Source organism: Paraburkholderia adhaesiva, from assembly GCF_021390575.1.
Taxonomy (GTDB): Bacteria; Pseudomonadota; Gammaproteobacteria; order Burkholderiales; family Burkholderiaceae; genus Paraburkholderia; species Paraburkholderia adhaesiva.
On sequence record NZ_JAJEJQ010000001.1, the window covers coordinates 2233839 to 2349181 of the forward strand.

General features: G+C 65.0%; 102 protein-coding genes, 1 tRNA gene, 1 other RNA gene and 1 riboswitch (2 of these 105 cut by a window edge). Of the genes, 53 read left to right on the forward strand and 51 right to left on the reverse strand.

What is annotated here, in order from left to right; translation table 11 throughout:
* From L0U80_RS10110 to L0U80_RS10130, 5 genes are all read left to right on the forward strand, one after another.
* A protein-coding gene (locus tag L0U80_RS10110) for a CreA family protein (RefSeq protein WP_233863824.1) crosses the window boundary here: on the forward strand, positions 1–158 show its end. It extends 334 nt beyond the left edge of the window; the window shows 158 of its 492 coding nt (coding positions 335–492); its start codon lies beyond the left edge, outside the window; the stop codon is at positions 156–158.
* A 38-nt stretch (positions 159–196) separates the two neighbouring features.
* The gene (locus tag L0U80_RS10115; RefSeq protein ID WP_233863826.1) at positions 197–1093 is read left to right on the forward strand and encodes an AraC family transcriptional regulator; all 897 of its coding nucleotides are present in this window, start codon (positions 197–199) and stop codon (positions 1091–1093) included.
* A 305-nt stretch (positions 1094–1398) separates the two neighbouring features.
* Positions 1399–2160, forward strand: a complete 762-nt coding sequence (locus L0U80_RS10120; protein ID WP_233865848.1) for an AzlC family ABC transporter permease — start codon at positions 1399–1401, stop codon at positions 2158–2160.
* On the forward strand, positions 2157–2480 hold the full coding sequence (locus L0U80_RS10125) for an AzlD domain-containing protein (RefSeq protein ID WP_124149073.1): 324 nt from the start codon (positions 2157–2159) through the stop codon (positions 2478–2480). Before L0U80_RS10120 ends, L0U80_RS10125 begins: the two co-directional genes overlap by 4 nt.
* Before the next feature lie 159 nt (positions 2481–2639).
* Positions 2640–3401, forward strand: a complete 762-nt coding sequence (locus L0U80_RS10130; RefSeq protein WP_233863828.1) for a DUF4088 family protein — start codon at positions 2640–2642, stop codon at positions 3399–3401.
* 71 nt (positions 3402–3472) lie between these two features.
* Here L0U80_RS10130 and L0U80_RS10135 read toward each other — a convergent pair whose 3' ends face one another.
* Positions 3473–5602 (reverse strand): ATP-dependent helicase, encoded by a 2130-nt coding sequence (locus tag L0U80_RS10135; RefSeq protein WP_233863829.1) that lies wholly within the window; start codon positions 5600–5602, stop codon positions 3473–3475.
* A gap of 323 nt (positions 5603–5925) precedes the next feature.
* Between L0U80_RS10135 and L0U80_RS10140 the strand changes: the two genes are divergently transcribed.
* From L0U80_RS10140 to panS, 3 genes are all read left to right on the forward strand, one after another.
* Positions 5926–6147 (forward strand): RNA-binding S4 domain-containing protein, encoded by a 222-nt coding sequence (locus L0U80_RS10140; protein WP_233863831.1) that lies wholly within the window; start codon positions 5926–5928, stop codon positions 6145–6147.
* 120 nt (positions 6148–6267) lie between these two features.
* Complete coding sequence (locus L0U80_RS10145) at positions 6268–7662, forward strand: MATE family efflux transporter (RefSeq protein WP_233863833.1); 1395 nt, start codon at positions 6268–6270, stop codon at positions 7660–7662.
* A 258-nt stretch (positions 7663–7920) separates the two neighbouring features.
* Positions 7921–8892, forward strand: a complete 972-nt coding sequence (gene panS / locus L0U80_RS10150) for a ketopantoate/pantoate/pantothenate transporter PanS (protein ID WP_233863835.1) — start codon at positions 7921–7923, stop codon at positions 8890–8892.
* 94 nt (positions 8893–8986) lie between these two features.
* Here the strand turns inward: panS and L0U80_RS10155 are convergent, their stop codons facing one another.
* The gene (locus L0U80_RS10155) at positions 8987–9376 is read right to left on the reverse strand and encodes a DUF2917 domain-containing protein (protein WP_233863837.1); all 390 of its coding nucleotides are present in this window, start codon (positions 9374–9376) and stop codon (positions 8987–8989) included.
* 268 nt (positions 9377–9644) lie between these two features.
* Between L0U80_RS10155 and L0U80_RS10160 the strand changes: the two genes are divergently transcribed.
* Positions 9645–11309, forward strand: a complete 1665-nt coding sequence (locus tag L0U80_RS10160) for a phospholipase D family protein (protein ID WP_373322194.1) — start codon at positions 9645–9647, stop codon at positions 11307–11309.
* 107 nt (positions 11310–11416) lie between these two features.
* On the forward strand, positions 11417–12817 hold the full coding sequence (gene fumC, locus L0U80_RS10165) for a class II fumarate hydratase (RefSeq protein ID WP_233863838.1): 1401 nt from the start codon (positions 11417–11419) through the stop codon (positions 12815–12817).
* 64 nt (positions 12818–12881) lie between these two features.
* Here fumC and L0U80_RS10170 read toward each other — a convergent pair whose 3' ends face one another.
* The 3 genes from L0U80_RS10170 to L0U80_RS10180 all read right to left on the reverse strand — a co-directional run bounded on the left by L0U80_RS10170 (position 12882) and on the right by L0U80_RS10180 (position 14864).
* Entirely contained in the window at positions 12882–13385 is a 504-nt protein-coding gene (locus tag L0U80_RS10170; RefSeq protein ID WP_373322138.1) for an acyl-CoA thioesterase, read from the reverse strand.
* Positions 13386–13577: 192 nt separating this feature from the next.
* A complete protein-coding gene (locus L0U80_RS10175; protein ID WP_233863840.1) occupies positions 13578–14597 on the reverse strand; it encodes a GlxA family transcriptional regulator in 1020 nt (339 codons plus the stop codon).
* Between the two features lie 120 nt (positions 14598–14717).
* Complete coding sequence (locus tag L0U80_RS10180; RefSeq protein WP_233863841.1) at positions 14718–14864, reverse strand: hypothetical protein; 147 nt, start codon at positions 14862–14864, stop codon at positions 14718–14720.
* A gap of 169 nt (positions 14865–15033) precedes the next feature.
* Between L0U80_RS10180 and L0U80_RS10185 the strand changes: the two genes are divergently transcribed.
* Entirely contained in the window at positions 15034–15747 is a 714-nt protein-coding gene (locus L0U80_RS10185) for an ArsR/SmtB family transcription factor (RefSeq protein ID WP_233863842.1), read from the forward strand.
* Between the two features lie 253 nt (positions 15748–16000).
* Positions 16001–18412 (forward strand): DUF6600 domain-containing protein, encoded by a 2412-nt coding sequence (locus tag L0U80_RS10190; protein WP_233863846.1) that lies wholly within the window; start codon positions 16001–16003, stop codon positions 18410–18412.
* A 99-nt stretch (positions 18413–18511) separates the two neighbouring features.
* Here L0U80_RS10190 and L0U80_RS10195 read toward each other — a convergent pair whose 3' ends face one another.
* Both L0U80_RS10195 and L0U80_RS10200 read right to left on the reverse strand, forming a co-directional pair.
* Entirely contained in the window at positions 18512–19483 is a 972-nt protein-coding gene (locus L0U80_RS10195) for a thymidylate synthase (RefSeq protein WP_233863847.1), read from the reverse strand.
* Positions 19484–19688: 205 nt separating this feature from the next.
* The gene (locus L0U80_RS10200; RefSeq protein ID WP_233863848.1) at positions 19689–21080 is read right to left on the reverse strand and encodes a sigma-54 dependent transcriptional regulator; all 1392 of its coding nucleotides are present in this window, start codon (positions 21078–21080) and stop codon (positions 19689–19691) included.
* Positions 21081–21625: 545 nt separating this feature from the next.
* Between L0U80_RS10200 and L0U80_RS10205 the strand changes: the two genes are divergently transcribed.
* The 9 genes from L0U80_RS10205 to L0U80_RS10245 all read left to right on the forward strand — a co-directional run bounded on the left by L0U80_RS10205 (position 21626) and on the right by L0U80_RS10245 (position 30487).
* A complete protein-coding gene (locus tag L0U80_RS10205; RefSeq protein ID WP_233863849.1) occupies positions 21626–22144 on the forward strand; it encodes a hypothetical protein in 519 nt (172 codons plus the stop codon).
* 71 nt (positions 22145–22215) lie between these two features.
* Positions 22216–22707: a FapA family amyloid fibril periplasmic chaperone gene (locus L0U80_RS10210; RefSeq protein ID WP_267954678.1), complete on the forward strand. Its 492-nt coding sequence runs from the start codon at positions 22216–22218 to the stop codon at positions 22705–22707.
* Positions 22704–23327, forward strand: a complete 624-nt coding sequence (locus L0U80_RS10215) for a FapB/FapC family functional amyloid domain-containing protein (RefSeq protein ID WP_233863851.1) — start codon at positions 22704–22706, stop codon at positions 23325–23327. The genes L0U80_RS10210 and L0U80_RS10215 overlap by 4 nt, the downstream gene beginning before the upstream one ends.
* Positions 23328–23355: 28 nt before the next feature.
* Positions 23356–24765 carry a FapB/FapC family functional amyloid domain-containing protein gene (locus tag L0U80_RS10220; protein WP_233863852.1) on the forward strand — a complete coding sequence of 470 codons (1410 nt, stop codon included), beginning with the start codon at positions 23356–23358 and terminating at the stop codon, positions 24763–24765.
* A 218-nt stretch (positions 24766–24983) separates the two neighbouring features.
* Entirely contained in the window at positions 24984–25709 is a 726-nt protein-coding gene (locus L0U80_RS10225) for a C39 family peptidase (RefSeq protein WP_233863854.1), read from the forward strand.
* A gap of 15 nt (positions 25710–25724) precedes the next feature.
* Positions 25725–26744 carry a peptidase C39 gene (locus tag L0U80_RS10230; RefSeq protein WP_233863855.1) on the forward strand — a complete coding sequence of 340 codons (1020 nt, stop codon included), beginning with the start codon at positions 25725–25727 and terminating at the stop codon, positions 26742–26744.
* Between the two features lie 126 nt (positions 26745–26870).
* Positions 26871–28346, forward strand: a complete 1476-nt coding sequence (locus L0U80_RS10235; protein WP_233863857.1) for a coiled-coil domain-containing protein — start codon at positions 26871–26873, stop codon at positions 28344–28346.
* A gap of 47 nt (positions 28347–28393) precedes the next feature.
* On the forward strand, positions 28394–29905 hold the full coding sequence (locus tag L0U80_RS10240; protein WP_505879289.1) for a sigma 54-interacting transcriptional regulator: 1512 nt from the start codon (positions 28394–28396) through the stop codon (positions 29903–29905).
* Positions 29906–29986: 81 nt separating this feature from the next.
* On the forward strand, positions 29987–30487 hold the full coding sequence (locus L0U80_RS10245) for a dihydrofolate reductase (protein WP_233863861.1): 501 nt from the start codon (positions 29987–29989) through the stop codon (positions 30485–30487).
* 85 nt (positions 30488–30572) lie between these two features.
* On the opposite strand, the gene pmbA is transcribed toward L0U80_RS10245, so the two are convergent.
* Positions 30573–31943, reverse strand: a complete 1371-nt coding sequence (gene pmbA / locus L0U80_RS10250; protein ID WP_233863862.1) for a metalloprotease PmbA — start codon at positions 31941–31943, stop codon at positions 30573–30575.
* Between the two features lie 331 nt (positions 31944–32274).
* Between pmbA and yjgA the strand changes: the two genes are divergently transcribed.
* Together yjgA and mog are read left to right on the forward strand one after the other, a co-directional pair.
* Complete coding sequence (gene yjgA, locus L0U80_RS10255) at positions 32275–32883, forward strand: ribosome biogenesis factor YjgA (RefSeq protein ID WP_267954680.1); 609 nt, start codon at positions 32275–32277, stop codon at positions 32881–32883.
* Positions 32870–33493 (forward strand): molybdopterin adenylyltransferase, encoded by a 624-nt coding sequence (gene mog / locus L0U80_RS10260; RefSeq protein WP_233863864.1) that lies wholly within the window; start codon positions 32870–32872, stop codon positions 33491–33493. Before yjgA ends, mog begins: the two co-directional genes overlap by 14 nt.
* Positions 33494–33527: 34 nt before the next feature.
* Here the strand turns inward: mog and orn are convergent, their stop codons facing one another.
* The gene (gene orn, locus L0U80_RS10265; protein ID WP_233863865.1) at positions 33528–34169 is read right to left on the reverse strand and encodes an oligoribonuclease; all 642 of its coding nucleotides are present in this window, start codon (positions 34167–34169) and stop codon (positions 33528–33530) included.
* 109 nt (positions 34170–34278) lie between these two features.
* Between orn and L0U80_RS10270 the strand changes: the two genes are divergently transcribed.
* The 3 genes from L0U80_RS10270 to L0U80_RS10280 are packed head-to-tail and all read left to right on the forward strand — an operon-like array spanning position 34279 to position 36868.
* Entirely contained in the window at positions 34279–35562 is a 1284-nt protein-coding gene (locus L0U80_RS10270; RefSeq protein WP_233863867.1) for a M48 family metallopeptidase, read from the forward strand.
* The gene (gene rsgA / locus L0U80_RS10275) at positions 35559–36530 is read left to right on the forward strand and encodes a ribosome small subunit-dependent GTPase A (protein ID WP_233863868.1); all 972 of its coding nucleotides are present in this window, start codon (positions 35559–35561) and stop codon (positions 36528–36530) included. The genes L0U80_RS10270 and rsgA overlap by 4 nt, the downstream gene beginning before the upstream one ends.
* Positions 36531–36547: 17 nt before the next feature.
* Complete coding sequence (locus tag L0U80_RS10280; RefSeq protein ID WP_233865856.1) at positions 36548–36868, forward strand: putative signal transducing protein; 321 nt, start codon at positions 36548–36550, stop codon at positions 36866–36868.
* 76 nt (positions 36869–36944) lie between these two features.
* Here L0U80_RS10280 and L0U80_RS10285 read toward each other — a convergent pair whose 3' ends face one another.
* The 6 genes from L0U80_RS10285 to rpsP all read right to left on the reverse strand — a co-directional run bounded on the left by L0U80_RS10285 (position 36945) and on the right by rpsP (position 41383).
* Positions 36945–37883 carry a CobD/CbiB family protein gene (locus tag L0U80_RS10285; protein WP_233863870.1) on the reverse strand — a complete coding sequence of 313 codons (939 nt, stop codon included), beginning with the start codon at positions 37881–37883 and terminating at the stop codon, positions 36945–36947.
* Between the two features lie 140 nt (positions 37884–38023).
* A complete protein-coding gene (locus tag L0U80_RS10290; protein WP_233863872.1) occupies positions 38024–38716 on the reverse strand; it encodes a CoA pyrophosphatase in 693 nt (230 codons plus the stop codon).
* A gap of 162 nt (positions 38717–38878) precedes the next feature.
* Positions 38879–39274: a 50S ribosomal protein L19 gene (rplS, locus tag L0U80_RS10295; protein ID WP_124149102.1), complete on the reverse strand. Its 396-nt coding sequence runs from the start codon at positions 39272–39274 to the stop codon at positions 38879–38881.
* 163 nt (positions 39275–39437) lie between these two features.
* A complete protein-coding gene (gene trmD, locus L0U80_RS10300) occupies positions 39438–40205 on the reverse strand; it encodes a tRNA (guanosine(37)-N1)-methyltransferase TrmD (protein ID WP_233863874.1) in 768 nt (255 codons plus the stop codon).
* 52 nt (positions 40206–40257) lie between these two features.
* Complete coding sequence (rimM, locus tag L0U80_RS10305) at positions 40258–40989, reverse strand: ribosome maturation factor RimM (RefSeq protein WP_233863876.1); 732 nt, start codon at positions 40987–40989, stop codon at positions 40258–40260.
* 139 nt (positions 40990–41128) lie between these two features.
* Entirely contained in the window at positions 41129–41383 is a 255-nt protein-coding gene (gene rpsP, locus L0U80_RS10310; protein WP_124149105.1) for a 30S ribosomal protein S16, read from the reverse strand.
* Between the two features lie 141 nt (positions 41384–41524).
* On the opposite strand from rpsP, the gene L0U80_RS10315 reads away from it, so the two are divergent.
* Both L0U80_RS10315 and L0U80_RS10320 read left to right on the forward strand, forming a co-directional pair.
* Complete coding sequence (locus L0U80_RS10315; protein ID WP_233863878.1) at positions 41525–42832, forward strand: PQQ-dependent sugar dehydrogenase; 1308 nt, start codon at positions 41525–41527, stop codon at positions 42830–42832.
* Positions 42833–42955: 123 nt separating this feature from the next.
* Positions 42956–43420 carry an NINE protein gene (locus tag L0U80_RS10320; protein WP_233863879.1) on the forward strand — a complete coding sequence of 155 codons (465 nt, stop codon included), beginning with the start codon at positions 42956–42958 and terminating at the stop codon, positions 43418–43420.
* A gap of 16 nt (positions 43421–43436) precedes the next feature.
* Here the strand turns inward: L0U80_RS10320 and L0U80_RS10325 are convergent, their stop codons facing one another.
* Together L0U80_RS10325 and L0U80_RS10330 are read right to left on the reverse strand one after the other, a co-directional pair.
* The gene (locus L0U80_RS10325; RefSeq protein WP_233865858.1) at positions 43437–44525 is read right to left on the reverse strand and encodes a PA0069 family radical SAM protein; all 1089 of its coding nucleotides are present in this window, start codon (positions 44523–44525) and stop codon (positions 43437–43439) included.
* Positions 44526–44689: 164 nt separating this feature from the next.
* Complete coding sequence (locus tag L0U80_RS10330) at positions 44690–45178, reverse strand: Lrp/AsnC ligand binding domain-containing protein (protein ID WP_233863880.1); 489 nt, start codon at positions 45176–45178, stop codon at positions 44690–44692.
* A 181-nt stretch (positions 45179–45359) separates the two neighbouring features.
* On the opposite strand from L0U80_RS10330, the gene L0U80_RS10335 reads away from it, so the two are divergent.
* A complete protein-coding gene (locus L0U80_RS10335) occupies positions 45360–46646 on the forward strand; it encodes a D-amino acid dehydrogenase (protein WP_233863881.1) in 1287 nt (428 codons plus the stop codon).
* 90 nt (positions 46647–46736) lie between these two features.
* Here L0U80_RS10335 and L0U80_RS10340 read toward each other — a convergent pair whose 3' ends face one another.
* From L0U80_RS10340 to L0U80_RS10365, 6 genes are all read right to left on the reverse strand, one after another.
* A complete protein-coding gene (locus L0U80_RS10340) occupies positions 46737–48524 on the reverse strand; it encodes an acyl-CoA dehydrogenase (protein WP_233863882.1) in 1788 nt (595 codons plus the stop codon).
* A 119-nt stretch (positions 48525–48643) separates the two neighbouring features.
* The gene (locus tag L0U80_RS10345) at positions 48644–49579 is read right to left on the reverse strand and encodes an electron transfer flavoprotein subunit alpha/FixB family protein (RefSeq protein WP_233863883.1); all 936 of its coding nucleotides are present in this window, start codon (positions 49577–49579) and stop codon (positions 48644–48646) included.
* Positions 49580–49592: 13 nt separating this feature from the next.
* Positions 49593–50342 carry an electron transfer flavoprotein subunit beta/FixA family protein gene (locus tag L0U80_RS10350; RefSeq protein WP_233863885.1) on the reverse strand — a complete coding sequence of 250 codons (750 nt, stop codon included), beginning with the start codon at positions 50340–50342 and terminating at the stop codon, positions 49593–49595.
* Positions 50343–50557: 215 nt separating this feature from the next.
* A complete protein-coding gene (locus L0U80_RS10355; RefSeq protein WP_233863887.1) occupies positions 50558–51355 on the reverse strand; it encodes a MetQ/NlpA family ABC transporter substrate-binding protein in 798 nt (265 codons plus the stop codon).
* A gap of 53 nt (positions 51356–51408) precedes the next feature.
* Entirely contained in the window at positions 51409–52062 is a 654-nt protein-coding gene (locus tag L0U80_RS10360) for a methionine ABC transporter permease (protein ID WP_233863888.1), read from the reverse strand.
* Positions 52052–53086, reverse strand: coding sequence for a methionine ABC transporter ATP-binding protein (locus L0U80_RS10365; protein ID WP_233863889.1), 1035 nt, complete (start codon positions 53084–53086; stop codon positions 52052–52054). The genes L0U80_RS10360 and L0U80_RS10365 overlap by 11 nt, the downstream gene beginning before the upstream one ends.
* A 364-nt stretch (positions 53087–53450) precedes the next feature.
* Here L0U80_RS10365 and L0U80_RS10370 point away from each other — a divergent pair, with 364 nt between their 5' ends.
* Positions 53451–54299, forward strand: a complete 849-nt coding sequence (locus L0U80_RS10370; protein ID WP_233865859.1) for an alpha/beta hydrolase — start codon at positions 53451–53453, stop codon at positions 54297–54299.
* A gap of 15 nt (positions 54300–54314) precedes the next feature.
* Here L0U80_RS10370 and L0U80_RS10375 read toward each other — a convergent pair whose 3' ends face one another.
* Complete coding sequence (locus L0U80_RS10375; RefSeq protein WP_233863890.1) at positions 54315–55127, reverse strand: enoyl-CoA hydratase; 813 nt, start codon at positions 55125–55127, stop codon at positions 54315–54317.
* A gap of 143 nt (positions 55128–55270) precedes the next feature.
* Positions 55271–56197, reverse strand: coding sequence for a histone deacetylase family protein (locus tag L0U80_RS10380; RefSeq protein WP_233863891.1), 927 nt, complete (start codon positions 56195–56197; stop codon positions 55271–55273).
* 201 nt (positions 56198–56398) lie between these two features.
* On the opposite strand from L0U80_RS10380, the gene mltB reads away from it, so the two are divergent.
* Complete coding sequence (gene mltB / locus L0U80_RS10385) at positions 56399–57643, forward strand: lytic murein transglycosylase B (RefSeq protein WP_233863892.1); 1245 nt, start codon at positions 56399–56401, stop codon at positions 57641–57643.
* A 131-nt stretch (positions 57644–57774) separates the two neighbouring features.
* On the opposite strand, the gene cysM is transcribed toward mltB, so the two are convergent.
* The 17 genes from cysM to gyrA form a co-directional block, all read right to left on the reverse strand.
* A complete protein-coding gene (gene cysM / locus L0U80_RS10390) occupies positions 57775–58677 on the reverse strand; it encodes a cysteine synthase CysM (protein ID WP_233863893.1) in 903 nt (300 codons plus the stop codon).
* Between the two features lie 359 nt (positions 58678–59036).
* Positions 59037–59405, reverse strand: coding sequence for a ComEA family DNA-binding protein (locus tag L0U80_RS10395; protein ID WP_233863894.1), 369 nt, complete (start codon positions 59403–59405; stop codon positions 59037–59039).
* Between the two features lie 78 nt (positions 59406–59483).
* Positions 59484–60476, reverse strand: a complete 993-nt coding sequence (gene rfaD / locus L0U80_RS10400) for an ADP-glyceromanno-heptose 6-epimerase (protein ID WP_233863896.1) — start codon at positions 60474–60476, stop codon at positions 59484–59486.
* 105 nt (positions 60477–60581) lie between these two features.
* Positions 60582–61586, reverse strand: a complete 1005-nt coding sequence (rfaE1, locus tag L0U80_RS10405) for a D-glycero-beta-D-manno-heptose-7-phosphate kinase (RefSeq protein ID WP_233863897.1) — start codon at positions 61584–61586, stop codon at positions 60582–60584.
* Entirely contained in the window at positions 61567–62973 is a 1407-nt protein-coding gene (locus L0U80_RS10410) for a UDP-glucose dehydrogenase family protein (protein WP_233863898.1), read from the reverse strand. The genes rfaE1 and L0U80_RS10410 overlap by 20 nt, the downstream gene beginning before the upstream one ends.
* 114 nt (positions 62974–63087) lie before the next feature.
* On the reverse strand, positions 63088–64263 hold the full coding sequence (gene lapB / locus L0U80_RS10415) for a lipopolysaccharide assembly protein LapB (protein ID WP_233863899.1): 1176 nt from the start codon (positions 64261–64263) through the stop codon (positions 63088–63090).
* A gap of 65 nt (positions 64264–64328) precedes the next feature.
* Complete coding sequence (locus tag L0U80_RS10420) at positions 64329–64622, reverse strand: lipopolysaccharide assembly protein LapA domain-containing protein (RefSeq protein WP_233863900.1); 294 nt, start codon at positions 64620–64622, stop codon at positions 64329–64331.
* Between the two features lie 301 nt (positions 64623–64923).
* Complete coding sequence (locus L0U80_RS10425; protein WP_111487974.1) at positions 64924–65247, reverse strand: integration host factor subunit beta; 324 nt, start codon at positions 65245–65247, stop codon at positions 64924–64926.
* Positions 65248–65273: 26 nt separating this feature from the next.
* Positions 65274–67004: a 30S ribosomal protein S1 gene (gene rpsA, locus L0U80_RS10430; RefSeq protein ID WP_233863901.1), complete on the reverse strand. Its 1731-nt coding sequence runs from the start codon at positions 67002–67004 to the stop codon at positions 65274–65276.
* A 192-nt stretch (positions 67005–67196) separates the two neighbouring features.
* Positions 67197–67916 carry a (d)CMP kinase gene (gene cmk / locus L0U80_RS10435; protein ID WP_233863902.1) on the reverse strand — a complete coding sequence of 240 codons (720 nt, stop codon included), beginning with the start codon at positions 67914–67916 and terminating at the stop codon, positions 67197–67199.
* Positions 67917–67935: 19 nt separating this feature from the next.
* Complete coding sequence (gene aroA / locus L0U80_RS10440) at positions 67936–69240, reverse strand: 3-phosphoshikimate 1-carboxyvinyltransferase (protein WP_233863903.1); 1305 nt, start codon at positions 69238–69240, stop codon at positions 67936–67938.
* Positions 69241–69293: 53 nt separating this feature from the next.
* The gene (locus tag L0U80_RS10445; protein ID WP_233863905.1) at positions 69294–70217 is read right to left on the reverse strand and encodes a prephenate dehydrogenase; all 924 of its coding nucleotides are present in this window, start codon (positions 70215–70217) and stop codon (positions 69294–69296) included.
* A gap of 34 nt (positions 70218–70251) precedes the next feature.
* Positions 70252–71364: a histidinol-phosphate transaminase gene (gene hisC / locus L0U80_RS10450; RefSeq protein ID WP_233863907.1), complete on the reverse strand. Its 1113-nt coding sequence runs from the start codon at positions 71362–71364 to the stop codon at positions 70252–70254.
* Positions 71365–71680: 316 nt separating this feature from the next.
* Positions 71681–72763: a prephenate dehydratase gene (gene pheA, locus L0U80_RS10455; protein ID WP_233863909.1), complete on the reverse strand. Its 1083-nt coding sequence runs from the start codon at positions 72761–72763 to the stop codon at positions 71681–71683.
* Between the two features lie 40 nt (positions 72764–72803).
* Positions 72804–73886: a 3-phosphoserine/phosphohydroxythreonine transaminase gene (serC, locus tag L0U80_RS10460; protein WP_233863911.1), complete on the reverse strand. Its 1083-nt coding sequence runs from the start codon at positions 73884–73886 to the stop codon at positions 72804–72806.
* 229 nt (positions 73887–74115) lie between these two features.
* Complete coding sequence (locus tag L0U80_RS10465) at positions 74116–74721, reverse strand: DUF2059 domain-containing protein (RefSeq protein WP_233865860.1); 606 nt, start codon at positions 74719–74721, stop codon at positions 74116–74118.
* A gap of 165 nt (positions 74722–74886) precedes the next feature.
* A complete protein-coding gene (gene gyrA / locus L0U80_RS10470) occupies positions 74887–77499 on the reverse strand; it encodes a DNA gyrase subunit A (RefSeq protein WP_233863913.1) in 2613 nt (870 codons plus the stop codon).
* 529 nt (positions 77500–78028) lie between these two features.
* On the opposite strand from gyrA, the gene ompA reads away from it, so the two are divergent.
* From ompA to ssrA, 4 genes are all read left to right on the forward strand, one after another.
* Positions 78029–78676, forward strand: a complete 648-nt coding sequence (gene ompA, locus L0U80_RS10475) for an outer membrane protein OmpA (protein WP_233863917.1) — start codon at positions 78029–78031, stop codon at positions 78674–78676.
* 198 nt (positions 78677–78874) lie between these two features.
* A complete protein-coding gene (ubiG, locus tag L0U80_RS10480; protein ID WP_233863919.1) occupies positions 78875–79573 on the forward strand; it encodes a bifunctional 2-polyprenyl-6-hydroxyphenol methylase/3-demethylubiquinol 3-O-methyltransferase UbiG in 699 nt (232 codons plus the stop codon).
* 21 nt (positions 79574–79594) lie between these two features.
* A complete protein-coding gene (locus L0U80_RS10485; RefSeq protein ID WP_233863921.1) occupies positions 79595–80326 on the forward strand; it encodes an HAD-IA family hydrolase in 732 nt (243 codons plus the stop codon).
* Positions 80327–80415: 89 nt separating this feature from the next.
* Positions 80416–80785: a transfer-messenger RNA gene (ssrA, locus tag L0U80_RS10490) on the forward strand.
* Positions 80786–80909: 124 nt separating this feature from the next.
* Here ssrA and L0U80_RS10495 read toward each other — a convergent pair.
* Both L0U80_RS10495 and L0U80_RS10500 read right to left on the reverse strand, forming a co-directional pair.
* On the reverse strand, positions 80910–81176 hold the full coding sequence (locus L0U80_RS10495; RefSeq protein ID WP_233863923.1) for a hypothetical protein: 267 nt from the start codon (positions 81174–81176) through the stop codon (positions 80910–80912).
* Positions 81177–81280: 104 nt separating this feature from the next.
* Positions 81281–82366: a substrate-binding domain-containing protein gene (locus L0U80_RS10500; protein ID WP_233863925.1), complete on the reverse strand. Its 1086-nt coding sequence runs from the start codon at positions 82364–82366 to the stop codon at positions 81281–81283.
* Positions 82367–82498: 132 nt separating this feature from the next.
* On the opposite strand from L0U80_RS10500, the gene L0U80_RS10505 reads away from it, so the two are divergent.
* The 4 genes from L0U80_RS10505 to L0U80_RS10520 are packed head-to-tail and all read left to right on the forward strand — an operon-like array spanning position 82499 to position 87785.
* Positions 82499–83023 carry an NAD(P)H-dependent oxidoreductase subunit E gene (locus L0U80_RS10505; protein ID WP_233863926.1) on the forward strand — a complete coding sequence of 175 codons (525 nt, stop codon included), beginning with the start codon at positions 82499–82501 and terminating at the stop codon, positions 83021–83023.
* Positions 83020–84588, forward strand: coding sequence for a formate dehydrogenase beta subunit (locus L0U80_RS10510; RefSeq protein ID WP_233863928.1), 1569 nt, complete (start codon positions 83020–83022; stop codon positions 84586–84588). The genes L0U80_RS10505 and L0U80_RS10510 overlap by 4 nt, the downstream gene beginning before the upstream one ends.
* 13 nt (positions 84589–84601) lie before the next feature.
* The gene (gene fdhF / locus L0U80_RS10515) at positions 84602–87541 is read left to right on the forward strand and encodes a formate dehydrogenase subunit alpha (RefSeq protein ID WP_233863929.1); all 2940 of its coding nucleotides are present in this window, start codon (positions 84602–84604) and stop codon (positions 87539–87541) included.
* A gap of 4 nt (positions 87542–87545) precedes the next feature.
* Positions 87546–87785: a formate dehydrogenase subunit delta gene (locus tag L0U80_RS10520; RefSeq protein WP_233863930.1), complete on the forward strand. Its 240-nt coding sequence runs from the start codon at positions 87546–87548 to the stop codon at positions 87783–87785.
* Positions 87786–87858: 73 nt separating this feature from the next.
* Here the strand turns inward: L0U80_RS10520 and L0U80_RS10525 are convergent, their stop codons facing one another.
* From L0U80_RS10525 to L0U80_RS10535, 3 genes are all read right to left on the reverse strand, one after another.
* Positions 87859–89550, reverse strand: a complete 1692-nt coding sequence (locus L0U80_RS10525; protein WP_233863931.1) for an FAD-dependent monooxygenase — start codon at positions 89548–89550, stop codon at positions 87859–87861.
* A 91-nt stretch (positions 89551–89641) separates the two neighbouring features.
* The gene (locus L0U80_RS10530; RefSeq protein WP_233863932.1) at positions 89642–90799 is read right to left on the reverse strand and encodes a cation diffusion facilitator family transporter; all 1158 of its coding nucleotides are present in this window, start codon (positions 90797–90799) and stop codon (positions 89642–89644) included.
* Positions 90799–91131: an ArsR/SmtB family transcription factor gene (locus L0U80_RS10535; protein WP_233863933.1), complete on the reverse strand. Its 333-nt coding sequence runs from the start codon at positions 91129–91131 to the stop codon at positions 90799–90801. Before L0U80_RS10535 ends, L0U80_RS10530 begins: the two co-directional genes overlap by 1 nt.
* Positions 91132–91259: 128 nt before the next feature.
* Here L0U80_RS10535 and L0U80_RS10540 point away from each other — a divergent pair, with 128 nt between their 5' ends.
* The gene (locus L0U80_RS10540; protein WP_233863934.1) at positions 91260–93164 is read left to right on the forward strand and encodes a tetratricopeptide repeat protein; all 1905 of its coding nucleotides are present in this window, start codon (positions 91260–91262) and stop codon (positions 93162–93164) included.
* A 117-nt stretch (positions 93165–93281) separates the two neighbouring features.
* On the opposite strand, the gene L0U80_RS10545 is transcribed toward L0U80_RS10540, so the two are convergent.
* On the reverse strand, positions 93282–94583 hold the full coding sequence (locus L0U80_RS10545) for an MFS transporter (protein ID WP_233863935.1): 1302 nt from the start codon (positions 94581–94583) through the stop codon (positions 93282–93284).
* A 328-nt stretch (positions 94584–94911) separates the two neighbouring features.
* Here L0U80_RS10545 and L0U80_RS10550 point away from each other — a divergent pair, with 328 nt between their 5' ends.
* A complete protein-coding gene (locus L0U80_RS10550) occupies positions 94912–95439 on the forward strand; it encodes a GNAT family N-acetyltransferase (protein WP_233863937.1) in 528 nt (175 codons plus the stop codon).
* Positions 95440–95699: 260 nt separating this feature from the next.
* Positions 95700–96818 carry a hypothetical protein gene (locus tag L0U80_RS10555; RefSeq protein ID WP_233863938.1) on the forward strand — a complete coding sequence of 373 codons (1119 nt, stop codon included), beginning with the start codon at positions 95700–95702 and terminating at the stop codon, positions 96816–96818.
* Positions 96819–96894: 76 nt separating this feature from the next.
* Here the strand turns inward: L0U80_RS10555 and L0U80_RS10560 are convergent, their stop codons facing one another.
* A complete protein-coding gene (locus tag L0U80_RS10560) occupies positions 96895–97617 on the reverse strand; it encodes a DUF2968 domain-containing protein (RefSeq protein WP_233863943.1) in 723 nt (240 codons plus the stop codon).
* A gap of 250 nt (positions 97618–97867) precedes the next feature.
* Complete coding sequence (locus L0U80_RS10565) at positions 97868–99220, reverse strand: gamma-glutamyl-gamma-aminobutyrate hydrolase family protein (RefSeq protein ID WP_233863946.1); 1353 nt, start codon at positions 99218–99220, stop codon at positions 97868–97870.
* Positions 99221–99663: 443 nt separating this feature from the next.
* On the opposite strand from L0U80_RS10565, the gene L0U80_RS10570 reads away from it, so the two are divergent.
* The 11 genes from L0U80_RS10570 (at position 99664) to L0U80_RS10620 (ending at position 115017) form a co-directional block, all read left to right on the forward strand.
* Positions 99664–101043, forward strand: coding sequence for an amidase (locus L0U80_RS10570; RefSeq protein ID WP_233863947.1), 1380 nt, complete (start codon positions 99664–99666; stop codon positions 101041–101043).
* Between the two features lie 157 nt (positions 101044–101200).
* Positions 101201–101731: a disulfide bond formation protein B gene (locus tag L0U80_RS10575; protein ID WP_233863948.1), complete on the forward strand. Its 531-nt coding sequence runs from the start codon at positions 101201–101203 to the stop codon at positions 101729–101731.
* Positions 101732–102060: 329 nt separating this feature from the next.
* On the forward strand, positions 102061–103617 hold the full coding sequence (gene xdhA / locus L0U80_RS10580; RefSeq protein ID WP_233863949.1) for a xanthine dehydrogenase small subunit: 1557 nt from the start codon (positions 102061–102063) through the stop codon (positions 103615–103617).
* Positions 103614–106088: a xanthine dehydrogenase molybdopterin binding subunit gene (gene xdhB, locus L0U80_RS10585; RefSeq protein WP_233863951.1), complete on the forward strand. Its 2475-nt coding sequence runs from the start codon at positions 103614–103616 to the stop codon at positions 106086–106088. The genes xdhA and xdhB overlap by 4 nt, the downstream gene beginning before the upstream one ends.
* 177 nt (positions 106089–106265) lie before the next feature.
* Positions 106266–107330, forward strand: a complete 1065-nt coding sequence (gene xdhC, locus L0U80_RS10590) for a xanthine dehydrogenase accessory protein XdhC (protein WP_233863952.1) — start codon at positions 106266–106268, stop codon at positions 107328–107330.
* A gap of 37 nt (positions 107331–107367) precedes the next feature.
* Complete coding sequence (locus L0U80_RS10595; protein WP_233865861.1) at positions 107368–108402, forward strand: adenosine deaminase; 1035 nt, start codon at positions 107368–107370, stop codon at positions 108400–108402.
* A 150-nt stretch (positions 108403–108552) separates the two neighbouring features.
* On the forward strand, positions 108553–109875 hold the full coding sequence (guaD, locus tag L0U80_RS10600; protein ID WP_233863953.1) for a guanine deaminase: 1323 nt from the start codon (positions 108553–108555) through the stop codon (positions 109873–109875).
* A 1-nt stretch (position 109876) separates the two neighbouring features.
* Positions 109877–110088: riboswitch (yybP-ykoY riboswitch) on the forward strand.
* A 56-nt stretch (positions 110089–110144) separates the two neighbouring features.
* On the forward strand, positions 110145–110717 hold the full coding sequence (locus L0U80_RS10605) for a TMEM165/GDT1 family protein (RefSeq protein ID WP_233863955.1): 573 nt from the start codon (positions 110145–110147) through the stop codon (positions 110715–110717).
* Positions 110718–110951: 234 nt separating this feature from the next.
* Positions 110952–113645 carry an aminopeptidase N gene (pepN, locus tag L0U80_RS10610; RefSeq protein WP_233863958.1) on the forward strand — a complete coding sequence of 898 codons (2694 nt, stop codon included), beginning with the start codon at positions 110952–110954 and terminating at the stop codon, positions 113643–113645.
* Positions 113646–113865: 220 nt separating this feature from the next.
* The gene (locus L0U80_RS10615; RefSeq protein ID WP_233863960.1) at positions 113866–114882 is read left to right on the forward strand and encodes a class 1 fructose-bisphosphatase; all 1017 of its coding nucleotides are present in this window, start codon (positions 113866–113868) and stop codon (positions 114880–114882) included.
* 59 nt (positions 114883–114941) lie between these two features.
* A tRNA-Thr gene (locus L0U80_RS10620) sits at positions 114942–115017 on the forward strand.
* A gap of 84 nt (positions 115018–115101) precedes the next feature.
* Here L0U80_RS10620 and L0U80_RS10625 read toward each other — a convergent pair.
* Positions 115102–115343: the 3' end of a LysR family transcriptional regulator gene (locus tag L0U80_RS10625; protein WP_233863961.1), read on the reverse strand. It continues 667 nt past the right edge of the window; 242 of the gene's 909 nt are visible here — the last part of the coding sequence; its start codon lies beyond the right edge, outside the window; its stop codon occupies positions 115102–115104.

The following is a 115343-nucleotide window of genomic DNA, read 5'->3' on the forward strand; positions in this document are numbered from 1 at the left end:
CGCTCATCTTCAAGACGCTGCACGTTGTGCGCATCGTCGACGCGAAGCGCAACGCGCTCGTCTACCTGACGTATAGCGACCGTATCGTGAGCGGCAGCGCAAAGAACAGCGTCAGCGCCGTGCCGGTGCCAGCAGGCACGACAATCCCGCTGCGCTAGGCCCGCGCTACACTGAGAGCCCCGCCCGGACACCCGCCATGACCGCCCGCCGTTTCCGCGATTCCGCCCGCTACTGGCGCACGCCGCTTTTGCCCGGCGCGGATCTGCTCACCGCCGAGTACCACGAGCACGAATTCGCGCCCCACTGGCACGAGGCCTACACGATCCCCGTGATCGAAGACGGCGCCGAGTGCTTTCGCTATCTGGGCGCGCAACACGTCGCGGAGGCGGGTACGGTGCCGGTCATCAATCCGGGTGAGCTGCACACGGGATCGCGCGCCGTCGACGAAGGCTGGCGCTACCGCGTCATGTACGTCCCGGTCGACTATCTGAGGGATCTCGCTTCGGGAATTGCCGACCGCCTGCAGCCGCTGCCGTGGTTTGGCGCCGACGTGATCCGCGATCCCGATCTGGCCCGTCGTCTCTCGCTCGCCCACCGGCTGCTGGAAGCGGACGCCGACCGGCGCCGCGCAGCTTCCGGCACAAGCGCGATCGCCCGCGCCGACGCCAGCCCCGTCCCGGAAATCGACGTGCTCGCCGTGGAAAGCGCGCTGCTCGACGCACTTTCGACACTGCTCACGCGCCACGGCCGTACGCGCGAAGCGCCACTGCAGCCGCAGATGAACGATCCGCGCGTCGAGACGATGAAGTCGCTGCTCGCCGCCGATCTCGCGACACCGCTGCGTGTGGCCGATCTCGCCCAGGCGGTCAGCCTCTCGCCGTTCCACGCGACGCGGCTCTTCACCGAGGCGTCCGGCCTGCCCCCGCACGCCTGGCGCACGCAGGTGCGGCTGCAGCGCGCGCTCGCGCCGCTGCGAGCGGGCGCGTCGGTCGCCGACGTGGCCGCCGCCAGCGGCTTCACCGACCAAAGCCATTTCACGCGTCACTTTCGCCGGATGTTCGGCGTGCCACCAGGGCGCTGGCAGTCGGCGTAGTGGGCGTCTGGTGGGCTGCTAGCCGGCTTCACGGCTCGATTGCGTACCGGCCCCGAATAAATCCGCCCCCGCACCTTCCCTCCCCGCAAGAACGTACAAGCCACGCACGCACACGCCCGCTATGCTGTCGGCGTGTATCGACCAGCGTTGGCGCATCGGCAGGGGTCAGGGCTTCAGGCCTCACTCCGCTCCCGGACAGTCCCACCTGGTCCCATGAAAGACGGTTGCCGTATCACGAGGACAGTTTGACCACTCACCCCACCCGCTCCCAGGAGTTCGTCGCCGGCGCGCGCGACACGATCCCCATGATGGTCGGCGCCGCGCCGTTCGGCGTGATCTTCGGCACGCTCGTCACGTCGGGCCCGCTCTCGTTGTGGCACGGCCAGTTCATGTCGCTCGCCGTCTTCGCGGGCTCCGCGCAATTCATTGCGCTCGGCCTGATCGCTTCGCACGCGAGCTTCGTCGTGATCTGGGCGACCACGTTCATCGTCAATCTGCGCCACGTACTCTACAGTGCGACGCTCGCACCCTACGTCTCGCACCTGCCCCTGCGCTGGCGTCTCGTGCTGGGCGGCGTGCTCACCGACGAGGTCTTTGCCGTCGCCTGGGCGCACTTCCGCCGCCACCCGCCAAGCGACGATGTCTCGCCGTGGCACTTCCTCGGCTCCGGTGTCGCGATGTACGTCAACTGGCAGATCTGGACCGCTGTCGGCCTGCTGTTCGGTGCCGCGTTCCCCGGCCTCCAGTCGCTCGGCCTCGACTTCGCGATGGTCGCCACGTTCATCGCAATCGTCGTGCCGCAGCTCGTCGCCGTGCGCTATATCGCGGCAGCCGTTACGGCCGGCGCGCTCGCGTTCTTCTGGCAAGGCTGGCCGTACAAGCTCGGCCTGCTTGGCGCCGTCCTCGCGGGCGTCGCGGTGGGCGTCGCACTCTCGCTGCCGCGCCGCTCGCGCGACGGCGCAGCCGCAGCCGCAGCGCCGTCGGCGGGCGCTACGCGCAGCCCTAGCAGCACCGACAACGCCCGCAACGCCAGCGACACCCGCCAAACCGCAGGAGCCCGCCAATGAGCTACGTCGTCCTCATCCTCGGCATGGCCGCCATCACCTGGCTCGTGCGCACCGCGGTTTTCGTGCTCGGCGAGCGGCTCGTTTTTCCGCCGATCGTGCGCACCGCGCTCGGCTTCGTCCCCGTGACCGTGCTCACCGCGATCATTGTGCCGATGGCCGTCTCGCCGCACGGCCAGGGCGCCGAACTCACCTGGCGCAATCCGCAGCTCGTGGGCGCGCTCGCAGCCATCGCGGTCAGCGTGCTCACGCGGCGGCCCCTCGTCACGATCGCGGCCGGGCTCGGCGTGTTCTTCCTCTGGCAGGGCGTCGTGCTGCACTGACGCGCCGGGCCTCACGGTGGCGCCAGGTGGGGTCCTCCACGATCGCGCCTCAAGTTTCCCCCTTCTGCGCCGTTAATCCCGTCAATGGCTGCTTTCGCGTTGCCGCGCTGCGCGAAAGCGCACGCGGCGCAGTGCAGCAAGGATCACACGGGACAACGAATGGGGCACATCACCCTCTCTATCAAGGACGAAACGCTCGGGTCGCTGCGCAAGGACTTCGAGGCGTTCCTGCGCGTATCGGTCAAGCTCGATCCGCAGTTCGCGACGCCATCGTTCGAGGATTTCCTGCGCGCCAAGCTGCTCGACAACATGGTGCCGCTGACCGAGCACGCGGTGCAGCGCATGTTGACGGGCGGCCAGTACGCATGGGCAAAACGCACGCTCGACAAGGAATTCCCGGAAGTCGTCTCGATCCTGATGCGGCAGGCGAACGAGTTCGGTTTCGGCTTTGCGTCGCGGACCGAGTGGACGCCCGAGGAACTGACCAAGCAGTGTCGCGAGTGGGCGACGGCAATCGTCAACGAAGCACAGGGCGACGCGATGCTCGTCGATCCGCTCGCCGCGCAGATCAAGGCGTCCGTGCAGGACATGCAGACGCTGGAAGAGATCATGCAGACGCCCGCGTGGCGCCTGTCAGAATCGCTGCGCCAGCGCATCTACGAAGCGAAGATCGACTGCGAGACGAGCACCGGCAGCACCGCGCGCGAACGACTCGGCGAGCTGCGCGGACTGTTGCGGCTCGCGATCACGCACGGGGTCTTCCAGAAGCAGGAAGCGCAGCAGATCATGGAGTATCTGCGTCTTCTGAAGCCGGAAATCTTCGTCGAGGAACCCGACGACGTGTTCGCGCGCCTCGCCGCCTGGCTGCGCAACTTCTTCGTGCCGCCGCACCGCACCGAGCCGCGTCGTCAGTCGAACTGACGCGCGCGCACCGAGGGCCTGTTCACTTCAGCGAGTACTCGAGTGACAGGCCCTGCGAGTAACAGGCCCTTCTAGTCCCACATCTTCCGCAGCATCGCACCGATCTCGATCTTTGCGTGCGCGGCAGCCGCAAGGCCTGCCGCGCCGGGCGCGCTCGCCACGGGCACGGGAGGCCAGGCGCACGATTCGAAGAGCGGCAGCGCCGACGCCGGAATGAAACGCGTACGCGACGCCCAGACATGGCGATCCCCGGACGCCACCTGGTTGTGCACGTAAAAGCGCTGCGGCACGACGATATGCAGGTCCTCCTTCGCGCGCGTCATCGCCACGTATAGCAGACGCCGCTCTTCCTCCAGTTCCTCGTCACTGCCGACGCCCAGATCGGACGGAATGCAGCCGTCCACGCCGTTGAGCACAAACACATTGCGCCACTCCTGCCCTTTCGCCGAGTGAATCGTCGAGAGGATCAAGTAGTCCTCATCGAGCAGCGGATCGGCGGATTCGGCGCTCGTTGCGTCGGGCGGATCGAGCGTGAGTTCAGTGAGGAAGCGTTCGCGCGAGGCGTAGGTGCTCGCGATGCTCTCCATCTGCAGCAGGTCCGCCATGCGCACGGCGGCGTCCTCGTGGTTACGCTCCAGATGCGGCTCGTACCAGCGCCGCACGCGTTCGAACTCAGCAGGCCAGGGCGTGGCGCGCGCGCCGATATTCTCGATCAGCGCGACGAACTCGGCCCAGTCGTCCGCGGCGCGCGGCGGCGGCGCGAACGCGGCGAGCGCTTCGGCCGCACGGTACGCGCCCGTGCAGGCGGCAACCTGATCGAGCAGCCGCGCGGCAGTGGCGGGACCGACGCCCGGCAGCAGTTGCGCAACGCGAAAGCCCGCGACGCGGTCGAGCGGATTCTCGGCCCAGCGCAATACCGCCAGCACGTCCTTGACGTGCGAGGCATCGAGAAAGCGCAGCCCGCCGAACTTCACAAACGGAATGTTGCGCCGTGCGAGTTCGATTTCGAGCGTCGCGCTGTGGTGGGCGGCGCGAAACAGCACGGCCTGCTGCTTGAGCTTCATGCCCTCCTCGCGGGCCGCGAGGATCTGCTCGACGACGTACTGCGCCTGGGTGGCTTCGTCGGCGACGGTCACGAGGTGCGGACGCTGCGCCGACGCTTTGTCGCTCCAGAGGTTCTTCGTGAAGCGCTCGCGCGCGGCGTCGATCACGGCGTTCGACGCCGCGAGAATCGGCTGCGTCGAGCGGTAGTTGCGTTCGAGCGTGACCTGGCGCGCGGGCGGATCGAAGTGCGCCGGGAAGTCGAGGATGTTGCGCACCGTCGCGCCGCGAAACGAGTAGATGGCCTGGGCGTCGTCGCCGACCACCGTGAGGCCGCGGCCATCGGGTTTGAGCGCGAGCAGGATCGAAGCCTGCAGGCGGTTGGTGTCCTGATACTCGTCCACGAGCACGTGATCGAAACGGCCCGCGAGGTCGGCGGCAAGCGACGGTTCAGCCGCCATGTGCGCCCAGTAGAGCAACAGGTCGTCGTAGTCGAGGACGTTCTGCTTCTGCTTGGCGTCGACGTAGCCCGCGAACAGCCCCTTCAGTTGCGGCTCCCATTCGAGGCACCACGAAAACGAGCGATTGAGCACGTTCGCGAGCGTGTCGCCCGTATTGACGACGCGGGAGTAGATCGCAAGGCAGGTGTTCTTCGCCGGAAAGCGCTTTTGCTTCGCCGACAAACCGAGTTCGTGGCGCACGAGGTTCATCAGATCGGCGGAATCCTCGCGGTCGTTGATCGTGAACGCGGGCGACAGGCCGATCCGTTCGGCGTATTCGCGCAACAGGCGGGCGCCGATGCCGTGAAATGTGCCCGCCCACGTGAGCCCCTGCGCGAGCACGGACGCGGCACCCGGCACGCCGGCGGCGATACGGCCGACGCGGCGCGTCATCTCGAGCGCGGCGCGGCGCGAAAACGTCAGGAGCAGAATGCGGTGCGGGTCGGCGCCGTTCACGACCAGATGCGCGACGCGGTGCGCGAGCGTATTCGTCTTTCCCGAGCCCGCGCCTGCAATGACGAGCAACGGCGCGGGAAGCACGGCACCCGGTGCGAACGCGTTGGCGCCGCCATGCTCGACGGCGGCGCGCTGCGCATCATTGAGCTTCGAAAGATAAGCGGTGACGCTGCTCGCGGCAGGCGTTTCGAGAACGGTGGACACGGTAATGGACGTCAGGAGTGTCAGGGCGATAAGGGCGGCGACGGATACTGTATATCCATACACCCTACCCCGGCAAGCGCCGATCGTGCCGCGATCTGGCGGTATTTTTCACCGACTTTCGCCGACCTTCGCCGATTGTCGGCGGCGTGGCGTGGATCGCGTTGCCGCCGGATGACACCGGGCGCTGCCGGAGGCTACCAGCAGCAAAGCGCGAACGCTTCGGTCCACCGATTGCCTTTCCGACGACCGCATATGCTTTATGATGCGAACCCTTCGACGCACCCGCCCACGGTACCTGCGACCATCCGGAAAACCCAAACGCCATGCCCAACCTCGATTTCACACTGACCGGCGATTTCGTCGAGCTGCACAACCTCCTGAAGATCACCGGACTTGCCGACAGCGGCGGCTCGGCCAAGCAGATCGTCGCGTCGGGGGCCGTCAAGGTGGACGGCGAAGTCGAACTGCGCAAGACCTGCAAGATCCGCGCGGGCCAGGTGGTGCTGCTCGGCGATACGCGCATCGCGGTGCGTGAAGCCGACTGAAAGAACGCGCACCAGAAGTGGGCTTTTTGATCGACAACGGCGCGATCCACCCCTAAGCTGTTGTTCTCGATAGCAGCCCCGACTTCCCCGCGGCGCGAGTTTTCGCGCCGCTTGCTTTTCATGACCCGACCGACGCTCTTCGCGCGCCCCATCGCGCCGCCCACGCTGACGCGACACGCCGCCGACACCGCCCGACTCGCCGCGCCGCTCGCCATCGCCCAGCTTTCGCAAACGGCGATGAGCGTCACCGACACGGTGCTGCTCGGCTCGCTCGGCGCCGATGCACTCGCGGCGGGCGGTCTCGGCGCGAATCTGTACCTGGTCACCCTGATCATCCTGCAAGGCGTGCTGACCTCGGTGAGCGTGAGCGTCGCGCAGGCGCGCGGCGCGCGCAACGAGAGCGACGTCCCGCACATCTACTGGACGGGCTTCGCGCTGTCGCTCCTGCTCACGCTGCCCGCGTTCGTGCTGCTCTCGTTCGCAACGCCTCTCCTGCTCGCGCTCGGCGAGCCGCCGCTGCTCGCGCGTCACGTCGGCGAGTATGCGGCCGTGCTGCGCTGGGGCGCGCCCGCCAGCCTGATCGGCGTCGGGCTCATGCGCTCGTTCCTGCCCGCGATCGGCGCGGCGAGACGCCTCCTGTGGGTGTCGATCGCAGGCGTGTTCGTCAACGGTTTCCTCAACTACGGGCTAATTCACGGCGCGTGGGGCCTGCCGCGACTCGGCTTCCTCGGCTCGGCTGCGGCGACCGCGATCACGGTCTGGCTCACCGCCACCGTGCTGATGGCGCTGCTGCACCTGCGTCCATCGCACCAGCATTTCGTCGCCGCGCGGCGGCCCACGGCGCCGCTGATGGGCGAACTCGTCTCGATCGGCTGGCCTGTGGCGATCACGTACGCCGTCGAAGCGACGCTGTTCCTCGCCACCGGTCTCCTGATGGGCCTGCTCGGCGCGATACCGCTCGCGGCGCACCAGATCGCGCTGAACGTGGCGTCGATGACGTTTATGGTGCCGCTCGCAATCGGTCAGGCGGCGAACGTGCGTGTCGGCTACTGGGCAGGCGCGGGCGAGCCGCACGCGGCTCGCCATGCGGGATTCGCGTCGCTCGGACTCGGCGCGGGATTCATGTGCGTGTCGGCGCTCGTGATGGTGCTCGCGCCGCACTGGATCGTCGGCCTGTACCTGCATCTGGACGACCCCGCCAACGCGGCGACGGTCGCGCTCGCGACGACGCTGCTCGGCGTGGCCGCAGTGTTCCAGATCGTCGATGGCGTGCAGGCGGTGGGTTCCGGTTGCCTGCGCGGACTCAAGGACACGCGCATTCCGATGATGGCGGCAACGCTCGGCTATTGGGGCATCGGTTTTCCCACGGGCTACGCGCTCGCGTTCCACTTCGGCCTCGGTGCACGCGGCCTTTGGTGGGGCCTCGCCGCGGGACTCGCCACCGTTGCGTTCATGATGACGCTGCGCTTTCACAGGATGAGCCTGCGCCGCGCCGCCACGCCCGCCGCCGCCTGAGTCGGCGGATGTCTCGCCGGATCCCCCGCGCGATTAAGCAGGCAGCTAAAATACCCCGGCCGCCACACTCGCCGTCCCGCTCACGAAGCGACGTCGACGTGTAGCCGAGGAGACCCCGCAGACACCCGCACCGCCGCCACCGCGGCACCGCAGGCGCTGTCCATGGCCGGCTTCACCGCGCAGCGCGCGCAAGACCTCCGCACTGCGCCACGAACTATAACGAACGCAAAAACGAACGCACAACCGGACCACCCTTCCATGCTCGCCCCGATTACCCGACTCTTTCCGCTCTGGGCCGTCGTCGTCTCGCTTGTCGCGTACTTCGCGCCAGCCTCGGTCGCGCCGATCGCGCCGCACGTCACGACGCTGCTCACGATCATCATGCTCTCGATGGGCGTGACGCTCTCGTTCGCGGACTTCCAGCGCGTGTTCACACGCCCCGCTCCGGTGCTGGCCGGCATCGTCCTGCATTACCTCGTGATGCCGCTCGCTGCGTGGGCGATCGCGAAAGCGCTGCACATGCCGCCCGATCTCACCGCCGGGATGGTGCTCGTGGGCAGCGTGGCGAGCGGCACGGCGTCGAACGTCATGATCTATCTCGCGCGCGGCGACGTCGCGCTGTCGGTGACGATCAGCGCGCTCTCGACGCTCGTCGGCGTATTCGCGACACCGCTGCTCACACGCTTCTACGTCGATGCGTCGATCACCGTCGACGTGCGCGGCATGCTCATGAGCATCCTGCAGATCGTCGCCCTGCCGATCCTGATCGGTCTCGTCGTGAATCGCATCGCGGGCTTGCTCGTGCGCCGCATCGAGCCCGTGCTGCCGCTCGTCTCGATGGTGTCGATCCTCGCGATCATCGCCGCCGTGGTGGGCGGCACGCACGCGAGCATCGCAACGGTCGGGCCGCTCGTCGCGCTCGCCGTGGTGCTGCACAACGGAATTGGCCTCCTCGGTGGCTATTGGGGCGGCCGTCTGCTCGGCTTCGACGAGTCTGTGTGCCGCACACTCGCCATCGAGGTCGGCATGCAGAACTCCGGGCTCGCCGCGACGCTCGGCAAGCTCTATTTTTCGCCGCTCGCGGCGCTGCCCGGTGCGCTGTTCTCGGTGTGGCACAACCTGTCGGGATCGCTGCTTGCCGGTTACTGGGCTGGCAAACCCGTGCGTAACGGCATACGTGATGCCGCCGCCGTGCTGCAGCCGCGTCCCACGGTTACGACGCGTCGCTAACGGGGCACCCATTCACCGTGCGGGCTGCCATGGCGGCCCGCCGCGAATTGCTCTCGCACGCCGGTGGCGCTAGCCGGCTTCAGTAGTGCCCGCGTCAGCGTATCGCCCGCATCCGGCGCAACGCCCCAAACCGCGCGCGAACTGACCAGTGCGCCACACGCGACGCCCGCCAGCTGAGCCACGCACCGAGCGCGGCCCACGGCTGCCGCTGCGACTGTGCCGCCGAGCGTGTCTGGGCAACCACCTCGACCGCGTGAAGCGGATGCCACTCGCAGATCACAGCCTCGTCCCACCCGCCGATCCGGACCCGCTCCCCGCGCGCGACGGGAAGCGCTTCGCCCGGCGCGAGCCAGTAGTCCTCGGGATCGCCTTCCACCGTGATCCACACGAGCCCAACGCGCGCGCCCAGCCAACCGCCATGCGCGGCACGCCACGTGCGGCACGTACCGCGCGCGATGTTCATGGTCACCTCCACTGCGTTCATCGCCGTCTCCAGCCGTCCAGGATGTCTGCAGTGTTGCGTGCACCAGGGGCTCGACGTTTCCGGCCGTGCTGAAACGAGACCTGCGGCCCGCACGGGTCCGCGCGCCAACCGCGCCGCATCCCGTAGAATCCGGCCGAACGCCGTGACACGACGGTGAACCGCCGCGCACCTCGTCGGCTTCGGAGAATCCTGCTTGACCGTCTATTCAGTCCCGACCGAACCCACGCCGCATCGCGATCGCCGGAGCACGCCCGCGCCCGGCGACTCGCTGCCGCTCCGCACGGCCCGCGGCGCGAAGGTCGCGCCCCGCATCGCGATCTTCGCGCGCGCGTGGCTCGCCCTGCTTTTCGTAACGCTTCTCGCCGCATGCGCGACACGTCCACCCGCCACCGCCCTGCCGCGCGAGACCACGCACGCGCTGTCCGCGTCCGCGAATACGCCGCTTCGCGCCGCGCTTGCCGCCGACGTAGCCGCGCATCCGGGCCAGTCGGGCTTTCGCCTGCTCGCGAACGGCACCGACGCGCTGCAGACGCGCATCGCGCTCGCGCGCGCGGCAACGCAAACGCTCGACATGCAGTACTACATCGCCAACGAGGACACGACCGGCAAGCTGCTGCTCGGCGCGGCGCTCTACGCGGCGGACCGGGGCGTGCGCGTGCGCATGCTCGTCGACGATCTGAATTTCCGCGACATCGACAGCCTGATGGCCGCGCTCGACACGCACCCGCTGATCGAGATCCGCGTATTCAATCCGTACGGCAGTGCGCAGGGAAGCATGTTCGCGCGCACGACGAACCTGCTGACGAAACTCGACCAGTTCACGCGCCGCATGCACAACAAGGCGATGATCGTCGACAACCAGGCGGCGATCGTGGGCGGCCGCAATCTCGGCGACGAGTATTTCAACGCGAGCCCGACATTGGAGTTCAGCGACCTCGATGTGCTTGCTGCCGGCCCGGTCGCGGCCGAGGTGTCCGCGAGCTTCGACGACTACTGGAATAGCAGCGTGTCCTATCCGCTCAGCGCGCTGAACAAACAGAAGTTCGATCCGCACGATCTCGACACCGTCCGCGACGCGTTGCGCGAGCACTGGCGCAAAAACGCCGAGCCCTATGACGCGAAACCGCTGAACGCCACACCACTTGCCGAGCAGATCGCCCGGCACGAATTGGTGCTTGTCTGGGCGGACTGCTCGTTCGTCCCCGATTCCCCCGAAAAGATCGCCAACGCGCAAACAACGCAGAACGCACAAGTGGGCGACGCGATGCGCTCGCTCATCGACCAGATCCGTGCGGCGCGAAAGAGCGTGCTCGTGTTCTCGCCGTATTTCGTGCCGCACGACGCCGGCGTGGAGGAAGTGCGCAAGCTGACCGCACGCGGCGTGCGCGTCGCGATTCTCACGAACTCGCTCGCCGCCACGGATGCGGTCGTCGTCCAGTCCGGCTACAGTCCGTTTCGCGTGCCGCTCCTGCACGCGGGCGCCGAACTCTACGAATTCAAGCCAAGCCAACCGGTGCGCGGCGAGCGGCGGCAGCGGCCCGGCATGATGGGTTCGCGCTCGCGCTCGAGCCTGCATGCGAAGGCGTATGTGATCGACGAGCGCACGCTCGTGATCGGCTCGCTCAACCTCGATCCGCGTTCGGCGCGGCTGAATACGGAGCTTGCACTCACGATCGACAGCCCCGCGCTCGCGCACGACGTCGCCGGCTATTTCGCGCGCGCGACGTCGCTCGACATCAGCTACCGCGTGACGCTCACCACACCCGAAGAGCGTGCGCAGCTCGCGGGTACCGCCGCCCCGAATTCGCCGCTCATCTGGACCGATGAAGAGGACGGCGTGATCCGCACCTACAACCTCGACCCGCACGCCGGTTTCTACCGGAATGTGCTAACCGGGCTATTCTTGCTGTTGCCAGTGAACGATCAGCTGTAACGGCGCGCTGTAGCCTCGCACCGCATTCGCTCTTCGTTCTCTCCCCCGCCGGACCCCGAAAACGGCGCGCGGCGAGCCGGTGCCGCGCGCATCCACCGGAGTGCACCATGACCGATGAAGCAAGAATGGAACGCGACACGTTCGGCGAGATCGCCGTACCCGCCGCGCGCCTCTGGGGCGCGCAGACGCAGCGTTCCCTGCAGAACTTCCGCATCTCAACCGAGAAGCAGTCGCCGGAGCTGATCACCGCACTCGCGACGATCAAACGCGCGGCGGCCGAGGTCAATCTCGGGCTCGGCGTGCTCGACGAGCAGAAAGCGCACGCGATCATGCAGGCCGCCGACGAGATCATCGCGGGCAAGCATCCGGGCGAATTTCCGCTCGCGGTCTGGCAGACCGGCTCGGGCACGCAGACCAACATGAACCTCAACGAGGTGATCGCAAACCGCGCGAGCGAGATTCTCGGCGGCGAGCGCGGTGAAGCGCGTAAGGTCCATCCGAACGACGATGTGAACCGCGGCCAGTCGTCGAACGACGTGTTCCCGACGGCCATGCACGTGGCCGCTGCGTACGGCATCGTCAAGCATCTGCTGCCCGCGCTGAAGACGCTGCGCGATACGCTCGACGCCAAGGCGAAGCAGTTCGTCGACATCGTGAAGATTGGCCGCACGCACCTGCAGGACGCCACGCCGCTCACGCTCGGCCAGGAATTCTCGGGCTATGTCGCGCAACTCGACCAGGGCATCCGGCATGTCGAATCGACGCTGCCGCATCTCTACGAACTCGCGCAGGGCGGCACGGCAGTCGGCACGGGGCTCAACGCGCATCCACAGTTCGCACAGAAGGTGGCCGAAGGAATCGGCAAGCTCACGGGCCTGCCCTTCGTTAGCGCGCCCAACAAATTCGAGGTCATGGCCGCCGCCGACGCGCTCGTGTTCGCGCATGGCGCGCTCAAGACCGTCGCCGCGAGCCTCATGAAAATCGCCAACGACATCCGCTGGCTCGCGAGCGGCCCGCGCTGCGGGCTTGGCGAACTCTCGATCCCCGAGAACGAGCCAGGCAGCTCGATCATGCCGGGCAAAGTAAATCCTACGCAATCCGAAGCAGTTACGATGCTCTGCTGCCAGGTGTTCGGCAACGACGTCGCCGTGAATGTCGGCGGCGCGAGCGGCAACTTCGAGCTAAACGTGTTCCGCCCGATGATCGCGCACAACGTGCTGCAGTCGATCCGTCTCCTCGCCGACGGCGCGCTCTCGTTCAATGATCACTGCGCCGTTGGCATCGAGCCGAACCGCTCGCGCATCGACACGCTGCTCAACGAATCACTGATGCTCGTGACGGCGCTCAATCCGCACATCGGCTACGACAAGGCCGCGCAGATCGCGAAGAAGGCACACAAGGAAGGCACGACGCTCAAGGCAGCAGCGCTCGCGCTCGGCCACGTCACCGAGCAGCAGTTCGACGAATGGGTGCGCCCCAACGACATGGTCGGGAGTCTGAAAAATTAACGACGTTTCCTGCCCGCTCCAATGAAAAACGGGCGGCAATGCCGCCCGTTTTTTTATCTGCGCGTCAGGCCGCGCCCCTCGCAACTTCGTCGGGCTTGAGTTCGACGATTGCGTCGAGCGCATCCTTCACGTCCAGCGCGTATTTCGCGAGACGCTTCTGCTCGTCGGTCTCCGGCACGAATGACGGCACCGGAACCGGCGTGCTGTTTTCGTCGACGGCGACCATCACGATCATGCAATCAGTCGTGAGACGCAACTGGCCGCTCTTCGGATCGCCCGCGTGGACGGTGATATGGATGTGCATCGACGTACGGCCCGTCGCGACGATGCGCGCACGCAGTTCGACCATGTTGCCGACGAGAATCGGCCGGCGAAAGCGGATATTGCCGACGCTCACCGTGACGCAGTAGCGGCCCGACCAGACGGCTGCGCACGCGTAAGCCGTTTCGTCGATCCATTTCATCAGTGCACCACCGTGCACTTTTCCGCCGAAATTCACGGAGGTCGGCTCGGCAAGGAAGCGGAACGTCGTTTCCGAACGGTCCAGCGGCTGGGCAGGCATATTCATGTTGAGCTTCGCTCGTGGGTCGTCCGCTTGCGCGGCGGTTTGGTGGAAAGGCGTCGATTATACGAGGACGATAAGGAGTGCGCTGCGATGAATTTGAACGCACTCCGAAGCCTCGCGCCGAGGGCCGGGCCGCGAAAGCCAGACGTCTCCCGCCCTACTTCGCGTGAAAAGTTCCGACCGACCGCGGCCGCGCTATGCCGCTGCGAAGCGCGCCCGGTAATCGAGCGGCAGCACGCCGTACGAGCGCTCGAATGCTCGCCGCAGGTTTTGTTCGCTGCCGAAGCCGCAATCGGCAGCGATCCGCTTGAGCGGCTGGCGCGACTGGACGAGCCTCGTCGCGGCGGCCTCGACGCGCATCGCCGCCACCGTGCGCGCAGGCGTGCGCCCCATCGCCTCGACGTAGCGGCGCGCGAACGTGCGCGGGCTCATGCGCGCCGCCTCGGCAAGACGCTCGACGCTCAATTCCGTATGAAGATTCGCGGCCATCCAGCCATGCAATGCGTCGAAGTCGCCGCCCGCCGACATCTGCGCGGTCAGCGCCTCGCTGAACTGCGCTTGCCCGCCGGGGCGCTTCATGAACACCACGAGCCGCCGCGCGGCCTGCATCGCCACGGCGTGCCCGCAATCCTCTTCGATCAGCGCGAGCGTGAGGTCGATTCCAGCCGTGACGCCGGCCGAGGTCCAGATGGCCCGTCCATCGCGTGTATCGCACAGGAAGATCGGCTCGGGGTCGACGTCGACCAGCGGAAAGCGCCGCCTGAGCTGCGCGGCATTGCGCCAGTGCGTCGTCGCGCGACGGCCATCCAGCAGACCGGCGGCCGCGAGATAGAACGCCCCCGTGCAGACCGACGCCACGCGCCGCACGCGCGGCGCGCAGGCCGCGATCCACGCGACGAGTTCGGGCTGCAGCGGCGTGGTGTCGTCGATAGGGACGCCGGGGACGATCAGTGTGTCGATGGTGGCGCAGTCGAGCGAGTCGAGCCGTTCCGTGACGACCGGCAGGCCCGCGAAAGTCGGCAGCACGCCGCCCGCAACCGACGCAACCGTGACGCGGTACGCACACGGCTCGCCTTGCGCGGCCTGCGTGCGTTCTGCGGCACGCGCCGTGAGTTCGGCGCGCCAGAAGGCCTCGATGGGCCCGCAGGCGTCGAGCAGCACGAGATCGGGCGCAACGGCGAAGACGATGTGGCGCGCAGCAGACGATACGGACATGGCAGAGAGGTCGATCGGGAAACGATGACGTCATCATCGCACCCGCGCGCCTGGCAGTCGCGTCAAATCCGCTTCAATTTCTGCCAACCCGGAGCACGCCGAGCGTGCCGGGCCCGGCGATCAGTGGCGAACGACGACGCCTTCGTCGACCGTGCCGTACATCGTGATGCCACTCGCACCGTTTGACGGCATGGAACCGCCCTGAGCGCACGCCGTACCGAGCAGCGCGAGGGAGCAGACAGCCGCGAGGGCGAAAAAGCGTTTCATATCAGCTTGCGGAACGAGGAGGAGAACTGGAATTTTAGCGCCGAGGACCAGTGGCTCGCAGAAACAGCGTATTCGACATTTCATGCCGCACTGAAACGTCGAATGCCGCCTCCGGCTAAAGTGGCGTCATGGGCACTCCGCGTGCCGTAACCGCGACGAAGGAATCGCCATGTCCGCGACACCTGGCAACGATACCGGCCACTTTCCCGGCCTCTCGCGCATCGGCGCGCTGCTCGCCGATCCCGGCCGCGCTGCAATGCTCTGGGCGCTGATGGACGGCACCGCGCGTCCGGCGGGTGAACTCACGCTCATCGCGGGACTTTCGCCATCAGCTGCGAGCGCGCACCTCGCACGTCTCACCGACGGCGGCCTGCTCGCGCTCGAAGTGCGCGGCCGGCACCGCTATTACCGGATCGCAACGGCCGACGTCGCCGCCGCGATCGAGGCGCTCATGAACGTCGCACAGGCGAGCATGTCGTCATTGCCTGCGGCGAAGCCCGCGCGCACGGTCCCGCTTGAAATGCGCCATGCGCGCACGTGCTACGACCACATGGCAGGCGAAGTTGCGGTGCAGGTGTTGGAGCGGCTCGTCGGAGGCGGCCTGCTCGTACGCGACGGCGACAACCTCGATGCGACACCCGAGGGCGCTGTGCGTCTCGCCGGCTGGGGCGTGGACATCGGCGCGCTGCGCGGGCGGCGTCGGCGTTTCGCGTGCACATGTCCCGACTGGAGCGAGCGACGGCCGCACCTGGGTGGCGCGCTCGGCGCCGCGTTGCTCGATTCGTGGATCGCCGGCGGCTGGGTCGAGCGCGCAAGCCGGCCTCGCGTACTGCGCATCACGCCAGCAGGTCAGCGTGGTTTCGATGCGCTGACTGCCCGCTAAACCTGTCACCACATCACAGCCATTGGGCGCTCGACGCACCCCGCGCGAGGTGTCGCGCGTCTCTGTTTGTCTCTGTTTATTACCGGCAACACGGCTCTGACCCCTTCCCTGCGTCGCCGCACCAGCAGGGGACGCACGTTCTGTTACATCTGGAGCATGGGCCATTACAATTCGCCGCGCATGGTAACAGGCAAGGCCGCTACAGTCCCCAACAGGACGCGCCGCAAACGACGGCGTGCCGTGGAGAAAGAACATGAAAACGCGCACCCCAACGATCATCGAGTTTCGCCGGCTTCCCCGCCACACGCCTACCCTTGTTGCCTGTGCCGCGGTTGCGGCGCTGCAATTCGCCGCCGTGCCTGCGTTCGCCCAGAGCGCGCCGGGGTATGCCCAGGGCGAGCCGCCCTCCCAGGGTGCGACTATCGATCCGCCGGGGCGCGTCGCGCGGCTCGACTACATGGCCGGCCCCGTCACGACAGAACCGGCGGGCGCCACCGACTGGTCCTACGCCCAGCTCAACCGCCCGCTCACGTCCGGCGATCAGCTCTGGAACGACGCGAATGCGCGCTCCGAGTTGCACATCGGTTCGACGGCGGTGCGCCTTGGCGCGCAAACGAGCGTTAGCGTCCTCAATCTCGACGACTCGACGGCTCAGTTGAAAGTCGCGCAAGGCACGCTCTCGACGCACGTGCGCGAACTGCCCGCCGGGACATCCTATGAAATCGACACGCCGAATCTGGCGCTCGGCGTGAGCAGCCCGGGCGACTATCGCGTCGACGTGGCGCCGGATGGCAGTTCGACCACGGTCACGGTCCACAGCGGCAACGTGACCGCCTACGGCGAGAACGGCCAGACGCCGATGTCGGCGGGCCAGCAGATCCGCTTCGCTGGAACGGACCTGCAGCAGGTGGGAAGCAACGAGGCGCCGCAGCCCGATGCCTTCGACCGTTGGGCACTCGCGCGCGACGCCGCCGAGGACCGCTCGGTGTCGGCACGCTACGTTTCACGCGACATGACGGGCTATCAGGACCTCGACGCGAACGGCACCTGGCGCAACAGCCCGCAGTATGGCGAGGTCTGGGTACCGAATGACACGCCCGCGGGCTGGGCGCCGTATCACGACGGCCACTGGGTCTGGCAAGCGCCATGGGGCTGGACGTGGGTCGATGATCAGCCGTGGGGCTTCGCCCCCTATCACTACGGCCGCTGGGCCAATATCGACGATTCGTGGGCCTGGGTGCCCGGCCCCATGGTCGAGAGCGAGCCGCCGGTCTATGCGCCGGCGCTCGTCGGCTTTGTCGGCGGCGGGGATGGCGGCGTCGACTGGGGCGTGAGCCTCGCGGCGGGCGGTGTCGGTGCGGCCGGCATCGCGTGGTTCGCGCTCGGACCCGGTGAGCCGTGGCATCCGCGCTGGGCGGACTGGAGTCCGCATTACTACGATCGCGTGAACCGTACCGTCGTCGTCAACAACATCCACAACACGTATGTGAACTATCGCGTGCCGGGTGCCGTTACGGCGGTGCCGGCAACCGCGTTCGTCCACGGCCAGCCGGTCTCCCGCTTTGCACAGCACGTCGATCCGCGACAATGGCACGGGGCGCACATCGAGTCGGGCACGCCGGGCATCGCGCCGGTAGCGGGCAGTTTCGGCAACAGCGCGCGGCGCGCCGACTATCGTCCGCCTGCCGCGCTCACACAGCGCCAGGTCGTGGCGACGCGCGCGCCCGTCGCGCCGCCAGCGTTACGCGACAACCTCGCGCAACGCTTTGCGCGTGAACGCGGCACGGTACCGGGTGCAGGTGCGCCGGTAGTGCGTGTTTCTGCGCCGGCGCATGCGCCTCTCGATGCAGCGCATGGCGCATGGGGTGCGCAAAATGTGCGCGTGGTGCCGCCGCATTCGCCGGTGATGGGTGAGGCCGGACGGCCCGGCAGCATGGCGCCGCAGCCCGGTCGTCCGGGAGGCTTTGCGTCGAACGCACCGACGCAGGAACGCGGCCAGCCGGGCGTGGCTCCTGCGATGGGGAACCCACGTGGTCCGGCGGAACAGGAGCGTGGCGCGCCACGCCCGCCGCAGTTGGCGGGCCGCCCGGAAGGCGACATGTCTCGCGCACAAGGCCGCACGCCAGACGCGGCACCGAACGAAGCGCGTCAGCCGATGTGGACGCAGCCGCATGCGCCGATGGCAACACGTGGCCAGCCCGGCGCGGTCGAGGGTGCCCGACAGCCGCAATACGCGATGCAACAGCCGCAGCCCGCGCCGCGCGAGGCGGCTCGTCCGCAACCGCAACAGCAGCCCCAGCAGCGCGCGGAGTTCAACCCGCAGCCACAATCTCAAGCGCAACCGCGTGCGGAGATTCGTCCGCAACAGCAGCCTCAAGCGCAACCGCGTGCGGAATTCCGCCCGCAACCGCAGCCTCAACCCCAGCCGCGTGCGGAGGTTCGCCCACAGCCGCAACCGCAACCCCAGCCGCGTGCGGAGTTCCGCCCGCAACCGCAGCCCCAACCCCAACCGCGTGCGGAGGTTCGCCCGCAGCCGCAGCCGCAACCCCAACCGCGTGCGGAGTTCCACCCGCAGCCGCAACCACAGCCTCAACCTCAGGCACGCCCGGCGCCGCAACCGCAGGAACGCGCGAGCCATGGCCGCGACGACCATCCGCACGGCTAACCGTACCTATCGCGAAGGCCTAGCCTCTCGCCTGACAAACTAAAAAACCCGCGGACCTGAGGTCCGCGGGCTTTTAAATTTAAGCCGGGTAACGCCGAATCAGACTGCCATCGGTGCGGTCAATGGCTCGTGGTGCCGGTAGCCGGCAAGCGAAAAATCAGCGGGTTCGACTTTTTCCAGCCATTCCGGCTCATAGACCCCCGTCTTCGCGTATTCGGGCACGCGCTCCGAGATCGCGAGCTGCGGGCTCTCAAACGGCTCGCGACGCAACTGTTCGTTCAGCATGTCGAGCTGGTTTTCGTAGATGTGGGCATCGCCGATGAAGTACGTAAACCAGCGCGGCGTATAGCCCGTCAACCGGCCGACCAGATGCAGCAGCACTGCGCCTTCAGTCAGGTTGAACGGCGTGCCGAGACCAACGTCGTTGCTGCGGATATACAGGCACAGCGAGATCTCCCGCTTCGCCGGATTCGGCAGGAACTGATACAGGAGATGGCAAGCTGGCAGCGCGATTTCCTCGAGCACCGCGGGATTCCAGCCATGAAACAGAATGCGGCGATCGGCGGGGTTGCTCATGATGGTGTCTAGACACTGGCGCAACTGGTCGACCGCCTTGTAGAGCAGCACCTTCGGGCGACCATCTTCGACGAACTGCGCCACACGCGCATAACCGCGCGATTCAGCGTCCGCCAGACGCGCCGCCGCGTCGGCGTCGAGCACCTTGTACGCCGGCCAGCGGCGCCACTGCACGCCGTAGACGTCGCCGAGGTCGTCGGTGCCCTCGCGATACGGATTCGCGAGCCATTGCGCGTTCTCGTTCGCATTGGCGTCCCAGACCTTGCAGCCGAGCGCCCGGAAATCGGCCGCGCTGCGCGATGCGCGCAAAAAGCCGATCAGCTCGCCGACCGCCGACTTGAACGCCAGCTTCTTCGTGGTCACGGCGGGGAATCCCTGCTGGAGATCGAAGCGCAGCATCGCGCCGGGCTGGCTGATAGTGCGGATGCCCGTGCGGTTTTCCTGCCAGGTGCCGGTATCGAGAATCGAGCGGACCAGCTCGAGGTACTGTTTCATGCGGGGCCCCTTCGGCGGGCGCGCGCGGCACCCGGTTCGGATCGAGAAACCGGGATTTTAACAAGCGCGGCGCCGGAGCCGGGAAAACCCACCGGGCACGAGGGTAGCGTCCGAAGCGTCGCGTGCGGAAAACGCGAGCTGAAGACATGTGGCGCGCCCTGCCGACCTGCCAGGGCCCAAATCAGACCATGGACGTGCCGGGAATTTACGCCCCGCCTCCCGAGGCCAGCCCGCCCGGATGCGGTGTGAGGTTTTCACTTTCCATGTGACGCATGCCGTGCGCGCACAGCAACCGGTAAAGCGTCACGCGCGAAATCCCGAGTTCGTGCGCCGCGTCGCCGAGGCGCCCGCGATGACGCAGGAGCGCAAGTTCGATCGCCTGGCGCTCAGCGGCTTCGCGCGCCTGCGCGAGCGACACCGGCATCACCTCGACGTAGTCTCCGAGTTCGAGATCGCTCGCCGTGATCGCGCGCCCCTCCGACATCACGATCGCGCGCCGCACACGGTTGATGAGCTCGCGCACGTTGCCCGGCCAGCTGTAGTTGTGCAGCGCGGCGATCGCGTCGGGCGAGAAGCCGCGCAGGCGCCGGCAGCCGTCCTTGCGAAAACGTTCGAGCATGTGCCGCGCGAGCAGCTCGATGTCCTTGCCGCGCGCGCGCAGCGGCGGCTCGTCGATCTGCAGCACGCACAGGCGGTGATACAGATCCTGACGAAAACGCCCTTCGACCATCGCGGCACGCATGTCGACGTGCGTCGCCGAGATGATGCGCACGTCCACGGGCATCGACTGATGGCCGCCGAGACGCTCGATCTTGCCTTCCTGGAGGAAGCGCAGCAGGCTCGCCTGGCTTTCCATCGGCAGGTCGCCGATTTCGTCGAGGAAGAGCGTGCCGCCGTTGGCCGCCTCGACGCGTCCGATCTTGCGCTGGCTCGCGCCCGTGAAGGCGCCGCGCTCGTAGCCGAACAGCTCCGACTGCAACAGATGCGGCGGAATCGCGCCGCAGTTGATCGGCACGAACGGCGCGTTACGCCGCGACGAGCGCTCGTGAATGGCGACGGCCGTGAGTTCCTTGCCGGTGCCCGACTCACCCGAGATGAACACCGGGGCGTCGGTCATGGCGACCTTGCGGATCGAGCGGAAGAGCGCGAGCATCGCCTCGCACGAGCCAACCATCTCGCCTTCCGTTCCGCCGGTCGTGTCGTTCGAAGCCGGTTCGCCGAGCGAGACCATGCCATATGCGTGGCCAACCGAGTCGACGATACGCTCGCCGCTCCATGGGACCGTTACGTAATCGAAACAGTAATCGCGCACAAGGCGGCGCAGCGTTGCGTCCTGAAGCTGTCCCGAGGTCGTCGCTGCCACCCAGCCGACGTTAGGCAACGTGAGGCATGGCTCGAACGCGCCGATCTCTGGCAGATGGAAATGACTGGAAACGTCGAGAAGGCCACCCGCCGGAAGACCCGCGCGCAGCACCCTGCGCGCGTCGCGCGCGTTGCTGACGACTTCCACTTGCCAGCCACGCTCGTGGAACCGCTCGTTCAGCTCTTCGCTCGGGCTGCGCGTCACGTATATTAGTTGCCGTGTTGCGGGTTCCATTATTCAGATCCTCTCGCCACTACATCGTTAAAAATGCCGGCACGCACCTGAATGTCCAGACACCCAGCATAAAGCGCCAATTCGCTTCTGAAATAGAAGCGAACGGACATGCTTTTGCTGACGATGAAACCCCGAGTCTCGGTGTGGGTGTCGCGGGCCCATACGGGCACTTTTTACTTATCTGCTTTAGAGCGTTTCCTGAAGCTTACTCTATATGCGGAATTGTTGGACGGTTTTTACACCTGCCACCGCCCAAACGGGCCAGATGAAAAGGTTTTCAAGGCGAATATTACCGAACGTTGTCAGAAGGGAAATTAATCGAATGTTTCACTCTCCGATTACCTTCGCATTAAGACTCCGCTTAACGACTGGTTACCTGTGCGCAATGCGCATAGTCCTTTAATTAGTTACGCGTTTCAGCACTGAAACATTTTAGACAAAATCGGCCATTCAAAAACCAGCTGAAAACGCACACATCAGGTGCATCAATGGATTGCGGCGCATGGCACATGTTTCGCTAAATCTCCTGCACGAGGAGATAAGCCATGCGATTCAATCCCTTCATCGTCAGGCGCCATGCATCAGGCGGCACTGTGGCCCTCGCGGCCGCCGCGCTGCTCGGGCTTGCGAGCGCGGTTCACGCGCAGTCGCTGGTAGCAGCAGTCGATGCGCCGGTCGCCGCGACGTCCGCCAGCGTGAACGCTGATGTCATTCCTGCAACGCGCGACGCCATTGTTGCACCGTCCATCGTTCCCGCGACGCTCGAAGTACGCGCCCCGCAGACGGACAGCGCCGACACGGACAACGGGCCAGTGGCCGCCGACCCTACGCCGCCCGGCGACGACAGCGTGCTGGTCGGTGCTCGCGCATTGGACGATCAGACGTTGTCGCGCCAGCGCGGCGGCGCAGTCGGCATGTTGATGGTCGCCGCCACGCCGCAGCTGATGCACGGCGGCAACAACGTCACCCTGTGGGATGAGATTGCCCCGCCCGCCCCGCTGCCGATTCCGGTCGACAGCTCGCAGGCCGCACAAGGAAACATCGCCAGTTATACGAGAAAGTAAACCGGGCCGCTCGCGCGGCGCGGCGTCCGGCGTGACGTGAGCCGTCCACGCCGGACTCGCAGGGGACTGACATGACGGCATGCAACACGACGCCGGCCCACAGCCGGCGTTCAGCAAGGGTCGCCGCAATCGTTTGCGGATGCCTTGCAGCCGGGATTTCGGCTGTATCGACGGCGCAGCAGGTCGTGAATCCGGGCGACATCATCGTCGAACGCGACATCACCCCGCGCAGCGCCTTCGCTGCCGTCCCGAAGAGCCAGGACCCCGTCGTGGTTCGCGCGACGACTTTCCCGGCCAACAGCTTCGATCCGACGATGGCGGCCGTCGTCTCCGACACCGAACTCACCAACGCACACGGCTCCGCCGGCGTCGCGCCCAACGGCACGACCGGCGCCAACGCGGCCGGCATGCAGGCCCTCTCGTCGATCCTGACCGGAAGAGACACCGGCTCCAACGTGGCGTTGGGCGCAAGCGGCCAAGGCGGAGGCATCGGCGGCATGATCTCGTCCACCATGGCCGGCGCGCTGGCGCCGCTCTCGGCGGCGCTCGGAGCCGCGAAATGAACGCGTCCCCGCTTCTCTCCTGCTGGCTGCAGCGGGTGGTGCTCGCCACCGCCGCGCTCGTCGTCTGCGCGGGCACGGCACAGGCACAGGCTGTCGTCGGCGCGAATGCGGAGATCGGGGCCGGCGTGGCAAACGGCACGCTCGGCGTGGTCGCCGTCAACGAAGCGGCGGGCCTCAACAACGCACAAGCCAACCAGTTGACGGTCACGAGCGGCGGCTCCGGCATGGTCAACGGCACCAGCAGCGAGCAGAGCGCAAGCGCGCGGGCGCACCTCACTAACGCAAGCGCGAGCATCGGCGAAGGTGCCTTTGCCAACGCGTCGGGCGTAGTCATGGTCAACCAGGCTGCGGGCATCGGGAATTCCCAGAGCAACAGTGCCCGCATCGGCACTGCGGTAATTGGTGTTGAAACCGTCTCAGATGGGGACTTGTCTGCGGCGGCTGCGACAAACGGCGGTCCGGGTCGATCGCCCGAGGCAAGAGGCATTCGTGAGGCCAGTATCGGCAGTGCGGCATTCAGGAATGCTACGGGTCTCGTGCAGGTGAACCAGACCGTCGGAGCCGGTAATGCTACGGCGAATAGTTTCGTGCTCCGTCCCCCGGCGGGCACTCTTTTCTAACTGACCAATCAAGTATCGGAGCGACATCATGAAGCGCACTCTAATTGCCGCCGCGGTTCTCGCGGTCTCGTCGGGCAGCGTCTTCGCCCACGCATTGAAGGACCCGTTCATCTTCAACTCGACCGTCGTCAACGAAAACGTCGGCATCTGGGGAGGTGTCCTGCTGTTTGGCTGCGTCAACGTATCGAACACCACCGGCGCAGTCGTCAACAATTCGCAAACAGTCAACCTCGACGGCGTCACGCTGAGGCCGAACGATCCGACCGGTGCATACCTGACCGGCCACACAACCACCTACACCTACGATACAAAGCATTCAGTCGACGCCGGCGGAACGGCGTCCGGTTCGGTCACGACGACAAGCTTCCACGCGTCGGGCGGCGCACAAGGCTTCCAGGAATCGTCGCACTATTCCTACGCGAACCAGAAGTCGAGCGTCGCCGGCGGCGGCTACGAATATAGCCAGCAACACGCGTCCGTCGGCGGTTATTTCTACGACGTGAACCAGAGCCAGGGCGGCCATATTTCAGCGGGTGGCCATGCCGGCGGCTCGTATAGCTACAACAACTACGGCAACAAGTATTTCGGCGGCGGTTCAGCCCATGTCCAGGGCGGCTTCTCGGCCGGCTATAACGAGTCCAGCTGGGCGAAGGGCTCGGGCATCGGCGGCAGCTTCGGGGCCTCGGAAGGTTCGGGCCAGGGCGTGGTATGGGGCTTCTCGAGCAACGAGGGCTCGGGCCACCAGTCGTTCGGCGAGCAGTCGAGCTGGTATTCGGTCGGCGGGTCGATTGACTCGCACACCTTCCAGGCCAACTGGAACGTGAAGTCGCATGACAACACGACCAACGAAACGACGGTCGGGGCGGTCACGACGCACTACAACGGCGTTCCGACCGGCTCGCTCGATGCGAACATCGGCGGCACCGCTTCGGCGCCGACAACGGGCATTTCGGGTAATGTCGGCATCAACATCACGGAGGGCGTCGACAATGCGCAAAGCAACGACGCGTCGCTCGCCATGATCGATGCAGGCAACGTATTCGGCAATGCCCAGATCTTCAACAACCAGTCGACTTCTGGCAACGCGAAGATCAAGAACTTCAACATCAACGCGTCCGTCGGCAGCAACGCGCTTGCCAACGCAAGCGGCAACGTCGGCGTGAACGTCGCGGCAGGTGTGGGCAATGCTCAGAACAATAGCCTTGCCGTATCGAGCAGCACCGAGAAGTCGGCGCCGAGCAGCGCTGCCATGGTCGCCACCGACGAAAGCAGCCAGTCGGCGGGCATGGACTTCACCGGGAAGTTCAGCGGTACCGCCTCGATGGCCGCGAACGCGCTGGCCGGCGCAAGCGGCAATATCGGCGTGAACATCGCTGGTGGCGCGGGCAACGTGCAGCACAACGGCCTCGCGATCGCCGCGGTGACCGTATCGAAGTAGCCCGAAGTAACCCGAAGTAACCGATTGAGCGCAGTACCCGTGCCGGCTGCCATTGCAGCGGCCGGTACGGTTTCGGCAGACCTGAATGGGTAAAGCGGGAACTGGATGGGACCGGAGTGAGGGCTGACGCCCTGCCCCCGGTCCACGTGGGATGAAGCCGCGACTCCAGTCGACACCCGCTATCGAACCCGTGCAAGCCGGCCGGCAAGGAGACCATCATGTCCGGGCTCGTCCAGTTCCCGGTGCGGAAGGTTTGCGCAACGGCGCTTGCTGCCTGTGCGTCTGCCTGCGTGTTGTACGCGCCGGCCTACGCGCAGTCGACCATCGACGCGACGAATCTGATCGGCGTGCCCGTCAAGTTGCCGATTCGTTCGATGAAAGACCTGCGCTACCGCAGCGTAGTCACGCAGCAGTTCGACTACAGCTGCGGCGCGGCCGCGCTCGCGACCCTGCTCAAGTACGGCTATGACATCGACATTCCGGAAGTGGAACTGATCCGCCGCATGATGGCGTTCTCGACGCCGGAGGTGGTCCAGAAGAACGGCTTCTCGATGCTCGACATGAAGAAGTTCGTCGAAACGATCGGCCTGCGCGGACGCGGTTTCCGCGTCAACATCGATGCGCTCCATCACCTGCAGATTCCCGTGCTCGTTCTCATGAACATCGAGGGCTACGAGCACTTCGTCATCGTCAAGCATGCCGCAGACGGCCGGGTCTTCATCGCGGATCCGGCACTCGGCAACCGTATCGTCGCCGAAGACGATTTCTCGAAGTCGTGGAACGGCCTCGTCTTCGCCGTGCTAGGAAAACCATTCAGGGAGGATTCTCCTTTGCTGCAGAACAACGAGTCGCTCGCGCTCAAGCTGCGCGCCAATGCACTGGCAACCGGCACTGCGGCGACTCCTTTCGTCGATTACGGCCTCGAGCGGGCCGTCATGTTCTGATGTCCTGATCGAGCCATGAAACGCAGCCTCTCATACTGTGGCGTCACGGGAGCGCTCCTCGCGCTCGCCTGCAGCCATGCGAGCGACGCTTCAGCCGCCGGCAGCATCGAAGCCTCGACGTTGCCGACCTTCCTGAGCACCAGCAGCGCCGCGAAAGAGACCATCAAGTGCGAGCCCGTCGACGACGACGTGCTCTCCAGCCAGACCGGCAAGTACGCCGGCAGCAGCATGATTTCCGGGTTCGTTCTTAGCGTGCTTTCCAGGTGGGATATGCCCAATGGCGCTACGGCGATCGCCCAGGGCGCGATCTCGGTTTCGCAGAACCTCGCCAACCAGATCACCGCCCAGGTCGAGACCTACGCTCGCGTGACGGAGACCAGCCAGCACACCAACACGAACGATGGAGGCGCCGGTGCGCAGACGAGCGGCGCCGGCGCTAACGGCACCAATGGCGCTAATGGCACTAACGGCGCCAACGGCACCAGCACGAATACCAGCGCGAATACAAACACGAATACAAGCGGGACCGTAGCGAATAACAGTGGCGCTAGCACGAACACCAACGTCACCACCACGCGTAACAGCGGCGCCAACCCCGCCGCGCGAGTCACGGGCGGCCAGCAAGTAGCAGTCAACGGGGTATCGCAGATCACCCAGGTCGCGGGCAACAGCAACGTCGGCACGAACGCCGCGACTATCACCTACAGCAACAGCGCCCCGCAACTCCCGGGCATCCAGGGCGCGACCAGCCAGCCGTCCGCGTTCGCCGCAAACGGGAACGGCAGCGTTCAGGCGGGCATCACGTTCGCCAATAACAGCATCAACGTGTCGGTACAGACCCCCGCCGGCATCGCGACCCAGAGCATCGTGCCAGGCAACGCACAACAGGCAGGTGCGATCGCCCAGTTGCTCCAGATCGCCGGCAACAATCAGCAGGTAGCCAATCAGTTGGCATTGAGCCTGCACACACAGCAGATGAGCGCAGCCATGATCCGGCAGACCGGTGTGCTTCAGGCGCTGCGCAACGGCCACTGACAAGGAGGAGTAACGCGGGCACGAACCCCGCGAGCCGTACAGGAGGAACGAGAAACATCGCGGCATGCGGGCGCGGATACCGGAACAACAGGTTATGCGCCCACGTGCAAACCCGGGGGTACAAGAATGAACACAATGTCCAGGACTGGGGTGCCGCGAATGAGGCTCGCGGCCATACCCGCAGCTGCCATGCTGTTCGCGCTCGCGCAATCGGCCGGCGCTCAGGAGCTGAAGAACCAGTCGCTCGAGGACCGTTTGAACATGCTCATGCGAGTGGTTGACGAGCAGCAGAAGCAGATCCAGTCGCTCGAACGCCAGGTCACGAACCTGGAGATGGCGCAGCGCGGACGCGGCGCGCCAGGTGCGGGCGCGCCCAACGCTGCCTCCGACGCGGCCGTTGCCGAGCAGCCCGGCGACGACGGCCTGCCGGTACCCCTACCGCCGCTCGCGCAGGTGTTGCCCGGCGCGGCAGCGCCAGGTTCGCTCACGGGCACGGCAACCGGCGTACCGGTCAATCCTCCCTCACCCGATTCCGGGCCTACGACCGGCGCGACCGGCAGTTCCGCTTCGAGCGGCCCGCAACAGGGCGCGCCCGTTGGCGTGAATCCTGAGGTGGGTGAAACTCAGAAACAGGCGCAGCCGCAGCGCACCGAAGCCGAGCAGGCCGTCGTGCAGCGCGAGCATGCGCCGCTCTTCGACCGCAGGCTCACGCTGGACTGGGGCATCAGCGACACGTACTACGACCGGCGCCAGTTGCAGCTCTCGGGCTTCCTCGCGCTGGACGCGATTTTCCTTGGCAACATCAATCTGGGCCAGACGAAGTCGCACCAGGTCCAGGCCGACCTCGACACGCGTTACGGCCTCACCGACCGGATCAGCGTCGATGTCGATGTGCCGTACATCTACCGCCACAGCACCTTCATCGTCGGCGGCGCAGGCGGGGCGGCCGGTACGCTCTCCGATGCTTCGGTCAGTTCGCACGACATCGGCGACGTGAGCTTCGGCGTCTACTACCAGTTCCTGAAGGAAACCAACGACATACCCGACGTGGTCGGCAGTCTGCGCGTGAAAACGCCGACTGGCAGCTCGCCGTTCGGCATCAAGCTCGTGCAACTCGAGCCCGATAACACGAACCTCGTCGCGCCCAGCAAGCTACCCACGGGTACGGGTTTCTGGAACATCACGGCCGGTGTGTCCGTGTTGAAGACCTACGACCCGGTCGTGCTGTTCGGCAGTTTCTCGTACACGTACAACGTTGCGCGCTCGTTCGCCGACATTTCGTCCGTGGTCGGGCAGATCGAGCCCGCCGACGTGAAGCTCGGCGACATTTACCAGTTCGGCGGCGGCGTCGCGCTTGCGTTCTCCGATAAGGATTCCGCGAGCATTTCCTACACGATGGCGATCGCGCCGCAGTCGCAGACCAAGTCGCCGGGCGGCGGCTGGGTTGGCGTGCCGGGCAGCGAGACCACCGCCTCGACGCTCAACTTCGGACTGAATCACGTCGTCAACAAACACCTGACGATCAACGGCGCGGTTGCCGTCGGTCTCACGCCTGACGCGCCGAACTTTGTAGTCGGCGTGCGGTTCCCCTATACCTTCTGATGAATGCGAGAACGATCGTGCGCGAATCCTCTCACCTAGGCGCCACCGTGACGCCTCTCGCTGGCGCCGGTCAACGGCTTGCCATCACACCGCCGCTCGATCCGCCGGATGCCGTGAGCTCTTCGTGCGAGACAGACGGGTCCGTCACGCGGATCGCAGTGAGCCTCGCGCGCACGCTGCTTTACCTTGCCCGCACGCCCGACCCTGACCTGTCCGCCTACCTGAAGAGCCGCGGCTGGGAACTGGCGACGGCACGCACCGCCCACGAGGCGTCGCGGCTCGTGAAACCCGCGCCCGCGTGCGCGGGCCTCGTCGATCTGACTGGCTTCGCGCCGAGCGACTACGCGGGCCTCGAAGCGGTGCTGCGGCTGCAGCAGGTGGGCTGGATCGCGCTGACCGATTCCGCGCGGCTCGCCGACTCCGAAGTTCGCAGGCTGATCCGCCATTTCTGCTTCGACTACGTGCATTTGCCGGTCGCGAACGCGACGCTCGATTACCTCGTGAGCCACGCGTACGGTATGGTGTCGCTGTGTGAAGTCGACGAGAGCGCGGCCGCCGCAGCTGCGGGCCACGACGACGACGAAATGGTGGGCACCTGTGCGGCCATGCAACAGCTTTTCCGCACGATCCGCAAGGTGGCGAACACCGACGCCACCGTATTTATCTCAGGCGAATCGGGCACCGGCAAGGAGCTAACGGCACTCGCAATCCACGAACGCTCGGCGCGACGCAAGGCACCGTTCGTGCCGATCAACTGCGGTGCGATTCCACATCATCTTCTGCAATCCGAACTATTCGGCTACGAACGTGGTGCGTTCACGGGTGCGAACCAGCGCAAGATCGGGCGCGTGGAGGCGGCCAATGGCGGCACGCTGTTCCTCGATGAAATCGGCGACATGCCGGTGGAAAGCCAGGCAAGCCTGCTGCGCTTCCTGCAGGAAGGCAAGATCGAGCGCCTCGGCGGTCACGAACAGATTCCGGTCGATGTTCGAATAATCTCGGCGACACACGTCGATCTCGAAGCGGCCATGCGCGAAGGAAGCTTCCGCGCAGACCTCTTCCATCGTCTGTGCGTGCTGCGCGTCGATGAACCGCCGCTGCGCGAACGCGGCAAGGACATCGAGATCCTCGCGCATCACGTGCTGCACAAGTTCCAGATGGATAGCGCGCGCAAGATCCGCGGCTTTACGCCCGACGCGATCGAGGCAATGTACAACTACATCTGGCCGGGCAATGTTCGCGAGTTGATCAACCGCGTGCGGCGCGCGATCGTGATGGCCGAGAGCAAGCTGATCTCGGCCGCTGACCTCGACCTTGCGCAGTTCACCGCGCGAGAGACCGTGACGCTCGCGCAGGCGCGCGAGGCGGCGGAAAAGCGCGCGATCGAGGCAGCGCTCCTGCGCCACCGCCACCGCCTGAACGAAGCGGCCGCGGACCTCGGCATCTCGCGCGTGACGCTGTATCGACTGATGGGCACGCACGGACTGCGCGACGAAAAGACGATCTTCGGCGGCGAGGCCGAAAACCAGCCGGCACACCGTCCGGGCCACCACGAATGAGGTGAGGCGCCAAGCCGATGGTCGGACGCTTCGGCGGCGTCGGGTAGAATCGCACGGATGTTCTCCCACTCGACTCACTCGATGACGACGCTCACCCTGATCGTCGCGCGCGCCAGCAACGGCGTGATCGGCCGCGACAACGAACTGCCCTGGCGGCTGCCCGAAGACCTCGCCTTCTTCAAACGGACCACGATGGGTGCGCCGATCGTGATGGGCCGCAAGACGCACGAATCGATCGGGCGCGCGCTGCCCGGGCGCCGCAACATCGTCGTGACGCGCGACGGCTCGAAACGCTTCCCCGGCTGCGACACCGCGACGAGCCTCGAAGAGGCGCTTGCGATTGCGGCACAAGACCATGCGCCCGAGGCGTTTCTGATCGGCGGCGCACAGCTTTACGAGCAAGGGCTCGCGCTTGCGCACAAGCTCGTCGTCACCGAAATCGCCGCCGACTTCGAAGGCGACGCGACCTTCCCCGCGCCGGATCCGGCGCAGTGGCGCGAAACGTCGCGCGAGACGCTGCACGCCAACGCACCGAACGACTTCGATTTCGCTTTCGTGACTTACGAGCGACGCGACGACTAAGGCGCACTGAACACACGTTGCGCACCAAAGCAAAAACGGCACGCCGATGGCGTGCCGTTTGCATTCTCGACGACCGAAACGAGCGTTACTGCCCCGCCACCGTCATCCGTTCGATCAGCACCGAGCCCGTCTGCCGGGTACCGCGCGCGAGCGTATCGGCACCCACGGCGACGATGTGGTGAAACATCTCCTGCAGCGTCGAAGCCACGGTGATCTCTTCCACGGGGTACTGGATCTTCCCGTTCTCGACCCAGAAGCCCGACGCGCCGCGCGAATAGTCGCCCGTCACGAAGTTCACGCCCTGCCCCATGAGTTCGGTCAGCAAGAGGCCCGTGCCGAGCTTCCTCAGCATTTCCTCGAAATCGTCGCCGGGCTGCGTGAGCGCGCTCTTCAATTGCAGGTTGTGCGAGCCGCCGGCATTGCCGGTGGTCTGCATGCCGAGCTTGCGCGCCGAATACGACGACAGGAAATAGCCCTGCACGACGCCATCCTTCACGACCTCCCGGCGATGCGTGCGCACGCCCTCTTCGTCGAACGGCGCGCTGCCGGCCGCGCGCGGCACGTGCGGATCCTCGACGATCTGGATATGCGGCGCGAACACCGGCTTGCCGAGGCTATCGACGAGGAACGACGTCTTGCGATAGAGCGCGCCGCCGCTCGTCGCCTGCACGAACGCCCCGAGCAGCCCCGCCGCGAGCGGCGCCTCGAACAGCACCGGCACCTTGCGCGTGTCGAGACTGCGTGCGTTCAGGCGCGAAAGCGCGCGCTCGGCGGCGTAACGGCCCACCGCTTCTGGCGAAGCCAGTTCGCTTGCGGCCCGGCGCGACGTGTACCAGTCGTCGCGCTGCATGTTGCGGCCTTCGCCCGCGATCGGCGCGCACGAAACGTAGTGGCGCGAATACGGATAACCGTGCAGGAAGCCGCCCGTCGTGCCGAGCACGAACTGCGAGTGCTGCGCGGATACGCTCGCACCTTCCGAGTTCTTCACACGCGGATCGGTGGCGAATGCGGCGTCCTCGGCGCGTCGCGCGATCTCGACGGCTTCGTCTGCCGAGAGATTCCACGGGTGATAGAGATCGAGGTCGCGCGGCGACATTTCGAGCAGATCGTGCTCGGCGAGGCCTGCGCAGTCGTCGTCGGCGGTGAAGCGCGCGATGTTGTACGCGGCCGCAACGGTGTCCTTGAGCGCCTCGCGCGAGAAGTCCGAGGTGCTCGCATTACCGCGCTTGTTGCCGATATAGACGGTCACGCCGACCATCTTGTCGCGGTTGTGCTCGATGGTTTCGACTTCGCCGCGTCGCACGGACACGGACAATCCGTCGCCTTCGGAGATTTCGGTCGCCGCGTCACTTGCGCCGAGCGCCTTCGCGTGTCGGAGGATGTCCGACGCGATCTCCTTCAGTTCGTCCTGGGTATGCGGGAAAACGCGTTGCCGGGCTTCGATGTCTGCTGCCATTGTCGTTACGGTCCGGTTCTGGGCCCACAGGTGACGCGGGCCCGCTGGTGTCGTGTGTCGGATGATTCGGCGCCTTGGCGCATCCCGCGATCATAGCAAGGTATCCGACGCCTCACCGGACTCGGGTATCGGGGAAAACACCGCGCGGCGTCGGGCCGGGCCCGGCGGCCATGCGGTGCCGATGAAGCGTCCGATGAAGCGCCGGCACCGCGCACGCCCTGCACGGCCGCCGCGCCTTCCACGGCTGGCACTCGCGCCGGGCCTGGGTGCGCGCTTGCGCCTCCGGCTCGCCAGCCCGAGCCGCACGCCCCGGCACGCTACAATAACGCCCATGAAACGCAAAACCCGCATTCAACCGATAAACGAGGTTGTCGACCAAGAGGACGACAACGGATACGACCGCCCGAGCAAATCGCAGCTCAAGCGTGAAATGGTCGCCCTTCAGGAACTCGGCGAGGCGCTCGTCGAGCTGCCGAAAGACGCCCTGAAGCGCATGCCGATGACGGAAGACCTCGCGGACGCCGTCCACGAGGCCCGCCGCATCACCGATCACGAAGGCAAGCGCCGCCAGCTCCAGTACGTGGGCCGCATGATGCGCGGTCTCACCGAGGCCGAAACGGCTGCGCTGCGCACCGCGCTCGACGAGCATCGCGGCGTGAACAAGGCCGCCACGGCGCGCCTGCACTGGATCGAACGCACTCGCGACAAACTGCTCGCCGACGACGCCGCGCTCACCGAATTCATCCGCCAGCATCCCGCGGCGGATCCGCAGGAAGGCCGCACGCTGATCCGCAACGTGCGCCGCGAACAGCAGCAAGGCCGTCCGCCGAAATACTTCCGCGAACTGTTCCAGTGGATCAAGACCGCGAGCGGCAGCGCGCAGGAAGATGCTGAAGAAGCCGGCGACGCGAACGAGGACGCCGACGATGACCAGACTTGAGCGCAGCCACCCCGACGAACTGCTGATCGGCCTCGTGTCGGTCAGCGACCGCGCGACGGCGGGGGTCTACGAGGACAAGGGCATTCCGGCGCTGACCGAATGGCTCGGCACGGCGCTCAAGTCGCCGTGGCGCGCCGAAACGCGCCTGATCCACGACGACGCCGCGACCATCTCCGCGACGCTCACGGCGCTCGTGGACGGCCTCGGTTGCGACCTCGTGCTGACGACGGGCGGCACCGGCCCTGCGCGCCGCGATGTGACGCCCGAGGCGACGCTCGCGGTAGCGACGAAGGAAATGCCGGGATTCGGCGAGCAGATGCGCCAGATCAGCCTGAACTTCGTGCCGACGGCGATCCTCTCGCGCCAGGTGGCGGTGATCCGCGAAACGTCGGATCACGCGGCGCTGATCGTCAACCTGCCCGGTCAGCCGAAGTCGATCAAGGAAACGCTGGAGGGCCTGCGCGACGACGCCGGTGCGGTGAAAGTGCCGGGCATCTTCGCAGCGGTGCCGTATTGCATCGATTTGATCGGCGGCCCGTATATCGAAACCGATCCGGCCATCGTCACGGCATTCCGGCCGAAGAGCGCGCAGCGTCCACCGCGCGCATAAATCCCACTGCCCGGGCACACCGGGCGCGGTGGTCTTACTTCTCCGTGCCGACTGCCGGCCCGGTGGCGGACACGTCCGCTGCCGCAGCCGGCACGAGGAAATGCTCGCGGTAGTACTTGAGTTCGTCGATCGACTCGTGGATGTCCGCGAGCGCCGTGTGCATTGCACGCTTCTGGAAGCCCTTGTAGATCACCGGCTGCCAGCGACGGCACAGTTCCTTGAGCGTGCTGACATCGAGATTGCGATAGTGGAAAAAGCGCTCGAGCGTCGGCATCCAGCGCGCCATGAAGCGGCGGTCCTGGCAGATCGAATTGCCGCACATCGGCGACTTGCCCGGCGGCACGTATTGCGACAGGAACGCAATGATCTGCTCCGTGGCGCTCTCCTCGGTTACCGTCGACGCGCGCACGCGCTCGATCAGGCCCGAGCGGCCGTGCGTGTTGCGGTTCCACTCGTCCATGCGGTCGAGCTCGGCTTGCGTCTGATGAATCGCCAGCACGGGGCCTTCCACGATCTTGTCGAGCGTCGAATTCGTCACCACCACGGCGATTTCGATGATCCGGTCGTTGTCGGGGTCGAGTCCCGTCATCTCCATGTCGAGCCAGATCAGGTTCATGTCGGTGCGTTCGATTAGCGGTGCCTGGCCGGCCGTCGTGGCGGATGCGATGTCATTCATGAGAGGTAACCCGGAGCAATGTGGACGCGGCCTGGGATGGCAACGCGGTTATGCGTGGCCCAGCCGGCAAGAACATATAATTGTCGCATAGATAAAACGGACCCCACGGATGCCTAATTCGTCCCCAGCGTTGTCCCCGGCGTTGGCCTTCAGCGCCCTTTTCGTCATCGCCGTGCTCGCGATGGTCGCAACCAAACTCTGGCTCGCCTCGCGACAGATCCGCTTCGTCGCTGCCCACCGCGGCGCGGTGCCGGCCCAGTTTGCGGCCACCATCCCGCTCGCCGCCCACCAGCGCGCCGCCGACTACACCGTCGCGCGCACGCGGCTCGGCATGTTTGAGATCGTGCTCTCAGCCGTCGTGCTGATCGCGCTGACGCTGCTCGGCGGCGTGCAAGCGCTCGATCTCGGCCTCTCCGACTGGCTCGGGCGCGACTACGTCGGTCAGATGGCGCTCATCGCGGCTGTGCTGGCCATCAGCGGCGCCGTGGAGTTGCCGCTCGACTACTACCGCCAGTTCGTGATCGAAGAGCGCTTCGGCTTCAACCGCATGACGCGGCGCATCTTCGTGATGGATCGCGTCAAGGGGCTGCTCATCGGCGCGGCCTTCGGCATTCCGCTCCTCTTCGTCGTGCTGTGGCTCATGCGGCAGGCCGGCAGCCTCTGGTGGCTGTGGACATGGGGGGTCTGGGTCGGGTTCCAGATGCTCGTGCTCGTGCTGTACCCCACGTTCATCGCGCCGCTCTTCAACAAGTTCGAGCCGCTCAAGGATGAAGCGCTGCGTTCGCGCATCGAAGCGCTCATGCAGCGCTGCGGCTTCGCCGCCAAGGGCCTCTTCGTGATGGACGGCAGCCGCCGCTCCGCGCACGGCAACGCCTATTTCACGGGCTTCGGCGCGGCCAAGCGCATCGTGTTCTTCGACACGCTGCTCGCGCGCCTTTCCGGCAGCGAGATCGAGGCCGTGCTGGCGCACGAACTCGGCCATTTCAAGCGCCGCCACGTCATCAAGCGCATGGTCGTGACGTTTGCGATCAGCCTCGCCCTGCTCGCGCTGCTCGGCTGGCTCTCGCAGCGCGTCTGGTTCTTCGAGGGCCTCGGCGTGCGGCCGTCGCTGCTCGGCGGCAACGAAGGGCTCGCGCTCGTGCTGTTCTTCCTCGCCGTGCCGGTGTTTCTGTTCTTCGTGACGCCGCTCGGCAGCCTCAGCTCGCGCAAGCACGAATTCGAAGCCGACGCCTTCGCCGCGACGCAAACCGACGCCCAGCACCTCATCAATGCACTTGTGAAGCTTTACGAAGACAACGCGTCGACACTGACGCCCGACCCGCTCTACACCGCGTTCTACTACTCGCACCCGCCCGCGTCGCAGCGGATCGACCGGCTGCTCGCGCACGCATGAACCGGCGCGCACCGAAAGCCGCTGCATCCAGCGCAAAGGGCGGAGCCGGGAATACGCTGCACGGCGTCGTAATCGCGGCGCACGGCCGCCACTATCTCGTCGCGCCCGAAGATGGCGGCGCGCCGTTCCAGTGCTTTCCGCGCGGCAAGAAGAGCGAGGTGGCCGTGGGCGACCGCGTCGAATATCAATCGACATCGGCCGATCAGGGCGTGATCGTCGCGATCGGCGAGCGGCGCAACCTGCTCTATCGCTCCGACCAGTACAAGTCGAAGCTCTTCGCCGCGAACCTCGACCAGTTGCTGATCGTGCTCGCCACCGAGCCGCACTTCAGCGAGGACCTGCTCGGCCGCGCGCTCGTCGCCGCCGAGGCCAACGACCTCAAGCCGCTGATCGTGCTCAACAAGATCGACGTGGAGGCGGCGCTGCCGCTCGCCCGCACGCGGCTCGAACGGTATCGGGCGCTCGGCTACACGGTCGTCGAGGTGTCGGTGAAGGGCCAGCCGGAAGCGGCGCGCGCGGCGCTTTCCGAGCATCTGCACGGCCACGCGACGATCCTGCTCGGCCAGTCGGGCATGGGAAAATCGACGCTCGTGAACCTGCTGATCCCCGATGCGGAAGCGGCCACACGCGAGATCTCGACGGCGCTCAACAGCGGCCGCCACACGACGACGTTCACACGGCTTTACCGGCTGCCGGGTGACGGACCGGGTGACGAAACTGCACGCGGCGCGCTGATCGATTCGCCGGGTTTTCAGGAATTCGGCCTCTATCACCTCACCGAAGGCACGCTCGAGCGCGCGTTCCCGGAATTCCGGCCGCTCCTCGCGCACTGCCGCTTCTACAACTGCCATCATCTGCACGAGCCGGGCTGCGCGGTTCTCGAAGCTGTCGAAGACGGCCGCGTCGCGCCGGAACGTCACGCGCTCTACGCGCAGCTCATGCACGAGATCAGCCAGATCGTGCGCTGAAGACGGCAGACACCATGATCAGGCTCGTCCGCGCACCGAACCTGCTGGTCGCCCAGCACTGGATGAACATCCTCGCCACTGCGGGCGTGCTGTGCGAGCTGCACAACCGCTACCTGAGCGGCGCGATGGGCGAGATCCCCGCCGAGCAGTGCGCGCCGGAACTGTGGCTAGTCGACGAGCGCGACGAGAAGCTGGCACGCCGTCTCATCGACGAAGCACGGAGCGGCCCGCCGGCCGGTGCGCCATCGTGGCGTTGCCCGCGCTGCGGCGAAACGCTGGAGGCGCAATTTACGGTGTGTTGGCAATGCGGTCGCGAGCGCGATATCCGCGATGAATGACGGCATCAATGCAAACGGCCCGCGTGAAGCGGGCCGTTTTGCGTTGAAGCGTTGATGCTTCGTAGAGCGATACCGCTCAAAGCCACAAGGCGATCGTGAGCATGAGCAGCAGGATCATCCAAAGGATCACCGCGCGCCACACGAGGCCCACGGCAGATTGGAGCGTACGGGGTGTGCAATCGTCGCCGACCGTATAGGGACCGCCCTCGCCCGGCGTGGCGAGCGCGTCGAGGCTCGACGGCTCTGCAAGCGGACCCGACAGGCGCGCACCAAGCGCGCCACTGCCTGCGGCGAGCAGCACGCCTTCATTGGTATCGGGCCACTGGTTCGCGTGATTGCGCCAGGCATAGATCGCGTCCTCGAAGTTGCCCACGATCGCAAAACCGAGCGACGTGAGGCGCGCGGGCACCCAGTCAATCACAAAGAACACCTGCTGCGCGAAGTTCGAGAACGGTTCGCTGCGTTCGTTTGCGGGACGCGCCCATTCGCGCGCAAGGTACTCGGCGATGCGGTACAGGACGGCACCGGCCGGACCGATCGGCACGAGGAACCAGAAGAACACGCCGAAGACGTGCCGATGCGACGCCACCACCGCATGAATCAGCGTGTGACGCACGATCTCGCTCACGGGCATGTCCACGGTCTCAATGCCGGACCACTCGTGCAGGATTTCGCGGGCACGCGACACGTCGTCGTTGTTCAGCGCGAGGTGAATGTCGGTGAAATAGTGGCTGAACTGCCTGAAGCCGAGCGTGAAATACACCACCACCACGTTCCACAGAAACGCCAGAACGAAGCTGATGTGGTAGAGCACGTAATAGACGAGCGCCGTGGCGAGCGTCCACGGCAACACGACGACGAGCCACGCGATCAATCCGTGCTTTTGCTTGCCGGCGTCAAAACCGTGCGCGGCCCATTCCGCATTGAGGCGCACGAGAGCCATCACGGGGTTGTTCGGCGAAAGCGCCCGCACCTGTTCAATGACGAGAGCAAGCAATACGGAGAAGAAGGTCATGCGACGCGCCGTGCGATACGTGTGTGTTTATGGAATTTTTGCAACGATATCACAGGGCCAGATGTGCCTGAGCAGGGGGAGGCAAACGTACAACACCATAAGGCATACACGTCGCTCGACACCCGCGTTCGCAGCGCAGTTCAGGCCAGCAGGAAACGATAGAAATTGCGCAGCATGCCGGCCGTCGCGCCCCAGATGAAATGCGAGGCCGCAACGCCGCTCGCGCCTGAACCGGAATACGGCATCGCGAAGAAACGGCGCTCGCCGCCCTCCCAGCGCAACAGACGCACCTGATGATGCGCAGGGTTCATCAAGAAGCTCAGCGGCACTTCGAAGATATCGGCCACTTCGAGCGCATCGGCGGCGAGGCTGAACGGTTCGTGCACGAGACCGACCACCGGCGTCACACGAAAGCCCGTGCCGGTCAGATAGTCAGGCAGCGCGCCCAGCACTTCGACACGCGCCGGATCGAGGTTCACTTCCTCGTGCGCCTCGCGCAAAGCGGCGGCGATGGGCGTCGGATCGGCGGGCTCGACGCTGCCGCCCGGAAAGCTCACCTGGCCGGCATGGTTGCTGAGGTTGTCGGCGCGCTGGGTAAGCAGCACGGTCAGACCAGACGCGCGCATCGCGAGCGGCATCAGCACCGCAGCGTTGCGCGGATCGCGCATGTCGGTGGTGAATCGCGATTCCTGCGGCTCGGGGTCCCACGGCAGGCGCTGCGTGAAGCGCGCGCGCAGGCCCTCTGGCGTGAGCCGCTCGGCCGCAACCACGGGCAGACTGGCACCGGTCGATTCGATCGGCAGGCTTTCTGGTTCAAAAACTGGACGGGTCAACGGAAATCTCAAAATACATGCACACGCTGGTGCGAATCACGCCGATGAACCCCCACCACCGGGGTGCGCGGGGGGGCCAAGGGGCGCGCACGGCCCTGCACAGCGAATATTTTGCGTCGAAAATAAAAAAAGCACCCCGGAGGGTGCTTTTTCTTACAGCTTTTACGCCTGCTCGACCGGAGCTGCTGCGCGGTCTTTCGACACCAGCTTTTCCTTGATACGAGCCTTCTTGCCCGACAGGTTGCGCAGGTAGTAGAGCTTCGCGCGACGGACGTCACCGCGACGCTTCACGACGATGCTGGCGAGCAGCGGCGAGTACGTCTGGAACGTACGCTCGACGCCTTCACCCGACGAGATCTTGCGCACGATGAACGACGAGTTCAGACCGCGGTTACGCTTTGCGATCACGACGCCTTCGTATGCCTGAACGCGCTTGCGGTTACCTTCAACCACGTTCACGTTGACGATCACCGTATCGCCGGGGGCGAATTCGGGGATGGTCTTCTCGCCCAGCACGCGCTGGATTTCTTCCTGTTCAAGCTTTGCAATCAGGTTCATGGATTAACTCCTTTTGCCATCGTGTCGGCGTTCGTACCTGTGCTGAATAGCTCCAGCAACTACGGCCCCGATAGAGGATGGATTCACAACTGGCGCCGTTCACGCATGAAGCAGCACCGCCTTTTGCGCCTCGCAGCGCGCCCGCTCGAAGCGCGACGTAACGTCAGGCTTCGCTCGTACCCTTCGCGAGACTAGCAAGCCATGCCTCATCGGCACGGCTCAGCATCTTGCTCTTTCTGGCCCGGACGATCAAATCGGGCCGCTTGTTCCACGTATTGCGCAGCGCCTCGCGACGGCGCCACTTCTCGATTTCCGCATGATGGCCGCCGAGCAGCACATCGGGCACGCGCACGCCGTCGTATTCCTCGGGACGCGTGTAATGCGGACAGTCGAGCAGACCGTCGACGAAACTATCCTGCACAGCCGATTGCGCATCGTTCAACACGCCCGGCAACTGACGCACCACGGCATCCATCAGCGCCATCGCCGGCAATTCGCCGCCCGACAGCACGAAGTCGCCGAGACTGACTTCCTCGTCCACGCAACGGTCCACCAGACGCTGGTCGATCGCTTCGTAACGGCCGCACAACAGCACGAGACCGGGCTCCTGAGCGAACTGCATCACGCGTTCGTGCGTGAGCGGCTTGCCTTGGGGCGACATCAGCAGCACGCGCGGAGCGGGCAAGCCTGCCTCCGTCTGCGCAGTTTTCGCTGCACCGATCGCGTCTTCCAGCGGCCTGGCCAGCATCACCATGCCGGGGCCACCGCCGTAAGGGCGGTCGTCGATCGTTCGATAATTGTCGGTGGTGAAATCTCGCGGATTCCACGTGCGCAGCGTGTACCGCTGCTGCTTCGCCGCCCGGCTGGTGATACCCCAGTCGGTCAGCGCGCCGAACATCTCGGGAAAGAGCGTCACGACATCGAACTGCATCGCCCTCTCCATTCTGTAAAACGTGAAAACGCGCTCAGTACCGTGAACATGCTCAGTAGTCGGCTTCCCAGTCGACGACGATGCGCTTCGCCGCCAGGTCCACCGTCTTGACGAACACGCCGACGAACGGAATCAGCCGCTCGCCAGTGGCGGGCTTGCCGTCCTTGTCCGTCGACGGATACTCGACGCGCAACACCGACTGCGCGCCGTTATCGATCAGGTCGGCGACCTTGCCGAGTTCGACGCCCGCCTCATTGGCGACATCGAGACCCATCAGGTCGACCCAGTAATACTCGTCAGCCGCGGGGGCCGGGAATTCGGCGCGGCTCACGTAAATGCGGGAACCACGCAGGAGCAGGGCCGCGTCGCGGTCGCCTACGCCGGCCAGTTGCCCGACGACGCTGTCGCCGTGCACCTTCGCGGCGAGCCGCACCGACGACTGGCGCCCGTGGCCCTTGACGAGCCACCAGCGTTTCGCCGAGAGCAACGCGCCACCGCCCTGAGCGTGCGGCGCGACTTTCACCCAACCCTTGAGACCATAGGCGTCGATCACGGCGCCAACTTCGACCGCATCTGCGGGAAAGCTCGCCTCGGTTTCGGGGCGCAGGCTTTCGGCCGCGGCAGCGGCTTTAGTAGCGGCGGTCGCCGCGCCTGCCGCGCTCGCGCGCGCAGGCTTGCGCACGAAAGCGCCAAAGGAAGGAACAGCGGACGGCGCGGCGCCGTCGGCCGCACCCTTGCGCGGCTTGCTGGCCGCCGGGGCGTCCGCTTTTGCGTCGTCATGCATCGGCGAACCTCGCAGCCAGCTTATGCTTCACAACTCTTGCTTCAATCACGTAGCCAGAGGGACACGCATACGCGGCTCATGCTGCGCGCACGCGGGTCAACCCGGCAACGAAAAATCGACTAAAGGGACAAACCACTGCTTACGCAGCAGCCGTAGCCTTTTGCGATTCTTTCACGAGACGCTCGACAGCCGGCGACAGCTGTGCGCCAACGCCTTGCCAGTACGTCACGCGATCTTGAGCGATACGCAGCGTTTCACCCTTGGTCGCGACCGGGTTGTAGAAGCCCACGCGCTCGATGAAACGGCCGTCGCGACGGTTACGCGAATCGGTTGCGACGATGTTGTAGAACGGGCGCTTCTTCGAGCCGCCACGTGCCAGACGGATGATGACCATACTAGAATCCTTGAAAACCGGTGAGTTTGGAACCGAGTTTGGAATCGATCGGAACCACTGAAACACGCGATTATATCCCGAAACCAAAGCCATAACAAACACTTAACTGGGTATCCGGGAGAGCCCAGGAGGAAAAGCGCGATGAATGGCGATCGATCCCCGGCCAGCGGCCGGCTCGGGCAGGCCCTCTCTGCGCTTCTGCGGCCATTTGAACGGGTGCGCGAGCGGCTGTGGTGCATCGTCGGCGCGAGGCTGCATGGTCGATCCCCGTATTCGACGCACGACCGCCTCGATGACGAGGGCGTTCGCGGGACTCGCGCCGATATTTTGACACGCGGCGGGCGATTTACCGCCCTCACCCTCACCCTTCTCGCGCTCGCGGCACCGTTCGCCCGGGCGGCGCTGCCCATCGAGCGCATCCAGTTACCGCCCGGCTTCCACATAGAAGTGCTTTCGGACGACGTTCCGGCAGCCCGCGAAATGACGTTATCGCCCAAAGGCATCCTCTATGTGGGGAGCCTGGACGGCCACGTCTACGCCCTCGAACTGCGCGATGGCAAGCTCATACGACGCCATGTGATCGCATCGGGGCTGGAGATGCCGGTGGGCGTCGCGTGGCGCGACGGCGCACTCTACGTCTCGGCCGTTTCGTCGATCCTGCGCTTCGACGCGATCGACTCGCATCTAGTAGATCCGCCGAAACCCGTCGTCGTGACAAACGCGCTGCCCGCCGAACGCCACCACGGATGGAAATTCATCGCGTTCGGGCCGGATGGCAAGCTCTACGTGCCGCAGGGTGCACCCTGCAACGTGTGCCTCCCGTCGAGCGACCCGCAACGCTCGCACTACGCCATGATCGGCCGCATGGATCCGGACGGCAGCCACTATGAGACGATCGCGCGCGGTGTGCGCAACACAGTGGGTTTCGCGTGGCATCCGCAGACGCACGAGTTGTGGTTCACCGACAACGGCCGCGACATGCTGGGCGACGATATCCCCGATGACAAGCTCAACCGCCTCGCACGCGTCGGGCTCGATTTTGGTTTCCCGTACTGCCACGGCGGCGACGTCGCGGACCCAGAGTTTGGCGCGGGCCACCCATGCAGCGGCTTCACGCCGCCCGTCGCGAAGCTGGGTGCGCATGTCGCTTCGCTCGGCATGCGGTTCTACACGGGCGCGATGTTCCCGCCCGAGTATCGCGACAGCATCTTCATCGCCGAGCACGGCTCGTGGAACCGCAGCAAGAAGATCGGCTATCGCGTCGTCCGGATCACGGCGAATGCCGACGGCACGAACGTGCATCAGGAAGTGTTCGCGCAAGGCTGGCTCAACCCCGACGAAACCGAGTGGGGCCGCCCCGACGATGTACAGCCGTTACCCGACGGCTCGCTCCTTATCAGCGACGATTACGCAGGCGCGATCTATCGCGTGACCTGGACCAGACCGTGAGCGGCATCCTTCGCCGCCCGCGTCTCCCCCGACCATCAACATGTACCACTGCTGACGCACGCGGCCGCGACGTACAATGCCCGACGGTCGCCGCACTTGTGTCGTCAACGAATCCGCCCGCCCATGTCCAACGAAAATAATCCCGCGCGTTTCCGTTCCAAAACGCTGACCGCCGCGCTCGCGTTCTTTCTCGGCAGCCTCGGCGCACACCGTTTCTATCTCTATGGCCCGCGCGACGTCTGGGGGTGGGCACACGTGATTGGCACGCTCATCGGTATCCCCGGCGTCATGCTGCTCGTCGCCACAGAACGCGCCTCGATCCCCGGCTGGGCGCTCGCGGTGATCGGCGCGGTGTCCGTGCTCTCAGCTTTTCTGGCAGCGATCGTCTATGGCCTGCGACCCGACGCGAAGTGGGACGCTCAATTCAATGCCCATGCCGGCCTCCAGAGCCGCTCCGGCTGGGCCGTCGTTTTCGTCGTGATCTTCTCGCTGCTGATCGGCGCGTTCCTGCTGATGACCGGCCTCGCGCTCGCGTTCCAGACGTATTTCGAATCGCAGGTCGAAGCGGCAAAGGCGCTCTCGCAGTAATGCGCGTGACCACTGGCTAGAAAAGATCAAGCTGCGGTTTCTCACGCGCGATCTTCGCGCCGACGAACGCCGACATGTCGAGGATGCCGTGGGGCCGCGCGTCCAGTCCGAGGCGCTTCACGGCCTGCTGGAAGCGCTGCTTGAGTAGGTCGGCCCATAGACCCGTGCCCTTCATGCGCTGCGAAAACGACGCGTCGTAGTCCTTGCCGCCGCGCATGTCGCGCACGCGGCTCATCACGCGGTCCGCGCGCTGCGGAAAATGCGCTTCAAGCCACTGCTGGAATAGTGGAGCCACCTCCCACGGCAGACGCAGCACGATGTAGCTCGCGCTCGTCGCCCCCGCCTTGGCACAGGCTTCGAGCACGCGCTCCATGTCCGGCTCGGTGACGAACGGAATCACCGGCGCGATGCTCACGCCGACAGGAATACCCGCCTCGGCAAGCGTGCGTATCGTGCGCAGTCGCCGCGAAGGTGTCGCCGCGCGCGGCTCCAGTGTGCGGGCGATATCGGCATCGAGCGTCGTAATGGTGATCGCCGCCATGAACTGCCTACGCTGCGCCATCGGTACGAGCAAGTCGAGGTCGCGCTCGATCAGCGACGATTTCGTGATCGCCGCGAACGGATGCTGCCGCTCGGCCAGCACTTCTATCACGCCACGCGTGAGGCGCAGGTCACGCTCGACGGGCTGCCATGCGTCGGTATTGACGCCGAGCGCGATGGGCTCCGGCTCATAGGCGGGCTTCGACAGCTCGCGCGCGAGCAGTTCCGGTGCGTTGACTTTCGCGTAAATGCGGCTTTCGAAATCGAGCCCCGGCGACAGCCCCAGATAGCTGTGCGTGGGCCGCGCGAAGCAGTAAATGCAACCATGCTCGCATCCGCGATAGGGATTCAACGACACGCTGAACGGAATGTCCGGTGACTGGTTGCGCGTGAGGATGCTCTTTGCGCGCTCTTCCAAAACCTGCGTACGCAACGCGGGTGCGTCACCCTCCTCCCCACCGGGAAGCGGCTGCCAGCCGTCGTCGAAGACCTCGCGCTGGTCCACTTCGTAGCGCCCTTGCAGGTTCGTGACAGCACCTCGCCCCTTTCTGGGCGCAGGCGGCATGACGGTCTGCCAGGTGTCGGAATCGTGGTGCGGTTCGCGATCGGAGTCGTTCACGGGAGCATGCAAAAAAGCGCGTTGATACTGTACAAATATACAGCATCAACGCGCTTTGTCGAGCCCGAAAAATGGGGACTTTTAGCGCCTCTACGACTGAACGCGCGCCCTCACTCGCTGACTGCAATCGTCAGCGTCTCCTTGATCTCTTCCATCACGACATAGCTCTTCGACTGCACGGCACCGGGCAGCTGCAGCAGGATATCGCCGAGCAGCTTGCGGTAGTCGGCCATTTCGCCGATGCGCGCCTTGATCAGATAGTCGAAGTCGCCCGAGACCAGATGGCATTCGAGCACCTCGGGAATCTTCTGCACCTCGCGGCGGAACTGATCGAACATGTTGCCGCTCTTGTGGTCCAGCGTGACCTCGACGAACACCAGCAGCGCCGCCCCGAGCACCGCAGGATTCACACGCGCGTAGTAGCCCGTGATGACACCGTCGCGCTCCATGCGTTTGACCCGTTCGATGCACGGCGTGACCGAGAGTCCGACCTGTTCGGCGAGGTCCTTCATCGCCATGCGCCCGTCCTCCTGAAGCAGCTTGAGGATGCGGTGATCGAGCCGGTCGAGTGCGCGGACCGGCTGGCGCTGCGTTCTCATGTTTTTTTCCTGAATATTTGAAAAATACAATAACAACACCTAGACATATAACAATAGCATAGCTGCAAATACTGGCTACTCCGTTTTCACCGCATTTTTTTCTGTCTGATGGATCTCGCGGGGTAGCACCTGGGGTTGCATTCCGGGTTTGCGTGAACAACCGATAAATATTGGAGCAGCTATGCGAGTCGTCGTTTTGGGCAGTGGCGTGGTCGGCGTGGCGAGTGCCTGGTATCTCGCACGCGCGGGTCACGAGGTAACGGTCATCGACCGCGAAGCCGGCCCCGCGCTCGAAACCAGCTTCGCCAACGCAGGCCAGATCTCGCCGGGCTATGCCGCCCCGTGGGCCGCGCCGGGCATCCCGCTCAAGGCAATCAAGTGGATGTTCCAGAAGCATGCGCCGCTGGCGATCCGACTCGACGGCACGAAGTTCCAGTTGCAGTGGATGTGGCTGATGCTGCAGAACTGCTCCGCCGAACGCTATGCAGTCAACAAAGGCCGCATGGTGCGTCTCGCCGAATACAGCCGCGACTGCCTGCAGGCGCTGCGCGCCGACACCGGCATCGAATATGAAGGTCGCACGGGCGGCACGCTCCAGGTGTTCCGCACGCAGCAGCAATTCGACGGCGCAGCGAAAGACATCGCGGTGCTGGAGGACGCGAACGTCCCCTACGAACTGCTTAGCCCCGCCGAACTCGCGCGCGCCGAACCGGCGCTCGCCGCGGTCGCGCACAAGCTGACGGGCGGCCTGCGCCTGCCCGGCGACGAAACCGGCGACTGCCAGATGTTCACCACGCGCCTCGCGGCGATGGCCGAACAACTGGGCGTCAAGTTCCGCTACAACACGCCGATCGACGGGCTCGCCGTGTCGGGCGACCGCATCTCCGGCGTGCATTGCGGCAGCGAACTCGTGCGGGCGGATGCCTACGTGGTCGCGCTCGGCTCGTACTCGACCAAGATGCTCGCGGACCTCGTGAAGATTCCCGTGTATCCGCTCAAGGGCTACTCGATCACGGCGCCGATCGTGAACTCGGACGCAGCGCCCGTCTCGACCGTGCTCGACGAAACCTACAAGATCGCGATCACGCGTTTCGACGATCGCATCCGCGTGGGCGGCATGGCCGAGGTTGCTGGCTTCGACCTCAACCTGCGCGACGCGCGTCGCGAGACGCTGGAAATGTGCGTGAACGACCTGTTCCCGGGCGGCGGCGATACGACCCAGGCCACCTTCTGGACCGGCCTGCGCCCGATGACGCCCGACGGCACGCCCGTGGTCGGCCGCACGCCGATGTCGAACCTGTTCCTGAACACGGGCCACGGCACGCTCGGGTGGACGATGTCGTGCGGCTCTGGCCAATTGCTCGCCGATCTCATCTCGGGCAAGCAGCCCGCGATCAAGGCCGATGACCTCTCTGTGCACCGCTACCTTGGCGACACCCAAGGCACGCATCGCCCGGCTTACGCGTAACACCGCCACTACGTGCCACTTGCGGCACGTCAGAAGCGAAATCGGCACCCTCGGGTGCCGATTTTCATTTCTGCGTTTGAGGAACGCACATCAGAACTGGTCCGCCGATAGCGCCAGCACGCCCTCGCCCCCCTTCGCACTCACGATTGCCGCTTCCAGCGCCACCGCTTGCGGCAAGACATGCTCCGCATAGAACTGCGCCGTAGCGATCTTCGCGCCGTGGAACGCGGGATCCGCGGACATCAGACGCGACGACGCCAACATCGCCCGCGCCATCTGCCATCCGCCCAGTACGATGCCCGCCAGCTTCAGATAAAGCACGCTGCCCGCAAACACCGCGTTCGGGTCGCTTTTCGCATACGCGAGCACGTAGTCCACCACGGACGCCAGCGCCTGCTGCCCACGCGCGAGATGGTTCTGCATCGACTTGAACGGCGCGCCGTCGTGCGCCCCGAGCGCAGCAACCGTCCGCGCGATATCGGCGACCAGCGCCTTCGCCGCCGCCCCACCGTCACGCAGGGTCTTGCGCCCGATAAGATCGTTCGCCTGGATCGCCGTCGTGCCCTCGTAGATCGGCAAGATGCGCGCGTCGCGATAGAACTGGGCCGCGCCCGTTTCCTCGATGAAGCCCATGCCGCCATGCACCTGCACGCCGAGGCTCGTTACGTCGATCGAGAGTTCGGTGCTCCAACCCTTCACAATCGGCACGAGGTATTCGTAGCGCGCCTCGTGCATCGCTCGCATCGGCGCATCGGGGTGATGACGTGCGAGATCGCTCTGCGCCGCCGCGACATACGCGAGCGCGCGCGAGGCCTCGGTGAGCGCACGCATCGTCGAGAGCATGCGGCGCACATCCGGGTGATGGATGATCGTGACGGCCTCTTTCGACGACCCGTCGACGGGTCGGCTCTGCACGCGCTCCTTCGCATACGCGACGGCCTTCTGGTACGCACGATCCGACATGGCCACCCCCTGCATGCCCACAGCGAAACGTGCGGCGTTCATCATGATGAACATGTACTCGAGTCCGCGATTCTCCTCGCCAACGAGCTGGCCGATCGCACCGCCATGGTCACCGAACTGCAGCACGGCCGTGGGGCTCGCCTTGATGCCGAGCTTGTGCTCGATCGAGACGCAATGCACGTCGTTGCGGGCGCCAAGCGAACCGTCGTCGTTCACGAGAAACTTCGGCACGATGAAGAGCGAAATGCCCTTCACGCCCGCGGGTGCGTCGGGCGTGCGCGCGAGCACGAGATGGACGATGTTGGCGGCCATGTCGTGCTCGCCCCAGGTGATGAAGATCTTCGTGCCGAAGAGCTTGTAGGTCCCGTCACCCTGTGGCTCTGCGCGCGTACGCACTGCTGCGAGATCGGAACCGGCCTGCGGCTCGGTCAGGTTCATCGTGCCGGTCCAGTCTCCAGCGATGAGGCGCGGCACGTAGCGGCGCTTCTGCTCTTCGGTTCCGGCGGTAAGCAGCGCTTCTATCGCACCGTCGGTCAAGAGCGGGCAAAGCGCGAACGACAAATTCGACGCGTTGAGCATCTCGACGCACGGCGTCGCGACGAGTTTCGGCAGCCCCTGTCCTTCGTACTCCTGTGGATGTTGCACGCCCTGCCAGCCGCCCGAGACGAACTGGCGAAACGCCTCCGCGAAACCTGGCGTCGCACGCACGTTGCCATTGTCCCAGCGGCTCGGGTTGCGATCGCCTTCGGCATTCAGCGGCGCGAGCACTTCACCGCACAGCTTCGATGCTTCTCCCAGCACGGCCTGAACCGTTTCCAGCGTCGCGTCTTCGTAGCCCGGCAGCGCCGCAATTTCGTCGAGGCCCGCCAGTTCCTTCATCACGAACAGCATGTCACCCGTTGGTGCGTTGTACATGTCAGCCCCCTGAGTTCGGACGATGAAAAAAAAGGGGCGCCGCGGCGCCCCTTTCTGTTTTGCCTTACACCGGGCGGTCAGACCGCGTGGCGTCGATTGGCGTCAATTAGCACCGGCGATCAGCCGAGTTCCTTGACCAGCTCCGGCACGAGCGTGAACAGATCGCCCACGAGGCCATAATCGGCCACGCTGAAGATCGGTGCTTCTTCGTCCTTGTTGATCGCGACGATGACCTTGGAGTCCTTCATACCGGCCAGATGCTGGATCGCACCCGAGATACCGACCGCGATATACAGCTGCGGCGCGACGATCTTGCCCGTCTGACCTACCTGGAAATCGTTCGGTACGTAGCCTGCGTCCACTGCTGCGCGCGACGCGCCCAGTGCTGCACCGAGCTTGTCCGCCAGCGGCTCGAGCACCTTCGTGTAGTTTTCGCCGCTGCCGAGGCCACGGCCGCCCGACACGATGATCTTCGCGTTGGTCAGTTCCGGACGGTCCAGCTTCGTCACTTCGCGGCTCACGAATTGCGAAAGACCGCTGTCGGCTGCTGCGTCGATCTTCTCGACCGCAGCGCTGCCGCCTTCTGCTGCCACTGGATCGAAACCCGTGGTACGGACGGTGATCACCTTGACCGGATCAGCCGATTGAACCGTAGCGATAGCGTTGCCCGCGTAGATCGGACGCTCGAACGTGTCAGCACTTACGACCGCGGTGATATCGCTGATCTGTGCGACGTCGAGCTTCGCAGCGATGCGCGGCGAGACGTTCTTGCCCGCAGCCGTGGCCGGCGCGAGGATGTGCGAGTAGTTCTTCGCGATCGAGAGCACAGTGGCTTCGACGTTTTCAGCGAGACCCACTTCGAGTTGCGGCGCGTCGGCCAGCAGCACCTTCGAAACGCCCGCGATCTTCGCAGCGGCGTCCGCCGCACCCTGCGCGTTGTGACCCGCGACCAGCACATGCACGTCGCCGCCAATCTTCTGCGCGGCAGCCACGGTGTTCAGCGTTGCAGCCTTGACCGATGCGTTGTCGTGTTCGGCAATTACCAGAATCGTCATTTTCCTTCGCTCCTCACAGCACCTTGGCTTCGGTCTTCAGCTTCTCGACCAGCGTCTTCACGTCCGGCACCTTCACGCCGGCCGAACGCTTCGGCGGCTCGGTAACCTTCAGCGTCTTCAGACGCGGCGTGACATCCACACCGAGGTCTTCCGGCTTGACGGTCTCAAGCGGCTTCTTCTTCGCCTTCATGATGTTCGGCAGCGTCACGTAGCGCGGCTCGTTCAGGCGCAGATCGGTCGTGACGACCGCGGGCAGTTTCAGCGACAACGTTTCAGCGCCGCCATCGATTTCACGCGAAACCGTGGCACGGCCGTCGGCAACCGTGACCTTCGAAGCGAAGGTGGCTTGCGGCAGGTTCGCCAGCGCGGCAAGCATCTGGCCGGTCTGGTTCGAATCGTCGTCGATGGCCTGCTTGCCGAGAATCACGAGCTGCGGCTGTTCCTTGTCGACGAGCGCCTTGAGCAGCTTCGCGACAGCCAGCGGCTGCAGGTCTTCATTCGATTCGACGAGGATCGCGCGGTCGGCGCCGATCGCCAGCGCCGTGCGCAGCGTTTCCTGCGCCTGTGCGACACCGCACGACACGGCGATCACTTCCGTCGCCACGCCTGCTTCTTTCAGGCGCACCGCTTCTTCAACCGCGATTTCGTCGAACGGGTTCATCGACATTTTCACGTTCGCGATATCGACGCCCGTACCGTCCGACTTCACGCGGACTTTCACGTTGTAATCGACTACGCGCTTAACTGGCACAAGGACTTTCATTCACATGCTCCGAAGTTACGAATACGTCAACCTGGCCGACATTATAACGAGCGCCCCCTTTGCGGGCGTCTGTCGCCATTACTTTTCACGACTACCGCTTCTGCACCAGAGAATCGACAATAGCGAACGGTCGTGCTATTTTAGGCGGATCACAACCCAGGCTCAAGTCCGGGTTCCGACTGATATCTCTAAACCGAAAACTGTGGGTCGGCACATCACCACGCAGCGATCACCGCGCCGCCGAACTTCGACTCGATGTACTGCTTCACTTCCGCCGAGTGGTAAGCCGCCACGAGCTTGCCCACCCACGGCTTGCTGCGGTCGGCATCGCGGATCGCGATGATATTCACGTACGGGCCCTTCGGGTCCTCGATCGCAATCGCGTCCTGCTTCGGCTTGAGGCCTGCTTCCATCGCGAAGTTGGTGTTGATCGCGGCAGCATCGACGTCGGCGAGCGAGCGTGGGATCTGCGCCGCATCGAGTTCGACGATCTTCAGCTTCCTGGGGTTTTCCACGATGTCGAGCGGCGTCGCCTTCAGGCCCGCGTCCGCGCGCAGTTTGATCAAGCCCTGCTTCTCAAGCAGCAGCAATGCCCGGCCGCCATTCGTCGGATCATTGGGCACCGCGATTTTCGCTCCAGGCTGCAGTTCCGTGAGCGACTTGACCTTCTTCGAGTAGATACCCATCGGGAAGGTCACGGTATCGGCGACACGCACAAGCTTGTAGCCGCGGTCCTTCACCTGCGCGTCCAGATACGGCAAATGCTGGTAGCTGTTCGCGTCGAGGTCGCCGCCTGCGAGCGCCGCGTTCGGCTGCACGTAGTCGGAGAACTCAACGATCTTGATTGTCAGGCCGTTCTTCGCCGCGACCTGCTTCACCACCTCCATCACCTGCTCGTGCGGGCCGCCTGTCACGCCCACCTTGATGGTCTCGTCGGCTTGCGCGCCGAACGAGGCGAAGAGCGTTGCCGCCCCGAGCGCCACGGCGATACGGATCATGAAACGACGTTGCATGCCAAACCCCTGCCTTGAGTTGTAGTTATCAGAACGGCGCCAGATTAGTAGTGCTATTTATGGCTCAAGCGACGCACGAGCCAGTCACCGAACGACTGCACGATCTGCACGAACACGATCAGGATCACGACGACGATCAGCATCACCATGGGTTCGAAGCGCTGATACCCGTAGCGGATACCGAGATCGCCAAGACCGCCGCCGCCGATCGCGCCCGCCATCGCCGAATAGCCGACGAGCGAAATAAACGTGATCGTCAGCCCCGCGACGACGCCAGGCAGCGCCTCGGGCAACAGCACCTTGAAGACAATCTGGCGCGTGCTCGCACCCATGGCCAGCGCGGCTTCGATGAGACCGCGGTCGACTTCGCGCAACGCCGTTTCGACGAGACGCGCGATGAACGGCGCGGCCGCGATCGTGAGCGGCACGATGGCGGCAGCCGTGCCGATCGACGAGCCCACCACGAGGCGCGTGAACGGAATCACAGCGACGAGCAGGATGATGAACGGCGTCGAGCGCACGGCGTTGACGATCGCACCCATCACGCGATTCACGCCGAGGTTCTGGAGCACACCGTCCCTGTCGGTCAGATAGAGCAGCACGCCGAGCGGCACGCCGAGGGCGGCACCCACGACGCCGGAGATGCCCACCATCACGAGCGTCTCCCAGAACGACTGGACGAACATGTCGAACATTTCACTCCACATGGGACAGTTCCTCCACCACCACGCCCTGCTCGCGCAACCAGGCGATCGCCTGCGCCACCTTCGCCGGATCGCCGCTCGCGAGCACCGCGAGCGAGCCGAACGCCTGCCCCTGGATCTCGTCGATCTGGCCGTGCAGGATATTGAAATCGAGTTCGAAGCGACGGATCGTCTCCGAAAGCACGGGCGCATCGACACCCGTGCCCGTGAACGCGAGGCGAAGCAGATGACCGCTGCCCTTCGCGAGGCGCTCGGCCACGCGAGCCTTGAGCGCGGGCGGCAGTTCCTGCGCGATCACGTCGCCGAGAAGCGCGCGCGTCACTTCGTGGCGCGGCTGCAGGAACACGTCGATCACGGGACCGGTCTCCACGACGCGGCCCGCATCGAGCACGGCCACGCGATCGCAGACCTGTTTGATCACTTCCATCTGGTGCGTGATCATCACGATCGTCAGGTTCAGTTCCCGATTGATCTTGCGCAGCAGGTCGAGGATCGCGCGCGTCGTTTCGGGGTCGAGCGCGGACGTCGCTTCATCGGAGAGCAGCACTTTCGGCTTGCTCGCGAGCGCGCGCGCGATGCCGACGCGCTGCTTCTGCCCGCCGCTGATCTGCGACGGATAACGGTCCTTCTGCGCACCCAGCCCGACGAGGTCGAGCAGAGGTAGCACTGTCTCGTCGATCTGCGCGCGCTTCATGCCGGCGAGTTCGAGCGGCAGCGCGACGTTGTCGAACACGGTGCGCGACGAGAGCAGATTGAAGTGCTGGAAGATCATGCCGATCTCGCGTCGCGCCTCGCGCAGCGCAGCGGGCGCGAGCGACGTGAGCGTGCGGCCGTTGACGATGATGTCGCCTTCGGTGGGTCGCGTGAGCAGGTTGATGGTGCGCACGAGCGTGCTCTTGCCCGCGCCACTGCGCCCGATGATGCCGAACACCTCACCTGGGGGGATCGTCAGATTGACGTTGTGCAGCGCCTCGATCCAGCCTTGTGGGCCGGCAAAGCGTTGCGACACATTGCGTATTTGGATCATGAAAAAACGAAACGGCGGGCGCGCCGCGCGCCACGCACGTCCGGGCCCATCACATGAACGGACCGGAAATGCCGCGCGCCAGCAGACTGCCGCCGTTGCTGGTCTGATTTTGACGCCAGATTTTACCCTGGCACGCTAAATTCACTTTAATAATCAATTCCGATGCCTTCATAACCCGGCGGCATTAGAGGGTCGCTGCGGCGCGCCGGCAGTGGCATGGGCGCTATGATCTGGCGGCGCCCCGCCCCAGCCGATAACCGATAACAAACGCACAAGAACGAGGAGAGCGATGATGGAGACCACCCCGCCGTTCGAAGTCTCCGTACACGACACTGCGCCAACCGCGGTACCCGAAACGTCGACGCTGCACACGCGCGACGGCATCACATTGCCGCTCTACGTCTGGCGCACGACCGCGACGCCGCCACGCGCGGCCATTGCGCTGCTGCACGGCCTCGCGGAGCACGCGGGACGCTATGCGGCATTCGCAGCGGACATGAACGCGGCGGGTATCGATGTATTTGCGATCGATCTGCGCGGTCACGGCCACGCAAGCGGCCGCCGCACATGGGTGACGCGCTTCGACGAATATCTGGAGGACGCGCAGGCGCTCGTCGTCCACGCGGGCGCAACGTGCGCGCCGCAAGCCACGCCGCTGTTCCTGATGGGTCATAGCATGGGCGGCACCATCGCCGCGCTCTACGCCATCGAGCGCGCGCCGCGAGACGGGGTGCCGCTAGCGGGCTTGCTGCTGTCGAGCCCCGCGCTCGCGCCCGGGCGCAACGTCCCGGCGTGGATGATCGCCGCAAGCCGCGCGATCAGCGCGATCTGCCCGCGCTTTCCCGCGATGAAGGTCGACGCGGCCCTGCTGTCGCGCGACGAGGCGGTGGTCGCCGCGAACCGTGCCGATCCTCTCGTCCATCACGGTGGAATCCCGGCACGCACAGGCGCCGAGGTGCTGGAAGCGATGCGGCGCATTGAAGCGGGACGCGCATCGCTGCGTCTGCCCCTGCTGATCTGGCACGGCACCGAGGACAAGCTCACGGAGCCGGACGGCAGCCGGGCCTTCGGCACTCACGCAGGCTCGCCCGACCGCACACTGATCCTCTACAAAGGCAGCTATCACGAGACGCTGAACGACATCGACCGCGAGCGCGTGATCGACGCGATGATCGACTGGATCGGCTCGCACTGCCGGCCGGCCAGTCGCTAAAGCGTCACTTCGGCTTTACTTCGTGCCGCGCCGCTCGATGAACGCCTGAATACCGTCGAGCGCGGGGTCGGTCATCATGTTGCAGGCCATCGTCTGGCCCGCCAGTTGATATGCGGCTTCGATGCCCATTTCGAGCTGCCGGTAAAACAGTCCCTTGCCCGCCTGCACCGCTTCGCGCGACTTCGCGCAAATGCTCGCCGCGAGCGCGGTCACAGCTGCGTCGAGTTCGTCGGGCGGGACCACGCGGTTCACGAGGCCCTCGCGCTGCGCGGCGGCGGCGTCGATGAAGTCGCCCGTCATCAGCATTTCGAACGCCGCCTTACGCGAGACGTTGCGCGTGAGCGGCACGGCGGGGGTCGAGCAGAACAGGCCGAGATTGATGCCCGACACGGCAAATCGCGCGGTATCGACAGCGACGGCAAGATCGCACATTGCGACGAGCTGGCAACCCGCCGCGGTCGCGACGCCGTGCACGCGCGCGATCACGGGCTGGGGCATTTTCTGGATCGTCAGCATCAGCTTCGAGCAGCGCCCGAAGAGCTGCACGTAGTAGTCGCGCGACGGCGCCGCGCGCATTTCCTTGAGATCGTGTCCCGCGCAGAACGCGCGTCCGGCGCCCGCGATCACAACGACGCGCGCCGACGAGGACGCAAGCGCGCTCAGGTGTTCCTGTAGCGCATCGATGAGCCCCTCGGAGAGCGCGTTGAACGCGTCGGGGCGATTGAGCGTAAGCAGGGCGACGCCGGGCACGCCATACGCGTCGTGCGTCAGTTCGACGAGCGGCATAGCGGCGTCGACAACAGCCGATGAGGACGGGTGAGCGCTCATGTCAGATCTCCTTCAATGTCGATGCACAATATCGCGCGGCACGCCGAACGAAGCGACGCGATGCGCGCGAGGCGATTAGGGGGACAAACTGGGTCAAGCGGAGACCAGGCGGAACCAGGCCGACGCAGCAGAACGCAGTGCGCTCAGAAATCGGCGAGCGTACGCAAATGCGCAACGACGCTTCGCGCGAGCGCGGAAAGGTTGTAGCCACCCTCGAGGCAACTCACAATGCGCCCCTTGGCGTAACGCTCGGCAATCGTGCGGATTTGCCCAGTGATCCACGCGAAGTCGTCCTCGACGAGACCCATGTTGCCGAGATCATCCTCGCGGTGCGCGTCGAAGCCCGCCGAGATGAACACCATCTCCGGCTTGAATTCGTGCAGACGCGGCAGCCACAGCAGATCAATCGCTTCGCGCACATCCATGCCCTTCGTGCGCGCAGGCAGCGGCACATTGACCATGTTCGGCGCCACATTGTCGGCGCCCGAGAACGGATAGAACGGATGCTGGAAGATGCTGCACATCAGGACGCGAGAGTCGCCCGCGAATGCCGCCTCCGTGCCATTTCCGTGATGTACATCAAAGTCGATGACCGCGACACGCGAAAGACCGTGCACTGCCAGTGCATGCCGCGCCGCGACGGCGACGTTGTTGAAAAAACAGAATCCCATGGCCCGCGCAGGCTCGGCGTGGTGGCCCGGTGGACGGATGGCGCAGAACGCGTTCTCGTAGCGGCCCTCGATCACGGCGTCGGTGGCGGCGATCGCGGCGCCGGCGGCGCGCAACGCAGCCTGCCAGGTATGCGGATTCATCGACGTGTCGGCGTCGATCGCCGCGTAGCCTTCCGACGGGGACGTGTTACGGACAAAGTCGATATGTGCCTGCGTATGCACACGCAATAGCGCCGATTCGTCGGCGAGCGGTGCCGACTCGTCGCGCTCGATCAACATATCGATGCGGCTCGCAATCAGTTGATCTTCGATGGCTTGCAGGCGCGCCGGGCATTCGGGATGCCATTCGCCCATTTCGTGCAGCAGGCAGTCGGGGTGCGAAAAAAATCCGGTTGTCATATGTCGTCGTACGTGCCGCGGCACATGCGTCGCCGCGTGTCTCCATCCATGGGGCGCGTCGGATTGCGCGCACAGCCATCACGTTACCACAGCGGCCCTTTCTGTCAGGGCCGCACAGCCCCGAAATGCCTCGGTTCCAGCCGAAACGCTCGGGTATACTTCCCCGGTTCACTTACCCTCGCTCGAACCACGCCGCTTCCCATGACGCTCCAGTCCGTTCTGTCAGTCCCCGGTCGCCTGCGCACCACGATTCTCGCCCTTGCATGCAGCACAGCGCTGCCGCTCATGAGCGGTGCGGCGCTGGCGCAGACGCGGCAGCACCCGCCGCTCACCGTCGCGCAGGCACAACCGCAAACACCCACGCAGCAGGGGCAGACGTTCGAAGAGGAAATCGTCCCTCAGCGTTACGTGAACAACCCGGACGTCGAAGCGTTCATCAACGACATGGTGGCCCGCTACGACTTCGACCCGAACACACTGCACGCCCTCTTTGCGAGCGCGAGCTACTCGGCGACGGCGGTGAAGCTCGTCACACCCTCGCCCACGCCGGGCATCAAGAACTGGCGCGCGTACCAGGCGCGCTTTCTCGACCCCGTGCGCATCAACGCGGGCGTGAAGTTCTGGCGCGAGAACGAGGCCACGCTGCAGCGCGCGGCGGACAAGTTCGGCGTGCCGCCGGAGGTGATCGTCGGCATCATCGGTGTCGAGACGATCTACGGGCGCTACATGGGCAACTTCCGCGTGCTCGACGCGCTCACGACGCTCGCCTTCGACTATCCGAACACGCCGAACCGAGCCGACCGGGAAGTGACCTTCCGCAAGAATCTCGAAGATTTTCTGGTGTGGACGCGCGACTCGCAGATCGACGCGACGTCGGTGCTCGGCTCGTATACGGGCGCGATCGGCATCCCGCAATTCCTGCCGAGCAGCATCGTGCAATACGCCGTCGACTTCAGCGGCGACAATCACATCGACCTGCGCACGAATGCGGCCGATGCGATCGGCAGCGTCGCGAACTATCTGAAGCAGAACGGCTGGGAGACGGGCCGTCCGGTGGTGTGGAGAATCGCTGCCGACGCGGGCAGCCAGGGCATAGCACAGGCCGCCGCGGACGGAACGCCGGAACCGCACTGGCCGCTGGAACAATTGCTGCGCTCGGGGCTCGTGCTGAACGAGCCGGGCGTGGACGTCGTAGCTGAAGCGGGCACGCCCGTCACGATCGTCGATCTGCCGACACCGGGACGTGCGACCGAATACAAGCTCGGGCTGAAGAACTTCTACGTGCTCACGCGCTATAACCGCAGCTTCTTCTACGCGCTCGCGGTGTATCAACTGGGTCAGCGCGTCAAGGCGCAGATGCTGGCGACGCAGTCGAACGCCGGAAGCGGCGCTGCAAATGGCGGGACGACTCCGCCGACACCAGCACCTGCGGCGGGCCAGCAGTAACGGGCACGCTGGAGGCGGCCACGCGCCGCCTCACCCACGTCGTCCGATTGACTCGATTTGACCCGCGACGTTTCGCGCGAGTGCAGCCGGTGCACGCGGCCGGATCCGCCGTTCACGCGCGACAACGTCGCTCAAGCGGGGAACACGCCCGTCGATAGATAGCGGTCACCGCGATCGCAGACGATAAACACGATCGTGGCATTCTCAAGCTGGCGCGCGAGACGCATGGCCACCTCGCAAGCCCCGCCCGACGAAATCCCCGCGAAAATGCCTTCGACCGAAGCGAGACGACGCGCCATCGTTTCGGCGGCGGCCTGGCTCACGTTCTCGACACGATCGACGCGGCTACGGTCGAAGATCTTCGGCAGATAAGCCTCGGGCCACTTGCGGATACCCGGAATGCGCGAGCCCTCTTCCGGCTGCGCACCGACGATCTCGATAGCCGGATTCTGCTCCTTCAGAAAATGCGACACGCCCATGATCGTGCCGGTCGTGCCCATCGACGAAACGAAGTGCGTGATGCGGCCCTCCGTGTCGCGCCAGATTTCAGGGCCGGTGGCCTCGTAATGCGCGAGCGGATTGTCGGGGTTCGCGAACTGATCGAGGATGATGCCCTTGCCGTCGCGCTGCATCTGCTCGGCGAGATCGCGCGCGTATTCCATGCCGCCCTTCACGGGCGTGAGCAGGATTTGCGCGCCATAGGCGGCCATGCTCTGACGGCGCTCGACCGAGAGGTCCTCCGGCATGATCAGCAGCATCTTGTAGCCGCGGACCGCTGCGGCCATCGCTAGCGCGATGCCCGTGTTGCCGCTCGTCGCCTCGATCAACGTATCGCCCGGCTTGATACGGCCACGCTCTTCGGCCTTGCGGATCATCGAAAGTGCCGGGCGATCCTTCACCGACCCCGCCGGATTGTTGCCTTCCAGCTTGGCGAGGACGACGTTGTTGCGAGCGCGGATTTCATCGTCCGGCAGACGGACTAGTTGCACGAGCGGCGTATTGCCGATGGTGTCTTCGATAGTTTTGTATGACATGACTGATTGCGATCGGGCGCGGCGCCTTGCAAGGCGCCATTGACGTGATTGACCTGATGAACCGATTCTAAACCACGCGGCAATCCCGCGCCGTTGACCCCTGGCCGCCATAGGGCCGTAATGTGCTCTCCCGGCACGCCCGCTGTGCCATTTCCGGTGCGCACAGGTAAGCGCAGACGTTCGCGCGGCCTGGCCCCGGCGTGACATTCGCTGCCCGCGCGGAGCACGCAAAAAAGACCCGCAGCCCGTACTGCGGGTCAACGCCGCCGAAGCGGCGCCTGAAGGATACGTGAACGGTCCCGGCACGCGCGGAGCAACCGCCGCGAATGGCCGACGGGAATGGACGTGCTAGTGCGGGACTACTTCTTGATCGTCACCGTGGTAGCGGGTTGACCGGGTGGCGCTGTCTTCGCCTGAGCCGTCTGCGTCATCGTGTCGCTCGGGCCACTCTGGCCGGCTTGCGTGTTTGCCGGCCCGACCGACAATCCTTCGCTCTGCAGACGTTCGACCGTATGGCCGCCCATGCCCTTCACGCGCTTGCCGAGGTCGGCGGAATCCTTGAATGGGCCGTGCGCTTCGCGCTCGTCGAGGATGGCTTTGGCCTTGGCGGGCCCGATGCCCTTGATGCCGCGCAGGGCGTCCTCATTGGCTGTATTGACGTCGACCGCCGCGATCGCGTGGCCGAATGCGGCGAGCAGCAGAGCTGCCGCGAGCAGTTTCCTGAACATGCTGGATCTCCCTTGAAACCGCCTGCCGGCGACCATCGCCGGCAGGGAGAGACCAGTTTAGAAAGTTGCGGCTTCGAATTACACCTGGCCAGACAGCCAACGTACGTAGCGATCGACACCTTCCTGAACCGTCAGGAACGGTGCGTCGTAGCCGGCCGCACGCAGCTTCGACTGATCGGCCTGGGTGAAGCACTGGTACTTGCCACGCAGCGCGTCGGGGAACGGGATGTATTCGATCAGACCGTGTTGCACCTGCTCGTCGAGCGTCAGCGGCGCTTCGCCCTTCATCGCGCGCAACGTGTTGACCACGGTGCTCGCGATATCGTTGAACGGCTGTGCACGGCCGCTGCCGAGGTTGAAGATGCCGCTCTTCTCGGGGTGATCGAAGAAAAACAGGTTGACCTTCACGACGTCCTCGACCGACACGAAGTCGCGCGTCTGCCCGCCCGGCCCGTAGCCGTTGTATTCGCCGAAAAGCTTCACATGGCCGTCGGCACGGAACTGGTTGAAGTTGTGGAACGCCACCGATGCCATGCGGCCCTTATGCGTTTCGCGCGGGCCGTAGACGTTGAAGTAGCGAAAACCAGCGATCTGGCTTTGCGCGGTGGGCAGCACGCGACGGATCACCTGGTCGAACAGGAACTTCGAATAGCCGTAGACGTTCAGCGGCGCTTCCACTTCGCGCTCTTCGACGAAGCGGGTCGATCCGCCATAGACCGCAGCCGACGATGCATACAGGAACTGCGCGCGCTGCGCGAGGCAGGCGTCGAGGACCGCGCGGCTGTAGCGGAAGTTGTTGTCCATCATGTAGCGGCCGTCGGTTTCCATCGTGTCCGAACAGGCGCCTTCGTGGAACACCGCACGCACCTTGCCGAAGTCGCCGCGTGCGAAGCGTTCGACGAACTCGGTCTTGTCGATGTAATCGTCGATCTCGCAGTCGACGATATTCCGGAACTTGTCTGCGCGCGTGAGGTTGTCGACGGCGATGATGCGGTTTTCGCCGCGCTCGTTGAGCGCCTTGACGATGTTGCTGCCGATGAAGCCAGCCGCGCCGGTCACGATGAGGGTCATGGTGTGCCTGTGATGAGGGGGTCGCGTCGCGCACGAAGCGCACCGCCGTCGACGCCACGTACCGGTTGGATACGCAGCGCGCGGGCGGTGGCCGCGCGCGCAACGTCAGTGAAAGAGTTCGTCGTAGTCGACGGTGGCCGTGCCGAGCTTGCCGACCACGATGCCCGCAGCGCGGTTCGCGAGCGCGACGCCCTGCACGAGCGGCAGGCCCGCGCCGAGCGAGACCGCGACAGTCGCGATCACCGTGTCGCCGGCGCCCGACACATCATACACTTCGCGTGCGTCGGCCGGCGCGTGCAGCACGCCCGCGTCGGTGAACAGCGTCATGCCCTCCTCCGAGCGCGTGAGCAGCAGCGCATCGAACTGCAATTCGCGGCGCAGTTTCGTCACGCGCGCAAGCAGGTCCTCTTCCGACTTCCAGGTGCCCACCACTTCGCGCAGTTCCGCGCGGTTTGGCGTGATGACGCTCGCGCCGCGATAGCGCTCCCAGTCGTCGCCTTTCGGATCGACGAGCACGGCCTTGCCCGCTGCGCGCGCCGTGGCAATCATCTGCGTGACGTGCGTGAGACCGCCCTTCGCGTAGTCGGACATGAGGATCACGTCGTGCGACGGCAAAAGCGCGTCGAAGCGTGCGAGGCCCGCGAGCAGCACTTCGTGTGCCGGCGTGTTTTCGAAGTCCACGCGCAGCAACTGCTGCTGGCGCGACAGCACGCGCAGCTTGATCGTCGTGGGTAGCGCGGGATCGCGTTCGAGAAACGCGTTCACACCGCTTTCGCCGAGCAGCTCGACGATGCGCTCACCCGGCTCGTCATGACCGACCACGCAGAGCAGCCCCGCCTGCGCACCGAGCGCGACGGCGTTTCGAGCGACGTTCGCTGCACCGCCGAGGCGGTCCTCCTGGCGCTGCACGTGCACGACGGGCACGGGCGCTTCGGGCGAGATACGGTTGACGTCGCCGAACCAGTAGCGGTCGAGCATGACGTCGCCCACCACGAGCACGCGCGATGCGGCGAACTTCTCGCGCGGCACGTGCTCGACGGCAGGCGCGAGCGTCGCGCCGGGCGGGATACCCGCGCCAGGCGTCGCTGAATCAGACTGCAGGGGTTGCATCCGTTGCAAGCTTGACATGCGGCCGCCCAATCGATTGATAGTCAATGCCGAGTTCCGCCATGGCGTCCGGCTCATAGAGATTGCGCCCGTCGAATATACGCGGCGCCTTGAGCACCGACTTCAGATGAACGAAGTCCGGCGCCTTGAATGCGGTCCATTCCGTGACGATCACGAGCGCGTCGCCGCCCACGAGCGCCTCGTCCTGGCTCGATGCGAACGTGAGGCGGGCAAGCAGTTCCGGCGCCTGCTTGAGGTCGAGCGCGAACACACGTTTTGCTTCGTCCGTCGCGACCGGATCGTACGCGGTCACCGTCGCCCCGCGCAAAAGCAGCGCTTCGATCACACGGCGGCTCGACGCTTCGCGCATGTCGTCGGTGTTCGGCTTGAACGCGAGGCCCCACACGGCGAAGTGCCTGCCCGTCAGGTCTTCGCCGAAGGCGTCGAGAATCTTGCGCACCAGCACTTCCTTCTGGCCGTGATTCACGTCCTCGACGGCTTCGAGAATGCGCAGGTTCTGCCCCGATTCCGCGGCAGTGCGAATCAGCGCCTGCACGTCCTTCGGGAAGCATGAACCGCCGTAGCCGCAGCCCGCATAGAGAAAGTGATAGCCGATGCGCGGATCGGAACCGATACCGCGCCGCACCGATTCGATATCGGCGCCCACGCGGTCGGCAAGATTCGCCATTTCGTTCATGAACGAGATACGCGTGGCCAGCATCGCGTTGGCGGCGTACTTCGTGAACTCGGCGGAACGCACATCCATGTAAATCGTGCGCTCGTGATTGCGGTTGAACGGCGCGTAGAGGCGCTTCATCTTCTCGCGCGCGACGTTGCCCTGTTCGTCTTCGTCGATACCGATGATGATGCGGTCCGGCCGCATGAAATCCTCGACGGCCGCGCCTTCCTTCAGAAACTCGGGGTTCGAGACGACCGAGAAGCCGTGCTGCGCGCTGCCCGCGAGGCCGCGTTTCGCGATTTCCTCGGCGAGCACGTCATGCACGCGCTGCGCCGTGCCGACGGGCACCGTCGACTTGTCGACAACCACCTTGAAACCGTTCATATAACGGCCAATGCTGCGCGCCGCTTCGAGCACGTACTGGAGGTCGGCGGAACCGTCCTCGTCGGGCGGGGTGCCCACGGCGATGAACTGCACGTCGCCATGCTCGACGCTCGCGGCAATGTCCGTTGAAAACGTGATACGGCCCGCCGCGCGATTGCGCGCGATCAGTTCGAGCAGGCCCGGTTCGTGGATCGGCACGCCGCCGGCGTTCAGGATGTCGATCTTGCGCGGATCGACATCGAGGCAGAACACGTCGTGACCGATTTCGGCCAGGCACGCCCCGGTGACGAGGCCGACATAGCCGGTACCGATAATGGTGATTTTCATACGCGCTCCGGTAACAGATTCTGATGTTGGGTGGGTGGAAGACCGCGCGGCCGGAGAGGACCGTTGGCAGACGCGCCATTCAAGAGCGTCGTCCGCGCGAAGGCCACCGGACGGTCAGCTCGAGGCGGGAACCGGCTCGACGCGACGCGGCGCATAGGTTTCCCAGCCGCTGCACCCCGGGCACTGCCAATAGAAGAGGCGCGCCCGGAAACCGCAATTCTGGCATGTATAACGTGGCAGATTTTTGGTGCGCTGCTGGAGCAGCGAGCGCATCAGTTCGAGTTCGCTGCGGCGCGGCTCCTCGGCGGTGGCCTGCTGTGCTTCAAGCAGCCGCGACATGCCAGCGAGATTCGGCGACTTCTGCATCTGCGCGCGAGCGAGCGCGTGCGCCGCATCGGCGCCACGCAGGGCCGCCACGTGCTTGTAGGCGACGTCGAGCAGATCGTTCGACGGATACGCATCGACCCATTGAGTCAGCAACTGCGCACCCTCATCGGCACGGCCAAGCGACTCGTAGGCCTTCATCACCTTCTCGGCAACGAGCGGCAGATACGCGGGATTTTGTTCTTCCACGCGGCGCCACTGCGCGAGCGCGGACTCGCCGGCCCCGCTCGCCGCATCGACGTCGCCGCCGAGGATCGTCGCCCGGACGTTGTGCGGATTTGCCTTCAGCGCCAACGCAAGTTGACGTCGCGATTCGTCGGGCTTTTTCTGCTGCAGCGCTTCCTGCGCGAGTTCGCAGTGGAACTGCGCGATTTCGAGGTCGAGCGAGCCCGCGCCCATCTTTTCGAGCTGACGTGCGGTGTCGATCGAGCGGTTCCAGTCTTTCTCGATCTCGTAGATCGTGAGCAACGCGCGCTGCGCACCTTGCGCGTAGTCGCCCGACTGCAGCGAGACGAACGTCTCTTCCGCGCGATCGAGCAAGCCCGCCTTCAGATAGTCCTGGCCGAGTTCGTAGAGCGCGTGGTCGCGTTCGTTGACCGGCAGATCGGGCCGCGAAAGCAGGTTCTGGTGCACGCGGATTGCGCGGTCGGTCTCGCCGCGGCGACGGAACAGGTTACCGAGTGCGAAGTGCAGTTCGACCGTTTCGGGATCGAGTTTGGCCACCTCGATGAACGCGTCGATGGCCTTGTCCGGCTGCTCGTTGAGCAGGAAGTTCAAGCCGCGGAAATACGAACGCGGCAGATTTGCGCTTTCGGACAGGAGCGCCTTAAGGTCGTAGCGCGACGCCATCCACCCGAGCGCGAAAGCGACGGGAATGACGAGGAGCCACCAGAAATCGAGATCCATGCGAGCGATGGTGTAAGCGGAAAGATAAACCGCGCGCCTTCAATGCACGCGGCAATACGGTCAATTCAGATGAGCGGCGGCAGTGGCGGTTCGGCGACGGGCGTGGGGGTCTCGCGTGCCGTGCGCAGGTCCCGCTTCAGGCGACCGTTCTCCATGCGCAGCCGGAACATGGCGGGCAGTGCAGACAGCAGCCCGGCGAGCAGCCCGACCACGAAAAACGCGAGGCCGATCAGGATCAGCGGAGCTTGCCACGCATACCCGGCAAGGAAGTTCAACGTCGAGGGTTGCGTGTTCGCCAGTGCGAGGACGAGCAGCAACACGAACACCAGCACACGGATCACCCAGGCGATCAATCTCATGAAGAATCTCTTGGCAGTTGCAGGGAACGCACCGGCGAGGTGCCGGCGACGGCCGCCATACTGCGCCGCAGCACGAGCCGCGCAGAAGTGACCCGTATTGTAATTGAACGCCTGGCGAGCGGGCACCCGCACGAAAATGTGCCGCACCGCTGCCGAACATAGCGCCTGCGGGTGAGAGCAGAAAACAGGCAAAAATGGTGGGCGAAAAAAAAGCGCCCTAAGGCGCTTTTTCTGGTCCATGCGTCTGGCCAACCGATTGGCCGCCGGCGATCGATGAGATCGCCGAAGCTGCGAGCAACGCTTACAGATCGTCGTCCGGCTCGTCTGCCTTCAACGGCTCACCCGAGCGCCGGTCCACGCGCTCGCGCAATTCCTTACCGGGTTTGAAGTGCGGCACGAACTTCTCGGGCACCAACACTTTTTCCCCCGACTTCGGATTGCGTCCGACACGCGACGGCCGGCGGTTCAGGCCGAAGCTGCCGAAGCCGCGAATTTCGATGCGATGGCCCTTCGCAAGCGCGTCGGACATCGCATCGAGCATCGTTTTGACCGCGAAATCCGCATCCTTGAGAACAAGTTGCGGAAATCGCGTAGCCAGCTGCGCGACCAATTCTGATTTGGTCATACTTCAGCTGCCCCCGTTTTTGAGGCTTACTGGTTCTGGCCGTCGAGCTTGGCCTTCAGCAGCGCGCCCAGGTTCGTCGTGCCGGTGGCAGCCGCACCCGAGTCAACCGACATGCTGCGCAGTGCTTCTTGCTGCTCAGCCGAGTCCTTCGCCTTGATCGACAGGTTGATGCCACGCGACTTGCGATCGATGTTGATGATCATCGCGTTGACCTTGTCGCCTTCCTTCAGCACGTTGCGAGCATCTTCCACGCGATCTTGCGCGATTTCCGAAGCACGCAGGTAGCCTTCGACGTCGGCGTTCAGCGTGATCACAGCGCCCTTGGCGTCGACCGACTTGACGATACCGTCGACGATGGCACCCTTGTCGTTCATGGCAACGAAGTTGCTGAACGGGTCGCCTTCGAGCTGCTTGATACCGAGCGAGATGCGTTCCTTCTCGACGTCGATGCCCAGAACCACAGCCTCGACTTCGTCGCCCTTCTTGTACTTGCGCACGGCTTCTTCGCCGGTTTCGCTCCACGACAGGTCGGAGAGGTGAACCAGGCCGTCGATGCCGCCAGGCAGACCGATGAACACGCCGAAGTCGGTGATCGACTTGATCGCGCCCTGGAGCTTGTCGCCCTTCTTGAAGTTGCGGCTGAAGTCATCCCACGGATTCGGCTTGCACTGCTTCATGCCGAGGCTGATACGGCGGCGGTCTTCGTCGATCTCGAGGACCATGACTTCGACTTCGTCGCCCAGCTGGACAACCTTCGACGGAGCAACGTTCTTGTTGGTCCAGTCCATTTCCGAAACGTGGACGAGGCCTTCGATGCCCGACTCGACTTCGACGAACGCGCCGTAGTCGGTGATGTTCGTGACCTTGCCGAACAGGCGCGTGCCCGACGGGTAACGGCGCGAGATGCCTTCCCACGGATCGTCGCCCAGTTGCTTGATACCGAGCGAAACGCGGTTCTTTTCCTGGTCGAACTTGAGGATCTTAGCCGTGACTTCCTGGCCAACCGACAGCACTTCCGACGGGTGACGCACGCGACGCCATGCGATGTCGGTGATGTGCAGCAGGCCGTCGATGCCGCCGAGGTCCACGAACGCGCCGTAGTCGGTGATGTTCTTGACCACGCCGTTGACGATCGCGCCTTCCTTCAGCGTTTCGAGCAGCTTTGCGCGCTCTTCGCCTTGCGTGGCTTCGATCACTGCGCGGCGCGACAGCACGACGTTGTTACGCTTGCGGTCGAGCTTGATGACGCGGAATTCGAGGGTCTTGCCTTCGTACGGCGTCGTGTCCTTGACCGGACGCGTGTCGACGAGCGAACCCGGCAGGAACGCGCGGATGCCGTTGACCATGACGGTCATGCCGCCCTTGACCTTGCCCGTGATCGTGCCGGTCACGAGTTCGTTGTTGTCGAGAGCCTTTTCCAGCGACAGCCACGAAGCGAGACGCTTCGCCTTGTCGCGCGACAGGATCGTGTCGCCGTAGCCGTTTTCCAGCGCGTCGATCGCGACGGAAACGAAATCGCCCGCCTGAACCTCAACCTCGCCTGCGTCGTTCAGGAATTCCTCGAGCGGAATGTAAGCCTCGGACTTCAGGCCAGCGTTGACGACCACGAAGTTGTGGTCAACGCGCACGACTTCGGCGGAGATAACTTCGCCGGCGCGCATGTCCTGGCGGGTCAGCGACTCTTCGAACAGAGCCGCGAAAGATTCGGTATTGGGGGTGGAGGTTTGCAGGTCGGACATAAAAATCTGGATTTGCATGGATTTTGCGCGGCGATTTACTGCAGCTTTCACTGCATGCCGGTCATACGACCGGTTGCGCCTTCTTGCCGGAACACCTGTTCACAGCGCAACTGCAAAATGCCATACGGGGTTAAAGGGTTTAACACACGCACCGCTCACGCGGAGCACCACTGCTACTTCTTACTACTACTGCTTTTACGACTCTTCAACTCACGCTGGCCTGGCTTGCCCGTCGTGATGACGGAGCGGCATCGCGTGGCTTTCCCGGTACCACTGCACCACCTGATCGACCGCTTGATCGATCGATAGCGCCGAGGTATCGAGCAGCATTGCATCCTCCGCAGGCTTGAGCGGCGCGGCTGCGCGACCACTGTCGCGCGCATCGCGTTCACGCAAATCCCGGAGTAAGTCATCCATATTAGCAGAAAATCCCTTCTGGATCAATTGCTTATGCCGGCGGGCCGCGCGGGCCTCCACACTGGCGGTCAGAAACACCTTCAGGACGGCATCCGGGAAGATCACCGTGCCCATGTCGCGGCCGTCCGCGACGAGTCCCGGCAGCTTGCGGAACGCCCGCTGGCGCGCCACCAGCGCCGCGCGCACCTGCGGATGCGCCGCGATCACCGACGCCCGGTTGCCGACCGCCTCCTGGCGAATTTCGCTCGACACGTCCGCACCGTCGAGCTGTGCGAGCCCTTCGCGGAACGTGATGTGCAGGTCGTCGACGAGCTTGGCCAACCCGTCGGCGTTGTCGGGCTCGATTGCATAGCGCACGCTCGCGAGCGCCGCGAGGCGGTACAGCGCGCCGCTATCGAGCAGGTGAAACCCGAGATGCGCGGCGACCAGCGTGGCCACCGTGCCCTTGCCGGATGCGGTCGGACCGTCGATCGCGATGACGGGGGTTGGATAAAAGGGGCGGGACGATTTCATGCTGGCGACGAACTCGGCTTCAAGGTTGCGTGAGCGTAAGGAAACGCTCGAAGTAATCGGGGAACGTCTTGCCGACGCATTTCGGATCGTTGATGCGCACCGGCACGCCGCCGAGGCTCACGAGCGAGAAACACATCGCCATGCGGTGGTCGTCGTAGGTGTCGATGGCGGCGTTCGGCGTGAGTTGTGCGGGCGGACGCACGATCAGGTAGTCGGGGCCCTCTTCCACATCGGCGCCGACCTTGCGCAGTTCTTTCGCCATCGCGGCGATGCGGTCGGTTTCCTTCACGCGCCAGCTCGCGATGTTGCGCAGCGTCGTCGCGCCGTCCGCAAACAGTCCTGCTACGGCGATCGTCATCGCGGCGTCGGGGATCAGGTTGAAGTCCATATCGATCGGCGCGAGCTTGCCGTGGTCGTTGCCGATGCCGCGAACCTCGATCCAGTCGTCCGCCATCGTCACGTTCGCGCCCATGCGGCCGAGCGCTTCGGCAAAGCCGATGTCGCCCTGAATGCTCGCGCGACCCACGCCCTCCACGCGCACGGGCCCGCCACCGATCGCACCCGCGGCGAGGAAATACGAAGCCGACGAGGCGTCGCCCTCGACCATGATCTTGCCCGGCGACTGATAACGCACGCCGGACGGCACTTCGAAGCGATGCCAGCCGTGACGTGTCACCGTCACGCCAAAGCGCTCCATCAGCTTGATCGTGATCTCGATGTACGGCTTCGAGATCAATTCGCCTTCCACCTGGACGACGCTCACGCCGTCCTGGGCACGCACGAGCGGCAGCGTCATCAGGAGCGCCGTGAGGAACTGGCTCGACACGTCGCCGCGCACGCGGATGGGCTCATTCACCGTGATCTGCGACGGACGGATGCGCAGCGGCGGAAATCCCTCGTTCTCCTCATAGTCGATCGTGGCGCCGATCTGGCGCAGACCGTCCACGAGATCGCCGATGGGCCGCTCGTGCATGCGCGGCACGCCGTGGATGCGATAGTCGCCGCCGTTGACCGCGAGCGCGGCCGTAAGCGGCCGCACTGCGGTGCCTGCGTTACCGAGGAACAGATCGGCACGGCGCGCTGTGAACGCACCGCGCGTGCCCTGCACGACGCAGGTGTCGCCGTCGATCCTGAGCTTCACGCCGAGCGTCTGAAGCGCGTCGAGCATGACGCGCGTGTCGTCGGAGTCGAGCAGGTTCGTGATCGTCGTCTCGCCTTCGGCCAACGCCGCGAGCAGCAGCACGCGGTTCGAGATGCTCTTCGAGCCGGGTAGACGGATCGTGCCGGCCGCATGGGAGAACGGTCCGAGATCGAGATATTCCATGAACGTGTCCTGAGAGTTCGGTCGGGCGCTGGTTTATCGGCTCATTTGCCGGCTTATTTGTCGGGGGCCGCATCGGCGGCGCGCTTGCCGCCGCGCTCCTGCCACGCGGTACGCGCCGCACGCGATCGCGCAAACAGCGTCTCGAGCGCGGCGCCGTCGCCGGCGTCGATAGCGGCACGCAGTTTCGCGAGCACTTCAGTGTAGCCGTCGAGTTCGGCGAGCAGCGCGCTACGGTTCGCGAGGCAGACGTCGCGCCACATTTCGGGGCTCGACGCTGCGATGCGCGTGAAATCGCGGAAGCCGCCTGCCGCGAATGACAACTTGAGTTCAGCATCGGGCGACGCGAGGATCTGATCGACGAGCGCGAACGACAACACGTGCGGCAGATGGCTCACCGACGCAAATACGCGGTCATGCTGCGCGGCGCTCATCGTGCCGATCACGGCTCCGACCTCGCGCCACATCGCGGCAATGCGCTCGACGGCTTCGGGTGCATTCTCCGCGAGCGGGCACAGCACGACGTTGCGGCCGACGTAGAGTTCGGGCAGCGCGGCCTCGACGCCGCTCGACTCGCGGCCCGCGATCGGATGCCCCGGAACGAACTGGGCGATGCGCGTGCCGAGCACCAAGCGCGCGGCGTCGATCACGTCGCTCTTGGTGCTGCCCGCGTCGGTGATGAGCGTCTGCGCTTCGAGGTGCGGCACGATGCGTTCGAGCAACGCGCGCGTCTGCGCAACAGGCGCGGCGAGCAGCACGATATCGGCGCCCTTGAGCGCTTCGGCGAGAGCCGCATCGTCATCGAGCGTTGCCGCGGCGTCGATCACGCCCAACTCGAGCGCGCGCTCGACCGCATGCAGACGTCGCCCTACGCCGATCACGCGCCCTTTTGCGCCACGCTCGCGCAAGCCGCGCGCAAGCGATCCGCCAATCAGGCCGACGCCGAAGATCACCAGTTTGCTGAAGGAAAACGCGCTCACGACATCACCGGAAGGAGGAAAACAAGGGCGGCACTCATGCTCTCGCAAGAGTGCGCTCGAGCGCGGTGAGAAACGCTGCATTTTCTTCGGGCAGGCCAATCGTCACGCGCAGCCACTGCGGCAGCCCGTAGTTGCCGACCGGCCGTACGATCACACCCTCTTTGAGCAATTCGAGGTTCACGCGATCGCCCGCGCCATTGTCATTGCCCACCCGCACCAGGACGAAGTTGCCGTCCGACGGCACGTATTCGAGGCCAAGACGCTCGAACGCGGCGGTCAGCGTCCGATAGCCTTCGGCGTTCAGCGCGGCGCTCTTCTGCAGAAATTCCGCATCGCCGAGCGCGGCGATCGCCGCGGCTTGCGCGAGCGTGTTCACGTTGAACGGCTGGCGCAGACGGTTCAGCAGATCGGTCAGTGCAGGCTGGGCGATGGCAAAGCCGATGCGCAGGCCCGCAAGCCCATAGGCCTTCGAGAACGTGCGCGAGACGACCAGGTTCGGATAGCGACGCACCCACGCGATCGAGTCGTAACGCTTGCCGGCGGCGAGATACTCCGTGTACGCCTCGTCGAGAACCACCACGACGTCTCGCGGCACCTTCGCGATGAACGCTTCGAGCGCCGCACCGTCGATGAAGGTGCCGGTCGGGTTGTTCGGATTCGCGACGAAGATTAGGCGCGTGTCGTCAGCGATGTCCGCGAGCATCGCGTCGAGGTCGTGACCGTACTGCACGGCAGGCGTCACAAGATGGCGCGCGCCCACACCCTGCGTGGCGAGCGCGTAGACCGCGAACGAGTACTGCGAGTAGACGATCGACTGACCGCGCTCGACGAACGCATGCGCCGCGATTTCGAGAATGTCGTTGCTGCCGTTGCCGAGCGTGATCCACTCGGGCGGCACGTCGTAGCGCGCGGCCAGCGCGGCCTTCAGTTCGAACGCGTTCGAATCCGGATAACGACCCAGATCGCTCGCTGCCTGCGCCATCGCGCGCTGCGCCGACTCGGGCATGCCGAGCGGATTCTCGTTCGACGCCAGCTTCACGATACGCGCCTCGTCGAGCCCGAATTGCCGGGCGACTTCCGAAATCGGCTTGCCCGCGATATATGGCGCGATTGCGCGCACGTATTCAGGGCCGAATTGCGTTGTCATGCGTTTCTCCTGTCGATCGCACTTAGTGCTTCAGCACTTAGTGCGATCCCATGCAAAGCTGTCGACCGCACTTGGTGCTTCAGCACTTAGTGCGGTCCCATGCAAAGCTGTCGATCGCACCTAGTACTTCAGCACCTGGTGCGATCCCATGCAAAGCTGTCGATGCCAGTTGGCGCTTTAGCGCTTACTGGCATCCCATGCAGAGCGGTCGATGACAGTTAGCGATTTACCGCTCACTGTCAGCCCATGCAGAGCCCGGCCACAGGCCCAATGGCATCAGCGGATCTGTATCAGAACGGCGGCGCCGTGCGCCGCCTTAGCGCGTGCGAGGATACGAGCCGAGGATCTTCAGATACGCGGCCTTCTTGCCCAGCTCGTCGAGCGCAGCGACCACGCCGGGATCATCGCGATGGCCTTCGAAGTCGATGTAGAAGTAGTACTCCCACGTACCGACGCGCGCCGGACGCGACTCGAAGCGCGTCATCGACACACCGTAGCGTGCTAGCGGCTCGAGCAGCTTGTAGACGGCACCCGGTTCGTTCTTCACCGATACGATCATCGACGTCTGGTCATGGCCCGACGGCCCCGACAGCTGCTTGCCGATCATCACGAAACGCGTGCGGTTATGCGGATCGTCCTGAATCAACGCGTTCGAGATCAAGAGTCCGTAGTGCGTGGCGGCGCGCTCGCCGGCAATGGCCGCGACGGTCGGGTCAGCCGCGGCAAGACGCGCGGCCTCGGCGTTGCTCGAAACGGTCTGCCGCTCCAGTTGTGGCACGTTCGCCGTCAGCCAGTGCTGGCACTGCGCGAGCGCCTGCGGATGCGCGCACACGCGCGTCACGCCGGTCAGGTTCCCGCTTTGCGTCATGAGATTGTGCTGGATTGGCAGCGCAATCTCGCCGCCGATCACGAGCTGCGTCTCGAGGAACAGGTCGAGCGTGCGCGACACGGCGCCCTCCGCCGAATTCTCGACCGGCACGACGCCGAACTCGGCTGCACCCGCTTCCACCGAGCGGAACACCTCGTCGATCGACGGGCACGGCAGGCCTTCGATCGACTGGCCGAAGTACGCGTACATCGCCTGCTCGGTGTACGTACCCACCGGGCCGAGATAGGCGGCAGTGAGCGTCTTTTCGAGCGAGCGGCTCGCGGCCATGATCTCGCGCCAGATCGCGCTGATGTGATCATTGCCGAGCGGCCCCGCGCTCAACTCCTGCAGGCGCGCGATGACCTGCAGTTCGCGCTCGGGACGGAACACCGGCGCGTTGTAGTGCTTCTTGACCTCGCCCACTTCGAGCGCGACCGCCGCCCGCTGGTTCAGCAGTGCGATGAGCTGCGTATCGATCGCGTCGATACGCTCGCGCAGTGGTTTGAGTTTTGAATTGAGTTCGTCGTCCATGCGTGAAACCGGCAATCAGAAAGGATGCGCGAGGAAGCGCTCACGCGTGCTTTGCTTCGAATTCCGACATGTACTCGACCAGTGCTTTCACTGCATCGAGCGGCACCGCGTTGTAAATCGACGCCCGCATGCCGCCGACGGACTTGTGGCCCTTCAGCTGCAACAGCCCGCGCGCCTTCGCGCCGGCAAGGAAATCTTCGTTACGTGTTTCGTCGGCGAGGAAGAACGGGACGTTCATCCGCGAGCGCGCGCGGCGCTCCACCTTGTTGATGTAGAAGCTGCTCGCGTCGATCGCGTCGTAGAGCAGCTTCGATTTTTCTATGGCGCGAGCCTCCATGGCGGCGAGACCGCCCTGGCGCTTCAACCACTTGAACACAAGCCCGGAGATATAGATCGCGTAGGTCGGCGGCGTATTGAACATGGAGTTGTTCGCGGCGACCGTCTTCCATTCGAACGCGGACGGGCAGATCGACATCGCGCGATCGAGCAGGTCCTCGCGCACAATCACGACCGTTACGCCGGCCATGCCGATGTTCTTCTGCGCGCCGCCGTAGAGCACGCCGTATTTGGCGATGTCCATCGGACGCGACAGGATGTGCGAGGAGGCGTCCGCGACGAGCGGAATGTCACCGAGATCCGGAATTTCGAAGGTCTCGACGCCGTCGATCGTCTCGTTCGTGCACAGGTGCACGTAAGCGGGATCGTCGGAAAGCTGCCACTCGCTTTTCGGCGGCGAGTGCGTGAACCCCTCGGCCGTGCGGCCCGTCGCGGCGATATGCGCCGCGCCGTACTTGAGCGCTTCCTTCTGCGACTTCTGCGACCACGAGCCGGTGATCACAAAGTCGGCGCGCGGCTTCACACCGAACAGGTTGAGCGGAACGATGGCGTTTTCGCCGATACCGCCGCCCTGCAGAAACAGGATGTGGTGGCTCGCCGGGACCTCCATCAGTTCACGCAGGTCGAGCAGCGCCTCGCTGTGAATCTGCATGAATTCCGGGCCGCGATGGCTCATTTCCATCACGCTCATGCCGCTGCCGTGCCAGTCGAGCATTTCATCGGCGGCCTGGCGCAGCACCTCTTCGGGCAAGGCAGCAGGTCCGGCGGAGAAGTTGAAGACGCGCATCGTAAGGAGATCCCCGAGGCAGGCGCTGCGGCAAATAAGGCCGGAAACCGCGCCCGAAAAAGAAAATGGCCGTCTGCGCTTGCGCGCAAACAGCCATTATCGCACTGTCACCGGGAACCCGCCAACGCAGGTCCGGCGGCGGTTGGCGACGATCGAACCCCGAAACGTATGTCCGGGGCCGACGCGCCTGCGTTCGACCGCCGCCTTTCGACCGCGGTCTTCAGGCCAATTACTTGGCCGGCTTGACCGCTGCGACTTCCTTGTCAGCCTGGTCACGCGTCGCCTTGATCGATGCCGGCATGTACTTCTGCATCAGGCTGTTGACGACGTCACGGCCCACCTGGTCCTGGACCTGGATGAACTTGCGGCCGGTCGGGCTGCGGTAGAACGTGGTCAGGTCCTTGATTTCCTGAACGCTGTAGTACTTGGCGTAGGCTTCGTACTGAGCTTGCATTGCGTCCTGCTTGAACGCGTCGGTCGTGAAGACCTGGCCTGCACCGTCAACCAGCTTCGGCACGGCGGTCTTTTGCAGCGTCGGGACGGAAGCCTGCTTTTGCTTGTCCGTCAGCGTCTTGTTTTCCGACAGCGCGTCCGACAGGATCGCCGGGACGAGCTGCTTGGCTTGCATCTGCGCGCTGTTACCGATTGCGCCAACAAGCTTTTCCGCATCGATCGCATCGAGCAGGTCCTTGATCGCGGCTTGCTTGGCCGGATCAACCGGTGCGGCAGCAGCTGCCGGTGCCTGGGCAGGCGCCTGGGTCGAGAGCGCCTGGGCCATGGCAAACGTCGGCACGAGAGCGGCCAGCAACAAAACCTGCTTGAATCGTTTTTGCATCATTACTCCCACACATGAGAAATTAGTCGAACTGCCTGCCCTGCGGACCGCGAGATGCGTCATTCGCACCCGACCGGTGCCGCACGGGGCCATTCATTACATTCTTAAGCAACGGTCCGCTCACGCGGACCGCTACCGTTCCTTTACCCCTGGGTTACTACTGGGTTATTCCTGGGCCTCACCCTCGCCTGAATCGGCGTCACCCGCTTCGCTATCCGCATCGGCCTCTGCGACCTGCTGCAGACCGGAAAGCTTGGTACCTTCGTCAAGGCTGATGAGTGTAACACCTTGTGTCGCACGGCCCATTTCACGGATTTCCGATACGCGAGTGCGGATCAGCACACCCGTCGTCGTGATCAGCATGATCTGGGCTTCGGGGTCCACGAGCGTCGCAGCAACGACGCGGCCGTTGCGCTCCGACGTCTGGATCGCAATCATCCCCTTCGTACCGCGCCCGTGACGCGTGTACTCGGTGATCGGCGTGCGCTTGCCGTAGCCGTTCTCGGTTGCGGTGAGCACTGACTGCTGCTCGTCGCCCGCCACGAGAAGGGCTATGACCTGCTGGTTGTCGTCGAGTTGCATGCCGCGCACGCCTCGCGCTTCGCGGCCCATCGGGCGCACGTCGTTTTCGTCGAAGCGCACGGCCTTGCCCGCGTCGGAGAACAACATGACGTCGTGCTCGCCGTCGGTGATGGCAGCGCCGATCAGGTAATCGCCGTCATCGAGGCCGACGGCAATAATGCCCTTGCGCAACGGGCGGCTGAACGCCTCGAGCGGGGTCTTCTTCACGGTGCCGAGCGCGGTCGCCATGAAGACAAACTTGTCCGCCGAGAATTCCTTCACCGGCAGCACAACCGTGATCTTTTCGCCATCCTGCAGCGGGAACATATTGACGATCGGACGGCCGCGCGAATTGCGGGAGCCTTGCGGCACCTCGTAGACCTTCACCCAGTACACGCGCCCGCGATTCGAGAAGCACAGGATGTGGTCGTGGGTGTTGGCGATGAAGAGCGTGTCGATCCAGTCGTCGTCCTTCATCGAGGTGGCCTGTTTGCCGCGACCTCCGCGCTTCTGGGCGCGATATTCGGACAACGGCTGCGATTTCACGTAACCGGCATGCGACATGGTGACGACCATGTCCTGCGGCGTGATCAGGTCCTCGGTGTTCAGCTCCGTCGCGTTCATCTCGATCTTCGAACGACGCGCGTCGCCGAATTCGCTCTTGATCGCGGTGAGTTCGTCGGAGATCATGACCGTTACGCGCTCGGGGCGCGCAAGGATGTCCAGCAGGTCAGCAATCTGCGCCATCACTTCGCGGTACTCGCCGATGATCTTGTCCTGCTCCAGACCGGTCAGGCGCTGCAGACGCATCTGCAGGATTTCCTGAGCCTGGGTGTCGGACAGACGGTAGAGGCCATCGCCCTGCATACCGTACAGCGGGTTAAGCCCTTCCGGACGGTAGGCCTCGCGCCCACCCGCCGCTGCGTTCTCCGACTCCGCGCGCGCCAGCATCTCGCGCACGAGCGACGAATCCCACGAGCGGTTCATCAGTTCCTGCTTCGCGATCGGCGGTGTCGGCGCGGCCTTGATGATCGCGATGAAGTCGTCGATGTTCGCGAGCGCGACAGCCAGACCTTCCAGCACGTGGCCACGTTCGCGCGCCTTGCGCAGTTCGTATACAGTGCGCCGCGTCAAAACCTCGCGACGATGCGACAGGAAATGGTCGAGCATTTCCTTCAGGTTCAGCAGCTTCGGCTGGTTGTCCACCAGCGCGACCATGTTCATGCCGAACGTGTCCTGCAGCTGCGTCGCCTTATACAGATTGTTGAGGATGACCTCGGGCACTTCACCGCGCTTGAGCTCGATCACGACGCGCATGCCGCTCTTGTCCGATTCGTCGCGGATATCCGAAATGCCTTCGAGCTTCTTCTCGTTGACCAGTTCGGCGATACGCTCAAGCAGCGAACGCTTGTTCACCTGATACGGCAATTCGTCGACGATGATCGCCATGCGCTGGCCGCGATCGATCTCTTCGAAGTGCGTGGCTGCGCGCATCACGACGCGGCCGCGGCCGGTGCGATAGCCGTCGCGCACGCCGGCGACGCCGTAGATGATGCCGGCGGTCGGGAAATCCGGCGCCGGAATGATTTCGATCAATTCATCGATGGACGCCTGCGGATTCTTCAGCAGGTGCTGGCAGGCATCGACGACTTCATTGAGGTTGTGCGGCGGAATGTTCGTGGCCATGCCGACCGCGATGCCCGACGAGCCGTTGATCAACAGGTTCGGGATGCGCGCGGGCAGAATCAGCGGCTCGCTTTCGCTGCCGTCGTAGTTCGGCCCGAAGTCGACCGTTTCCTTGTCGATGTCGGCGAGCAGTTCGTGGCCGATCTTCGCCATGCGGATTTCGGTGTATCGCATGGCCGCGGCGTTGTCGCCGTCGATCGAGCCGAAGTTGCCCTGCCCGTCCACGAGCATGTAGCGCAACGAGAAGCTCTGCGCCATCCGGACAATCGTGTCGTAGACAGCGGTGTCGCCGTGGGGGTGGTATTTACCGATGACGTCGCCGACGATACGCGCCGACTTCTTATAGGCACGATTCCAGTCGTTGTTCAGCTCGTGCATCGCGTAGAGCACGCGCCGGTGCACGGGCTTCAGGCCGTCGCGAACATCCGGGAGCGCCCGCCCGACAATCACGCTCATCGCGTAATCGAGATACGAGCGACGCATTTCCTCCTCGAGGGAGATAGGCAGAGTCTCTTTGGCGAATTGATCCATTATCGATGTCGTATACAGGCGCACCGGACGCAGCCGGTGGAAGCCGGCAGGCAGCCTGGCGCGCCCATGCTGTCGCATGGACGCCGCGGACGCAGCGCATCACGCGATTCTACCATGCGCGACACCCCCGTCCGCGCCCTGCGTATACCTATTAGAGGGGGCGCGCCGGACCGCTCAGAAGCGCATTGAATGGACGCACGCAGGACAACTCGGTGCAATTGAACGACGTCGTGCGGCCTTTTGGGGGACACTGAGGGCCGAGCCTCGACCCAGGGTAAGCCGCGGGAACTTTTTGTTGCGGGTGTACCACATTAAACTTGCGGTAAACAAAGGGGCGGATAATTTTTATCGTCGGACGGGAACGATATGGCAAAATGCCAACACACAAAGTTAGACACTGCTCGAAGTCTACACAACACCAACACGTTTCCGACAACGCGCCGATGTTATACTTCGAGCAATGTATGACCGGTCTTCGTCATATAGCTCGCAGTAAATCTGCGGTAATCTCAATTTCGAGAGGAGAAATATGAATCAACTTTCAAAGCTCGCGTTCATTGCAGCTACCGCAGTTATGGCTGCATCCGCCTCGGCACAATCGGTGCCGGCGTCGCGACAAGCCGTCAATGACAACTGGGTGAATGGTACGGGCGAGTGGGTGTGGATGAACGGCACGAACGAGCTTTGCTGGCGCGATGCGTTCTGGACGCCTGCAACGGCTAACGCGAAGTGCGATGGCGCCCTGGTCGCCCAGGCTCCGGCCCCGACCCCGGTTGCTCCGGCACCGGCACCGGCCATCACCAGCGAGAAGATCACGTACCAGGCTGACGCCCTGTTCGACTTCGACAAGGCTATCCTGAAGCCGGCCGGCCGCGACAAGCTCGACGAACTGGCAACGAAGATTCAGGCGCTGAACCTCGAAGTCGTCGTCGCAACGGGCCACACCGACCGTATCGGTACGGTTGCCTACAACGACCGTCTGTCGCTGCGTCGCGCACAAGCCGTCAAGGCATACCTGGTCAGCAAGGGCGTTCCGGCCGACCGTATCTATACGGAAGGCAAGGGTCCGCGTCAACCGGTTACGACGGGTTGCAACCAGAAGAACCGCAAGGCTCTCATCGCCTGCCTCGCACCGGATCGTCGCGTGGAAGTCGAAGTCGTCGGCACGAAGAAGTAATTCGCGAGTCGCGACTGAAAGTCTCAAAGCCCCGCTTCGGCGGGGCTTTTTTTGTGCCCATTTCTCCCTGACTTCGCTGCGCCGACGGACGGCCTGCCCTGCTGGCGGCAAACGGCGGCATTTGGCTGCCATGGCAACCCGCCTATATACTCAGGGTTTATCCTCCTCCACCCGAACCCGCGCCTCAGGCCACACGACATGACGAACGCCGATCCCCATGAACTTCAGAAATTCAGCGATCTCGCGCATCGCTGGTGGGATCCGAACGCGGAATTCAAACCGCTACACGAACTGAACCCGGTCCGGCTTGACTGGATCGACACTCACGCGCACCTGAGCGGAAAGCGCGCGCTCGACATCGGCTGCGGCGGCGGCATCCTGTCCGAGTCGATGGCCGGACTTGGCGCGACCGTCAAAGGCATCGACCTTTCGCGCGAAGCGCTCGGCGTCGCAGACCTGCATAGCCTCGAAAGCGGCGTGACCGTCGACTATGAGGAGATAGCGGCCGAAGCGCTCGCCGCGCGCGAACCTGCCTCGTTCGATGTCGTGACCTGCATGGAGATGCTCGAGCACGTGCCCGATCCGTCCAGTGTGGTCGACGCCTGCGCCACACTCGTCAAACCGGGTGGCTGGGTGTTCTTCTCGACGCTCAACCGGAACGTGAAGTCCTATCTGCTCGCCGTGATCGGCGCCGAATACATCGCGCAGATGCTGCCCAAGGGCACGCACGATTACGCGCGCTTCATCCGGCCGTCCGAGTTAGCCGGGCTTGTCCGTCAAGCTGGACTGAGCCTCGTCGAGATCAAGGGGATCACGTATAACCCGCTCACGCGGCACTTTTCGCTCTCGAACGATTCCAGCGTCAATTACATGATCGCCTGCCGGCGCGACGCCTGACGCGCGCGTTCCTCGTCCGATATGAGTTCATTTACGAAAGCCTCTCCTGCGCCCGATAACGGCGCAGCACTTGCCGCGTGCGAAGCCGTGCTGTTCGATTTCGACGGCACGCTCGCCGACACTGCGCCCGACCTCGCCGCCGCAGTCAACCAGATGCGTCACGCACGCGGTCTCGCGCCCGCGCCGCTCGACCGGCTGCGGCCGCTTGCCTCCGCCGGTGCGCGCGGCCTGATCGGCGGCGCATTCGGCATCGGGCCGGACCATCCGGAATTCGCGGCGATGCGCGAGGAGTTTCTCGCCAACTACGCGGCAAACCTGCGCGTCGAGACAGCGCTCTTTCCGGGTATTGATGCCGTCCTCGACGACCTCGATACGCGAGGCGTGCGCTGGGGCATCGTGACCAACAAGGTCGCGCGGCTCACTGACCCGCTCGTCGCGCTGATGCACCTCGACGCGCGCGCAGCCTGCGTGGTCAGCGGCGACACCACGCCCTACTCGAAGCCGCATCCCGCGCCGCTGCTCCACGCGGCGCGAGCGCTCGGCGTCGATCCGCACCGCGCGGTCTATGTCGGCGACGATCTGCGCGACGTTCAGGCTGGCGTTGCCGCCGGCATGGCTACCATCGCAGCCGCCTATGGCTACTGCGGCAACGACGTGCCGCCATCCGAGTGGAACGCGCAGTACGTTGCCGACACTTCAGCGGCGTTGCTCACGCTGCTCGGCCACGTCCGCCAAACGGCGCGGGCGGTATAGACACCGTATAGGTACATCGGCGGCACGCGCCCTTGAAATGGACGCGGTTAGCCTCATCTTGCGTAGTGTGGGATAATTGACTTTCCTCTGGGGCCGACCTGGTTTCGACAGGGGTTATGAAGCAGTCAGGGCATGCCGAGGACCCGTCACCTCGTTAATCAATGGGAAAAACGTAACTGCAAACGACGATACGTTCGCACTGGCAGCCTAAGGGCCGCCGTCCTCTGCCTAGTTTACTGACGGGCTAGCGTCGCAAGACCGGTAGCAATACCGCCAGAGGTCATTTACGTCAGTTAAGCTCTGTCGGCGTCACGACGCCAGGGTCGAAAATCTAGTGAATCGCCGTAGCGCAGCGTGTTCGTCCGCGTCGCTGCGGTTAAATCAAATGACAGAACTACGCATGTAGAACTGGGTGTGGACTGCCTTTGGACGCGGGTTCGATTCCCGCCGGCTCCACCAGAATTCCCGCTTCAAACAAAAAACTCGCGAAACCCTTTCGGACTTCGCGAGTTTTTCTTTGTGCGCCACGAAAACCACCCTGACCGGAAGCCGCATCGTTCCCGGCACCCAGGCGCTCAAAGCATCAGTCGTCCTGCGGACACTGCAGATTGCAGCCGTTCGGATCACCCATATCGCCCTTGCGGCGCTTGGCCGACTCCTTGCCGTGCTGGTATTTGGCCGACGGCGCCGAAGCCGCGAACTGCATTTGCGGGTGTTCCTGGAGCCTGAACTGGTCGGTAAGAATGCCGCCCGGCACGCCCGGCGAATTCTGTGCGAAAGCAATCGAGACGGTGGCAAACAAGGCTCCCGCGGTCACGGCAGCAGCACAAACATTAAGCACAAATTTCATGGTTGATCGGCGCGTCGGGCGCGCATCGGAAACGGGAAGCCAACGACTACACGAAAGTATCACAAAAAGCGCCGCGCTCTGCAGCACAGACTGATTGCATCGTGTTACGGCGTGCTCTGCAATCCGGCCCAGCCTTCCTCGAGCGGCACGACCTTGCCACATTCGGCTGGGTCATAGCCCTCCAGATGCGCGACCACCTGCCGGAACGCGCCGCTGCGCAGCAGTTTCAGCACCGAAAACAGCGGCTCGCGCTCGATCTTGTCGCGATCACACGCGAAATAGTAGTCTTCGTCGGCGATTGGCACGAAATCAAGGCCAAAGTGATGCGCAGCCGGTTCGACGCCGAAGCCCACGTCTGCCACCCCGCTCGCGACGAACGCCGCGATCGCGGAGTGCGTCAACTCCGATGACGCGTAGCCGTTCACGCGTTCGGGATCGACGCCGATTCCCGTGAGCAGCAAATCGATCAACATCCGGGTGCCCGAGCCCCGCTGCCGGTTGACGAAGCGGACGTCGGCACGCGCCAGGTCCGAAAGCCCGGTAATGTGCTTCGGGTTGCCTCGCACGACGAAAAGTCCCTGCTTGCGGCGCGTCAGGTGGAGCAACACATGGCGCTGCGGATCGAGCCACTGTCGATAGGCATCGGCGCACGCGGAACGGAAATCGCCACGCGGCAGATGGAAGCCCGCCAGATCGCATTCGCCGCGCGCGAGCGCCGTGATGGCGTCGACGCTGTCGCGGTACTTGATCTCCACCGGAACCTGATCGGCAACCAGCGCGGTGACCAGCGATGCCACCGCATAGCCGTGCGACGCGTGGATACGCAGCTCCTGCCCATGCGGCGCGAGCCAGCGGTTCAGATCGCTCGCCACCTCGCTCGCAAGCGCCTGCAGATTCCCCTGCAAGCGCTCGCCGCACAGCCGTTGCGAGCGCAGCACCGCCTCGCCGAGTTCCGAAAGCACAGAGCCGCGCCCGCGCTCCTTGGCGATTAGCGCCCCCCCGAGATGCTCCTCGACTTCGCGCAGCAATCCCCACGCGTGCCGGTAGGACAAACCCTTGCGCCGCGCGGCATTCGCGATGCTGCCTTCCTCCGCAACGAGCGCGAGAAGCGCTACAACGTCCGTCAGGCTTGCCTCGCGGCCTTCCCCATCACGCACGATCAGCTGTGCACGGCATTCGACCTTGATCATTATGAAATCGCTGTTCCTATTGCGAAAGCCGGCGCACCAGCCTATTGTTCGACCATACAACGAAGACAACCGCAGCATACGTGCACGGTTTATGAATTTCAAGTGCATATATGCTCCAGGAGGAGCCCCACTTTGGACGACATAACAGTCACGCCAGCGGACGAACTCGTGCGCCGTCATGCGCAACCTGGCCGCACGCTGCTCGCGATCCTGCACGCCATTCAGGACGAAACCGGTTTCATTCCGACCGAAACGGTGGTGCCGCTCGCGAAGGCGCTAAACCTTTCGCGCGCCGAAGTTCACGGTGTCGTCACGTACTACCACCATTTCCGTACCTCGCCGCCAGCGGCCGTAACGGTCCAGCTCTGTCGCGCCGAGGCGTGCCGCAGCATGGGCAGCGAGGCACTCGCGCAGCACATCGAGTCGAGCACCGGCTGCCATTTCGCCCAGCAGCACGGTCACGGCCACGATCACCCGCAAGCGCATGAAGGCGGCGGCCTGCTCGCGCTGGAGTCCGTCTATTGCCTCGGGCAGTGCGCTCTCTCGCCCGCCATGACCATTAACGGCACGTTGCACGCGAAAGTGACCCCGCAGAAGTTCGACGCCCTGCTCGCCACCGCAATGGCCAGCATCGACGGTGCCAAGGAGGTCGCATGACACGCATCTATGTCCCCTGCGACTCGTCTGCGCTCGCACTCGGCGCCGACGCCATCGCGCAAGCCATCGAGCGCGAAGCCGCCGCGCGCGGAATCCAGATCGATCTCGTGCGCAATGGCTCACGCGGGCTGCTCTATCTCGAACCGCTGATCGAAGTGGAGACGGATGAAGGCCGCGTCGGCTACGCCAACGTCGAGCCCGAAGAAGTCGGCGCGCTCTTCGACGCAGGTTTTGTGCAAGGCGCGCAGCACGCGCGCAGCGTCGGGCTCGTCGAACAGATTCCGTATCTGCGTAAGCAGCAGCGCCTCACGTTCGCGCGCATCGGCATCACCGACCCGCTCTCGACCGACGACTACGTCGCCCACGGCGGCCTCGAAGGACTGAAAAACGCACTTGCAATGACGGGCGCCGCCGTCTGCGACGCACTGATCGAATCGGGTCTGCGCGGACGCGGCGGCGCTGCGTTCCCGGCGGGCATCAAGTGGCGCACGGTCGCCAACGCGCAGGCCAACCAGAAGTACATCGTCTGCAATGCCGACGAAGGCGACTCGGGCACCTTCTCCGACCGGCTCGTCATGGAAAGCGATCCGTACGTGCTGATCGAAGGCATGACGATCGCGGGTATCGCGGTTGGCGCGACGGTCGGCCATATCTATGTGCGCAGCGAGTATCCGCATTCGATCGCAGCACTCGAAGAAGCCATCCGCCGCGCGCGCGTTGCAGGTTGGCTCGGCGATAACGTGCTCGGCAGCGGTAAAAAGTTCGACCTCTTCGTCGCAAAGGGCGCGGGCGCCTATGTGTGCGGCGAAGAAACCGCGTTGCTCGAATCGCTCGAAGGCAAGCGCGGCATCGTGCGTGCGAAGCCGCCGCTGCCCGCACTCGCCGGCCTGTATGGCAAGCCGACGGTCATCAACAACGTCATCACGCTCGCCACGGTGCCGATCATCTTCGCGAAGGGCGCCGCGTTCTACAAGGACTTCGGCATGGGCCGCTCGCGTGGCACGCTGCCGTTCCAGCTCGCGGGCAACATCGCACGCGGCGGGCTCGTCGAACTGGCGTTCGGTGTGACGCTGCGCGAACTGATGTTCGACTACGGCGGCGGCACCGCAAGCGGTCGCGCTGCGCGCGCCGTGCAGGTCGGCGGCCCGCTCGGCACCTATCTGCCCGAAAGCCAGTGGGACATTCCGATGGACTACGAAGCGTATGCAGCCGTCGGCGCAGTGGTTGGCCACGGCGGGCTCGTCGTCCACGACGACACCTCCGATCTCGCCGGACTCGCGCAATACGCGATGGAGTTCTGCGCACTCGAATCGTGCGGCAAGTGCACGCCGTGCCGCATCGGCTCGACGCGCGGCGTCGAAGTGATCGCGAAGATCCGCAACGGAGACACATCGGAGAAACAGGTCACGCTGCTGCGCGATCTGTGCGACACGATGGTGTCCGGCTCGCTCTGCGCGATGGGCGGCATGACGCCCTACCCGGTGCTCTCGGCACTGAACCATTTCCCCGAAGATTTCGGTCTCGAACCCGCAGCACAACCCGCCGCCCCCGCGGCGGCCGCCTGAACGAGGAGCCAGCATGTCCGACACGCTCATGTCCAAAGCCGGTTGCGGCTCCGGCAATTGCAGTTGCAAGTCGCAGGCGATGAAGCAACGCGATCCGTTCGACGACACCGACTACGGCACGCCCCTGCGCCATTCCGACGTCGACGTCACGCTCGAAATCGACGGCCAGTCCGTGACGGTGCCTGCGGGCACGTCCGTGATGCGCGCCTCGATCGAAGCGGGCATCAATGTGCCGAAGCTCTGCGCCACCGATTCGCTCGAACCGTTCGGCTCGTGCCGTCTGTGTCTCGTCGAGATCGAGGGACGTAGGGGCTACCCGGCCTCGTGCACGACGCCCGTTGAAGCAGGCATGAAAGTCCGCACGCAGACCAACCGCCTCCAGGATCTGCGCCGCAACGTGATGGAGCTGTACATCTCCGATCACCCGCTCGACTGCCTCACCTGTCCCGCCAACGGCGACTGCGAGCTGCAGGACATGGCGGGCGTCACGGGCCTGCGCGAAGTGCGCTACGGCTTCGAGGGCGCCAACCACCTCAAGGACAAGAAGGACGAGTCGAATCCGTACTTCACCTACGATCCGTCGAAGTGCATTGTCTGCAATCGCTGCGTGCGGGCCTGTGAGGAAACGCAAGGCACCTTCGCGCTAACCATCGCGGGACGCGGTTTCGAATCGCGCGTCGCGGCAGGCATGAGCGAGCCGTTCATGGAATCGGAATGCGTGTCGTGCGGCGCGTGCGTCGCTGCATGCCCGACCGCAACGCTGCAGGAAAAAAGCGTCGTGATGCTCGGTCAGGCCGAACACTCGGTCGTGACGACCTGTGCCTATTGCGGCGTGGGCTGCTCGTTCAAGGCCGAGATGAAGGGCAACCAGGTCGTGCGCATGGTGCCGCACAAGAACGGCCAGGCGAACGAGGGGCATGCTTGCGTGAAGGGCCGCTTCGCGTGGGGTTACGCGACGCACAAGGACCGCATCAAGAAGCCGATGATCCGCGCGAAGATCACCGATCCGTGGCGCGAAGTGAGCTGGGACGAAGCGATCAGCTACGCCGCGAGCGAGTTCCGCCGCATCCAGGACAAATATGGCCGCGATTCGATCGGCGGCATCACGTCGTCGCGCTGCACGAACGAGGAAACGTATCTCGTGCAGAAGCTTGTGCGTGCCGCGTTCGGCAACAACAACGTCGATACCTGCGCACGCGTCTGCCACTCGCCCACGGGCTACGGCCTGAAGACGACGCTCGGTGAATCGGCGGGCACGCAGACGTTCGCGTCGGTCGATCACTCCGACGTCATCATGGTGATCGGCGCCAATCCCACCGACGGCCATCCGGTCTTCGGCTCGCGCCTGAAGCGCCGCGTGCGCGAGGGCGCCAAGCTGATCGTCGTGGATCCGCGCCGCATCGATATCGTCGATACCGCGCACGTCAAGGCCGAGCATCACCTGCAACTGCGCCCCGGCACGAACGTCGCGATGGTCAATGCGCTCGCGCACGTGATCGTCACCGAAGGTCTGCTGAACGAAGCTTTCATCGCCGAGCGTTGCGAGACGCGCGCGTTTGGTCAATGGCGCGATTTCGTGTCGCTGCCGGAGAATTCGCCCGAAGCCAGCGAAGCGGTCACCGGCGTACCCGCACAAAGCGTTCGCGAAGCCGCACGTCTCTACGCGAAGGGCGGCAATGCCGCGATCTACTACGGCCTCGGCGTCACGGAGCACGCACAAGGCTCGACGATGGTGATGGGCATCGCGAACCTCGCGATGGCGACGGGCAACATCGGACGTGAAGGCGTCGGCGTGAATCCGCTGCGCGGCCAGAACAACGTCCAGGGCTCGTGCGACATGGGTTCGTTCCCGCATGAGCTGCCGGGCTATCGCCACGTCGGCGACACCACGACGCGCACGCTTTTCGAGGACGCCTGGAACGTCGCGCTGCAGGCCGAGCCGGGCCTGCGCATCCCGAACATGTTCGAGGCTGCGCTCGACGGCTCCTTCATGGGCCTCTACTGCCAGGGCGAAGACATCGTCCAGTCCGATCCGAACACGCAGCACGTGTCGGCCGCACTGTCGTCGATGGAATGCATCGTCGTGCAGGACATCTTCCTGAACGAAACCGCGAAGTATGCGCACGTCCTGCTGCCGGGCTCGTCGTTCCTCGAAAAGGACGGCACGTTCACGAACGCCGAGCGCCGCATCTCGCGCGTTCGCAAGGTGATGCCGCCGATCGCCGGTTACGCCGACTGGGAAGTCACGATCCTGCTCTCTCGCGCGCTCGGCTACGAGATGGACTACACGCATCCTTCGCAGATCATGGACGAGATCGCACGCCTCACGCCGACGTTCCATGGCGTCTCGTACCAGCGTATCGACGAACTCGGCAGCATCCAGTGGCCCTGCAATGAAGAAGCACCCGACGGCACGCCGATCATGCACATCGATGAGTTCGTGCGCGGCAAGGGCAAGTTCGTGATCACGAAGTTCATCGCGACGCCGGAGAAGGTCACGCGCCGCTATCCGCTGCTGCTCACGACAGGCCGCATCCTCTCGCAGTACAACGTGGGCGCGCAGACGCGCCGCACCGACAACTCGCGCTGGCACGAAGAGGACCGGCTCGAAATCCATCCGGTCGACGCCGAGGATCGCGGCATCCGCGACGGCGACTGGGTCGGCATCGAGTCGCGCGCGGGGCACACCGTGTTGCGTGCGAAGGTCAGCACGCGCATGCAGCCGGGCGTGGTCTACACGACGTTCCACTTCCCCGAATCGGGCGCGAACGTCATCACGACCGAATCGTCCGACTGGGCCACCAACTGCCCCGAGTACAAGGTGACCGCGGTGCAGGTGAACCACGTCCAGCAGCCTTCCGAATGGCAACGCGAGTACTCGCGCTTCAACGCCGAGCAGCTCGACCTGCATCGCAGGCGCGAGGGCGAGGCCGTCACGACTTCAGGGAAATGATGCGATGAAAGCAGACCATTTGATCGAAATGGCCAACCAGATCGGGATGTTCTTCGACTCGCTGCCCGATCGCGACGAAGCGCTCTTCGATATCGCCGAACACATCCGCCGCTTCTGGGAGCCGCGCATGCGGCGCGTGTTGCTCGCCGAACTCGACAGCGGCGCCGAGGCGGGTTTCACCGAGATCGTGTTGGCCGCGCTGGTCAAGCATCGCGAGTCACTGGTGCCCGCCGTGGCAGCCTGAGCGCGCGCACCTATAACGCGGAACAGCGCACGCGGTCAGTGCGCGGTTCCGCGTTTTTGCGTTTCACGCAACGTCAATCGGCACTTGCCTGCGGAAAGCCGTTCGCCGCGAACCAGGACTCGCAAAGGCGCAACACGGCGTTCAAATCGGACGATGGGCGGCCACGCGCGCAGAGATATCCATCGGGTCGCACGAGATAGAACGCGGGACGCGTCCGCCCGTACGCTTCGCTCAGCGACGACGCGCCCTCGCCTACGGGCGTCGTCTCACCGGCCGGCGCGTCGCTCAGCCACCATACGCGCAGCGCCTGCGACAAGATCCGCTCGATCGCTTGCACGAAATGCGCGAGAGCATCGGCTTCGCGCGCGGCGTTGCCGTTATCGGCCGCGCGGGCGACGTCCTCATCCACGAGTAGAAACAGCGAGAAGCTCGCCGGATCGTGCAGGTCGAAGATGCGGCCTGTGCCGGGCGCCTGCCCGAAGGGTCCATCGACTACGCGCGCGAGAGCATCGGGCGCGCGATCGCCCGCACGCGGACCGCCGTCGACCACACGTTCGAGCGTGAGCGGGCTGCGACGGTACTGGATCGACAGCTCGCTCAGTGCCTCGCGCGCAGCGTCGCGCAGTGGGCCAAGCGCCGCGAGGGCCGGCATCACGCGCTCGCGCAACAGCTTCATCGGGCCGTGGTCGGCTTCGACGAGTTGCGTCATGAAGCTCGTCTGCTGCAGGACGTTGCGCTCGATCGGATAGCGTTCGCCATGATAGGTGTCGAGCAGACGATCGGGCGCACCACCCGCGATCACGCGTGCGAGCTTCCAGCCCAGATTAAACGCCTCCTGAATGCCCGTGTTCATCCCCTGTGCGCCTGCCGGGCTGTGCACATGCGCGGCGTCGCCGGCGAAGAACACACGCTCCATGCGCAGCTCGCGCACCATGCGGCTGTTCACGCTGAAGTACGACGACCAGGTCATGTCCGAGACCTCGACCGGATGGTGTACGCGGTGCTCGATGATCTCGCGGCATTCGTCGAGCGTCGGTAGCGCAACCGCCCCTTCAGGCGCCGTGGGCAGCACGGCCTTGTGATCGGCCATCAATCGCCAGCGCCCATTGCCGAACGGAAGCAACACGACAAGCCCTTCTCCGGACGCGAAGACGTGAAATTCATCATCGGGCCAGGGCGCGTCCGCGATGACATCGGCAAGCAGGAACGACTGCGCGAGGGTATCGCCGTCGAACTGCATCGCGAGCTTGCGCCGTATCGTGCTATGCGCACCGTCCGCCGCAATGAGGTATGAACTGCGGATCGATTCGATTCGCCCATCGGCGCGACGCACTTCGGCGCTTACCCCCGCCGATCCCTGCGTGAATTCCAGCAACTCGCTACCGCGTTCGATCTCGACACCGAGCGTCGCGAGATGGTCTGTGAGAATGCGTTCGGTGACGGTCTGGTCGAGAAACAGCAGATACGGGTAACGCGTGAGGAGCGGATCAAAGTCGAGTCGCGCGCGGCGTTGCCCGTTCGAATAGAGGTTCGCGACGTGAGCACGGTGACCGAGTTCGAGAAAGGGCTCGACGATGCGGTGCTGTTCGAAGAGTTCGAGCGTTCGCGCCTGAATGCCGATGGCGCGCGTATGACGCCCGGGCTCGGGCGCGCGATCGATCAGGCGGACCGGAATGCGCGCACGGGCGAGACTCATCGCAGCAGCGAGACCCGTCGGTCCTGCACCGACGATGAGCACGGACGACAAGGGAGAAACCACGGTCATGCAGACCTCCATGCGGTCAACATGACCTGTAGTGTACGCCCGCCACCCTCGCCCCCGGCGCGGCGGCGCATCAAACGAAGAGGCACCGGAATCAGTGCGGATGCGGCGGCACGTCGAGCGCGCAGCGATGCGCGCTCGTGCCCAGATCGACCTGCAGCGTGACGTGCTTCATGCTGTAGCGCGTGCAGAGCGCGTGGACGATGCCGTCGAGGACGTCGTCGCCGGGATGGCCGGCCGGCATCACGAGGTGAGCGCTCAGCGCGTTGCCCGTGGTCGAGAGCGGCCAGATGTGCAGATCGTGTACGTCCGTCACACCGTCCTGCGCCGCGAGAAAGCCACGGATGCGCTCCATGTCGACGCCCTGCGGCACCGCCGCGAGCGCGAGCCGCACCGACTCGCGCAACAGGCCCCAGGTCCCGTAGACGATCACGAGGACGACGACGATGCTCATCATGGGATCGACCCAGCTCCAGCCGGTCGCGAGGATCACGAGTCCGCTGATGGCGACCGCAGCCGACACGCCCGCATCCGAGGCCATGTGCAGGAAGGCGCCACGGATGTTGAGATCGTCCTTCTGGCCGCGCATGAAGAGCCATGCCGAGAAGCCGTTCACCACCATGCCGATCGTCGCGACGATGAAAACGTCGAGGCCCGCAACCGGCGCGGGCGAAACGAGCCGGCTGATCGCCTGCGCGATGATCGCGCCACAGGCGATCAGCAGCAGCGCTGCATTCGCGAGCGATGCGAGGATCGACGAATTGCCGAAGCCGAACGTGTAGCGCCCCGAAGGCCTGCGCGTGACGAGCGACGCAGCGCCCCAGGCGAGCAGCAGGCCGAGGACGTCGGAGAGATTGTGGCCCGCGTCGGCAAGCAGCGCAGTTGAATGCGCGATCACGCCGTAGATCGTCTGCGTGACGACGATCACGACGTTCAGCACGACGGCCAGCGCGAAAGCACGGCTATGTCCGACGACGGGAGCGTGGTGGTGATGGTGCCCATGACTGTGGCTGTGGCTGTGGTCGTGTGCGTGACTGGCATGTTCGTCGTGGCCATGCGCGTGGTCTGCTTCATGCGCATGCGCGTGCTCACCGAGGTGCTCGTGAGCATCCCCGTGACACACGCGCTCGCCATCACGCCCTTCGCCCGCAGACGCCGCCAGCGAGCCGCTGTCTTCGTCTTCGAGCCACGTCGGCGCGTGCTCGTCCTCGCGCTCCTCGGCGGCGCCCTTCTGCCTGCGCTGCTCGTCCATCACGCGTGCTCCTGCCAATCCACAACCGACTCCGCCACAGGTTCCGCGACGTGCTCGAGCATACCCGCGAGCATCGCGCTGATGTGCGCGTCAGCGGCGGCGTAGAACACCTGCTTGCCCTCGCGTTCCGAGCGCACGATGCGCGCGGCGCGCAACAACCGCAGATGGTGGCTGACGAGCGACGGCGAAAGCCCGAGCGCATCCGCGATCGCGCCTACGGCGCTCCGCTCGCGCACGCAGGCAAGCACGATGCGCAGACGCGTGGGGTCGCCGAGCAGGCGAAACAGGTCAGCGAGCGGTGTCACGCGCTCGTCGTCGAAAACCGGGGCCATGAACTTCATCCAAACATGTGAATACCTGTTCAAATGTTAATTCGGTGGCATTTTGGCGTCAAGCTCCGGGGCCCCTCTCCCGAGTATGGGAAAATGCGTGCTTTGCATTTTGTTTTGCCCATTCGGTCATGGAACAGGTTTTTGTCCGCGCGTACGCCGCACATCGCGACGGCCGGCTGGAAGACGCTGAGCGCGGTTACCGCGCGACGCTCGCCGCCGATCCCGTGCACGTCGATGCGCTGCATCTGCTCGGCGTGCTGCGGCACCAGCAGGGCCAGCACGCTGAAGCCGCGGACCTCGTGCGGCGTGCGGTCGATCTGCGCCCCGACGACGCTGCGCTGCAGTTGAACCTCGGCAATGCGCTCAAGGCGCTCGGCGAACTCGAGGGCGCGATCGAACGCTTTCGCAACGCGCTGACGCTCGCACCCGCTTTCGCGCTCGCGCACTACAACCTCGGCAACGCCTACGCGGTGATCGGTCGCCACGAGGACGCGATGCTGTCGTTCAACCACGCCGTGCGCCTGCAACCGGGCGATGCGTCCGCGCATAACAATCTCGGCAACGCATACCACGCGCTCGGACGCCACGCCGAAGCCGTCGAATCGTTCCGCCGCGCGCTCAAGATCCGCCCCGGGCACGCGGGCGCGCATAACAATCTCGGCATGTCGCTGAACGCGCTCGGCGACACGGCGGGCGCGCTCGCGCAGTTCCGTGCGGCACTGACGGCGCAGCCGCGCTTCGTCGCCGCGCATTTCAACCTGGGCAATTCGCTCGACGCCGTCGGCCAGCACAGCAAAGCGGTTACCGCGTTCGAGGCAGCCATCGCGCTGCAGTCGCGTTTCGCGCCTGCACTGTTCGGCCTCGGCAACGCGCTTTGCGCCCTCGGCCGGCACGACGAAGCCATCGCCCCGCTCGAGCGTGCGGTCGGCGTCGATCCGAAATTCGCGCTGGCGTGGCTCGCGCTCGGCACCACGCACCACGCGCTCGGCCGTTTTGAACCCGCTGTGCGCGCATTCGACGAAGCCTTGCGCGCGCGCCCCGACCTCGCTGCCGCGCATCTAAACCGCGCGCTGGCGTGGCTCACGATGGGGGACTTCCGGCGCGGTCTGCCCGAATACGAATGGCGTCTCGACCCAACGGCGCGCGAACCCGCGCGATTCGATACGCCCGAGACGCAGCCCGCTCCACACACCGTGCCCGCCACACGGACCACCGCGCTGCCGCGCTGGCGTGGCGAACCACTCGACGGGCGCACGCTCCTGATCCAGGCCGAGCAGGGCTTTGGCGACACGCTGCACTTCGTGCGCTTCGTGCCGCTCGTCGCGGCGCGCGGCGCTCGCATCGTGCTGGAAGTGCAGCCGGAACTGCTGCCGCTCATCGCGCCGACGGCGCTTGCCGCTCGCGTCACGCTGATCGCGCAAGGTGCGCCGCGCCCCGCAGCCGATCTTCACTGCCCGCTGCTCTCATTGCCGCTCGCGCTCGGCAGGACGTTCGACGACCTGCCAACGCGCACGCCTTACCTGACGGTGCCGGCAACGTACCAGCGCAAATGGCGCGGCTCACTCGGCGGTCAGGCAAAGCGCAAGATCGGCATCGCGTGGTCGGGGCGCATCCAGAAGCATGAGAACCGGACGATGCCGCTCGCCGCGCTGGAACCGCTTTTCGCGCTCGATGGCATCGACTGGATCGTGCTCCAGCCGCAATTAAGCGATGCGGAGAACGCCGCGCTCGATGCACATGAGCGTGCGCGCTCGATTCACCGGCTCGGGAACAAGGTCGCCGATTTCGCCGACACGGCCGCCGTGATCGACCGACTCGACGCCGTGGTGTCGATCGACACATCGATCGCGCATCTCGCAGGCGCACTCAACGTGAAGCTCTGGCTCATGTTGCCGTTCGCCGCCGACTGGCGCTGGTTCGCCGACACCGACGAGAGCCCGTGGTATCCGCGCACGCGACTCGTGCGCCAGCCGCGGCCCGGCGCGTGGGACGAAGTCGTCGCGGCTGTCGCTCGCGATTTACGCGAGATGTGAGCGCGAAGCGCCCGCCCCTTTCCGTTTCGAACGCGTAAAAAAAACAGCCTCGCAATTCACACTGCGAGGCTGTTTCGTCATACGACGGCAGATACGCGCAACTACGGGCGCCGCGTATCAAACCGCCTTGTACTGATTGCGCGCTTCGGCGCTGCGATAGAGCCAGAGCGTCGCGATCAGACCGCAAATACCGGCGATGCCCATCCACGCACCCGGCGCGGCCTTGTTGCCACTTACGTGGATCAAGTACGTCGAGATTGCAGGCGTGAAACCGCCGATCGTCGTCGCGAGGCTGTACGCGAGCGAGAAGCCCGCAGTACGCACGTCGGCCGGCATGACCTCGGTAAGCGCCACGACCATTGCGCCGTTGTAGGAGCCATACAGGAACGACAGCCACAGCAGGACCAGAAGCAGACGCTCGAACGACGGGTCCGCGACAAGCCACTGGACCGACGGATAAGCGGTGAGGATCGTGAGGATGGTGAAGGTGAGCAGCACCGGACGGCGGCCGATGCGGTCCGACACGGCGCCCGACAGCGGCAGCCAGACCAGGTTCGAGAGGCCGACGCAGACCGTGACGACCAGCGTGTCGATATCGCTCAGCTTGAGGACTTCGCGGCCGAACGTCGGCGTATAGGCGGTGATCATGTAGAACGATACGGTCGTCATGATGACCATGCCCATGCCGCCCAGCACGATGCCCCAGTTCTCGGCCATGGAAGCCATGATTTCGCCCATCGACGGACGATGCTTTTTCTTCGCGAACTCTTCGGTTTCCTGCAGCGAGCGGCGAATGATGAACAGGAACGGCACGATCAGGCAGCCGATGATGAACGGCACACGCCAACCCCAAGCCGTCATCACTTCGACGGGCAGCAGACGATGCAGCACCACGCCAAGCAGCGCCGCGAACACGACGGCCACTTGCTGGCTACCCGACTGCCACGACACGTAGAAACCTTTGTTGCCCTTGGTGGCGATTTCCGACAGATAGACCGAGACGCCGCCCAGTTCCACCCCTGCCGAGAAACCCTGCAGCAGGCGCCCGCACAGGACGAGCAGCGGCGCCACGAGACCAATCGTGGCGTAGCCCGGGACGACTGCAACGGCGAGCGTGCCGAGCGCCATGAGACCGAGCGTGAGGATCAGGCCTTTGCGCCGGCCGTGATGGTCGATGTACGCGCCGAGAACGATGGCGCCGATCGGACGCACGAGGAAGCCGGCGCCGAACACGGAGAGCGAAAGCATCAGCGAAGCGAACGCGTTATCGCTCGGAAAAAAGGTCCTGGCGATCGCCGACGCGAAATAGCCATAGACCATGAAATCGTACATTTCCAGAAAGTTTCCGCTTGTAACGCGGAACACAGTCCGGATTTTGGATTCTCTGGAGGTATCGGTAGCGTGGGCAGAGGTAGACATGAGATTCTCGTTTGATGCGGCCTGCTCCGGGGTGACCGGATGGGCAGACGGTAAACACAGGCCCGCCGGGGGTGTGCCTCGCGAGGGGCGCGTCCGGAAGGGCCGCTATTATATGCGCCCCGGTTGCACCTGCCGATATCCGGGTAACACCCGAGGGCGCACAAAATTAAACAGCAACAACGTCGCCCATTTCCTTCACTTTATCTTCCATTTACATTACATCAGCTTTCAACGCACGCACGACTTGCTGTGAGCGCACGCTTATCGTGCACAATAACATGCACGCCCAGTTCCGCGCGCGATCCTCTTCGTCGCTCGCAATCATCGAATGTCAATCGCATCGCTGACACTGCGTCCGGCCACGGCCGCCGACGCCCCGCTGATCGCCGCCATGCACGCGACGAGCTGGCAGGCCACATATCGCGAGCTCCTGCCCGCTGCCTTCCTCCACGACGAAGTAGACGCGGAACGCGCGACCTGGTGGCGCGCCCGCATGGAAGCGCCCGGTGGCGACCGGCGCCTCGTTCTGATCGCCGAACTGGACGAAATGACGCCAGTCGGCTTCGTGTGCGTCGAACGCCAGCCGGACTCGCCGTGGGGCGTGCTGCTCGACAACCTCCACACACTGCCCGCCTGGCAGGGCACCGGGGTGGGCAAACGGCTGATGCAGGCCGCCCTGGACTGGGCTCGCGCGCGCGGCGAGTCGCAGATCTATCTGTATGTGCTCGAAGGCAACACCGCGGCGATTGCCTTCTACGAGCGGCAAGGGTGGAAGTACTCAGGCGCCGAACCGGATCGCATGGGCGGCGCCGACATTACCGCGTTGCGCTACATCTATCGGCTGGACGCGCTCTGATGTCGTAGAGCCCCCCGAGGCCGCACAGGAAACCCCTTGCGGACGACACGACGCAGTCCGCACGCGGTCCGCCACTACTCGTTGACCCTGATTGGAATCAGCGCCATCCCGGTTTTTCGGACGTATCTGATGGCCCATTTGCGCTTCGACCCGCATTATTCGCATCTCTAAGCAAGACTGCTGCGCCATGTGCGGCCCCCTCGGCGCGGCGCGATCAGCAAGTGCGGGCCCCCTCTTCACGCCGTGGTTGCGAGAGATCAATGTCAACTTTTCCTTTCATTCAGGTGGAAGGCTCTATTGCGCTTCCGCGCATACGCCCGCTCGGGCGTATGCCGGTGATGTTCGGCCGCGAATGGATGCTGACACAGCCGCACTTATGCCTGCGTGCCGAAATCCGGGCGCTCTACGCCGCAATCATGCGCACGGTTTGCCTGAGCGCAGAGGCTTTTCGCGAAGCCTGCCGCTGGGACCTGCAGCACCACTTCTTTCCTGTGCCCGCCGCCGCACCGGTTCGCCCGAGCGCAGGTGTAAAGACAAGTCCGTCGTTCGCCAAAGACAAGGCGGCGCCGCACGTCGCTGCGGCACCTTCCCCAAGCCCCCCGCACACACCAGCATTCGGTCCGCACAGGCTTACGGGCGGCGCATGCGCAATCGGCGGCGCAGCACTCCTCGCGTGGATCGTGGCGAGCCACACGCCGCACGATCAAGGCCACAAGAACGCTGCGGTGGATGCTACCCCGATCCGCGATGCCGACAACGTCGCGTCACAACGCCTTGCCAATACACGCGCCGCTCACGAAGCGACTACAACGGCCGCGCCCACAACAGACACGGTCACGAACGCATCGCAGCCAGGTCAAACCGCTGGTGCGTCGCAGCGCGCGGCTTCGGCAGCCGTTAGCTCAGTTGTCACCGCACCGGCCCCAAGTCCGTCTGCGACCCGACCAGACTATGCCGCGGCGAATCACCCGACTGCGCCGCTACGCGCAACGCTGTCAGGCCGCGCAGATCGCGCCGGCGAAGGCCGCAGCAACAAGAACCGGGAGTCCGTCCGGGGCCACTCGTCGCGCGAGCGCATCACAGGTGTGTCACGTGTCGAAAGCAGCCGCCGTCCGGCACACTCGTTCGCACCGCCCCGCATAGCGCGGCCCGTCACGACAGACCGCACGCTCGGCATGTACTCCGAAGCAAGCGGCTACTCGCCGCGCCAGCCGAGCGCGCGCCAGGACGACGACTACGCATCAATCATCACCTACGCGAACACGCACACGGCCCCGCGTCCAGCGAGCCGCACGTCGGTGCCTGTCGACAGCACGGAGTGGGTCGACCACGTTTCCCAGCGCCGCGTGACTGAAATACCCGACCGGTTCGGGAAATGACCCGATGACACATAAACAAAAAGCCCGGCATCCGCCGGGCTTTTTGTTGACGGCGTAGCGCGCCGCATCGTCAGCTTCACTTCGGCGCACCTGGCAGCCCGGCTTCCGTCGCGCGCTGCAACTGTTGGACCGAGCGCTGCAAGTCCTGCAACTGCGCTTGTGCGCGCGCCTTCTCGGTCCGCAAAGCCACAGAATCGGCCTGCATCTGGCTCTGGCGCGCGTCGACCTTTGCCTGCTGGGATCGCGCAACGTCGAGATCGGCCTGCAGACGTCGCGCGCGATCCTCCGACAACGCAATGAACCGCTCGATATTCGCCTTCTGTGCTTCGAGCTGCGTACGTCGAATCTCCACGTCCGCCAGCCGCTCGGTCTGCCGGGCAAAATCCGCGTAGATGGCCTCGCCGCGCATCTCGTCCTGCGAACGGATTACGCGCCAGAAACGCTTATCCTGGAAAAGCGCCACGTACCAGGTCATGTCAGGAGGATAGAAAAACAGACTCGCTCCGTAACTGCCGTTGTAGGTCGTACGCAGTTCGACGATCTGCGCGTCGTGGATCAGTTGCATCAATGTGGCGACTTCGCCCTGGCTCACGTCAACGCTCGCCTGCTCGTCGACCAACGGCGCCTTCTTCCCTGCGTCGGCAGGCGGTGGCAAAAGACTGCCGAGCGGCGGACGGCTGCCCGCCACCGGTGCCAGTTCGATCGTGTCGTTCTGCGCCCACACAACCGCGCCGTGCTCCATCATCAAGACAGCCGCGGCACCCAGCAAGACGCGTCGCAGTTGGATTGAATGCTTCATACCTGCCCGTTTTCCGTTAGCGATTCTGAGTAACCGCTCATTATCGCCGCCCGAAAATCTCAAAATCATCCTTTATTTTCGGATAACGTAATTCGAATTGACCGGACCACGGTAAGGTCAGTAACGACGGCAATATCAGGTGGAAACTTCAGGTGGCAAAGTCGGGGGCAACGTCGGGTCGCAACGTCGCGCCGGAAAACGACAGTCGCGAAGGCCCACCGCGCGGGCCGACGCAAGGCACCCCTTCTCGCTAGAAACGCGTCTCGCGCGCAGAACGCAGGAAACTGTCGAGCAGCGGCGTGCAGTCGAGCAGTTCCGGCCCGCCTGCGCGATGAAACTCCGGATGCCACTGCACGCCCACCACGAACGGCGCGCGGCGATAGCGCACCGCCTCGATCAGTCCATCGCCGGCCGACACGGCCTCCACCGTCAGATCGCGGCCCACATTTTTCACCGCCTGATGGTGGATCGAGTTCACGATCGCTTCGCGCCGACCCGGGAACATGCTCGCGAGCGTGGAGCCTTCCGGAAAAGTAATCGCGTGACGATGCTGGTCGTAGTGCTCGCTCACGTGCACGCCCGCTGTCGGCACATCGGTGGCGATGTCCTGGTAAAGCGTCCCGCCGAATGCCACGTTGATCAGTTGGCATCCCCGGCAGACGCCGAGCACAGGCTTGCCCGACTCGATGAACTCGTGCAGCAGTTCCAGTTCGTACATGTCGCGAACGCGGTCGCCGGGCCACTCAGCATGCGCTCCCGGTTCGGCATAGCTCTGCGGCGAAACGTCGGCACCGCCTTGCAGCAGTAAGCCGTCGAGATGCTTCGCGTAATCGCGCAGGCGGATGTTGCTCGGATGCAGCATGCCCTGATGACCGACCGTCGGGATCATGAATACGATCACGTCGCGCGACATGACCCAGTGCGCGATCGATTCCTCGAGGTACTGCAGCGTCTTGCCGCGCAGCCCCTTCGCGCCCGCCTCTGGGTGGAAGAGGCGCGCCGACACGCCGATGCGCAACGTCCGCTGCGTGATGCGCTGCCCCGCGCGGTCAAACATTTGCCGCGCACGCGCCGCAAGGATGCGCCCGAACACCGCCCACGCCGAATCGTTCGGACGCAAGTAACGCGGTGGATTGGGCGGCAGTGCGTTCGGCGGCGGCGGGTTCTGCGCACCGAAGTCCGGTGCCTGCCCGAAGCCCGCCGGCGCCGCGCCAGCGGGCACGGTGTCAGGCGCCTTTGCGGCATCGGCCGTGGCGGGCGTTGTCTTGCCAGCCTCGGCGGTCTCGCTGACCGGAATTTCTGGCGCACGTGCCGCCGCTTCCTGCTGCGCGACTGCGCGCGCGGCTTCGTCGCGCGCTTGTGCCGCCTCAGCGACTTGCGAGGAACCGCCAGGCGTCATCGTCGGCGCCGGTTCGGGTGCATCGCTCGATGCACGCTGCACGGGCTCGCGGCCAGATGCGGATGCGGTAGCAGAGGGTGAACCGGTTGAAGCGCCAGACGAACTGGCCGATGCGGGCGGATGGGAGACGCCGGGGGAACCGGCATCGGAGGCGTGGCTTGCGCCATCGGGGACTTCGGGGTTGTCGGACTTGTTTTCGCTCATGACGTGGGGTCAAGCGCGCGGCGCGCGAACGATGAACACGAGTCGATTATCCGTCGCCCTGCGGTGAGCCGCCAGTCCCGTGCGCAACGGCCCACCCGCTTACGGCGTTCGCAACCGGGACGGGGAGCGGCATTTAAGTGTCCTGACAGGAATCGATGGTCTCGCGCAACGCGGTGATGTGAATCGACGTGCGGATTTCTCGTGACCAGCGCCCAGACGGCACTGCGAGCACAGCGGTGCAACCCGGCCGCGATCGCACCGACGCCGAAGGCACGACGCACGGTCGAATCCCAACGCGCCGATGCGATACATGCCAAGATCACGCCACGCCGAAAATACGGCCCTACAATGATGCGTCCCTTGCTGCAGCAGCGTGAGGCGATCCGGCGCCGGCCGCTGCTTCGCAGCCTTCGCGCTGGCCAGCCCCCAAACCGCTCATCGCCATGACCATCGAATTCACTCCGTTTGCCCCTCTCGCCCGACTCAGCGATGACCTTGCCGCCGGCCGCACGACCAGTCGAGCGCTCGTCGAGATCGCGCTGGAACGCATCGCCGCCCCGACTGGACAGGGCTCGACCGTCTTCATGCACGTCGACGCCGCGCGCGCCCGCGCCGCCGCCGACGCCCACGACCGCTTGCGCGCGAGCGGCACCGTGCTCTCACCGCTCGCGGGGATTCCTGTCTCGGTGAAGGATCTGTTCGACATCGCTGGCGACGTCACGCGTGCGGGTTCCACCATGCTCGCCGGCGCGGCCCCCGCGCGAGCCGATGCTGTCGCCGTCGCGCGCCTGCGCCACGCGGGCGCCGTGCTGATCGGCCGGACCAACATGAGCGAATTCGCGTTCTCCGGGCTCGGGCTGAACCCGCACTACGGCACGCCGCTCTCGCCATACCGGCGTGGCGTCGACGGCGACGCGCGCGTGGCGGGCGGCTCGTCGTCAGGTGCGGCGGCATCGGTGGCCGACGGCATGGCCGCCGTCGCGCTCGGCACCGACACGGGCGGCTCGATCCGCATCCCGGCCGCGTTCTGCGGTCTCACCGGCTTCAAGCCGACTGCCGCACGTATCCCGAAAACGGGCGGCGTGCCGCTCTCACCCACGCTCGACTCGTTCGGCCCGATCGGCAACAGCGTGGCATGCTGCGCGCTCGTCGACCGCATCCTCGCCGGGCTCGCGCCGCACGTGCCGACTGCCCGGCATCTCGAAGGCGTACGACTCGGCGTGCTGACCAACTACGTGACCGAAAGCGTCGAGCCCGAGGTCGCAGACGCAATCGACACCGCGCTCAGGCACCTGGACGCAGCGGGTGCAATCGTCAACGAGGTGCGTTTCGGCGCGCTCGATCGGCTGGCCGACATCAACCGCTACGGCTTCTCGCCGATCGAGGCCTACGCGTGGCATCGCGAGCTGATCGCGCAACACCGTGGCGAATATGACCCGCGCGTACTGGCGCGCATCCTCAAGGGCGAGCCGGCCCGTGCCGTCGACTACCTCGACCTGATCGCCGCGCGCGCGGCCGTGCTCGAAGAGGCGCAGGAGACGCTCTGGTCGCGCTTCGACGCCGTCATCGCGCCGACCGTGCCGATCGTGCCGCCGAGGGTTGCACCGCTAGTCGCCGACGACGACGTCTTCGCGCAGACCAACGCGCTCGTGCTGCGCAATCCCGCTGCGTTCAACTTCCTCGATGCGTGCGCGCTGTCGCTGCCGTGCCACCACCACGGCTCAGCGCCGGTCGGATTGATGCTGATTGGCGCACCGTACGCCGACGACGCGCTGCTCGCGATCGGACGCGGCGTGGAAGCCGTCCTCGCGCCGTTGCGTTAACAGTTGATGACGCGGCGTGCGTCGCGCCACGCAGGATCGTGGGCGCGCTGTCGCCGCGACCCACTGAGCACAGACGCGCGCAACGTCCTTCGCGCTAGAATCCCCAACACGCCGTCGCAGCGTGCCAGCTGCGCCATCAATACAGAAAACCGACAACATGAACGACGATAACGCACTGTTGCGCCGCGAGCGCAGCCTGCTGGCCTTTCTTGGGCTGATCTGCCTCGCGCTGGTGGGCGGCGCGCTGTACATGCAGCACGTCGAACGCCAGGACCCCTGTCCGCTGTGCATCATCCAGCGCTACTGTTTCCTCCTGATCGCGTTGTGCGCGTTCGTCGGCGCGCGCAGTTCGAGCTGGCGCGGCGTGCGAGTGCTCGAAGGTCTGATCGTGCTGGCGGCTGCGGGTGGCCTCGTTGCTTCGGCGCGGCTTGTCTGGGTGCAGTCATTCCCGAGCTTCAGCTGTGGCTTCGACACGCTGCAGCCCATCGTCGACGGCTTGCCCCCGGCGCGCTGGCTACCGGGCGTCTTCAAGGTTCAGGGCCTGTGCGAGACGATCTATCCGCCGATCCTCGGTTTGTCGATGCCCATGTGGGGGCTGATCGCATTTGTCTTTATTTTCGTGCCCGTGCTGTTCAGCCTGTTGCGCAATCGCCGCCGCCAGGTATCGTGGCCGGGGATCCGCCGCTAAGCCACCCTACACGCACACGTTCCCCGCGACGGCGCCGCCGCGCGCCGTCGTCATCTGCCTGCTCTGCATTCCGCCCGTTTGCGGGCAGGCGCCAAGCCTCTCCCCCTCTTCCCATCGTCTCAGCCCACCCGCGGCCACCATTAAAGGGCCCGATCACGCGCACCTCGGTCATGACAACCGCGTGATAGTCCCAATCATTCACGGGTAATACTTTCCTGACACGAGCGGTGCTATCTTCGGAACTGGATGGCGATCTACGTGCGCGAGGCCTGCTGAGGCACGCCCCCTGCGTAACGCGCGCCTGATCCGCAATGTCTTCCGGGTTCACCATGACAACGCAAACCATCCGATTCCTCCACCGGGGCGAAGTGCATGAAGTGCGCGACGTGCCCGTTACACGCACGGTGCTCCAGTACCTGCGCGAAGATCTGCATGCCTGCGGCACCAAGGAAGGGTGCGCGGAAGGCGACTGCGGCGCGTGCACCGTCGTCATCGGCGAACTCGATGGCGACGGGCATCTCGCCCTCAGGGCCGTCAACGCCTGCATCCAGTTCCTGCCCACACTCGACGGCCGCGCGCTCTTCACCGTGGAAGACCTGCGTGCGCCCGATGGCGCGCTGCATCCGGTCCAGCAGGCCCTGGTCGATTGCCATGCGTCGCAATGCGGCTTCTGCACGCCGGGCTTTGCGATGTCGCTATGGGCGCTCTACGAGCGCCAGCGCGCCGACGCGGGCCTGCCCACGCGCGACGAGATCAGCCAGACCCTCTCGGGCAACCTGTGCCGCTGCACCGGTTATCGGCCCATCGTCGACGCTGCCCAGCGCGTGTTCGATTACGCGTGCTATCCGCGCGCCGCGCTCGATCGCACTGCGATCGAAAAAGTCCTGCGTCCGCTCCAACGCGCAGGAACCTTCGAGTACCACGGCCCCGATGTGCGCGGCGCCGAATACGATGAAGCGACGTTCTTCGCGCCGCGTACGCTCGCTGACTTCGCCGCGCTACGCGCCGCCCTGCCGGACGCACGCGTGCTGGCAGGAAGCACCGATGTCGGCCTGTGGGTCACGAAGCAGTTTCGCGACCTCGGCGACGTGATCTACACCGGCAACGTCGCCGAACTGCGCACGCTGACGCGCGACGCACAGGCGCTCACGATCGGCGCGGCGGTGCCGCTCGAAGAAGCGTATGCCGCGTTGGCCGTCGACTATCCTGAACTCGCCGAACTTTGGGCGCGCTTCGCATCGCTGCCGATCCGCAATGCAGGGACGCTCGGCGGAAACGTCGCGAACGGCTCGCCGATCGGCGATTCGATGCCCGCGCTGCTCGTGCTCGATGCAGAACTCGTGCTGCGCCGCGACGATTGCACCCGCACGCTGCCGCTCGCCGCGTTCTACACCGGCTATCAAAAGAACGCGCTCGCACCGGGCGAGTTCATTGAAGCGATCCGCGTACCGCGCCCCGCTCCCACACTGCGCTTTCGCACCTACAAGGTGGCGAAACGATACGACCAGGACATTTCGGCGGTGTGCGCGGCGTTCGCGCTCGATATCGGCGAGGACGGCGTGATCGCGAACGCACGCGTCGCATTTGGCGGGATGGCTGCAACGCCGTTGCGCGCCGCGCACGCCGAAGCCGAGCTGACCGGCGCGCGCTGGGACGAACCGACGGCGTTTCGCGCGATGGACGCGCTGACCTCCGACTACGAGCCGCTCGCCGACTTTCGCGCGAGCGCTGCGTACCGCGCGAAGGTCGCGCGCAACCTGCTGTGGCGCTGCTGGCTGGAAACGCGCGACGACGCCCCGCTTGCGCTGCGTGACGTCGAAGCATTCGCCTTCGAAGGCGAGGACGACGTGGCGCTCGCGCTGCAAGGGACTGGAGTCACGCGATGAACCGCCGATCCGATCCCATCGTCACACGCGCTACGCAGTCGAATCCATCGGCCGATCCGGCACGCGAGAGCGTTGCGGCCCAGCCGGCGCTCGGTGCACCGCTACCGCACGAGTCCGCCGACCTGCACGTCAGCGGCGAAGCCCGTTACATCGACGACATTCCCGAACTGCACGGCACGCTGCATGCAGCACTCGGCGTCTCTCGCCATGCGCGGGCGCGCATCGTGTCGCTAGACCTGCGCCGCGTGCGCGAAGCGCCTGGCGTGATCGCCGTGTTCAGCGCCGCCGACATTCCCGGCGAAAACAACTGCGGCCCGGTGCTGCACGATGACCCGGTGCTCGCGTACGACGAGGTGCAGTACCTCGGCCAGCCCGTCTTCGCGGTGATCGCGACGAGCCACGATCTCGCGCGCCGCGCGGCCGCGCTGGCCGCGAGCGACGAAGTTGTGCGCTACGAACCGCTCGAGCCCGTGCTCTCTGTCGCCGAGGCAAAGGCGATGCACCATTACGTGCTGCCGCCGCTGCGTCTCACGCGCGGCCAACCCGCGCAACGCATTGCCGCCGCGCCGCATCGCATTGCGGGCACATTCGAAGTCGGTGGCCAGGAACAGTTCTATCTCGAAGGCCAGATCGCCTACGCGCTGCCACAGGAACAGGGCGGCATGCTGATCCACAGTTCGACGCAGCATCCGTCCGAGATGCAGCAGGTCGTCGCGCATCTTCTGAACTGGCCCGCGCACCGCGTCGCATGCGAGTGCCGCCGCATGGGCGGCGGCTTCGGCGGCAAGGAATCGCAGTCGGCCCTCTTTGCGTGCGTGGCCGCGCTCGCGGCGCTCAAGACCGGCCGCCCCGTGAAGTTGCGCGCCGATCGCGACGACGACTTCATGATCACCGGCAAGCGCCACGACGCCCAGTATGAATACGAAGCCGGCTTCGACGACGACGGCCGCCTGCTCGGCGCACGCGTGGAAATCGCGCTACGCGCGGGCTACTCCGCCGATCTGTCCGGCGCGGTAGCCACGCGCGCGGTCTGCCACTTCGACAATGCGTATTACCTCTCCGACGTCGAGATCGTCGCGCTGTGCTGCAAGACGAATACACAGTCGAACACCGCCTTTCGCGGCTTCGGCGGACCGCAGGGCGCGCTCGTGATGGAAGTGATGCTCGACGCCATCGCGAAACGTCTAAACCGCGATCCGCTCGACGTGCGGCGCGTGAACTACTACGGCATCGGCGAGCGTGACGTCACGCCCTACGGCCAGCATGTCGAGGACAACGTGCTCGCCCCGCTCACCGACGATCTGCTCGCATCAAGCCGCTACGCCGAACGACGCGCCGCGCTCGTCGATTACAACCGCGCGAGCCAGGTGCTCAAGCGCGGCATTGCGATCACACCGGTCAAGTTCGGCATCTCGTTCAACGTGCCGCATCTGAACCAGGCAGGCGCGCTCGTGCATGTCTACCGGGACGGCTCGGTGCTCGTGAACCATGGCGGCACCGAGATGGGCCAGGGACTCAACACGAAGGTCGCGCAGGTGGTGGCGGGTGCGTTCGGTCTTCCGCTCGAACGCGTGCGCGTGAGCGCGACCGATACCGCGAAGGTGGCGAACACGTCGGCCACCGCCGCCTCGACCGGCAGCGACCTTAACGGCAAGGCTGCCGAAGATGCAGCGCTCACGATCCGCAATCGCCTCGCCACACTCGCGGCCTCCGAGTACGGCGGCACGCCCGATGCCGTCGCATTCGACAATGGCGCGGTACGGGCGAACGGTGTGTCGATCGCGTTCGCGCAGTTCGTCGAACTCGCGTATCTGAAACGCGTGCAGCTGTGGTCGGACGGCTTCTACGCGACGCCCAAGGTCCACTGGGACGCGCGCACGCTCACCGGCCATCCGTTCTACTACTTCGCGTATGGGGCCGCGGTGTCCGAGGTGGTCGCCGACACACTCACGGGCGAATGGAAGCTCGTGCGCGCCGATGTGCTGCACGATGCAGGCCAGTCGATCAATCCGGCCATCGACATGGGCCAGGTGGAAGGCGCTTTCATCCAGGGCATGGGCTGGCTCACGACCGAGGAACTCTGGTGGAACAGCGACGGGCGACTGATGACGCACGCGCCCTCCACCTACAAGATCCCGGCGATCAGCGACACACCCGCCGCGTTCAACGTCAGGCTCTATCGCAACGACAACGCAGAGCCGACTGTCTTCCGGTCGAAAGCCGTAGGCGAGCCGCCGCTGCTGCTGGCGTTCTCGGTGTTTCTCGCGATCCGCGACGCGATCGGCGCGGCGGTGCCCGAGGCGCACGACGCCGCGCCGCTGCGTGCACCGGCGACGCCCGAGGCGATCCTCGATGCGCTCGACGCGCTGCGCGCTCTGGCGGCAACGCAAGCCACTGCGAGCGCTGCCGGGCGTGGTCACGCCGGCCTTCCGGCCGTGCCGGCGGCGGCCCGCAACCAGAAGGTGGACTGAAGGCGCGAACCAGTTGGCAGCTTGTGCGCTCGAACGATCAAGTGCGACTGTGGCAGCGCGTAACCGCGCGACGCGTCCAGCGCACCACACGGCGAAGCTGACCGCGCCCCGCGCGAAGCCACGAGAAGATGAACCAGCGGCACGCAAGACGTGCCGCACAGGAAGGAGAAGCGCCAGATGCACACCTGGCTTACCGATCTGCAGCACCTGCTCGCACACGGCGACGCCGCTGTGCTCGTGACGGTCGCGCGCGTCGAAGGATCGGCACCGCGCGATCCCGGCACGAAGATGATCGTCACGCGCGACACCGCGCGACACACGATCGGGGGCGGCCACCTCGAATGGAAGGCGATCGAGATCGCGCGCCAGGTGCTGCGCGACGGCATGCGCGTGCCGCACTTGCGCCGTCTCGAGCGCCTCGCACTCGGACCGAGCCTCGGCCAATGTTGCGGCGGCGCGGTCGTGCTGGCGTTCGAGCGGCTCGACGTGGGCGACCTCGGGTGGCTCGCGTCGCTGGCGCGCCGGCTGGCGGCGGGCGAATCGACGGTGCGTAGCGTATCATTTCGCCCCTCGCACAACGCAGGCACGTCAGGAACGCAAAACGGCCAGGGAAGCGCGACGGCAGCAGCCGACGCCGTGATGCTTTCCGAACCCGAAGCGGGCGTCGAAGCACCCGACTGCCTGCTCTGGAACGCCCGCGATGGCGACGGCGGCGCGATCCTCACCGAGACCATCGCGCCCAACGATTTCCCCGTCGTGCTGTTCGGCGCGGGACATGTCGGCGCGGCGCTCGTGCGCGTGCTCGGCACGCTGCCGTGCCGGGTGCGCTGGGTCGACGAGCGCGACGCTGCGTTCCCGACGCCCGAGGCATTCGCGGCGCTCGGCGCGCGCAACGTCGAAATCGACGCGAACGATGCCCCCGACGAAGCCGTCGACAAAGCCTTGCCCGGCACGTGCTTCATCGTGATGACGCACGATCATTCGCGCGACCTCGAACTCGCCGAACGCATCCTGCGGCGCGGCGATTACGTGTTCTTCGGCATGATCGGCTCGCACACGAAGCGCAAGCAGTTCGAGCACCGGCTTGCCTCACGCGGCATCGACCCCGCGCAGATCGCGCGGATGAAGTGCCCTCTCGGCGTCGAGGGTATCGCCGACAAGTCGCCGGAAGCGATTGCGATCTCCGCCGCCGCGCAGCTGCTGCAGACGATCGAGGCGCACGCCACCATGCATTACGCGTGATGTCACCTACTCACAGACCGACCAGACCATGACCGTCATGACCCACACCATCCCGCTAACAGAAAAGGCCGCACGCGCGCCGAAGGTTGAGCTGCACATCCACATCGAAGGCTCACTCGAACCCGAGCTGATCTTCAAGCTCGCGCAGCGCAACAACGTGAAGCTCGCTTACGACTCGATCGAGGCATTGCGCGACGCCTACGCGTTCACCGATCTGCAGTCGTTCCTCGACATCTACTACGCGGGCGCGAGCGTGCTGCTAACGGAAGCCGACTTCTACGACATGACGATGGCCTACTGCGAGCGCGCGCTCGCGGACAACGTCGTGCATACGGAAATCTTCTTCGACCCGCAGACCCACACCGAACGCGGCGTGGCAATCGAAACCGTTGTCGCGGGCATCGACCGCGCGCTTGCCGACGCCGAAAAGCGCGGCCTCACGAGCAAACTTATCCTGTGCTTCCTGCGCCATCTGAGCGAAGCTGACGCGCTTGCCACCTTCGACGCCGCATTGCCGCTCTTCGCGCGTTACCCGCGCCTGATCGGCGTGGGCCTCGATTCGTCGGAACGCGGGCATCCGCCCTCGAAGTTCGAGCGCGTATTCGAACGCGCACGCGCGAGCGGTCTGAAGCTCGTCGCGCACGCTGGCGAGGAAGGCCCGCCTTCGTACATCTACGAGGCGCTCGACTTGCTCAAGGTGGACCGCGTCGATCACGGGGTGCGCAGCATCGAAGACGCGGCGCTCGTCACGCGTCTCGCTGACACGCGCGTGGCGCTCACGGTCTGTCCGCTTTCGAATATCAAGCTGTGCGTGTTCGACGACATGACGAGACACACGCTCAAGGATCTGCTCGACCACGGCGTGGCGGTAACCGTCAATTCCGACGATCCCGCCTACTTCGGTGGCTACGTGAACGAGAACTACACCGCGATCATCGATGCACTCAAACTGGATGACGCCGAGGTCTACACCATCCTGCGCAACGGCTTCGAGGCATCGTTCGTGACGCCGCGAGAACGCGACGCGATGATCGCGAAACTCGACGCTTACTGGAACGGCACCGCTGCGTAAGCGCATCGGCTGGTGAAACTCGAGCGCCCTGCCCAGGCTCCCGCGCGAATGCAGGGCGATGGGCACTTGCGCCCCGCGTTCCCTGTAGCGCCGCGCCCAGCGAACGTTGAACGTCATTGAATACCTAAACACTCCGGAGACGTCGTTGCCATGACTCAATCGGCTTACCGCGCAAAACTGCTGACGTTTACCGGCGACCCCGCGCAATCGGCCGACGCCGCCGTCTATCACGAAGACGGCGTCGTGATCGTCGAAGCGGGGCATGTGATCGCATCGGGTGCATGGACTGAGCTCGCCGGCGTTGTCGAAAATGACGCGAGCGTCCATGACCTGCGCGACAAGCTGATCGTGCCGGGCTTCATCGATACGCACATCCACTACCCGCAGACCGACATCATCGCGTCGCCGGCGTCCGGCCTGCTGCCGTGGCTCGAAACCTGGACGTACCCGACCGAACGCGGTTTCGAAGACCAGACGCTGGCTGAAGACACGGCGCGCTTTTTCGTCGATGAACTGCTTGCGAACGGCACGACCACGGCGCTCGTCTACTGCACGGTTCACAAGCAGTCCGCCGATGCGCTCTTCAGCGCGAGCGAAGCGAAAAACCTGCGGATGATCGGGGGCAAAGTGCTAATGGACCGCCACTGCCCCGAGTTCCTTCGCGACACGCCGCAGACGGGCTACGACGACAGCGCCGCGTTGATCGGCCGCTGGCACAATCGCGGCCGGCTGATGTACGCGCTGACGCCGCGCTTCGCGCCCACATCGACCGAGGCGCAGCTCGAAGCCTGCCAGGCGTTGGCGAAAGCGCATCCGGACATCTTCATCCAGAGCCACGTCGCCGAGAATCGCGACGAGGTGAAGTGGGTGCGCAAACTGTTCCCGCAACAGCGCAGCTACGTCGACGTCTACGATCACTACGGACTCCTGCGGCGCCGCGCCGTGTATGGCCACTGCATCTGGCTCGACGACGAAGACCGTCACCGCATGGCGCAGACGGGGGCGGTGGCCGCACACTGCCCGACGTCGAACCTGTTCCTCGGCAGCGGCCTGTTCGACTTCGAAAAGGCTGACGCGGCTGCGATGCGGGTCACGCTCGCGACCGATGTCGGCGGCGGCACGTCGTTCTCGATGCTGCAAACGATGAACGAAGCGCACAAGGTCGCACGCATGGGCGGCCATCACCTCACCGCGACCCGCATGTTCTGGCTCGCGACGGCCGGCGCAGCCGAGGCGCTCGACCTGGGCGAGACGATCGGCACGCTCGCGCCGAAGAGCGAAGCCGACTTCGTCGTGCTTGACCCGCAGGCGACGCCGTTGCTCGCGCGTCGCACGGCGCGCGCCCGATCGCTCGAAGAACTGCTGTTCGCGCTTGCGCTGCTCGGCGACGACCGCACCGTGTACGAAACCTACGCGGCAGGCGAGCGCGTGCATCGACGCGGCGAGCGCGCAGTGTCACACGCGGTGCTATAATCCGCCGCTCATTGGGGAGTAGCCGCCCCGCATCGTGCCGCGCTTCTGGACTTTTCTGGCCTTTCATCGCGCCAGACGTCATTCGCGCAAAAGCCGCGCAAGCGCCGCGCACGATTCGCGGGGGCACCTGTCAACAGACTTGGCCGTTGCGGCCATGGCAGGTGCAGCCTCTGGCCTGGCGAGACCGATGACCCATGACCGCCGCTACAGGGCCCGGCGCGTCGCGGGTCGTCGCTCGCACACATTCCGGCCCGAGGATCCATCTAAACGTGAACCAGGCATTTCTAGTCTCTACGGGCGCGGTCGCGCTTGCTGAAATCGGCGACAAGACCCAGTTGCTTTCGCTCGTCCTCGCCGCCCGCTATCGCAAGCCGGTGCCGATCATTCTCGGCGTGCTCGTCGCCACGCTCGTGAACCACGCCGGCGCAGGGGCGCTCGGCACGTGGCTCGGCACGCTCGTCACGCCGTCGGTGATGCGCTGGGCACTCGCCGCTTCGTTCGTCGTCATGGGCCTGTGGATACTCGTGCCCGACAAACTCGACGATGGCGAAAGCAACATCAACCGCACGCACCTTGGCGTGTTCGGCGCTACCGTCGTGACCTTCTTTCTCGCCGAGATGGGCGACAAGACGCAGATCGCCACCGTCGCGCTCGCGGCGCGTTTTCACGACTTCTTCGGCGTGGTGGCCGGCACGACGCTCGGCATGATGATCGCCAACGTGCCGGCGATCCTGCTCGGTGACCGCTTCGCCCACAAGCTGCCAACGAAGCTCGTGCACGGCATCGCCGCTGTCCTGTTCGTCGTGCTCGGCGTGCTCGCGGTGATGGGCGTGGGCGTCTGAAACAACTGAAGCAATCAAAGCGCGTGAAAACCGGCCGGCCAGCGGAGCAGTCCGAGCGCACTGCCCCGCGCGACCGGAGCCAATTCGCACGCGACGCGATGGCCGTCGTGCGAGCGGCCTCCGGACAAGCCGCCCGCGCCTTTGTACAATGAAACGCAGTGCGCCTCGCCTCGCGGCCCGAACCCGCCGCCAGAGCCCGCGTGCCATCCATTCGACGAAACGCCAGCCCCGACCATGACCGATACCGCCGCCACGCCCAACGTGATCCGCCGCGCCGACTATGCGCCGCCCGCCTTTCTGATCGACACGGTCGATCTCGAGTTCGACCTCGTCCCCGAACGTACGATCGTCAAGAACACGATGCGCGTGCGCCGCAACCCCGCCGCGGCTCACACCCGCGACCTCGAACTGATGGGCGAGCAACTGGAATTCGTCAGCGCGGCGATCGACGCGAAGCCGTATGCGAATGTACGCATCCACGAGCACGGCATCACGATCGAGGACGTGCCCGATTCGTTCGAACTCACGCTGACCGGCGCGTGCGACCCGGCGGCGAACACGACGCTCTCGGGCCTCTACGTATCGAGCGGCAACTTCTTCACGCAGTGTGAAGCCGAAGGCTTTCGCCGCATCACCTGGTTTCTCGACCGCCCCGACGTGATGGCCACCTACACGGTCACGCTGCGCGCTGACAAGGCGGCGTATCCGGTGCTGCTGTCGAACGGCAACCTGGTCGCCGAAGGCGACCTGAGCGACGGGCGTCATTTTGCCAAGTGGGAAGACCCGTTCCGCAAGCCGAGCTACCTGTTCGCGCTGGTCGCGGGCAAGCTCGTCGCGCTCGAAGAGCGCATCAAGACGGGCTCGGGCACGGACAAGCTGCTGCAGGTCTGGGTGGAGCCGCACGACCTCGACAAGACGCGCCACGCGATGGACTCGCTCATCCACTCGATCCGCTGGGATGAAGCGCGCTTCGGCCTCGAACTGGATCTGGACCGTTTCATGATCGTCGCCGTGAGCGACTTCAACATGGGCGCGATGGAGAACAAGGGGCTCAACATCTTCAACACGAAGTACGTGCTGGCGAATCCCGAAACGGCCACCGACACCGACTTCGCCAACATCGAAGCCGTGGTCGGCCACGAGTACTTCCACAACTGGACCGGCAACCGCGTGACCTGCCGCGACTGGTTCCAGCTGAGCCTGAAGGAAGGCCTCACGGTGTTCCGCGACCAGGAATTCTCGGCGGCGATGTCGGGCGGCGACGAAAACGCCGCTGCACGCGCGACGAAGCGCATCGAAGACGTGCGCGTGCTGCGTCAGATGCAATTCGCAGAGGACGCAGGTCCGATGGCGCATCCGGTGCGCCCCGAGAGCTACGTCGAGATCAACAACTTCTACACGATGACCGTCTACGAGAAAGGCGCGGAAGTCGTGCGGATGTATCAGACGCTATTCGGCCGCGATGGCTTCCGCAAGGGCATGGATCTGTACTTCCAGCGCCACGACGGTCAGGCCGTGACCTGCGACGACTTCCGCGCCGCGATGGCCGATGCCAACGGTCGCGACCTCGCGCAGTACGAGCGCTGGTACAGCCAGGCCGGCACACCGCGCGTACGCGTGACGACGCGCTACGACGAAGCGCAAAAGCGTTACAGCGTGACGCTCGCACAGGATTACGGCAACGCCTCGCCCGCCGCACGCGAAACGCAGAAGGGTCCCCTGTTGATTCCATTCGCGATCGGCCTGATTGGCACGGACGGGACAGACCTGCCGCTCTGCCTCGAAGGCGAATCGGCGCCAAACGGCACGACGCGCGTACTCGAATTCACCGAGGCGCAGCAGACTTTCACGTTCGTCGATGTCCCCGCGAAACCGCTGCCCTCCTTGCTGCGGAACTTCTCGGCACCCGTGATCGTCGAGTACGACTACGGTAACGACGAACTCGCGTTCCTGCTCGCACACGACAGCGACGCGTTCAACCGCTGGGAAGCTGGCCAGCGGCTCGCGACGCGCGAACTGCTCGCGCTCGCCGCGCGCGCGGCGGCAGGCGAGTCGCTCGAAGTCAACGACGCACTTGTCGATGCATTTGGACGAGTGCTCAACGACGAATCGCTTTCGCCCTCGTTCCGCGAACTGGCGCTGATGCTGCCATCGGAAACGTATCTCGCCGAACAGATGGCCGTGTCCGACCCCGCCGCCGTGCACGCCGCGCGCCAGTTCGTGCGCAAGCAGCTCGGCACCGTGCTCAAGGCCGACTGGCTCGCCACGTTCGAAAAGCACCGCACACCGGGCGCCTACGAACCGACGCCCGAGGCGGCCGGCCATCGCGGGCTCAAGAACCTCGCGTTGTCGTATCTGTCCGAACTCGACGATCCCGCCGACGCCGTGCGCCTCGCCACCGCGCAATACGACGCGGCGAACAACATGACCGACCGCGCGGCAGCGCTCTCGGCCTTGCTGAATGCCTCGGCCGCCACAGGCGGCGACTTCGCGAGCCGCGCGCTGGCCGACTTCTACACGCGATTCGAGCGCGAGCCGCTCGTCATCGACAAGTGGTTCGCCCTGCAAGCCACGCAACGCGGTAGCGCAAAGCGCCCTGTGATCGAAACCGTGCGCGCGCTGATGCAACATCCGGCGTTCAATCTGAAGAATCCGAATCGTGCGCGTTCGCTGATCTTCAGCTTCTGCGCCGCGAACCCGGCGCAGTTCCACGCCGCCGACGGCTCGGGCTACGCGTTCTGGGCCGACCAGGTGCTGGCGCTCGACGCGATCAATCCGCAGGTCGCCGCGCGCCTCGCGCGCAATCTCGAACTGTGGCGCCGTTTCACTCCGCAACTGCGCGAACCGATGCGCGCGGCGCTGGAGAAGGTCGCCGCAGGTGTGAAGTCGCGCGACGTGCGGGAGATCGTCGAGAAGGCGCTGGCCTGACGCGGCAGCGCGACGGTCAACGTTCCCCAAAAAACCGGCCCGCGTGGCCGGTTTTTTGTCGCCTGCTCTTCTGCGTTTCGCCGCCCAACTGCGCACCGGTTGCCACCCTGACCCGCAACCGGACTGCCGCACCGCAATATTTTTTACCCCGCGCTGTCCGGGTCGTGCGAGGCCGAGCAGGTAGAATTGCGCTATTCCCAGTGTTTCCGGAGTAACCGCAATGGCCTTGCAACGTCGTACCACCCTCACGAAGTACCTGATCGAGCAGCAACGCGAAAACAACAATCTTCCCGCCGATCTGCGCCTGTTGATCGAAGTCGTCGCGCGTGCGTGCAAGGCGATCAGCTACAACGTCAGCAAGGGCGCGCTCGGCGATGCGCTCGGCACCGCCGGCAGCGAGAACGTCCAGGGCGAAGTCCAGAAGAACCTCGACATCCTGTCGAACGAAATCCTGCTCGACGCCAATGAATGGGGCGGCAACCTCGCCGCGATGGCGTCGGAGGAAATGGAAACCTTCTTCCCGATCCCCGCTAACTACCCGAAGGGCGAATACCTGCTCGTGTTCGACCCGCTCGACGGCTCGTCGAACATCGACGTGAACGTCTCGATCGGCACGATCTTCTCGGTGCTGCGCTGCCCGGACGGCAAGCAGCCCACCGAAGCGTCGTTCCTGCAACCGGGCACCGAGCAGGTCGCGGCAGGTTACGCCGTGTACGGCCCGCAGACCGTGCTCGTGCTCACGACCGGCCACGGCGTGAACTGTTTCACGCTCGACCGCGAACTGGGCTCGTGGGTGCTCACGCAGAGCAACATGCGCATCCCCGAAGACACGCGCGAGTACGCAATCAACGCCTCGAATGCGCGTCACTGGTACGAGCCGGTGCAGAAGTACATCGGCGAACTGAATGCCGGCAAGGAAGGTCCGCGCGGCGATAACTTCAACATGCGCTGGATCGCGTCGATGGTCGCCGACGTGCACCGCATCCTGAACCGCGGCGGCATCTTCATGTACCCGGCGGACCGTCGCGATCCGTCGAAGCCGGGCAAGCTGCGACTCATGTACGAAGCGAATCCGATGGCGTTCATCGTCGAGCAGGCAGGCGGCGCGGCGACCAACGGCAAGCAGCGCATCCTCGACGTCCAGCCGACGAGCCTGCACGAGCGTGTCGCGGTGTTCCTCGGCTCGAAGAACGAGGTCGAGCGTGTGACCCGCTACCACCACGAAGAAAACAAATGAAAATTGCAGGAAGGGCTTGCGGGACAGCGAAAACTTTCCTATAATCTTCCTTCTCTGATGCCGGAATAGCTCAGACGGTAGAGCAGCGCATTCGTAATGCGAAGGTCGGGGGTTCGATTCCTCTTTCCGGCACCAAAAAGTTTCAAGCAAAAGCCCAGTCCTCGCGACTGGGCTTTTTGTTTTGCGGGTGCCTTGAGAGGGCTTCGCGGCACCACGTCATCACAGCCCTTCTCTTTTCTCCCTCAAGAAGTCGATCAACGCCCGCAGCTTCGCGGGCATCTGTGCGCGCCCCGCCGTGTACAAGTGGAAGCCGGGGAACGTTGGGCACCACGTCTGCAGCACCGGCACAAGCCGCCCGTCGTCCAGTTGCGCACGCACGTAGTCGTCGATCACATGCAGCAAACCGACGCCCCGCTCCGCAGCCTGCACGATCGTCCGCAGATCGTTAGTGACGAAACGGC

Bases quoted from the DNA above. Each gene is read 5' to 3' on its own strand.
- L0U80_RS10200 (WP_233863848.1), bottom strand. From the start codon at position 21,080: ATGGAACCCGCAACACGGCAACTAATATACGTGACGCGCAGCCCGAGC.
- L0U80_RS10520 (WP_233863930.1), top strand. From the start codon at position 87,546: ATGAAAGCAGACCATTTGATCGAAATGGCCAACCAGATCGGGATGTTC.
- L0U80_RS10130 (WP_233863828.1), top strand. From the start codon at position 2,640: ATGGGGCACATCACCCTCTCTATCAAGGACGAAACGCTCGGGTCGCTG.
- L0U80_RS10155 (WP_233863837.1), bottom strand. From the start codon at position 9,376: ATGAACGCAGTGGAGGTGACCATGAACATCGCGCGCGGTACGTGCCGC.
- mltB (WP_233863892.1), top strand. From the start codon at position 56,399: ATGACGCTCCAGTCCGTTCTGTCAGTCCCCGGTCGCCTGCGCACCACG.
- L0U80_RS10525 (WP_233863931.1), bottom strand. From the start codon at position 89,550: ATGACCGTGGTTTCTCCCTTGTCGTCCGTGCTCATCGTCGGTGCAGGA.
- L0U80_RS10425 (WP_111487974.1), bottom strand. From the start codon at position 65,247: ATGACCAAATCAGAATTGGTCGCGCAGCTGGCTACGCGATTTCCGCAA.
- L0U80_RS10140 (WP_233863831.1), top strand. From the start codon at position 5,926: ATGCCCAACCTCGATTTCACACTGACCGGCGATTTCGTCGAGCTGCAC.
- L0U80_RS10320 (WP_233863879.1), top strand. From the start codon at position 42,956: ATGTCCAACGAAAATAATCCCGCGCGTTTCCGTTCCAAAACGCTGACC.
- pepN (WP_233863958.1), top strand. From the start codon at position 110,952: ATGACCGATACCGCCGCCACGCCCAACGTGATCCGCCGCGCCGACTAT.
- rimM (WP_233863876.1), bottom strand. From the start codon at position 40,989: ATGCATGACGACGCAAAAGCGGACGCCCCGGCGGCCAGCAAGCCGCGC.
- L0U80_RS10175 (WP_233863840.1), bottom strand. From the start codon at position 14,597: ATGTCCGTATCGTCTGCTGCGCGCCACATCGTCTTCGCCGTTGCGCCC.
- L0U80_RS10595 (WP_233865861.1), top strand. From the start codon at position 107,368: ATGACCCACACCATCCCGCTAACAGAAAAGGCCGCACGCGCGCCGAAG.
- L0U80_RS10380 (WP_233863891.1), bottom strand. From the start codon at position 56,197: ATGACAACCGGATTTTTTTCGCACCCCGACTGCCTGCTGCACGAAATG.
- L0U80_RS10500 (WP_233863925.1), bottom strand. From the start codon at position 82,366: ATGATCAAGGTCGAATGCCGTGCACAGCTGATCGTGCGTGATGGGGAA.
- cysM (WP_233863893.1), bottom strand. From the start codon at position 58,677: ATGTCATACAAAACTATCGAAGACACCATCGGCAATACGCCGCTCGTG.
- xdhB (WP_233863951.1), top strand. From the start codon at position 103,614: ATGAACCGCCGATCCGATCCCATCGTCACACGCGCTACGCAGTCGAAT.
- L0U80_RS10115 (WP_233863826.1), top strand. From the start codon at position 197: ATGACCGCCCGCCGTTTCCGCGATTCCGCCCGCTACTGGCGCACGCCG.
- cmk (WP_233863902.1), bottom strand. From the start codon at position 67,916: ATGAAATCGTCCCGCCCCTTTTATCCAACCCCCGTCATCGCGATCGAC.
- orn (WP_233863865.1), bottom strand. From the start codon at position 34,169: ATGAATGACATCGCATCCGCCACGACGGCCGGCCAGGCACCGCTAATC.
- L0U80_RS10495 (WP_233863923.1), bottom strand. From the start codon at position 81,176: ATGAAATTTGTGCTTAATGTTTGTGCTGCTGCCGTGACCGCGGGAGCC.
- L0U80_RS10375 (WP_233863890.1), bottom strand. From the start codon at position 55,127: ATGAGCGCTCACCCGTCCTCATCGGCTGTTGTCGACGCCGCTATGCCG.
- L0U80_RS10210 (WP_267954678.1), top strand. From the start codon at position 22,216: ATGACGGCATGCAACACGACGCCGGCCCACAGCCGGCGTTCAGCAAGG.
- fdhF (WP_233863929.1), top strand. From the start codon at position 84,602: ATGTCCGACACGCTCATGTCCAAAGCCGGTTGCGGCTCCGGCAATTGC.
- pheA (WP_233863909.1), bottom strand. From the start codon at position 72,763: ATGGACGACGAACTCAATTCAAAACTCAAACCACTGCGCGAGCGTATC.
- L0U80_RS10205 (WP_233863849.1), top strand. From the start codon at position 21,626: ATGCGATTCAATCCCTTCATCGTCAGGCGCCATGCATCAGGCGGCACT.
- L0U80_RS10530 (WP_233863932.1), bottom strand. From the start codon at position 90,799: ATGGACGAGCAGCGCAGGCAGAAGGGCGCCGCCGAGGAGCGCGAGGAC.
- serC (WP_233863911.1), bottom strand. From the start codon at position 73,886: ATGCGCGTCTTCAACTTCTCCGCCGGACCTGCTGCCTTGCCCGAAGAG.
- L0U80_RS10245 (WP_233863861.1), top strand. From the start codon at position 29,987: ATGACGACGCTCACCCTGATCGTCGCGCGCGCCAGCAACGGCGTGATC.
- L0U80_RS10285 (WP_233863870.1), bottom strand. From the start codon at position 37,883: ATGACCTTCTTCTCCGTATTGCTTGCTCTCGTCATTGAACAGGTGCGG.
- L0U80_RS10615 (WP_233863960.1), top strand. From the start codon at position 113,866: ATGGCCTTGCAACGTCGTACCACCCTCACGAAGTACCTGATCGAGCAG.
- guaD (WP_233863953.1), top strand. From the start codon at position 108,553: ATGACTCAATCGGCTTACCGCGCAAAACTGCTGACGTTTACCGGCGAC.
- rpsA (WP_233863901.1), bottom strand. From the start codon at position 67,004: ATGCAAATCCAGATTTTTATGTCCGACCTGCAAACCTCCACCCCCAAT.
- L0U80_RS10225 (WP_233863854.1), top strand. From the start codon at position 24,984: ATGTCCGGGCTCGTCCAGTTCCCGGTGCGGAAGGTTTGCGCAACGGCG.
- L0U80_RS10360 (WP_233863888.1), bottom strand. From the start codon at position 52,062: ATGTGGAGTGAAATGTTCGACATGTTCGTCCAGTCGTTCTGGGAGACG.
- mog (WP_233863864.1), top strand. From the start codon at position 32,870: ATGACCAGACTTGAGCGCAGCCACCCCGACGAACTGCTGATCGGCCTC.
- L0U80_RS10120 (WP_233865848.1), top strand. From the start codon at position 1,399: ATGATGGTCGGCGCCGCGCCGTTCGGCGTGATCTTCGGCACGCTCGTC.
- L0U80_RS10345 (WP_233863883.1), bottom strand. From the start codon at position 49,579: ATGACGATTCTGGTAATTGCCGAACACGACAACGCATCGGTCAAGGCT.
- L0U80_RS10550 (WP_233863937.1), top strand. From the start codon at position 94,912: ATGTCAATCGCATCGCTGACACTGCGTCCGGCCACGGCCGCCGACGCC.
- L0U80_RS10170 (WP_373322138.1), bottom strand. From the start codon at position 13,385: ATGAATATGCCTGCCCAGCCGCTGGACCGTTCGGAAACGACGTTCCGC.
- hisC (WP_233863907.1), bottom strand. From the start codon at position 71,364: ATGACAACGCAATTCGGCCCTGAATACGTGCGCGCAATCGCGCCATAT.
- L0U80_RS10190 (WP_233863846.1), top strand. From the start codon at position 16,001: ATGAAAACGCGCACCCCAACGATCATCGAGTTTCGCCGGCTTCCCCGC.
- L0U80_RS10395 (WP_233863894.1), bottom strand. From the start codon at position 59,405: ATGTTCAGGAAACTGCTCGCGGCAGCTCTGCTGCTCGCCGCATTCGGC.
- L0U80_RS10335 (WP_233863881.1), top strand. From the start codon at position 45,360: ATGCGAGTCGTCGTTTTGGGCAGTGGCGTGGTCGGCGTGGCGAGTGCC.
- L0U80_RS10215 (WP_233863851.1), top strand. From the start codon at position 22,704: ATGAACGCGTCCCCGCTTCTCTCCTGCTGGCTGCAGCGGGTGGTGCTC.
- L0U80_RS10235 (WP_233863857.1), top strand. From the start codon at position 26,871: ATGAACACAATGTCCAGGACTGGGGTGCCGCGAATGAGGCTCGCGGCC.
- L0U80_RS10325 (WP_233865858.1), bottom strand. From the start codon at position 44,525: ATGCCGCCTGCGCCCAGAAAGGGGCGAGGTGCTGTCACGAACCTGCAA.
- rfaE1 (WP_233863897.1), bottom strand. From the start codon at position 61,586: ATGCAACCCCTGCAGTCTGATTCAGCGACGCCTGGCGCGGGTATCCCG.
- xdhA (WP_233863949.1), top strand. From the start codon at position 102,061: ATGACAACGCAAACCATCCGATTCCTCCACCGGGGCGAAGTGCATGAA.
- aroA (WP_233863903.1), bottom strand. From the start codon at position 69,240: ATGGAATATCTCGATCTCGGACCGTTCTCCCATGCGGCCGGCACGATC.
- L0U80_RS10465 (WP_233865860.1), bottom strand. From the start codon at position 74,721: ATGCAAAAACGATTCAAGCAGGTTTTGTTGCTGGCCGCTCTCGTGCCG.
- lapB (WP_233863899.1), bottom strand. From the start codon at position 64,263: ATGGATCTCGATTTCTGGTGGCTCCTCGTCATTCCCGTCGCTTTCGCG.
- L0U80_RS10420 (WP_233863900.1), bottom strand. From the start codon at position 64,622: ATGAGATTGATCGCCTGGGTGATCCGTGTGCTGGTGTTCGTGTTGCTG.
- L0U80_RS10545 (WP_233863935.1), bottom strand. From the start codon at position 94,583: ATGTCTACCTCTGCCCACGCTACCGATACCTCCAGAGAATCCAAAATC.
- L0U80_RS10340 (WP_233863882.1), bottom strand. From the start codon at position 48,524: ATGTACAACGCACCAACGGGTGACATGCTGTTCGTGATGAAGGAACTG.
- xdhC (WP_233863952.1), top strand. From the start codon at position 106,266: ATGCACACCTGGCTTACCGATCTGCAGCACCTGCTCGCACACGGCGAC.
- L0U80_RS10185 (WP_233863842.1), top strand. From the start codon at position 15,034: ATGTCCGCGACACCTGGCAACGATACCGGCCACTTTCCCGGCCTCTCG.
- L0U80_RS10315 (WP_233863878.1), top strand. From the start codon at position 41,525: ATGAATGGCGATCGATCCCCGGCCAGCGGCCGGCTCGGGCAGGCCCTC.
- L0U80_RS10145 (WP_233863833.1), top strand. From the start codon at position 6,268: ATGACCCGACCGACGCTCTTCGCGCGCCCCATCGCGCCGCCCACGCTG.
- L0U80_RS10220 (WP_233863852.1), top strand. From the start codon at position 23,356: ATGAAGCGCACTCTAATTGCCGCCGCGGTTCTCGCGGTCTCGTCGGGC.
- rpsP (WP_124149105.1), bottom strand. From the start codon at position 41,383: ATGGTCATCATCCGTCTGGCACGTGGCGGCTCGAAGAAGCGCCCGTTC.
- rfaD (WP_233863896.1), bottom strand. From the start codon at position 60,476: ATGACCCTCATCGTGACCGGCGCGGCTGGCTTCATCGGCAGCAACATC.
- L0U80_RS10365 (WP_233863889.1), bottom strand. From the start codon at position 53,086: ATGATCCAAATACGCAATGTGTCGCAACGCTTTGCCGGCCCACAAGGC.
- L0U80_RS10485 (WP_233863921.1), top strand. From the start codon at position 79,595: ATGAGTTCATTTACGAAAGCCTCTCCTGCGCCCGATAACGGCGCAGCA.
- L0U80_RS10510 (WP_233863928.1), top strand. From the start codon at position 83,020: ATGACACGCATCTATGTCCCCTGCGACTCGTCTGCGCTCGCACTCGGC.
- fumC (WP_233863838.1), top strand. From the start codon at position 11,417: ATGACCGATGAAGCAAGAATGGAACGCGACACGTTCGGCGAGATCGCC.
- yjgA (WP_267954680.1), top strand. From the start codon at position 32,275: ATGAAACGCAAAACCCGCATTCAACCGATAAACGAGGTTGTCGACCAA.
- L0U80_RS10180 (WP_233863841.1), bottom strand. From the start codon at position 14,864: ATGAAACGCTTTTTCGCCCTCGCGGCTGTCTGCTCCCTCGCGCTGCTC.
- L0U80_RS10535 (WP_233863933.1), bottom strand. From the start codon at position 91,131: ATGGCCCCGGTTTTCGACGACGAGCGCGTGACACCGCTCGCTGACCTG.
- ubiG (WP_233863919.1), top strand. From the start codon at position 78,875: ATGACGAACGCCGATCCCCATGAACTTCAGAAATTCAGCGATCTCGCG.
- rsgA (WP_233863868.1), top strand. From the start codon at position 35,559: ATGAACCGGCGCGCACCGAAAGCCGCTGCATCCAGCGCAAAGGGCGGA.
- panS (WP_233863835.1), top strand. From the start codon at position 7,921: ATGCTCGCCCCGATTACCCGACTCTTTCCGCTCTGGGCCGTCGTCGTC.
- L0U80_RS10270 (WP_233863867.1), top strand. From the start codon at position 34,279: ATGCCTAATTCGTCCCCAGCGTTGTCCCCGGCGTTGGCCTTCAGCGCC.
- pmbA (WP_233863862.1), bottom strand. From the start codon at position 31,943: ATGGCAGCAGACATCGAAGCCCGGCAACGCGTTTTCCCGCATACCCAG.
- L0U80_RS10540 (WP_233863934.1), top strand. From the start codon at position 91,260: ATGGAACAGGTTTTTGTCCGCGCGTACGCCGCACATCGCGACGGCCGG.
- L0U80_RS10350 (WP_233863885.1), bottom strand. From the start codon at position 50,342: ATGAAAGTCCTTGTGCCAGTTAAGCGCGTAGTCGATTACAACGTGAAA.
- ompA (WP_233863917.1), top strand. From the start codon at position 78,029: ATGAATCAACTTTCAAAGCTCGCGTTCATTGCAGCTACCGCAGTTATG.
- L0U80_RS10195 (WP_233863847.1), bottom strand. From the start codon at position 19,483: ATGAAACAGTACCTCGAGCTGGTCCGCTCGATTCTCGATACCGGCACC.
- L0U80_RS10230 (WP_233863855.1), top strand. From the start codon at position 25,725: ATGAAACGCAGCCTCTCATACTGTGGCGTCACGGGAGCGCTCCTCGCG.
- L0U80_RS10355 (WP_233863887.1), bottom strand. From the start codon at position 51,355: ATGCAACGTCGTTTCATGATCCGTATCGCCGTGGCGCTCGGGGCGGCA.
- L0U80_RS10125 (WP_124149073.1), top strand. From the start codon at position 2,157: ATGAGCTACGTCGTCCTCATCCTCGGCATGGCCGCCATCACCTGGCTC.
- L0U80_RS10555 (WP_233863938.1), top strand. From the start codon at position 95,700: ATGTCAACTTTTCCTTTCATTCAGGTGGAAGGCTCTATTGCGCTTCCG.
- L0U80_RS10410 (WP_233863898.1), bottom strand. From the start codon at position 62,973: ATGAAAATCACCATTATCGGTACCGGCTATGTCGGCCTCGTCACCGGG.
- gyrA (WP_233863913.1), bottom strand. From the start codon at position 77,499: ATGGATCAATTCGCCAAAGAGACTCTGCCTATCTCCCTCGAGGAGGAA.
- L0U80_RS10330 (WP_233863880.1), bottom strand. From the start codon at position 45,178: ATGAGAACGCAGCGCCAGCCGGTCCGCGCACTCGACCGGCTCGATCAC.
- L0U80_RS10575 (WP_233863948.1), top strand. From the start codon at position 101,201: ATGAACGACGATAACGCACTGTTGCGCCGCGAGCGCAGCCTGCTGGCC.
- L0U80_RS10570 (WP_233863947.1), top strand. From the start codon at position 99,664: ATGACCATCGAATTCACTCCGTTTGCCCCTCTCGCCCGACTCAGCGAT.
- L0U80_RS10565 (WP_233863946.1), bottom strand. From the start codon at position 99,220: ATGAGCGAAAACAAGTCCGACAACCCCGAAGTCCCCGATGGCGCAAGC.
- trmD (WP_233863874.1), bottom strand. From the start codon at position 40,205: ATGCAGTTCGATGTCGTGACGCTCTTTCCCGAGATGTTCGGCGCGCTG.
- L0U80_RS10560 (WP_233863943.1), bottom strand. From the start codon at position 97,617: ATGAAGCATTCAATCCAACTGCGACGCGTCTTGCTGGGTGCCGCGGCT.
- rplS (WP_124149102.1), bottom strand. From the start codon at position 39,274: ATGAACCTGATTGCAAAGCTTGAACAGGAAGAAATCCAGCGCGTGCTG.